Origin of the sequence: Embleya sp. NPDC059237, from assembly GCF_042754105.1 — a bacterium.
In the GTDB taxonomy this organism is placed as follows: domain Bacteria; phylum Actinomycetota; class Actinomycetes; order Streptomycetales; family Streptomycetaceae; genus Embleya.
The window spans coordinates 45,830-158,917 of sequence record NZ_JBHZAE010000024.1; the positions used below are offsets into that span (position 1 = coordinate 45,830).

At 71.3% G+C, this 113,088-nt stretch carries 101 protein-coding genes and 1 pseudogene (1 of these 102 running past the window's edge); 41 read left to right on the top strand and 61 right to left on the bottom strand.

The annotated features are described in order from the left end of the window. Positions 1-144: 144 nt before the first annotated feature. Entirely contained in the window at positions 145-1,395 is a 1,251-nt protein-coding gene (gene thrS, locus ACFXKZ_RS45935) for a threonine--tRNA ligase (RefSeq protein ID WP_380012459.1), read from the bottom strand. 170 nt (positions 1,396-1,565) lie between these two features. On the opposite strand from thrS, the gene ACFXKZ_RS45940 reads away from it, so the two are divergent. Together ACFXKZ_RS45940 and ACFXKZ_RS45945 are read left to right on the top strand one after the other, a co-directional pair. Continuing rightward, positions 1,566-2,156, top strand: a complete 591-nt coding sequence (locus tag ACFXKZ_RS45940; protein WP_380012090.1) for an HAD family hydrolase — start codon at positions 1,566-1,568, stop codon at positions 2,154-2,156. Positions 2,157-2,322: 166 nt separating this feature from the next. Then, positions 2,323-4,263: a LamG-like jellyroll fold domain-containing protein gene (locus ACFXKZ_RS45945; protein ID WP_380012093.1), complete on the top strand. Its 1,941-nt coding sequence runs from the start codon at positions 2,323-2,325 to the stop codon at positions 4,261-4,263. A gap of 18 nt (positions 4,264-4,281) precedes the next feature. Here the strand turns inward: ACFXKZ_RS45945 and ACFXKZ_RS45950 are convergent, their stop codons facing one another. After that, complete coding sequence (locus tag ACFXKZ_RS45950; protein ID WP_380012096.1) at positions 4,282-4,671, bottom strand: DUF1801 domain-containing protein; 390 nt, start codon at positions 4,669-4,671, stop codon at positions 4,282-4,284. Between the two features lie 656 nt (positions 4,672-5,327). On the opposite strand from ACFXKZ_RS45950, the gene ACFXKZ_RS45955 reads away from it, so the two are divergent. Next, the gene (locus ACFXKZ_RS45955; protein ID WP_380012099.1) at positions 5,328-7,016 is read left to right on the top strand and encodes a helix-turn-helix domain-containing protein; all 1,689 of its coding nucleotides are present in this window, start codon (positions 5,328-5,330) and stop codon (positions 7,014-7,016) included. A gap of 14 nt (positions 7,017-7,030) precedes the next feature. Here the strand turns inward: ACFXKZ_RS45955 and ACFXKZ_RS45960 are convergent, their stop codons facing one another. The 18 genes from ACFXKZ_RS45960 to ACFXKZ_RS46045 form a co-directional block, all read right to left on the bottom strand. After that, the gene (locus ACFXKZ_RS45960; RefSeq protein WP_380012102.1) at positions 7,031-7,969 is read right to left on the bottom strand and encodes a hypothetical protein; all 939 of its coding nucleotides are present in this window, start codon (positions 7,967-7,969) and stop codon (positions 7,031-7,033) included. Further along, the gene (locus ACFXKZ_RS45965) at positions 7,962-9,536 is read right to left on the bottom strand and encodes a hypothetical protein (protein ID WP_380012105.1); all 1,575 of its coding nucleotides are present in this window, start codon (positions 9,534-9,536) and stop codon (positions 7,962-7,964) included. The genes ACFXKZ_RS45960 and ACFXKZ_RS45965 overlap by 8 nt, the downstream gene beginning before the upstream one ends. After that, on the bottom strand, positions 9,533-11,809 hold the full coding sequence (locus ACFXKZ_RS45970; RefSeq protein WP_380012108.1) for a transglutaminaseTgpA domain-containing protein: 2,277 nt from the start codon (positions 11,807-11,809) through the stop codon (positions 9,533-9,535). The genes ACFXKZ_RS45965 and ACFXKZ_RS45970 overlap by 4 nt, the downstream gene beginning before the upstream one ends. Next, the gene (locus tag ACFXKZ_RS45975) at positions 11,806-12,987 is read right to left on the bottom strand and encodes a DUF58 domain-containing protein (RefSeq protein WP_380012462.1); all 1,182 of its coding nucleotides are present in this window, start codon (positions 12,985-12,987) and stop codon (positions 11,806-11,808) included. Before ACFXKZ_RS45975 ends, ACFXKZ_RS45970 begins: the two co-directional genes overlap by 4 nt. Next, positions 12,987-14,021, bottom strand: a complete 1,035-nt coding sequence (locus ACFXKZ_RS45980; protein WP_380012111.1) for an AAA family ATPase — start codon at positions 14,019-14,021, stop codon at positions 12,987-12,989. The genes ACFXKZ_RS45975 and ACFXKZ_RS45980 overlap by 1 nt, the downstream gene beginning before the upstream one ends. A gap of 85 nt (positions 14,022-14,106) precedes the next feature. Continuing rightward, on the bottom strand, positions 14,107-16,749 hold the full coding sequence (locus tag ACFXKZ_RS45985) for a fibronectin type III domain-containing protein (RefSeq protein WP_380012114.1): 2,643 nt from the start codon (positions 16,747-16,749) through the stop codon (positions 14,107-14,109). 177 nt (positions 16,750-16,926) lie between these two features. Then, positions 16,927-18,312, bottom strand: a complete 1,386-nt coding sequence (locus tag ACFXKZ_RS45990) for a hypothetical protein (protein WP_380012117.1) — start codon at positions 18,310-18,312, stop codon at positions 16,927-16,929. A gap of 341 nt (positions 18,313-18,653) precedes the next feature. Next, positions 18,654-19,127, bottom strand: coding sequence for a hypothetical protein (locus ACFXKZ_RS45995; protein WP_380012120.1), 474 nt, complete (start codon positions 19,125-19,127; stop codon positions 18,654-18,656). Between the two features lie 196 nt (positions 19,128-19,323). Continuing rightward, entirely contained in the window at positions 19,324-20,493 is a 1,170-nt protein-coding gene (locus ACFXKZ_RS46000) for an NlpC/P60 family protein (RefSeq protein WP_380012123.1), read from the bottom strand. 255 nt (positions 20,494-20,748) lie between these two features. Beyond that, positions 20,749-21,318, bottom strand: coding sequence for a DUF4913 domain-containing protein (locus ACFXKZ_RS46005; protein WP_380012126.1), 570 nt, complete (start codon positions 21,316-21,318; stop codon positions 20,749-20,751). After that, positions 21,315-23,069, bottom strand: coding sequence for a type IV secretory system conjugative DNA transfer family protein (locus ACFXKZ_RS46010; RefSeq protein WP_380012129.1), 1,755 nt, complete (start codon positions 23,067-23,069; stop codon positions 21,315-21,317). The genes ACFXKZ_RS46005 and ACFXKZ_RS46010 overlap by 4 nt, the downstream gene beginning before the upstream one ends. A gap of 33 nt (positions 23,070-23,102) precedes the next feature. Beyond that, positions 23,103-23,951: a hypothetical protein gene (locus tag ACFXKZ_RS46015; protein ID WP_380012132.1), complete on the bottom strand. Its 849-nt coding sequence runs from the start codon at positions 23,949-23,951 to the stop codon at positions 23,103-23,105. A gap of 71 nt (positions 23,952-24,022) precedes the next feature. Beyond that, a complete protein-coding gene (locus ACFXKZ_RS46020) occupies positions 24,023-25,255 on the bottom strand; it encodes an ATP/GTP-binding protein (RefSeq protein ID WP_380012135.1) in 1,233 nt (410 codons plus the stop codon). A 403-nt stretch (positions 25,256-25,658) separates the two neighbouring features. Further along, complete coding sequence (locus ACFXKZ_RS46025; RefSeq protein ID WP_380012138.1) at positions 25,659-27,158, bottom strand: SCO6880 family protein; 1,500 nt, start codon at positions 27,156-27,158, stop codon at positions 25,659-25,661. A 10-nt stretch (positions 27,159-27,168) separates the two neighbouring features. Then, positions 27,169-28,821, bottom strand: coding sequence for a hypothetical protein (locus ACFXKZ_RS46030; protein WP_380012141.1), 1,653 nt, complete (start codon positions 28,819-28,821; stop codon positions 27,169-27,171). A 79-nt stretch (positions 28,822-28,900) separates the two neighbouring features. Further along, on the bottom strand, positions 28,901-29,698 hold the full coding sequence (locus ACFXKZ_RS46035) for a hypothetical protein (protein WP_380012144.1): 798 nt from the start codon (positions 29,696-29,698) through the stop codon (positions 28,901-28,903). A gap of 58 nt (positions 29,699-29,756) precedes the next feature. Then, complete coding sequence (locus ACFXKZ_RS46040) at positions 29,757-30,044, bottom strand: hypothetical protein (RefSeq protein WP_380012147.1); 288 nt, start codon at positions 30,042-30,044, stop codon at positions 29,757-29,759. Positions 30,045-30,098: 54 nt separating this feature from the next. Next, the gene (locus ACFXKZ_RS46045; protein ID WP_380012150.1) at positions 30,099-30,776 is read right to left on the bottom strand and encodes a DUF6668 family protein; all 678 of its coding nucleotides are present in this window, start codon (positions 30,774-30,776) and stop codon (positions 30,099-30,101) included. Positions 30,777-31,400: 624 nt separating this feature from the next. Between ACFXKZ_RS46045 and ACFXKZ_RS46050 the strand changes: the two genes are divergently transcribed. Beyond that, entirely contained in the window at positions 31,401-32,690 is a 1,290-nt protein-coding gene (locus ACFXKZ_RS46050) for a hypothetical protein (RefSeq protein WP_380012153.1), read from the top strand. 228 nt (positions 32,691-32,918) lie between these two features. Then, complete coding sequence (locus tag ACFXKZ_RS46055) at positions 32,919-33,875, top strand: hypothetical protein (RefSeq protein WP_380012156.1); 957 nt, start codon at positions 32,919-32,921, stop codon at positions 33,873-33,875. 35 nt (positions 33,876-33,910) lie between these two features. On the opposite strand, the gene ACFXKZ_RS46060 is transcribed toward ACFXKZ_RS46055, so the two are convergent. Genes ACFXKZ_RS46060 through ACFXKZ_RS46075 form a run of 4 tightly spaced genes read right to left on the bottom strand, consistent with a single transcriptional unit; the run spans position 33,911 to position 37,044 of the window. Then, positions 33,911-34,771 carry a class I SAM-dependent methyltransferase gene (locus tag ACFXKZ_RS46060; protein WP_380012159.1) on the bottom strand — a complete coding sequence of 287 codons (861 nt, stop codon included), beginning with the start codon at positions 34,769-34,771 and terminating at the stop codon, positions 33,911-33,913. Positions 34,772-34,803: 32 nt separating this feature from the next. Continuing rightward, on the bottom strand, positions 34,804-35,148 hold the full coding sequence (locus ACFXKZ_RS46065) for a VOC family protein (protein WP_380012162.1): 345 nt from the start codon (positions 35,146-35,148) through the stop codon (positions 34,804-34,806). Position 35,149: 1 nt separating this feature from the next. After that, a complete protein-coding gene (locus ACFXKZ_RS46070; RefSeq protein WP_380012165.1) occupies positions 35,150-35,329 on the bottom strand; it encodes a ribbon-helix-helix protein, CopG family in 180 nt (59 codons plus the stop codon). Positions 35,330-35,355: 26 nt separating this feature from the next. After that, complete coding sequence (locus tag ACFXKZ_RS46075; protein WP_380012168.1) at positions 35,356-37,044, bottom strand: CocE/NonD family hydrolase; 1,689 nt, start codon at positions 37,042-37,044, stop codon at positions 35,356-35,358. 120 nt (positions 37,045-37,164) lie between these two features. On the opposite strand from ACFXKZ_RS46075, the gene ACFXKZ_RS46080 reads away from it, so the two are divergent. Then, the gene (locus tag ACFXKZ_RS46080) at positions 37,165-37,911 is read left to right on the top strand and encodes a TetR/AcrR family transcriptional regulator C-terminal domain-containing protein (protein ID WP_380012171.1); all 747 of its coding nucleotides are present in this window, start codon (positions 37,165-37,167) and stop codon (positions 37,909-37,911) included. Positions 37,912-37,921: 10 nt separating this feature from the next. Here the strand turns inward: ACFXKZ_RS46080 and ACFXKZ_RS46085 are convergent, their stop codons facing one another. Next, entirely contained in the window at positions 37,922-38,896 is a 975-nt protein-coding gene (locus ACFXKZ_RS46085) for a DMT family transporter (RefSeq protein WP_380012174.1), read from the bottom strand. A 61-nt stretch (positions 38,897-38,957) separates the two neighbouring features. Here ACFXKZ_RS46085 and ACFXKZ_RS46090 point away from each other — a divergent pair, with 61 nt between their 5' ends. Then, entirely contained in the window at positions 38,958-39,899 is a 942-nt protein-coding gene (locus tag ACFXKZ_RS46090) for a LysR family transcriptional regulator (RefSeq protein WP_380012177.1), read from the top strand. 53 nt (positions 39,900-39,952) lie between these two features. On the opposite strand, the gene ACFXKZ_RS46095 is transcribed toward ACFXKZ_RS46090, so the two are convergent. Further along, entirely contained in the window at positions 39,953-40,858 is a 906-nt protein-coding gene (locus ACFXKZ_RS46095; protein WP_380012180.1) for a LysR family transcriptional regulator, read from the bottom strand. A gap of 72 nt (positions 40,859-40,930) precedes the next feature. Here ACFXKZ_RS46095 and ACFXKZ_RS46100 point away from each other — a divergent pair, with 72 nt between their 5' ends. After that, positions 40,931-41,857: a 4-hydroxy-tetrahydrodipicolinate synthase family protein gene (locus tag ACFXKZ_RS46100; protein ID WP_380012183.1), complete on the top strand. Its 927-nt coding sequence runs from the start codon at positions 40,931-40,933 to the stop codon at positions 41,855-41,857. A gap of 10 nt (positions 41,858-41,867) precedes the next feature. On the opposite strand, the gene ACFXKZ_RS46105 is transcribed toward ACFXKZ_RS46100, so the two are convergent. Continuing rightward, on the bottom strand, positions 41,868-43,334 hold the full coding sequence (locus ACFXKZ_RS46105; protein ID WP_380012186.1) for a serine hydrolase domain-containing protein: 1,467 nt from the start codon (positions 43,332-43,334) through the stop codon (positions 41,868-41,870). A 252-nt stretch (positions 43,335-43,586) separates the two neighbouring features. On the opposite strand from ACFXKZ_RS46105, the gene ACFXKZ_RS46110 reads away from it, so the two are divergent. Both ACFXKZ_RS46110 and ACFXKZ_RS46115 read left to right on the top strand, forming a co-directional pair. Then, the gene (locus tag ACFXKZ_RS46110) at positions 43,587-44,432 is read left to right on the top strand and encodes a M55 family metallopeptidase (protein ID WP_380012189.1); all 846 of its coding nucleotides are present in this window, start codon (positions 43,587-43,589) and stop codon (positions 44,430-44,432) included. 232 nt (positions 44,433-44,664) lie between these two features. Continuing rightward, positions 44,665-46,215: a carboxylesterase/lipase family protein gene (locus tag ACFXKZ_RS46115; protein ID WP_380012192.1), complete on the top strand. Its 1,551-nt coding sequence runs from the start codon at positions 44,665-44,667 to the stop codon at positions 46,213-46,215. 93 nt (positions 46,216-46,308) lie between these two features. Here the strand turns inward: ACFXKZ_RS46115 and ACFXKZ_RS46120 are convergent, their stop codons facing one another. Together ACFXKZ_RS46120 and tpx are read right to left on the bottom strand one after the other, a co-directional pair. Beyond that, positions 46,309-47,151, bottom strand: coding sequence for a hypothetical protein (locus tag ACFXKZ_RS46120; RefSeq protein WP_380012195.1), 843 nt, complete (start codon positions 47,149-47,151; stop codon positions 46,309-46,311). Positions 47,152-47,470: 319 nt separating this feature from the next. Then, positions 47,471-47,974: a thiol peroxidase gene (tpx, locus tag ACFXKZ_RS46125; protein ID WP_380012198.1), complete on the bottom strand. Its 504-nt coding sequence runs from the start codon at positions 47,972-47,974 to the stop codon at positions 47,471-47,473. Positions 47,975-48,378: 404 nt separating this feature from the next. On the opposite strand from tpx, the gene ACFXKZ_RS46130 reads away from it, so the two are divergent. Beyond that, on the top strand, positions 48,379-49,602 hold the full coding sequence (locus ACFXKZ_RS46130) for a serine hydrolase domain-containing protein (RefSeq protein ID WP_380012201.1): 1,224 nt from the start codon (positions 48,379-48,381) through the stop codon (positions 49,600-49,602). Positions 49,603-49,865: 263 nt separating this feature from the next. Here ACFXKZ_RS46130 and ACFXKZ_RS46135 read toward each other — a convergent pair whose 3' ends face one another. Both ACFXKZ_RS46135 and ACFXKZ_RS46140 read right to left on the bottom strand, forming a co-directional pair. Next, positions 49,866-50,471 carry a hypothetical protein gene (locus ACFXKZ_RS46135; RefSeq protein WP_380012204.1) on the bottom strand — a complete coding sequence of 202 codons (606 nt, stop codon included), beginning with the start codon at positions 50,469-50,471 and terminating at the stop codon, positions 49,866-49,868. Between the two features lie 186 nt (positions 50,472-50,657). Next, complete coding sequence (locus tag ACFXKZ_RS46140) at positions 50,658-51,584, bottom strand: LysR substrate-binding domain-containing protein (RefSeq protein WP_380012207.1); 927 nt, start codon at positions 51,582-51,584, stop codon at positions 50,658-50,660. A gap of 121 nt (positions 51,585-51,705) precedes the next feature. Here ACFXKZ_RS46140 and ACFXKZ_RS46145 point away from each other — a divergent pair, with 121 nt between their 5' ends. From ACFXKZ_RS46145 to ACFXKZ_RS46160, 4 genes are all read left to right on the top strand, one after another. Continuing rightward, on the top strand, positions 51,706-52,467 hold the full coding sequence (locus ACFXKZ_RS46145) for an SDR family oxidoreductase (protein WP_380012210.1): 762 nt from the start codon (positions 51,706-51,708) through the stop codon (positions 52,465-52,467). A gap of 76 nt (positions 52,468-52,543) precedes the next feature. After that, positions 52,544-53,401 (top strand): phosphotransferase family protein, encoded by an 858-nt coding sequence (locus ACFXKZ_RS46150; protein WP_380012213.1) that lies wholly within the window; start codon positions 52,544-52,546, stop codon positions 53,399-53,401. Beyond that, a complete protein-coding gene (locus ACFXKZ_RS46155; protein WP_380012216.1) occupies positions 53,398-53,922 on the top strand; it encodes a hypothetical protein in 525 nt (174 codons plus the stop codon). Before ACFXKZ_RS46150 ends, ACFXKZ_RS46155 begins: the two co-directional genes overlap by 4 nt. 173 nt (positions 53,923-54,095) lie before the next feature. Then, on the top strand, positions 54,096-55,295 hold the full coding sequence (locus ACFXKZ_RS46160) for a cytochrome P450 (protein WP_380012219.1): 1,200 nt from the start codon (positions 54,096-54,098) through the stop codon (positions 55,293-55,295). On the opposite strand, the gene ACFXKZ_RS46165 is transcribed toward ACFXKZ_RS46160, so the two are convergent. Next, the gene (locus ACFXKZ_RS46165; RefSeq protein WP_380012222.1) at positions 55,285-56,484 is read right to left on the bottom strand and encodes an MFS transporter; all 1,200 of its coding nucleotides are present in this window, start codon (positions 56,482-56,484) and stop codon (positions 55,285-55,287) included. The genes ACFXKZ_RS46160 and ACFXKZ_RS46165 overlap by 11 nt on opposite strands. 152 nt (positions 56,485-56,636) lie before the next feature. On the opposite strand from ACFXKZ_RS46165, the gene ACFXKZ_RS46170 reads away from it, so the two are divergent. Then, entirely contained in the window at positions 56,637-57,623 is a 987-nt protein-coding gene (locus ACFXKZ_RS46170; protein ID WP_380012225.1) for an ArsR family transcriptional regulator, read from the top strand. A gap of 30 nt (positions 57,624-57,653) precedes the next feature. Here ACFXKZ_RS46170 and ACFXKZ_RS46175 read toward each other — a convergent pair whose 3' ends face one another. From ACFXKZ_RS46175 to ACFXKZ_RS46190, 4 genes are all read right to left on the bottom strand, one after another. After that, positions 57,654-58,913, bottom strand: a complete 1,260-nt coding sequence (locus tag ACFXKZ_RS46175; RefSeq protein ID WP_380012228.1) for a pyridoxal phosphate-dependent aminotransferase — start codon at positions 58,911-58,913, stop codon at positions 57,654-57,656. Beyond that, positions 58,910-60,331, bottom strand: coding sequence for a KamA family radical SAM protein (locus ACFXKZ_RS46180; RefSeq protein WP_380012231.1), 1,422 nt, complete (start codon positions 60,329-60,331; stop codon positions 58,910-58,912). The genes ACFXKZ_RS46175 and ACFXKZ_RS46180 overlap by 4 nt, the downstream gene beginning before the upstream one ends. A gap of 110 nt (positions 60,332-60,441) precedes the next feature. Next, positions 60,442-61,542 carry a glutamate--cysteine ligase gene (locus tag ACFXKZ_RS46185; protein ID WP_380012234.1) on the bottom strand — a complete coding sequence of 367 codons (1,101 nt, stop codon included), beginning with the start codon at positions 61,540-61,542 and terminating at the stop codon, positions 60,442-60,444. Positions 61,543-62,073: 531 nt separating this feature from the next. Further along, positions 62,074-62,496 (bottom strand): hypothetical protein, encoded by a 423-nt coding sequence (locus tag ACFXKZ_RS46190; protein ID WP_380012237.1) that lies wholly within the window; start codon positions 62,494-62,496, stop codon positions 62,074-62,076. Between the two features lie 287 nt (positions 62,497-62,783). Here ACFXKZ_RS46190 and ACFXKZ_RS46195 point away from each other — a divergent pair, with 287 nt between their 5' ends. Further along, entirely contained in the window at positions 62,784-63,917 is a 1,134-nt protein-coding gene (locus ACFXKZ_RS46195) for a PP2C family protein-serine/threonine phosphatase (protein ID WP_380012240.1), read from the top strand. Here ACFXKZ_RS46195 and ACFXKZ_RS46200 read toward each other — a convergent pair. Beyond that, complete coding sequence (locus ACFXKZ_RS46200; protein WP_380012243.1) at positions 63,914-64,894, bottom strand: GlxA family transcriptional regulator; 981 nt, start codon at positions 64,892-64,894, stop codon at positions 63,914-63,916. The two genes, ACFXKZ_RS46195 and ACFXKZ_RS46200, sit on opposite strands and share 4 nt — an antisense overlap. A gap of 71 nt (positions 64,895-64,965) precedes the next feature. On the opposite strand from ACFXKZ_RS46200, the gene ACFXKZ_RS46205 reads away from it, so the two are divergent. Together ACFXKZ_RS46205 and ACFXKZ_RS46210 are read left to right on the top strand one after the other, a co-directional pair. Further along, positions 64,966-65,607: an HD domain-containing protein gene (locus tag ACFXKZ_RS46205; protein WP_380012246.1), complete on the top strand. Its 642-nt coding sequence runs from the start codon at positions 64,966-64,968 to the stop codon at positions 65,605-65,607. 94 nt (positions 65,608-65,701) lie between these two features. After that, on the top strand, positions 65,702-66,610 hold the full coding sequence (locus ACFXKZ_RS46210) for an aminoglycoside phosphotransferase family protein (protein WP_380012249.1): 909 nt from the start codon (positions 65,702-65,704) through the stop codon (positions 66,608-66,610). A gap of 50 nt (positions 66,611-66,660) precedes the next feature. On the opposite strand, the gene ACFXKZ_RS46215 is transcribed toward ACFXKZ_RS46210, so the two are convergent. From ACFXKZ_RS46215 to ACFXKZ_RS46230, 4 genes are all read right to left on the bottom strand, one after another. Further along, positions 66,661-67,014 carry a GIY-YIG nuclease family protein gene (locus ACFXKZ_RS46215; protein WP_380012252.1) on the bottom strand — a complete coding sequence of 118 codons (354 nt, stop codon included), beginning with the start codon at positions 67,012-67,014 and terminating at the stop codon, positions 66,661-66,663. A 252-nt stretch (positions 67,015-67,266) separates the two neighbouring features. Next, a complete protein-coding gene (locus tag ACFXKZ_RS46220; protein WP_380012255.1) occupies positions 67,267-68,514 on the bottom strand; it encodes a VWA-like domain-containing protein in 1,248 nt (415 codons plus the stop codon). Continuing rightward, entirely contained in the window at positions 68,511-69,761 is a 1,251-nt protein-coding gene (locus ACFXKZ_RS46225) for an AAA family ATPase (protein ID WP_380012258.1), read from the bottom strand. Before ACFXKZ_RS46225 ends, ACFXKZ_RS46220 begins: the two co-directional genes overlap by 4 nt. Before the next feature lie 161 nt (positions 69,762-69,922). Beyond that, on the bottom strand, positions 69,923-71,347 hold the full coding sequence (locus ACFXKZ_RS46230; RefSeq protein WP_380012261.1) for a hypothetical protein: 1,425 nt from the start codon (positions 71,345-71,347) through the stop codon (positions 69,923-69,925). A 172-nt stretch (positions 71,348-71,519) separates the two neighbouring features. On the opposite strand from ACFXKZ_RS46230, the gene ACFXKZ_RS46235 reads away from it, so the two are divergent. Then, positions 71,520-72,338 (top strand): inositol monophosphatase family protein, encoded by an 819-nt coding sequence (locus ACFXKZ_RS46235; protein ID WP_380012264.1) that lies wholly within the window; start codon positions 71,520-71,522, stop codon positions 72,336-72,338. Between the two features lie 21 nt (positions 72,339-72,359). On the opposite strand, the gene ACFXKZ_RS46240 is transcribed toward ACFXKZ_RS46235, so the two are convergent. Continuing rightward, positions 72,360-73,058, bottom strand: a complete 699-nt coding sequence (locus ACFXKZ_RS46240) for a hypothetical protein (RefSeq protein WP_380012267.1) — start codon at positions 73,056-73,058, stop codon at positions 72,360-72,362. Between the two features lie 280 nt (positions 73,059-73,338). On the opposite strand from ACFXKZ_RS46240, the gene ACFXKZ_RS46245 reads away from it, so the two are divergent. Continuing rightward, positions 73,339-73,785 (top strand): DUF6193 family natural product biosynthesis protein, encoded by a 447-nt coding sequence (locus tag ACFXKZ_RS46245; RefSeq protein WP_380012270.1) that lies wholly within the window; start codon positions 73,339-73,341, stop codon positions 73,783-73,785. A gap of 107 nt (positions 73,786-73,892) precedes the next feature. On the opposite strand, the gene ACFXKZ_RS46250 is transcribed toward ACFXKZ_RS46245, so the two are convergent. The 4 genes from ACFXKZ_RS46250 to ACFXKZ_RS46265 all read right to left on the bottom strand — a co-directional run bounded on the left by ACFXKZ_RS46250 (position 73,893) and on the right by ACFXKZ_RS46265 (position 75,860). Continuing rightward, complete coding sequence (locus ACFXKZ_RS46250; RefSeq protein ID WP_380012273.1) at positions 73,893-74,399, bottom strand: hypothetical protein; 507 nt, start codon at positions 74,397-74,399, stop codon at positions 73,893-73,895. Between the two features lie 63 nt (positions 74,400-74,462). Then, on the bottom strand, positions 74,463-75,077 hold the full coding sequence (locus tag ACFXKZ_RS46255; protein ID WP_380012276.1) for a dihydrofolate reductase family protein: 615 nt from the start codon (positions 75,075-75,077) through the stop codon (positions 74,463-74,465). 117 nt (positions 75,078-75,194) lie between these two features. Further along, positions 75,195-75,407 (bottom strand): hypothetical protein, encoded by a 213-nt coding sequence (locus ACFXKZ_RS46260; protein WP_380012279.1) that lies wholly within the window; start codon positions 75,405-75,407, stop codon positions 75,195-75,197. 87 nt (positions 75,408-75,494) lie between these two features. Next, positions 75,495-75,860, bottom strand: a complete 366-nt coding sequence (locus ACFXKZ_RS46265) for a YybH family protein (RefSeq protein WP_380012282.1) — start codon at positions 75,858-75,860, stop codon at positions 75,495-75,497. A gap of 338 nt (positions 75,861-76,198) precedes the next feature. On the opposite strand from ACFXKZ_RS46265, the gene ACFXKZ_RS46270 reads away from it, so the two are divergent. The 4 genes from ACFXKZ_RS46270 (at position 76,199) to ACFXKZ_RS46285 (ending at position 79,726) form a co-directional block, all read left to right on the top strand. Next, complete coding sequence (locus tag ACFXKZ_RS46270) at positions 76,199-76,918, top strand: sensor histidine kinase (RefSeq protein ID WP_380012285.1); 720 nt, start codon at positions 76,199-76,201, stop codon at positions 76,916-76,918. Then, positions 76,906-77,553 (top strand): response regulator, encoded by a 648-nt coding sequence (locus ACFXKZ_RS46275; RefSeq protein WP_380012288.1) that lies wholly within the window; start codon positions 76,906-76,908, stop codon positions 77,551-77,553. Before ACFXKZ_RS46270 ends, ACFXKZ_RS46275 begins: the two co-directional genes overlap by 13 nt. 91 nt (positions 77,554-77,644) lie before the next feature. Further along, on the top strand, positions 77,645-78,682 hold the full coding sequence (locus ACFXKZ_RS46280) for a nucleotidyl transferase AbiEii/AbiGii toxin family protein (protein ID WP_380012291.1): 1,038 nt from the start codon (positions 77,645-77,647) through the stop codon (positions 78,680-78,682). Between the two features lie 66 nt (positions 78,683-78,748). After that, entirely contained in the window at positions 78,749-79,726 is a 978-nt protein-coding gene (locus ACFXKZ_RS46285) for a phosphotransferase family protein (RefSeq protein WP_380012465.1), read from the top strand. A gap of 263 nt (positions 79,727-79,989) precedes the next feature. Here ACFXKZ_RS46285 and ACFXKZ_RS46290 read toward each other — a convergent pair whose 3' ends face one another. Both ACFXKZ_RS46290 and ACFXKZ_RS46295 read right to left on the bottom strand, forming a co-directional pair. Further along, positions 79,990-80,151, bottom strand: coding sequence for a hypothetical protein (locus ACFXKZ_RS46290; protein WP_380012294.1), 162 nt, complete (start codon positions 80,149-80,151; stop codon positions 79,990-79,992). Positions 80,152-80,155: 4 nt separating this feature from the next. After that, the gene (locus ACFXKZ_RS46295; RefSeq protein ID WP_380012297.1) at positions 80,156-82,378 is read right to left on the bottom strand and encodes an MMPL family transporter; all 2,223 of its coding nucleotides are present in this window, start codon (positions 82,376-82,378) and stop codon (positions 80,156-80,158) included. Positions 82,379-82,514: 136 nt separating this feature from the next. Here ACFXKZ_RS46295 and ACFXKZ_RS46300 point away from each other — a divergent pair, with 136 nt between their 5' ends. The 3 genes from ACFXKZ_RS46300 to ACFXKZ_RS46310 all read left to right on the top strand — a co-directional run bounded on the left by ACFXKZ_RS46300 (position 82,515) and on the right by ACFXKZ_RS46310 (position 85,218). After that, positions 82,515-82,841, top strand: coding sequence for a PadR family transcriptional regulator (locus ACFXKZ_RS46300; protein ID WP_078982263.1), 327 nt, complete (start codon positions 82,515-82,517; stop codon positions 82,839-82,841). Beyond that, a complete protein-coding gene (locus ACFXKZ_RS46305) occupies positions 82,838-83,608 on the top strand; it encodes a hypothetical protein (RefSeq protein ID WP_380012300.1) in 771 nt (256 codons plus the stop codon). Before ACFXKZ_RS46300 ends, ACFXKZ_RS46305 begins: the two co-directional genes overlap by 4 nt. Before the next feature lie 191 nt (positions 83,609-83,799). Further along, on the top strand, positions 83,800-85,218 hold the full coding sequence (locus tag ACFXKZ_RS46310) for a DUF2252 domain-containing protein (RefSeq protein WP_380012303.1): 1,419 nt from the start codon (positions 83,800-83,802) through the stop codon (positions 85,216-85,218). Positions 85,219-85,272: 54 nt separating this feature from the next. Here the strand turns inward: ACFXKZ_RS46310 and ACFXKZ_RS46315 are convergent, their stop codons facing one another. After that, on the bottom strand, positions 85,273-86,223 hold the full coding sequence (locus ACFXKZ_RS46315) for a hypothetical protein (protein WP_380012306.1): 951 nt from the start codon (positions 86,221-86,223) through the stop codon (positions 85,273-85,275). Between the two features lie 302 nt (positions 86,224-86,525). On the opposite strand from ACFXKZ_RS46315, the pseudogene ACFXKZ_RS46320 reads away from it, so the two are divergent. Next, positions 86,526-87,188, top strand: a pseudogene (locus tag ACFXKZ_RS46320) (class I SAM-dependent methyltransferase); the annotation flags it as partial. A gap of 185 nt (positions 87,189-87,373) precedes the next feature. On the opposite strand, the gene ACFXKZ_RS46325 reads toward ACFXKZ_RS46320, so the two are convergent. Further along, positions 87,374-88,837: a S41 family peptidase gene (locus tag ACFXKZ_RS46325; RefSeq protein ID WP_380012309.1), complete on the bottom strand. Its 1,464-nt coding sequence runs from the start codon at positions 88,835-88,837 to the stop codon at positions 87,374-87,376. A gap of 166 nt (positions 88,838-89,003) precedes the next feature. On the opposite strand from ACFXKZ_RS46325, the gene ACFXKZ_RS46330 reads away from it, so the two are divergent. Further along, the gene (locus ACFXKZ_RS46330) at positions 89,004-89,591 is read left to right on the top strand and encodes a GNAT family N-acetyltransferase (protein ID WP_380012312.1); all 588 of its coding nucleotides are present in this window, start codon (positions 89,004-89,006) and stop codon (positions 89,589-89,591) included. Positions 89,592-89,902: 311 nt separating this feature from the next. On the opposite strand, the gene ACFXKZ_RS46335 is transcribed toward ACFXKZ_RS46330, so the two are convergent. After that, complete coding sequence (locus ACFXKZ_RS46335) at positions 89,903-90,265, bottom strand: hypothetical protein (protein WP_380012315.1); 363 nt, start codon at positions 90,263-90,265, stop codon at positions 89,903-89,905. Between the two features lie 100 nt (positions 90,266-90,365). Continuing rightward, complete coding sequence (locus ACFXKZ_RS46340) at positions 90,366-90,776, bottom strand: Fur family transcriptional regulator (RefSeq protein WP_380012318.1); 411 nt, start codon at positions 90,774-90,776, stop codon at positions 90,366-90,368. A gap of 435 nt (positions 90,777-91,211) precedes the next feature. Here ACFXKZ_RS46340 and katG point away from each other — a divergent pair, with 435 nt between their 5' ends. After that, on the top strand, positions 91,212-93,443 hold the full coding sequence (katG, locus tag ACFXKZ_RS46345; RefSeq protein WP_380012321.1) for a catalase/peroxidase HPI: 2,232 nt from the start codon (positions 91,212-91,214) through the stop codon (positions 93,441-93,443). A gap of 66 nt (positions 93,444-93,509) precedes the next feature. On the opposite strand, the gene nadE is transcribed toward katG, so the two are convergent. Further along, the gene (gene nadE / locus ACFXKZ_RS46350; RefSeq protein ID WP_380012324.1) at positions 93,510-94,349 is read right to left on the bottom strand and encodes an ammonia-dependent NAD(+) synthetase; all 840 of its coding nucleotides are present in this window, start codon (positions 94,347-94,349) and stop codon (positions 93,510-93,512) included. 95 nt (positions 94,350-94,444) lie between these two features. On the opposite strand from nadE, the gene ACFXKZ_RS46355 reads away from it, so the two are divergent. Next, positions 94,445-95,020 (top strand): cysteine hydrolase family protein, encoded by a 576-nt coding sequence (locus ACFXKZ_RS46355; RefSeq protein WP_380012330.1) that lies wholly within the window; start codon positions 94,445-94,447, stop codon positions 95,018-95,020. Positions 95,021-95,042: 22 nt separating this feature from the next. Here the strand turns inward: ACFXKZ_RS46355 and ACFXKZ_RS46360 are convergent, their stop codons facing one another. Next, complete coding sequence (locus ACFXKZ_RS46360; RefSeq protein WP_380012333.1) at positions 95,043-96,314, bottom strand: citrate synthase; 1,272 nt, start codon at positions 96,312-96,314, stop codon at positions 95,043-95,045. 112 nt (positions 96,315-96,426) lie between these two features. Between ACFXKZ_RS46360 and ACFXKZ_RS46365 the strand changes: the two genes are divergently transcribed. Continuing rightward, a complete protein-coding gene (locus ACFXKZ_RS46365; protein WP_380012336.1) occupies positions 96,427-97,605 on the top strand; it encodes a citrate/2-methylcitrate synthase in 1,179 nt (392 codons plus the stop codon). Positions 97,606-97,638: 33 nt separating this feature from the next. Here the strand turns inward: ACFXKZ_RS46365 and ACFXKZ_RS46370 are convergent, their stop codons facing one another. After that, entirely contained in the window at positions 97,639-98,031 is a 393-nt protein-coding gene (locus tag ACFXKZ_RS46370) for a nuclear transport factor 2 family protein (protein ID WP_380012339.1), read from the bottom strand. Positions 98,032-98,150: 119 nt separating this feature from the next. Between ACFXKZ_RS46370 and ACFXKZ_RS46375 the strand changes: the two genes are divergently transcribed. Continuing rightward, positions 98,151-98,594 (top strand): MarR family winged helix-turn-helix transcriptional regulator, encoded by a 444-nt coding sequence (locus ACFXKZ_RS46375; protein WP_380012342.1) that lies wholly within the window; start codon positions 98,151-98,153, stop codon positions 98,592-98,594. Between the two features lie 22 nt (positions 98,595-98,616). Here ACFXKZ_RS46375 and ACFXKZ_RS46380 read toward each other — a convergent pair whose 3' ends face one another. After that, positions 98,617-99,135 (bottom strand): pyridoxamine 5'-phosphate oxidase family protein, encoded by a 519-nt coding sequence (locus tag ACFXKZ_RS46380; RefSeq protein WP_380012345.1) that lies wholly within the window; start codon positions 99,133-99,135, stop codon positions 98,617-98,619. A gap of 467 nt (positions 99,136-99,602) precedes the next feature. Between ACFXKZ_RS46380 and ACFXKZ_RS46385 the strand changes: the two genes are divergently transcribed. After that, the gene (locus tag ACFXKZ_RS46385) at positions 99,603-102,305 is read left to right on the top strand and encodes an immune inhibitor A domain-containing protein (RefSeq protein WP_380012348.1); all 2,703 of its coding nucleotides are present in this window, start codon (positions 99,603-99,605) and stop codon (positions 102,303-102,305) included. Positions 102,306-102,469: 164 nt separating this feature from the next. Continuing rightward, positions 102,470-103,315: an SAM-dependent methyltransferase gene (locus ACFXKZ_RS46390; RefSeq protein ID WP_380012351.1), complete on the top strand. Its 846-nt coding sequence runs from the start codon at positions 102,470-102,472 to the stop codon at positions 103,313-103,315. A gap of 21 nt (positions 103,316-103,336) precedes the next feature. On the opposite strand, the gene ACFXKZ_RS46395 is transcribed toward ACFXKZ_RS46390, so the two are convergent. Further along, positions 103,337-105,298, bottom strand: coding sequence for a hypothetical protein (locus ACFXKZ_RS46395; RefSeq protein ID WP_380012354.1), 1,962 nt, complete (start codon positions 105,296-105,298; stop codon positions 103,337-103,339). Positions 105,299-105,405: 107 nt separating this feature from the next. After that, complete coding sequence (locus ACFXKZ_RS46400; RefSeq protein ID WP_380012357.1) at positions 105,406-106,620, bottom strand: serine hydrolase domain-containing protein; 1,215 nt, start codon at positions 106,618-106,620, stop codon at positions 105,406-105,408. Positions 106,621-106,730: 110 nt separating this feature from the next. On the opposite strand from ACFXKZ_RS46400, the gene ACFXKZ_RS46405 reads away from it, so the two are divergent. Both ACFXKZ_RS46405 and ACFXKZ_RS46410 read left to right on the top strand, forming a co-directional pair. After that, positions 106,731-107,993 carry a sensor histidine kinase gene (locus tag ACFXKZ_RS46405; RefSeq protein ID WP_380012360.1) on the top strand — a complete coding sequence of 421 codons (1,263 nt, stop codon included), beginning with the start codon at positions 106,731-106,733 and terminating at the stop codon, positions 107,991-107,993. Next, positions 107,981-108,628 carry a response regulator gene (locus ACFXKZ_RS46410; RefSeq protein WP_380012363.1) on the top strand — a complete coding sequence of 216 codons (648 nt, stop codon included), beginning with the start codon at positions 107,981-107,983 and terminating at the stop codon, positions 108,626-108,628. The genes ACFXKZ_RS46405 and ACFXKZ_RS46410 overlap by 13 nt, the downstream gene beginning before the upstream one ends. Here ACFXKZ_RS46410 and ACFXKZ_RS46415 read toward each other — a convergent pair. Then, positions 108,604-110,187: a phytoene desaturase family protein gene (locus ACFXKZ_RS46415; RefSeq protein WP_380012366.1), complete on the bottom strand. Its 1,584-nt coding sequence runs from the start codon at positions 110,185-110,187 to the stop codon at positions 108,604-108,606. The two genes, ACFXKZ_RS46410 and ACFXKZ_RS46415, sit on opposite strands and share 25 nt — an antisense overlap. Before the next feature lie 65 nt (positions 110,188-110,252). On the opposite strand from ACFXKZ_RS46415, the gene ACFXKZ_RS46420 reads away from it, so the two are divergent. Continuing rightward, entirely contained in the window at positions 110,253-110,441 is a 189-nt protein-coding gene (locus tag ACFXKZ_RS46420; protein WP_380012369.1) for a hypothetical protein, read from the top strand. 15 nt (positions 110,442-110,456) lie between these two features. Here ACFXKZ_RS46420 and ACFXKZ_RS46425 read toward each other — a convergent pair whose 3' ends face one another. Next, the gene (locus ACFXKZ_RS46425; RefSeq protein ID WP_380012372.1) at positions 110,457-111,059 is read right to left on the bottom strand and encodes a TetR/AcrR family transcriptional regulator; all 603 of its coding nucleotides are present in this window, start codon (positions 111,057-111,059) and stop codon (positions 110,457-110,459) included. A gap of 113 nt (positions 111,060-111,172) precedes the next feature. On the opposite strand from ACFXKZ_RS46425, the gene ACFXKZ_RS46430 reads away from it, so the two are divergent. Next, positions 111,173-111,583 carry an organic hydroperoxide resistance protein gene (locus ACFXKZ_RS46430; RefSeq protein WP_380012375.1) on the top strand — a complete coding sequence of 137 codons (411 nt, stop codon included), beginning with the start codon at positions 111,173-111,175 and terminating at the stop codon, positions 111,581-111,583. A 16-nt stretch (positions 111,584-111,599) separates the two neighbouring features. Here the strand turns inward: ACFXKZ_RS46430 and ACFXKZ_RS46435 are convergent, their stop codons facing one another. After that, the gene (locus ACFXKZ_RS46435) at positions 111,600-112,088 is read right to left on the bottom strand and encodes an Lrp/AsnC family transcriptional regulator (protein ID WP_380012378.1); all 489 of its coding nucleotides are present in this window, start codon (positions 112,086-112,088) and stop codon (positions 111,600-111,602) included. A gap of 93 nt (positions 112,089-112,181) precedes the next feature. Here ACFXKZ_RS46435 and ACFXKZ_RS46440 point away from each other — a divergent pair, with 93 nt between their 5' ends. Beyond that, positions 112,182-113,088: the 5' portion of an LLM class flavin-dependent oxidoreductase gene (locus tag ACFXKZ_RS46440; RefSeq protein ID WP_380012380.1), read on the top strand. Its footprint extends 17 nt past the window's final position; the window shows 907 of its 924 coding nt (coding positions 1-907); the start codon lies at positions 112,182-112,184; its stop codon lies beyond the right edge, outside the window.

Genomic DNA, 113,088 nt, shown 5'->3' on the forward strand with positions numbered 1-113,088 from the left:
GGGCGGGGGGGCGGTCGGGGCGCGGCGGGGCTCCCCCCCCGCCCCCCCCGCCGTCGGGGGGCTACGCCCCTGGGGTGGGGGGGTGGGGGCGCGCCGGGCGCGGCGCCGCGGGCGGCGGCGCGCGCCCCCCGACTCGCGTCGGTCCTACACCTCGGCGTGCTTGTCCTCCCACAGTTCGCCCGCGTGCGCCGCGACGAGGGCGGCGATCCGGGCGAGTACGTCGTCCGCCGGTCGCGCGTCGAGTCGGCGGCCGTCGCGCAGGCGCAGCGCGACGTGGTCGGCGGCGGCCTCGCGGGCGCCGATCACGGCCTGGTACGGGACCAGTCGCGCCTCCCGGATCCGGGCGCCGAGGCTGCCTCGTTCCGGGCCCGCGACCTCGGCCCGCAGTCCGAGGTCGGCGCAGCGGCGGGCCACATCCTCGGCGCCCGGCCACTCGGCCTCGGTGATCGGCAGGACCACCACCTGGGTCGGCGCGAGCCAGGCGGGGAACGCCCCGCCGTGCTGCTCGATCAGGTGTGCCACGGCCCGTTCCACGCTGCCGATGATGCTGCGGTGGATCATCACCGGCCGATGCCGGGCCCCGTCGGCGCCGATGTAGTGCAGGTCGAACCGCTCGGGCTGATGGAAGTCGACCTGGACGGTGGACAGGGTGGACTCCCGGCCGGCCGCGTCGGTGACCTGGATGTCGATCTTGGGACCGTAGAACGCGGCCTCCCCCTCCGCCGCCTCGTACGGCAGGCCGGAGCGGTCGAGCACGTCCCGCAACAACGCGGTGGCCCGACTCCACTTCTCCGGCGCGGCGACGTACTTCCCACCCGGACCCGGGAGGGACAGCCGGTGGCGGCTCGCCTCGATGCCGAGCGCCTCGTACGCCCGGCGAATCATCTCCAGCGCGGCCCGCGCCTCGTCGGCGACCTGGTCGAGGGTGCAGAAGATGTGCGCGTCGTTGAGCTGGATCGCCCGCACCCGGGTCAGCCCGCCCAAGACGCCGGACAACTCGGAGCGATACATCCCGCCCAACTCGGCCATCCGCAACGGAAGTTCGCGGTAGCTGTGGGCGCGGGAGCGATAGATGACCGCATGGTGCGGACACAGGCTCGGCCGCAGCACCACCTGCTCGCCGCCGAGGTCCATCGGCGGGAACATGTCCTCGCTGTAGTGCGACCAGTGGCCCGAGATCTCGTACAACTCCCGCTTGCCGAGCACCGGCGAGTAGACGTGCCGGTAGCCTGCCCGGCGCTCCGCGCCCCGGATGTACTCCTCGAGGGTGTGCCGCACGGTGGCGCCGTCGGGCAGCCAGTAGGGCAGTCCCGCGCCGATCAGCGGGTCGGTGTCGAACAGGTCCAACTCGCGGCCGAGCCTGCGGTGGTCGTACATGGGGGTCTCCTCGCTGATGTGGGGCGAGTGACCACAAGCCGAAGCCCCGGGGCACTCGCCCCGGGGCTTCTTGACCAAGACATCCGTCAGCGCGCCGGGACACTCTCCGGCGTCGTCGTCATCATGGCAGCGCGCTTCATGCGGGCAACCGTAGCAGAGGGGCGATCGGCCGGGTATACGGTGAGTCGATGATCATTTCCCTGCCGCCCGGTGAGTTTCGCGCGTACCTGTTCGACTGCGACGGAACCATCGCCGACTCCATGCCGCTGCACTATCTGGCCTGGAAGCAGGCCCTCGACGAGTGGGACTGCGCGTTCCCCGAGGACCTGTTCTATGCCTGGGGCGGCCGAACGGTGACGGACATCATCGCCTCGCTCAACGCGGACCAGGGTCTGGCCATGCCGGTCGAGGCGGTCGCCCGCCGGCGCGAACTGCTCTTTCGGGAGTATCTGCCGCAGCTGACCCCCGTACCGGGGATACTCGCGCACATCGACGACGCGTGCGGGCGGATACCGACCGCCGTGGTCTCCGGCAGCACCCGCGACTCGGTCACCTCGTCGCTGGACACCCTGGGCCTGCTCGACCGGTTCGACGTGCTGGTGTGCGCCGAGGACTACACGCGGGCCAAGCCCGATCCCGAGGGGTTCCTCCGCGCCGCCGCGCACCTGGGCGTCGCCCCGGCGGACTGCCTGGTCTTCGAGGACACCGAGATGGGGATCCAGGCGGCCACCGCCGCGGGCATGGCGGCGGTGCGGGTGCCGCAGAGCCGTCGGGGGTGAATCCGCTCCCGGGTGAGGGCGCGGACACGGCGGGTGGAGCATCGCCGCGTGCCGGCGGCGAATTCACCCGGTCGTCGGCCGTTGTTGGCGGTGTGGATGATCTTCGTGGGTTTTCCAACCAATACCGTGCGCATGCCCCAACCCCGCCTGCGCCCGGAGAAGCACCATGTGCGAGCAGCACGACGACGATTGCCCCCAGCCCGTCACGCCCCTGTCCGGGCCCGCCCGGCGGGCGTTCCTGCGCTCCGCGGCGCTGGCCGGAGCCGGTGCCGCCGCGGTGGGGGCGGTCGGCATCTCCCCGGCCGCCGCGGCCGGGACGGACGGCGGCGCCGAGGGCGCGGCGGCCGACGCGCCGGTGGACGCCCAGGGCATGCCGGCATGGCGTCCGGACCGCGACAGTCGGCGATTCACGCTGGTGGTGATGCCGGACACGCAGTACATGTTCGACGAGCCGAGCATCACCACCGCGCCGATCGAGGCGTCGTTCCGGTACATCCTGGAGCACGCGCGCGAGGACAACATCGTCTTCATGGCGCACCTGGGCGACCTCACCCAGAACGGCCGCAAGCCCGAATTCGACGGCATCGGCCGGGCGTTCGAGGTGCTCGACCGCAAGGGCGTGGCCTACAGCGTGCTGGCGGGCAACCACGACATCGATTCCAACACCGACGACCGGCGCGGTCGGTCCGCGTACCTGGACACGTTCGGCCCGCAACGCTTCCGCGGCAAACGCTCGTTCGGCGGGGCCACCCCGGACGGCTACAACACCTACCACCTGTTCCAGGCCGGGGGACGGGAATGGCTCGTCCTCGCCCTGGACTGGCGGCCCTCGCCCGCGAGCATCGCGTGGGCGCGCAAGGTGATGGCGGACCACCCGCATTCGCCGGTGATCCTGACCAGCCACGAACTGGTCTCCGCCGACGTCCCGGGCCGGGAGGCGGAATTCTCCGACCACGGCCGCAGGTTGTGGGACGAGCTGATCAAGGGCAACGACCAGATCTTCCTCACCCTCAACGGCCACTACTGGCCGGCCGGCCGCAGCACGCGTCGCAACGACGCCGGCAACGAGGTACACCTGCACATCACCAACTACCAGAACCGCTACTTCGGCGGCGCCGCGATGATCCGGCTCTACCACTTCGACCTGGACCGCGACACCATCGACGTGGAGACGCTGTCCCCGTGGATCCTCGGTCGCAACAGCCGCGACCTCAACGAACTCGAGCGCCGCGAGATGGAGTTGACCGGACCCGACGACTACTTCTCGGTGCCGGTCGACTTCGACAAGCGCTTCGCGCGCTTCGCGCCGATCCCCCAGCGCCCGGCCCGTCCGGCCGCCCGCATGGTGGTGCCCGGCACGGTCGCCTACTGGCGCTTCGACGGTTCGCACCGGGACGGCGCGCCCGTGCCCGGCGGGCAGCGCGTCAAGGACCTGTCGGGGCGCGGCAACGACCTCACCCTGATTCCGGCGCCGGGCGCCGCGGCCGGGTCGGTGAGCTGGTCCGGGCAGTACCACCCGGACCAGCCCGGACACGGCAGCGTCCGGCTCGCGGGCGGCAAGTCCCCGCTGCGCGGCGGCCACTTCCAGACCGCGAACGACGCGCCGCTGAACCGGGCGACGTTCCGCTCCGGATACACCGTCGAGGCGTTCTTCAAGCTGCCGGCCGACTGGGACGGCGGCAAGGACGCGTGGTCGGCGCTGCTGAGCCGCTGGGGGATGAGCGGTGAGGCGCGCAAGCCGCAGGGCGACCCGCAGGAGCCGGTGGTCACGCTGAGCCTGTCGGGCGGACGCGAACTCCAGTGGTGCGTCTACCCGCTCGACGGCGACGGCTCGGCCACCAACTGGGGCCACGAACTGGCCCTGGACACCTGGTGGCACGTCGCCGTCGTGAACGACTCCCGGCAGAGCACGATGTACATCGACGGCTGCCCCGTGGTGCGCAACCCGACGGCCCGCGCGAACGGCCTGACCACGCTCAACCTCCCCTGGATGCTGGGCGGCTACGCGTACGACGGCAAGCTCGACCAGACCGTCAACGCCTGGATGGGCGACGTCCGCATCGTCGATCGCGCGCTGCGCCCGGACGCCTTCATGATCGGTCGCTAGCCGGCGAGGCTCCGGCGGTTACTGCTTGAGCTTGCGCCAACCGCCCGCGCGGTTGTTGGCGATGATCTGCTCGAACATCGCCTTGAGGGCGGGGCCGTTGATGGTCTCGCCCTCGCGGATGGCCACCGTGCGGGCGGTCTTGTTGTCGTGGCCGCCGGTGATGATCCCCTCGGGGTCGGGGACGATGGCGCCGTCGTACAGGAACACGTTGACGTGGTCCTTGGCCGCGAGCAGTGCGCAGATGTTGCCCTGGAGGACGAAGTAGGGCCGGACGGTGCGCTTGATGGTCTCTACCACCTCGTCGTCGGCGGCGTGCACCAGGTCCCGGACCTCGCGACAAATGGCCTGTTGCCATTCGGGCAGCGCCTCGATGTAGGTGTCGACCCGCGGGTCGGTGACGTACGTCATGACCCGTAACGGTAGCCGAAGCACCGCGCCCACGCATTCGCGACCGACGCTCCGCCATCGAATTCCACGACGCACCCGACGCGGTACCGTGTGTGATTGGAAAATGCGCGGTCCGTGATCGGCGATGCGATATCGAGGATGCACCACGGCAGGCGCCGGCACGCCGTTCTCGCCGGTGCGAGACATTTCGAAATAGTCACGTTATATTTGCTGTCGGCAAATTCCGCGCGCCCGAGCCGAACGAATGGCGTGCCGGATTCGACGCCCGGGTGACGACGCCCCGGAAACCCGCCGTCCGGAGCGATGTTACCCAAAGGTATACCGAACTCTGGTAACCCGCTCGGCCTTATCGAGATTTCCCACCCGGTCAAAAATCCTGGGCAATGCGCTTTACACGGCGCGGAGGCCCGCAGGGCCGCGAAAACGCAATGATCCCGGCCGGATCGGCAGGCGTGACGGGTTGACGGGGACCGCGGCGGAACACGCTTCGGGTGCGTTCACGGCGCACTGTCCCGTACTTCCCGGCGGACCACGCGACCCACGTCCACACCGCGACGGGCCGGATGAACGGGGACGGGTATGAGCGAGCAGGACAGGATCCTCCTGCGGGAGGCTTCGACGGGTACGCCCGCCGACACGCGGTGCGGGTGGCGGTCATGAGCGCGACGTACGCGGAGAAGAGCCGCGTTGAACACGCGCGTCCGACCGGTCACCCCGGATTCGACGAGAACCGTTTCGAGCACCCGGGCCCGCTTGCGCCGGCGCGCACCGACGCGTACGCGGACCCGTTCCACCCGGATGCCGACGACGAGCATGCGAGCGATCGGCGCGTGCGCGACCTGCTCACCGCGCAGCGCCTGGCGGCCGGCCCGAACGGCACCCGCGACCTGCTGCGGTGGCTCGCCCACCGCACCGGCACCCACATGCGCATCGTGGACCACGAAGGGACCATCCACCACGAGGAGTTCGGGGATGCCGCGCACCCCGCCGGCCGCGACGTCGGATCACGAGCCGGCACCGGGCGCGCGATCCCGCTGGGGGTCGGCGGCGAGCGCGACACACCCCAGGGCACACTGCAACTCGTCGACCCGGGCCGGGCCGGGCAACGGACGCAGGTCCTGCTCGCCGACACCGTGCCCGTGCTCGGCTGGGCCTGGAACGCGGAGCGCGCGACGGCCGAGCGTCGTCGCAGCGCCGAGGCGGACGCGCGCAGTCGGCAGGCGGTGCTGCGACTGCTGAGCACCGGTCACACCTCGACGGCCCGGGACGTCGCACTGGCCATGGGCTCCCCGCTGCCCGACGTGGTGGGCGTGCTCGTGGTCCGGTTCCCGCAAGAGCGCCGTCGCGGCATCGAACGCGCGGCGCACCGCCTGTCCGGCGACGGAGTGCGATGGGCGCCGGATCTGACGCACGCCGACCGCCTGGTGTTCCTGGTACCCGCGCACGGATCGCCAGCGGTGTCCCGTGAGGGTGGCGCCGCCGCGGCGGAACGGCCCGAGACGGCCCACCGGGTGGCCGGTCGCTTGAGGCGGGAGTTCGTCGACGTCCTCGTCGGGGTCGGCGACGCGGTCGCCCTCGAACACACCTCGGTGGCCTACGAGCAGGCCGCGCGCGCGGTGTCGCGGGCGCCGGTGGGAGTGGATCGAGTGGTCGGGTTCGAGGAACACGCGACGCCGGACGAGTTGATCGGCCACGACGGTGTGGCCTGGGCACGGCGGCGACTCGCGCCGTTGCGGGCGTATCGACCCGCCCGACGCGCCGACCCGGGCGCCGACGAACTGGCCACCACCCTGGAGACCTGGCTGCGCCTGGGCGGCCGTGCCTCACGCCGACTGCACCTGCACCGCAACACGTTGATCGCACGGTTGAAGAGCGTGGCCGCGCTCCTGGACACGAACCTGGACTCGTTGGCCGTTCGGGCCGAACTGTCCCTGGCACTGCGGATCCTGGCGCTCCACGGTGCGGGTGACCGGGACGGCGGCGTCGGAACCGGCGCGGAGGAGAACGGGACGGTCGCCGAAGCGGTGACGGTCGAGAATCTGCTGGCGCTGCCCCGGGTCCGGGCCTGGGCCGAGGATCTGGTCCGCCCGCTCGGTTCGGACGCGGGATCCCACGATCTGCGAACCCTGCGGACCTGGCTCGACCTCGACGCCCGGATCGAGCCGACCGCCGCGGCGCTGGCGATCTCCGGGCCGGGAGTGCGCAAGCGCCTGGTCCGGATCGAGGAGCGCCTGGGTGCGGGCCTGATCGGTTGCCCCGCCACCCAGATCGACCTGTGGCTCGCCCTGCGGGCGGTGGCCCACGCCACGACCACCGCCCAGCCCGACCACGCGACACGATCCTGAGCCGACGCGGGCCGTCAGGCCCGCGTCACCCGGTCGAGAGCCGCACGCGACCGACACCAGCGGGCGTTTTCGGCCAGCCGCTCCCGCCAGCCGCTCCGATCCACCAGGCTCGGGTCGAACAGGGCGATGGCCTCGTCGTAGACCCGGGCCGCCAAGTCGGCCCGGTCGGCCAACAGGGCCAGGTAGGCGTACAGTTCCCGGGTGGCCACGGCCGCGCCGACGTCGCCCGAGGCCGAGGCCGCCCTCGCCATGGTCTTGGCGACGATCAGGGCCCGGTCCGGCTCGCCCTGGTCGAGTGCCCGGGCGATCACCCCGAGCGCGCGTTGCTGCTCGGGCGTGGGCGTGGGCACGTACGGTGACTCGCCCGCGTCCCACCGGCCGCCCTGGTCCGACCACGCGTCCTCTGCCTCCTTCGCGGCCGGGACCGGCGACGCATCGACAGGTCCCACCGGCGCCGGCGGCGGCGGGGTGGACGCCGCGGGAGTCGGCGTCGACGGCGGGTGCACCGGCGACCGCAATGGCTCCGCGCTGCCGGACAGGCCCGGGAACGCCGGTGGTTCGTACTCCGGCGCCCGCGGCGGGGTGGCCCGGACCTCGGGAGCCGACGCCGCACCCGCGCGCGGGTGACGCGGCCCGGCCGCCGTACCGGTTCGCCCGCGTCGCAGGCCCAACCCGCGGCGAGCCGGTTTGACGGGTGTCGGATCCCCAGCCTGGACGACATTCCCCTCCGAGTCGACGATCAACGGGAAGGTCGTGCCGTCCGGCTCGACGGCCTGTACCCGCACCGCGCGACCGAGTACTCCGGCGGTTTCCGCGGCGACCGCCAATGCCACATCCCTCGGGTTGCGGCCGGGTTCCACCTGGACCGGGACCCCGCCGATCTCCACGGTGTCGTTCGGGCCCAATTCGATCAGGATCACGGGCCATGCGGGGACGGCGGTGTGCTCACCCATTGGAGCCTCCCGATTGGTTCGGTGTCGCGGAGCCTCCGGTCGCCGGGCCGCCGGACCTCGTCGGCACCGGCCGGGGGCAGACCGGGTCCGAGCGGGACATCATCATGCTCGGTTCGCCGCTGACGAGTGTGGTGACCACGACGCACGAGTTCAGGCCGACCTCGGGGCCGGCCAACACCGCGGTCAACTCCCCGGCGCGCGGCACCTCGGTCTTTTGTACGGCTCCCTCGCGGCTTTGCGCGACGACGAGATACCCGACGATGAGGTCGGTGCGCTCCGGGACCTTCCAGGAGACCAACAGGCGCCCCTCGAACGACTTGACGGACACACCCTGGGGTCGGTACGGCGCGGCCGCGTCCGGCGCCATCATGGTGGCCGGTGCCGGCGGTGCGGTCGGCGCCGCCGCGACGGGTTTTTCCTTCCGGGCCGCCAGGACAATGACGCCGACCGAGACGATCACGAGCACGACCAGGCCCGCGAGCACGAATATGACCCAGCGAGGACGGCGCTTGGGCGCGGGAAACCACTCGTGGGGCTCGGTCGAAGCCTGTTGGAAGTCCCATCCGAACGCCTCGGTCGATTCCGGCTCCGGCGCCGGCCCCGGTTCCGGCTCCGGCTCCGAAATCGGGAGCGTGAGCGCCGGCTTGACGTCGGATCGAGGTTCGGGCTCCGCGTCGCCGCTCGGCTCCGGAGTCGACCAGGCTCCGACGGGCATCGGTCGGTGCTCGGCGGCGGGATCCATCGCCCGCGACAGCGGCGCGTAGGTCTCGCCCGTGTCCGCGGCGGACCACTGCGATTGCGGTACGCCCCCCGACGATTCCGGTGCGCTCGCCGGAGGTTCGGTCGGCCGCGGGGGAGGAGCGGGGATCGGCTCGGCGACGTCCGCGACGGGCTTCGCCGCCAGGAACCACTCGGGTCCCGGCTCGACTCCGTGGGTCGGTGCCGCGAACTCCCGTGACTGTGCGGCGACATCGCCGACGATCGGCGCCACCTGCTCGGGTGCCGCCTCACCGCCGACCTCCGGCACCACCCGCTCTCGCGCCGCGTCGACGCCGTGCGACGCGGGCACGGGCACCGGCTCGGGCACGGGCTGTTCGCGCGTCGTCTCGTCGTGGTCGGATGCAGGTGCCGCCTGTTCCCGTGTCGCCGGGGTGGTCTCGGGTGCCGGCACGGCCTGTTCCCGCGTCGCCGGGGTGTCCTCGGGCGCCGGCACGGCCTGTTCGACTGCCGCCTCGTCGTTGCCGGGCGCCGGCGCCGCCTGTTCCCGCGCCGACCGGGCGTCGCCCGGCGCAGGTGTCACCGGTGAAGCCTCCGACTCGACCGCGCCGATCGCCGCGATGAACTGCGTGCGCCCCGCGTCGGGCTCCACGGCCGGCGGCACGAAGACTCCCGTCGGACCCGATTCGACCTCCGCGGGCGCCTCCTGCGGCGGTGCCGACGCCTGGTCGCGGACCAGGCCCCACCACCTCGGCTCGTGCAGGGTCGGCCCGCCGCTCGACGGGTCACTCCCGGTCGGGTCCGCGGGGTCCGAGGCGCCGAGTCGGTCGATGGTCACGTCAGAACTCACTCTCGTCCTTTGTCGGGCGATCGAAATACCAGTGCCACCGAACGCGGGCGCATCCTGCGGTAGGCCCGGACGTGCGGGCGAGGCCGGCCGTCGATCCGGCGCACGGCGCCCGCCACGATCGCCCGATCCCGCCACGCGGCATCCGCGTCCGCCTGCTCGATGCTGCGATCCCCATAGGCGATGTCGTTGACCAGGGAGGCCAGTTCGGGCAATCGAGCGCCCGCCTCCGGAGGCAGGCGGGTCGCACCGTAGTCGGCGATCTCGCCGACCGTGAGCGACCCGTTCGTACGCAACCCCGCACCCACCAGGTCGTCGTTGATCTGTCGCCAGGCCCCGATGACCTGCTCACGAGGCTCGCCCCGGCGACGTCGGCGCCGGGCCAGGACGGGGCCGAGTCCGGCCGCGGCCAGATACCCGACGACGCCCGTACCCGCGCCCGCCGCGACGAAGAGCCACCACCGGGTCCCGCCCCGGTGCGCGGAGGTGCGGGTCGCGGTGTCGGGCGCGGGGCCCGAGCGCGTCTGCCCGGCGATCTCCCGGTCCTTCTCCGCACGGGTGACCGGTTTGGCCGGAGCACTGGTCGCGGGCGTCTTCTGCTCGGGAGCCTGCTTGCGGGCGCCCGAATCGGTGGCCTGTCCCGGCGTGGGGAAGAACGGCACCCAGCCGACCCCCTCGAATTCGACCTCCGGCCACGCGACGATGTCACCGCTGCGCACCTCCCGGACACCCTTCGCGCCCTCGCGTCCGGCCGAGAAGCCAACGACCACCCGGCTGGGCAGATTGAGCGTGCGTGCCATCACCGCGAAGGCGGTGGCGAATTGCTCCGACGTACCCTCCTTGGTGGTCTCCAGGAAGAACTGGAGGTTGCGATACGAGTGGCCGGGCACCGCGGAGATGTCGTAACGGTGATTGGCGCGCAGCCACTGGGCCAGGCGCAGTGCCTGCTGGTACGGGAAGGTGCTGCCCGAGGTGGCGACGGTGGCCTTGGCCCGCAACGATTCCAGGGCCGGGATCGGCCGTCCCATCGCATCGCTCTCGGGCAGGGCCGTGTTCGCGGGATCCTGTGCCGCGGGCAGGAACTGGAGGCGGTCCGGATCCAGCGCGGGGACGCGCGTGTCGATCCGGTAGCGCGTGCCCGAGCGCAGGCCCGAGCCGCTCGCGATCACCCCGCTGTCCGGATCGACCCGCAACTGCAGCCCCGGCGCGTCCACTTCGGTGGGCCGATCGGTGCCCGGCAGCCAGATGTCGCCGAGGTCGCGCACGGTCACGGTGTTGACCACCGTGGACAGCACGGGTGGTCGCCCGTCGGGCGACTCGGGGACGCGGCCGGCGGTGACGCGCAGATTCCGCACCGGATACCAACTCGACCCGTCGTAACGATCGAGCACCGTCAGCCGCCAGTAACGATCGGGCGCACTGGGCCCGTCGACGCTGAACATCGGCTGGTCGGGGGACATCAGCCACGCGGAGATGCGATCGAGCGGGCTGATGCCCGTCAGCCGCTCCGGCTGCGGCAGCGCGACCAGGTCGCGCAGATCGGGCGGGCGCCTGGTGCGGGTGCCGGGCAGGTCGGGGCCGAGCAGGGCCGCGACACACGACAGGGCGATCACGATCGGTACACCGACCAGAGCCGTGCCCAGTGGTGGCAGCCGTTCCGGCGCCCGGATCAACAGCAGCAGTCCGATCGCGCCGATCATGGCGACCACGACCGGAAGATTGGAACCGGGGCCGCCGACGCCCAGGATGACGGGAACGATCAGCGCGAGCAGCGCGGGTAGCGCGGGCAGCGACACGGTGGCCGTACGCAGCGCGAGTTCGGCGCCCGCGAGGGCCGCGACCCAAACGCATGCGGAGACCAGGACGAGCAGTTCCCCGTCGGCGGGCGCGGGCAGCACGGTGGTCAAGATCGACTTGGGCGCGTCGACGACGGCAGTGGCGATGTCGCGCATGCCCGCGGGAGTGGGAATCACGTGCCCCACCGCGCGGTCGCGAAAGAGCGACGCGGAGACGACCAGCATCCAAGCCAGCGCGGACAACACGAGCGAGGGCCACAACGGCCGGGTCGCCCGGGCCTTCTCCGCGTCCGTCACGAATCGTTTGGGACCGCCGGAGCAGGCCAGGACCACGAGGGTCGGCACGATCGCGGACAGGGTCGCCGTGAGCAACACCTCGCTCGTGCCGAACACCCGGCGGAACGCGAACCCCACACACAGCGCGGCGGACGTGGTCGCGACCAGCGACCACCCGCGACGACGAATACCCGGCCCGCTCATCGCACCGCCTCGCGGTGCCACGCGCGCGCGAGTCCCTCGAGGTCGGTGACCAGCAGCCTGGTCACCTGCGCGGGCAGCGCCGGCGCGGCCGGCGGCGGGCCGCCGGGAGCGGCCACCCGGATCACCACGACCCGGTCGAAACGACGCGTCACCCGCCCCAGGGCCTCGAGTTCGGCGGCCGAGTCGACGCCGGTGACCACCACGAGCGTGTCGCTGTCGCGACCGCGCTCCAGGATCTCGAACGTGTCGCGCAGCGAGTGTGCGGCGTCGGCTTCGACCAACGCGAAGAGATCCAGCAGGCGTCCGGAACCGGCTTGGCGATCCTGCGCGCCCGTGAGCGGCCCGGCGCCGGTGAATACGTGCAGGGGAAAGTTCTTTCCGGCCACCGCGGCGGCCACCGACGCGGCCACCTCGACCGCGACCTCGAACGTCTCCGCCGACGTCGACCACGGCGGCCGGCCGGCGTACGACCCGACCCGGGTGTCCAATACGACCGTGGTCGCCGGCAGGCTCACGTCGATCATGCGCCGCACCATCATGACCCCGGTACGCGCCGTCGAACGCCAGTGCACACGCCGCAGATCGTCGCCGAGGGTGTACTCGCGCAACGAGTGGAAGGTCAGCGTGCCGTCCTCGGCCGTGTCGGACGTGGGCCCTTCCAGGTGATGTGTGCGGCCGGCCGGCAACACCGGCAACGCGACGGTGCGCGGTCGCACCAACAGGGTCTCCACCGCGCCGTGTTCGCGCGCGCGTCGGCTCAGGCCGAGCGGATCGCTGCGCACCAACGACATGGGGCCGACCGAGACCCGGCCGCGGACATGGGTGGGAAGGGGGTAGCGGGCGCCGACCTCCGCCCCCGGGGGCACCGCCGGCAGCGTGGCCGGATACACCGGCTCACCCGCGACGTGGTCCTCCGCACGCAGCCCACGCAGCGGCCGGGTACCGGTGTTGACCAGTACGACGACCGCGTGGGCGGCGTCGCCGCGCGCGACCTTGGTGGGTACGACGGTACGCCGCGCCCGTACCGACGGACGCGCGGCCGTCCACGCCAGCGCGAGGGCGACCGCGGCCAACGCGGCGACCCCCAACACCCGGGCCTCGCCGTACCCGAGACCCCAACCCACCCCGCACAGGACCGCGCCGACCGCCAGCATTCCGCGACCGCCGGTGGAGAGCATCAAGCGTGACCCTTCGCAGCGGTCGGCTGCGGCGCCGGCACCCGGTCGAGGATCTCGTCGAGCACGTCGGCGGCCGTGACACCGCCGAGTTCGGCGTCCGGAGCGAGCAGCAGGCGGTGGGTCAGGATCGGTCGGGCCAGCGCTTTGACGTCCTCGGGAAGGATGTGGTTGCGCTCCTGTGACGCGGCCCGCACCCGTGCGGCCCGGACCAGGGCGACGCTGCCGCGCGGACCGGCGCCGAGCCGGGTGTGCGCGTTCTCGCGCGTGGCCCGGGCCAGCCGCACGGCGTAGTCGACGACCGGCTGCGCCGCGCCGACCCGGTGCCGGGCCACCTGGACGAACTCCTGGATGTGCCGCGCCGTCGCGATCACGGGCAGGCCCTCGATGGTCGCCCCGCCACCCGCGCCGGAGGCGACCGCGATCTCCGAGGCGAGGTCGGGATAGCCGACGGTGACGCGCATCAGGAAGCGGTCGAGCTGGGCCTCGGGCAACGGATAGGTCCCGGACATGTCCACCGGATTCTGCGTCGCGATGACGATGAACGGGCGCGGGACCTCGTGGGTGGTCCCGTCGACGGTGATCCGGCCCTCCTCCATCACCTCGAGCATCGCCGACTGGGTCTTGGGCGAGGCGCGGTTGATCTCGTCGCCGATCACCACGTGGGCGAAGACCGGTCCGGGAAGGAATTCGAAGGTGTTCGTCGTCTGGCGGAACATCGACACACCGGTGATGTCGGACGGCAACAGGTCCGGGGTGAACTGGATGCGATGCCAGGACGCGTCGATGGACGCGGAGATCGCCCGGGCCAGCGTGGTCTTGCCGGTGCCGGGTACGTCCTCGACGAGCAGGTGGCCCTCGGCGAACAGGGCGATCAGGGCGAGGTCCACGACATCGCGCTTGCCGACGACGACACGCTCGATGTTGTCTCCGAGCGCGCGAAAGCACTCTCGGAACAGCCGCAGGGCGTCGCCGGCGTGGAACTGGGGGGCCTCGGCCGGCTGGTTGCCGTTCGCCGGGGTGGCGAGCTGGGTCACGGTGCTCCAGTTGGGTGGAACGGCGGGCGACGGGCGTAAGAGCCCGCCGCCCGCGAGTGATCACACGATGGGTGAAGCCGGGGTGTTACTCGCACTCCCAGAGCGGAGGCGAGAACTTGCCGTTGTCGGAATTGGGGGTTCGCACGTACAGGTCGCTGACGTAGCCCGAGATGGACTTGTAGTCGACCCGGTCCCACACGGCGCTGTGCACGTTGGTGGCCGTGCGGGTCACGTTCTGGCCCATGGTCTGGCAATGCACCGTGATGCTGCCGGTGTAGTTGGGGCCGATCTCACCCCTGCGGGTGGCGGCGTCGATGCGTGGCCCGGCGTGAATGCCGATGCCGATCGAGTTGTTCCGGTTGGGACCGACGTTGTAAGTCCGCGCCGGCGGCGTCAGGTCGATCGTCGTGGTGGCGGAGCCGCTGCCGGCCGCGTTCTTCGCGGTGATCGTGACGGCGTACTTTTGGCTGTTCTTGAGGCCCTTGGCGACGTAGGAGGTCCCGGAGACGGCGTACGTGTTCGCGCCGATCTTCACCTGGTAGGTGGTCTGGGGGTCGGTGCCCTTGGCGAGCGTCCACTTCAGCGTTGCGCCGTGCCCGCCGGTTGCCACGGCGACGCTCACGTTCTCCGGCTTGGGCGGCTTGACACACGGCTGAATGGGTTGGGACCAACCGGAGTTCATCGTCTTTTGGCCGGCGAATTCGGCAGTGACGAAGAACTTGTACTCCTTGCCGCACTCGCCTCCGGAGACGGTGAACTTCATCGTGCCGCCGGGAGCGACGGCGTCGGGGGTGACGCTGAGACCGGCGGTCACGTTGCCCAGCGTGTACCGGGTGGGCTTGGCGCCTTCCGAGGGACTGAAGGTCAGGGTGATCTTCCCCTGGCTCGACGTGGCCTTGGGCGTGCCGGGCGCCTTCATCTCGGGCGCGGTGGTCGGCGGGGTGCTGGAGGGCGGGGTGGTGCCGGTCGGACTCGTGCCACCGGTCGCACTCGTGGTGGCGGTCGGCTGGGTCGTGCCCGGCGCGGACGAGCTCGCGGACGCCGAGGCCGTACCCGGGGCGGTGGGCGTCCCGGCCGTCTTCGTCGGCTGCGGCTTGGGAGTCTCGACCGGGTCGGCCGGCGTGGTCTTGCTCGGCAGCGGCACCGGCAGCTGCGGAGTGTCGTCCGTGGGCGGCTTGGGATCGGGCTTGGGCTTCGGGTCGTGCGTGGGCTTCGTGTCGTGCGTGGGCGGCGGCGGGAAGGGATCGTCGCTGGGCACGTCCTGTGGCGGCGCCTCGCCGCCGCCCGGCAACTGCTGGTCCTCGGCGGGCGGTTGTGAGGACGGCGGAGTCGAGGGCGGAGCGGAGGTGGCGCCGGCGCCCGGCGGCTTGGTCATGGTGGGAGTGGCCTGGTCGCCCGGGACACCGTCGGCGCCGGGTTCGCCGTCCTTGCCGATCCGATGGATGCGTCCCTGGACGTCGACGACCGCCGCCTCGGCACTGTTTTGGTCGTTGACCCAGAGGAGGCCGTTGCTGACGTACGTCTCCAGCGTGCCCTTGGCGCCGGTGACCTTGATCGGCTCCTCGAACCTGGCCTGGACCGTGTTGTAGACGAGCAGCGCGCCCGTGTCGAAGTCCGGCACGTAGACCTTTGCGCCGAGCACCGACGGGCTTCCGTAGGTGTGTTTCTGCGTCTGTATCGGAGCCGCCTGGATGGAACCGCTGTTGACGTCGAGAAGGGCCAACGAGCCGGTGTCGGAGGCCAGGAAGGGCACGACCGCGCCCTCACTGATGCCGGGCACCAGGAACCTGTCGGGCGCTCCCTTGGTCAGGTCGGTCGGCAGCTTGAAGGTGCTCGCGACGCTCGTCTGGGTGAGCGTCATGGCCTTGCCGGCGGTCACGTCGGTGACCACCACCCGGTCGGCGCCGGACTTGCGCCCGCCCTCGTTGCCCGGCGGCGCGGCCTTGACGAGGGTCAACAGCAGCGGATGTCCGGGCTCGGCGACCTTGATCGGCGCGCCTCGGTCGGAGCCTCGGATCGGCACCACCTCACCGGTGGCCGACAGCGGTACCCACAGCGTGCCGTCGGAGTCCGCCTGACTCTTGCCCAGCGGGATGCGCCCTCCCTGGGCGTCCTCGAACACGATCGGCGGTCCGATCGTGGCGAACGAGCCGAGTGCGTTGGCGGCGTCGGTGGTCGGCCGCGGGTCGATGCGCTGCACCTCCCCCTTGCCGGGGCTGATCCGCCACGCGTTCCCGCCCCCGGTGGCGATGTCCTGGTTGGGGGTTCCGTCCGGCGAGGTCTGGGCGACGGTGAGTTGGCGGGGGTCGATCTGGTTGAGCTGCCCGGTCTTCTTGTTCAGCACCAGGACGGTCTTGCCATCCGTACTCACCTGCAAGGTGGTGGGGTCCTGGCCGCCGGGCAGGGTGATCCGGGCGTCGACCCGTCCGGTCAGGCCGTTCACGTGCACGACGAGGTTCTTGGAGCCGCTGGGCAGCCACGCGCCCACGTCCGAGAGGTCGGAGTCGGCTCCGGCCGCGCCGATGCCGACCACGACCGAGGCGGCGATGACCGAGACGGCCGCGCCGATCGCCACGATCGCGGTCGGACGGTTGCGGTCCAGGCGCAGGCGGGACAGCCCGGGGATGCGGGACAGGCGGCTTTCACGCGGCGGGGCGGACTGCGGCTCGGGATCGGGTTCCCGAGCCGACGACGGGGTCGGCGAGTCGGGCGCGGGGCGCTGGGACATGGGGCTTCTCCCTGGAACACGGACCGGTCCACGATCCTGGTGTGCCGAACGCGCTACCGGCGAGGCGGCCGGCGCCACGTTCGGCGCGTTCTTCGGATGGTGCGAGAGATGCGCCGACCTCTCGAACTTCCGGCCGCGGGTGCGGCCGGGAGTGGGGTCAACGCGAGGGTGCGGTTGTCACGGTGGGGGTGCTGCGGCGGGACACATCGCGATCACCGCCGAAGAGTTCTCCTCCTCGGTTTGGACGGACAGGGTGAACAGTCCCGCGCCCGACGCCGTGAGCCGCTCCGGGATCCGGGTGCCTGCGCGGAGGAGGTCGATCTTGCGAGTTGCCACGGTGACCATGGCGGGTTCCTGGATGGGTACCACCTCGCCAGGGGTCTCGTCGTTCTCCGGCGGCGGCGGCCGGTCGGCGAGCAGGGAGCCGTAGGCCAAGCCGTTGTCGCCCACGATCGTGAGCGCGGCACCGCGACGGTCGGCATCGCCGGCCAGGCATCCGAGCGTGCGCGCCGACAGGTCGATCGCCAGTGAACCGGCCACGATATATCGCCCGTTCGGTGAGGCGGCGAAAGATCTCTGAAGGGCTCCGGGATCGGCGTCGCCACCGTCCGCGTTGGTACATTCACCGGACACCAGGACGGCACCCGACGCGGGATCGTGCACGGCATAGATGGTGTGCTTGTCGTTCGCCGGCCAAGCGGCGAGCAACGCGCCCGGCAGAGTGCCCAGCAGTGTTCCGTTCGTTCTTCCGTCCGGGCCGATCCGGGTACTGTTCCAGCCGCCGGCGAGGCCGAACCTGGCATTGGGGCGAGCCGGAATCTCGGCGGTCAAAACGCCGGCCGAGATCGTCGAAACGGGGACGTCTCGGACGGTACAGCTGTTCACCTCATCGGGGCCGCACACATCCGACCGGCGTTTGTCTCCCGCCGGCACGGTGCTGCTCGCCCCGGTCGTCGGATCCCACAGCGTGGCGGGTCCGGCCTCGATGACGTCGTTCGAGGCGTCTTCCACTCGGTCGCCCAAAAACAGCACGCCGCCGTCGCCGATCGAGACACCGACGGCCGAGAACGGGCCGGGGGTCTCTCGTTCGAGATGCCGGGTCGGTGCCACGGCGCCGCCGGTGGACGCGATCGAGAACGTGTCCACCACGGTGAGTCGGCGTGCGCGCACGAGGCCGGTGCCGGGGACGACGCCGAATCGCACCAGGACGACGAACTCACCGTCGTGCGTGTTGACTACCCGGAGGATGGGGCTGCGCAGGATCGAAAGTTTCTTCAGCGGGGTCGACGACCAAACGACCGCGCCCTTGTCCGCGTTTCGGGCGATGACCACAGTGCCTTCGGCCTGGGCGCCCTTGGTGCTCTTGGCGGTCTCGGAACTCGTGGCCGTGGGTGTCGGCCCGTCGCTCGCCACAGGGTCGACGGACTCCCCGGAGAAGTCGTCGCTTCCGGCGTATACGTCCACGAAGTAACCGGCCTGCGGAGCCATCGTGTACGCGCGGCCGGTCTCGTTGTTCTGCCAACCGCGTTTGTTGTCGAGATTCGGCGGCACCGAAATGGACACCGGAGCGGCCGACGCCGGCGCGGATGTGGGGTTGCGCTCCTGGGGAGTTGCCTGCCCGCCACCCAATCCCGAGCAGCCGGTCGCCGCGCCGAAGGCCAGAAGGATCGAGGCAGCCGACGATAGCGCTCGCCGACGGCGTCTCACGACACGCCGAGAGGCCAAGGGGTGCTCCTGCGCTGTGCTTGGGGTGTCTGATGTCGGCGCTCTCACGTGAACGCCTTTGATTCCACCGCGACGCTAGGCGGCTCGAAATCGCCGAACAAGTCTTCGCGTGACCGACTGGGCAAGGTGATACCGCCGATGGGTGAAGACTGTGCAATGTTCACCGCGCCGGACACGCGCTAGTCGATCAGGCGCACCGAGGAGACCTTCCACGGTTGCGCGGCCGAGGCCCGTTCGAGCGAGACGAAGGCCGTGGCGATCACGGGTGGGCCCGTCCAACCATTGCCACCGGACGCGGTGATGGTCACCATGAACGCGTGCAGGGCCTTGGTGTCCGTGTCCGGGGGCTTGCCGGAATCGTCGGCCGACGTGGCGACGACGCGGGTGACGGCTTTGTGCTGAGCCCAGGTCAACCAGGTTCCCCCCGGGCCGGCGACCTGCGGACTGATGCGAAGGCTCTCCGCGTATGCCGGTGTCAGAAAGGGCGCGGCGCGTTGCGCGGCGTCCCACTGGGTCGCGTCGATCGCGGTGTCCACTGTCCACATCGTGACAACCGCGGCCCGGGCGACGGCGGTCGCGTCCCCACCGTCGACGTTCGACACCGCCGGGAGTGAGGCGGCGGGAGTACCCGTCCGACCGACGAGTGCGGGCATCGGTGGCACGGTGCCCGGCGCTGTCGGGTAGGTCGGAGGAGCGCTCGTCGTCCGGGTCGGGCCTCGAGTGCCGGCCGAAGAGTTTCTCGAAGGATCGTCGACTGCCCGATCCCGGGTTCCGCTCTGCTCCAGGCTGCATCCGGCCAGGGCCGCGGCGACCAGCAACGAGGCGAGCAGCACAGTGGGTTTGCGCATCTCAGGCCCTCGCCACCACGACACCGTAGCGTTGGACTGTCCAGGTGTCGCTCCTCGAGAACGACGAGAAGGGATCCTGTCTGATGATCGTGCCGGTCGCGAAGGCGTCGATGGTCATACCTCTCCCGACGTACAAGGCCACGTGGTGAGTTGCATCGGTGCCAATGGCGCCGCCGCGGGTGAAGAAGATTGCGTCTCCAGGCAACATCTGGGCTTCCTGCGCAGCGCTTGGCGGACCCTGTGAAAGGAGAATCCGCTCGCCTACTTTTGCTTGCTCCCCAGCGGTGCGAGGAAGTTTTATCTGGCCATTGGATGCTTGGTAGATGATATAGCGCACGAAGCCGGAGCAGTCGAACCCGACGGTTCCCGCGCCTTGGGCAAAGCCTTCGCTCGGGCCGGTGAAGGTGCCGCCGCCCCATGAATACGGATACTTCCCCACGGATTCCTGCGCGAGTTTTACGGCGCGCCCGCCGAGTGTCTTGTCGCTGGTTCGATAGAAGGCGTCGTTGACCGCCGGGGCCGAATACTTGGCCATGGCTGCCTTGATGCCCGGGACGTATCCCTGAGTCTCATTCCAGGGAGGAATACCCCGGTAATAGCACACCGCTCCGGGGCCGGCATTGTACGAAGCGAGCATCAAATCGAACGTCGAGCCCACCATCTCGCCGGCCTTGGGGGCGGGTTTCCTGTAGACGACTCCGTGCATCTGCATGACGCAGCCGCTGTCGGGAAATGTTCCGGCCTGCATTTTTTTGACTTCGCCGGCAAGATAGCAGTCGTACTTCTCCTGGGCCATGATGTTTGCGCGCGGGTCTGTCTGCGGTGCTCCTCCTCCCCACGTTGCCCAGGTCCCCGGGATGAACTGGCTCAGGCCCACCGCGCCCGCGTCGCTCACGATGGTGGGATTCCAGCTGCTTTCCTGCTCGATCTGCGCCGAGACGACTACAGGGGTCACTTCGGGGCAGACTTTTCCGGTCTGCGCCACGAAGTTTCTGAATTGTGCGGGGACCGCATCGGCCTTGAATGCCGAGTTCAGAAGCTCCTTGCCGAAGTCGAACGGGTTCGCGGCGATTGCGGCTATGATTGCGGCCATCAGGACGACAAAAGCGACGGTACCCGACGGTAGGAAGAAGAATATGGCTCCCACCACGAGCTTTTTCTTTTTCCCCATCTCCCTCTCCGCCCACCGTTGATGCGAAAGTCGCGATTGCGATACCGCTGTCTATTACTTGCCTGCCGAAATCGATCGCACCAAGTCCGCTGCCGGAGCGAGGCCCGGTACTATGCTTCCTGCTTTCACTCCCTTGCCGACGGTGTCCAGTGTCGCCTCCGCTCTGTCGAATACCGCACCCATAAGGCCATAGAATGCCTTGAAGATGTCTTCGACTCCAGTTTCGTCGGCCACGTGATCCCTCCTTCATCGGAACTAGAACCCAATGTTCTTGTTCAATACCTTGTCCTTGGGGTATCCAGTTCTCGGTTTATGGGTCGAAGACCCACCCGCTTCCTTCATCTTCATCTCCGCGAAGAGGGATTCTTCGACCCTGAATCCGGGGTGATCCAACAGGCCGGGCGGCACGGCGACGAGTGGAAGTGCGTCCAGCGGATTGTTGTTGTGCCCCTCCCTGGGATCACACACCCCGAACGGCCCGAAATCGGGATCCATCAAGGCGCGAAGATGCGGATCGGCGTGATGCAGCCACCAGACCGACATGCCGAGTGCAGGGTCCTTCCGCAGGTACTCGAATGCGCGCCAGATGCTCGTCAGGCGAGCCACGGCTTCCGGGTGTGCCCACCACTTCGGACACCAGAGCGCCACGGCGCGATTGAGTCGTCGCCGGATCACCTGCGACAGATATTCCGTCACGAACACTTCGACGGATCCGAAGAAAAGAACTTCCGGTTCCGGTGGTGTGCCCGCGCCTTCCGCGGGCACTTCTTCCGGTTCGAATTCCGGCTGAAATACGGGCGGCTCGGCGTCTCTGTCCTGGTTCATGACACCTTCTTGAGCTCGACGGCGAGATTCTGCGACCCCGGGTCGAACTCGGCTATGGACATGCGGATCTCGTCGGCATACTCGGTTTCCCACCACGGAATCGTCCGGATCAGGGCAGGCTTGGTGCCGCTGAATTGTACGAATGCCCGTCCACGCGGCATGGAGGTCAGGTCGGCCACATCCAGGACGGCCTCGGACCGAGACGCCTTGCTGACGTTGCTCTCGAAGAAGTCGGTCGACTTCCGCGAAAAGCTGGTCGTCCCCGGCTCGAATATGCCGGATGCGGCGGACAGGTCACCGAGGAACTTGGTGTCCATTACGCCGCCCCCGTAGACGCGCACATTCGCCGCGCCCCACAGTTTCGCCATGCCCACATCGCCCCAGGCCGCGGCTCCCTGTGCCCAGGACTGAAGGATCGTCATCATGACGACCCCACGGGAACCGAAGTGCGAGTACTTGTCCGGCAACGCCTTCCACGGACAGACGTTCGCGGCCTCGTCGAGCACGAAGAGCATGGGCGTGGGAAGCCGACCGCCAGGGCAGTCGCGGCCGTAGTTCTCGGCCTCCTCGGCCAAGGCCGCAGTGAGGGCGACGACCAACGGCGCCGCCATCTTGTTGGTCTCCTCGGACAGCAGGTACAAGGTGTCGCCGCCGCGGACGAACGCCTTGTAGTCGAACGCCGGTCGATCGGGCTGGTCGCCCGGCGTGATCCACGCGGTGACGGTCGGTGCGATGAGAAAGGAGACGATCTGTGCCGCGGTGCCGTACACACCGGCCCGTTGCCGGTCCGGGGCGTTGATGATGGAGTCCACGGCGTCGGCCGACGCGGGATGCCCACCCTCGCGAAGGATGCGCTCGGGGGTGTCGTCAGTGGGCCGGGTCAGCCACGTGAAGACCTGGGTGATCTGGTTGTTGCTGATCGACGCGGCGAGCAGGAGATTGGCGATCAAGTCCTCCGCGGCCGGCTCGAAGTAGGCGTCGCTGCGCGCGTGTCCGGGCCGGTTGATGCCGGCGAAGCGCGACGCCAACTTGACCGCGAGGGTGATGCTGTTGCCCACGTACGAAAGGGGGTCCCAGTACCAGGTGGGCTTGGCACCGGCCTGGTTCTGCGGGTCGAACACCCACACTTTGCCGCGCCGGGCACGGGAGGCTCGAGTCGCGTCGACGATGTCGCGCTTGTTCGACGTGACGAGCACGGCACCGGGTGCCGAGACGATGTTGGGAATGGCCCGAGACGTGGTCTTTCCCGTCCGGGGTCCCCAGATGTCCACGTGCATGTCCTCCCACGAGCCCCATACGTCGAGGCCATGGCGAACGGTCTTGCCGATGTACAGGCCCGGCGGCTCGTCCGGCTCCACGCCGAACTCGCCCGCCTTCCTGCGGACGCCCTTGGTCGTCACCGCGCGGAGGTCCCTGGGCTTGGCCAGGTAGGGGATGGCGCGATCGATCGGGATCTCTCGACGCCGGACCATGACGACGAGAGTCGTCGCACCGGCCGCCAGCACAGCGAGCAGCGTGCCCAGGAGCGACGCGATCACGGTGGCCTCGGTGCCCGGCCAGGTGTACTTCTCGAAGATCAGGCCGAACAGGATGAGCGGTGGCGGCGGCGGTGCCGGCTGCTCGGCGGGCGTGGCGGCCTTCGCCCCTATCCACATCGCGCCCGTGGCGGCCATGAGCACTCCCACAACACCCATGAGCAGATAAAGGTCGCCGTAGGGGTTGGGACCGCGTTTTTTATTGGTGGCACTCAAATCGCAAACCTCCTTCGGGCGATCCTTGGAGCGTCAGCCGATGAGCAGGAACTGGGTTGTTGCCGACGCGCTGCCGATAATCAAACTGCCGGCGAAGACGTAGGACAGACCGCCCGCGATCTGACCGCCGTCGCGATATGCCTTGTGGATCTGGAAAAGACAATAGAATGCGCAAAGGAGACATCCGGCGAGGCAGCCCCACACCAGGAAACCAACGATGCTCATCAGAGGATCGGAAAGCTCCTTGGGAGCCGAATAATCCCTGGTGTTGTATTCGTTCTTATCACCCCTGCCCGGAGGCTTGTAGCCGTCCAGAAACCAGGGGTTGTCGGCGAAGCAGTACTCCTGGTCCGACTTCGGAAGAATAGGTTTGTCGGTGGCCGGGTTCTGCCACATGCACGGGTGGGTCTTCAGGTCCTTGTAGTTGGACTTTCTGACGTCCGCGCATCCGCGTTGTTCCTCTTCGATGAGCGCGTTACACGGATTTTCGCTGATTCCTTGCGGGTTGGGGAATTTTTCGTTTCCCACCTTCTTCTTGTTGTCCTTGAGCCAGTTCTCCATGCCGGAGACGGAGTCGTAGTCGCAGGTCGTGCTGAGTGCAATGCCCGGTGAGTTCTGGTAGCCGTTCGGACGGTCGCTGGTTCTGCCCATGGCGCCGCATTTGGCGTAATTCTGATATGTGTACGGGATTTTTCCAGGACAATAGACGCGAAATTTGGATCCCTGGAGATCCCGGGGCACCTGCAGACACAGCGGTTGCTGAGTCGGCGAGGCCGCAGGTGGTGGCGGGCTCGCGGGTGGCGGCGGATCCATGGGGCGCGTGGCGGGAGCACGGCCGGCCTGTGCCGGTGCAACGCCGCCCGCGACGGAAACCAGGAGCACTGCGGCACAGACGACGAGCACTCGGGCCGCCCACCGAGTGAGGCCGCGCCACGCACGGTGTCCTCGCCCATTCACGTCGCTGTCCACTTTCGGTTCGTGTCGTTGATCCGCATCTCGGACGGCGTCAACTCGACCTGCACCGGAATGCCCGGACGACCACCCACCTTGACCATGAACTTTCCGCGCCCCGGGGGGGCCGAGTCCGCTCCCAAATCGCTGTCCCACGAGGGAGGCGTGGACCAGTCGGTGATGATCTGCTGCTCCGACTCCGTCATGTGCACGACTTCGGTGAGCTGCGGCATCTCCGCGGCGGGCAACCCGCCGCAGATCACCATCCCGGCACGCTCGACGAAGCCCTTGGCCTTCATCCGGTCCTCCTCCGCGGGCAGCGCCAGCAGGTCGGACATCGTGTGCGTGATCATCGCCATGCCGACACCGCGCTGACGGTTCAGCCGGGTGAGCGCGTCCACACGGTCCACCAGGCCACGCCCGGCCCGCAGCACGCGCCAGAGTTCGTCGAGGATGACGAAGTAGTGCCGCTGTGGTTCGAGCCCGGCATCCGCCAGCGCCTGGGCCACCGAGATGGCGCCGAACCCGTAGCTCCAGCAGGCAAGGAGAGCCGCGGCTTGGAGCTGACTCTCCGAGTCGTCGATGCTGCTGACGTCGAAGCACACGGGCTTGTCGTGATGCATCGCCTCGGTGGTGGGATGCGCGAACAACTCGCCCAGCCGTCCGCCGCCGAGCAGACCCACCAGGGATGCCTCGAGATCCTCGGTGATGGTTCGATAGCGATTCATGTCGCCGCGGTCGAGGGCAACCGCGCGGACCGCCTCGGGTGCGTCCTGGAGCAGGCGCACGAGATCCGCCATCACCGGGACGCCCTGATGCCTGTCGTGCAGAACCGTCAGAGCGGTGTTGAGGATGCTCTCCTCACGGTCGGTCGGCGGGCGTCCGCGGAGCACGGTCACCAATGACGCGACCGCGTTCAGACGCCTTCCGTGCGCTTCCGCCAGGAGGGCTGTTCGAGCCTTCATCGGCAGCCGCTCGGCGGCCTCGGTCACCTCGCCGGGGTCGAGCACGTTGAGGTAGCCGCGCCCGCGCCCCAGAGTGATGACCTGCCCGTCCAACGCGTGGATGAGGTCCACGTAGTCCGGCTTGAGGTCACCGAACACCACAGGGTTGACCCCGTACCCCGCGAGCCCCAAGGCCTGCCGACGCACGATGGTGGACTTGCCGAGCCCCGGCTTGCCCAAGACGAACTCGCTGGGGTTCAACAGGAGGTTGGCCCGGGTGAACCAGCTCACCGGGTCGCAGCACACGGTCGCGCCACCCGCCAGGGACCGTCCCAACGGAACCCCGACACTGGGTGTACCGGAACCGGCTCCGAACGGCCACAGGCCGCATACCTGAACCGTTGTTCCCCGCCACTCCGGTGGGGTCTCGACATACCCCGGAGTGCCCTTGGCCCAGCCTCGGTAGCCGCGCGGTCCCGGGAGGCGAACAATGGGTCGTTTGGGCTGCTCCGGCCGCGCGACGTCGACGTTCTTCCCTTGCTTCCTCAGACCGCGTCCACGCTTGGCCACCGAGGCAGGAGGCGGCACCGGCGCGCCCCCGTCGAGCGAGTGTTCCTCGCTCATCGAGGTGTGACTTGTCACGAAGCTCAGCTCCCCTTGGGTACGAATGCGGGTCCGGCCGAACAACGGCCTTCTACATGGATTCACGAATCGTCTGCGGGACCTTGAGATGGTTCGGCAGGACCAGGCCGAGCGGCAGAGCCGCCGCGAAGGCGGACGCCTGAGACCCGTATACGCGGCGCACGAGAATGCGCGAAGAGGCGGTGAGGTTGTCCACCGCGGACGCCGCGAGTTTGATGTCGGCGGCCTCGTTGACCGTCGCGGTGATCAACATGGCGAATCGGACCAGCCCCGCGCCCGTCGCCTCTTCCTTGGCGGCCTGGTTCGCCGCCTGCACCGCGATGGAGTCGCGTGCGTTCTCGACCTTCGCCTGCTTCGCCTTGAACATCGCGTCCTTGCGGTCGCGTTCCACCAACCGCGCCGAGGTCGCGGGGTCGTGCGGTCGATACAGCAGGGTCACCCGCTTGCGCATGATGTCCGGGTGCGGTGACACCAGCCGTGTGAGAACACTCGAATACACCTCGCCGCGAGGAGCCTCCGACATGGCCCAGGTGACCGAGTAGGCGCTGTCGTGCCGATAGTGGCCCCATGCCTCCTCGGTGGCCGTCGGACCCGCGTCGTCCCACTTCAGGCTGCTCTTCGGGTTGGAGCGGGCCTGTTCGATGAAAGTCGCCACGCTGGGGTCGTAGGCCACCCGGATCACTTCGGTCAGTTCGCGGCCGCTCATCGGCCGGGCCGGTCCCGCTCCGGTCATCTGGAGGCTGCTGCACAGACCTGGAAGGCGCATGCCGAGGTCGACCGCCATGTCCTCGGCGCTGCGACGGGCCCGCGATCCCCGGGCCGCGCCCGAGTACGTCAGCGCGACCCGCGTGGACATCTGCGCCGAGCCCTGGCCGTACGCCTGGGTGACCTCATGGAGGACCTGCTTGGCCAACGACGGGGCATCCTGGCTCAGGTTGAGCTCCACCTCGCTACGCAGCCGCTCGCCGGTGTCCGGCGCGGCCTCGATCGTGACCGATGCCGCGACGAGGCCGGGCTCGTGGCCGATCTGGGAGAGCCAATGGCCCCAGTACGCGACCCAGGTGTCGACCTGGGCGGGGTCGACGAGGGACGCGCCATCGGCACTGCACGTCAAGACGACAGTGTGGTGATTGGTCGCCGGAATCGTGACGATCGCGAACGGCCGGCCGTACGCGTCGTTCGCCTCGAACAGCTTGGATCCCGCGGCCAGGCCCGGGAGTTTGCACGTTCCGAGGGCGACCCGACCGAGTGGGCCCGAGCGGTAGAGGTGCGCCCCCCGAGACTTGCCCGCAGACCAGGACGTCCGGGCGACTGCCCACTGAAGTCCGTTTCGGCCGTGCTTGTCGCGCATGACCATCGGCACCAGGGCCAGAGCGATGATCACGCCCAGAACGATCGCGCCGATGAACGAGAACATCATCACGATGATGACGAACAGCATGCCGACAATACCGGCTGCGGTTCCCGCGAATCCCAAACGGCCGAGCCCCGGAGAAATGGGTTTTTGCCAGTTGCCGTAGGTGCGCACTTCCTGGGACATCGTGTTGGTCATCAGTTATCACCTATCTGTGCCGAAGCAGGTTCGCCGCCCCGGTGACGGGTCGGGCGCCGAGCGTGAGGACGGCTCCGGCAGTGCCGATGTTTGCGGCGCTGGAACCTGCGGCAGGGCCGGTCAGTGCGAAGACGACACGCACGGTCGCGGGTCCGACCAGGGTGACGAGCGCGAGTACGAACAGGCCGCGGAATTGCTCGGCCAAGTTCAACGATTCGTATCCGGGAGGGGCCCAGAGTCTCGCACCCGCGACAAAGATGATCATGGACGCGGGTTTGACGAAGATAAACGCCACCAGATACGAGATGTGCTTTTGAAAAACGTTCCTTCCGGCGGCTGTGGACGTCGCCGAGGCCGACAACGGAAGCGTTCCCGTGAGCACGATCACGAAGAAAAGGCGCGCCGTCATGTAGAAGTACTGGACCATGTTCGACGCGATGATGATCAGCGCGGCAATCAGGAACAGCACGATGGAATTGAAGCTTTCGAGACTCTTGGCGAACCTGTCCGCAGCCTCTTGGAGAGCGCGTTCCGAGGAGTCGTATCCGGTGGTCTCGGGGTCGAGCCCGCGTACGACGATCCAGTCGGTGAAGACCTGGCAGGCCTTGACCGCGAGATTGACTACGAACACTGCGCTGCCGGTGACGAGGATGAGGGTGAAGGTGCCCTTCACCACGTCCCGCACCGAACTCACGTCACGTGTGTAGGCGAGTCTGAGCCCTGCGATGACGACGCAGGCCAGGGCCAGGGTGTACGTGAAGGGGTTCGTGTACCGGGTCAGGAAATCGGCCGTGTTGCGGCTGCACGGATAGCCTTTGTCACGTGCCGCGGCCCTTTCGGCGTCCGTGGGCTTGTCGGCGTCCGGCTGGCAGTCCCGCTTGTTCTCGCTGATCAACGGATCCGGCGAGGTGATCCACCACATCAACGTGATGCGAACAGCGGTCTGACTCTGTTCGCGGATGAAGGTGATGGGCTTGGTCAGGAACGCGTCGTCCTCGTGCTCCTTCGCGTTGGTGGTGATGACTCCGCTGTCGGGGCACAAGGAACTCTTCACGCCCCCGCTGCACGGCGGGACATCCCCGATCTGAGGCGGCGCGAGTTCGCGCCAAACAGGGTGCGCACGCAGACAGGACTGCGTCGCGGCCACTTGTGCGCTCGGCAGCCTCAAACAAGGGTTCGTCGGTGGACTGGCGAGCAGATCGGCGCGAACGTCAACACACGGGACGTCTCGTTTCTTGTTCAGGCCACCGTGCTTGCCGTCCATGAGGACACACGGATTGACGCCTTCTCTGCCACCGGGGAGCACGAACGACTTGTTTTGCTCATCAGTGCTCGTAAGTGGATTCCGACCGGCGCCTCCGCTGGCCGTCAAAGCCTCACCGGTGAGCTTGCTCTCGTTCTTGAGCCAGTTCTCCAGGTCGTGGTCGGTCTTGGTCTCGTCTCCGTTGCCACCCAGGACCGTGAACCCCGGGGCGACGTCGATCTGAGGTTTCGCCGGGTCGTCGGTCGCGCAGTAGTAGGTCCACTTGCTGCCCGCGGCGTTCTCCGGGATCCAAACGCAGCCCGCGGCCCACTTGTCGACCTTGTCGTCCGCGATGCTCGGGTGGCCGCTCTGCAACGTGAACAGCACCAGAAGAACGCCGGCCACCATCACCGTGCGCACCAGGGCCTCGAAGCGGCTTCGAGGCTTTCCCGCTGCCCTACGGGACCGCCATGCTCGCCGTTTGCTCTGTATCACGTGGTTACGCGCCCCCCCAGGGAACAAAACCCTCGAGTGAAGTGAGTTGTTGGCCGCTGGTGGAGTCGGAGCCGTCGGGCCCGAGTTGGAGTTTCCAGTCCCCTTCTCTCCAGACGACCGTGTGCACGAATGCCTGCAGCGTGCCGTCCGGGAGACGGCGGGCCAGTTCCACCACCGCTCCGTCCGCGTTGTAGTTGACGAACTTGAATCCGGTGATCTGCGGGACGGTCCCCGGCACGGGGGCGGCTGCCGCTCCTCGCGACAGCTCCGCGGCATAGCGCTGGTTCTCGTACGCTTCCGCCCCGGGCCCGGACGCGACCTGTTTCTTGACCACCCTCGGCCAGTTGTCCGCCAGGAAGTAGCGCACGGTGATCTGCGCCGTGGCGAGAAGGGCGCCTGTGGGAGTTTGCGCGTAACAACGAGCCACATCGCCCTGTACGACCGCCGGTCCCACGGTGCGCGACATGGGAACCAGAACGGTGCGGAAGGATATCCATTCGACGTCCGCGGGCGGCCGAGTGAGGAGACGTTCGTCGGTTGTGGCTATGTGGGGGCAAGGCGCGTCGGGGTCTCGTGGGAGATCCACCGGCCCCAGGGTCGCCGCCGGCGGAGCCTGGGGCGGCTTCCCTGCTTTGGGGCCCGATTTGCCCCCACCGCTGCCGTCGATCACCACATAGGCGGCGCATATGATGACGAACAGGATTACCAGCGCCGAGGCTATGAAGCCGGGTTGAGCGAAGCGACTGCCTTCATCGTCGTCGAAGCCGAAGCCTGCCGACTGTTCCCTTCTGATCCAAGCCATGCGCTTTTCTCCGGACTGGGCCGCGAACGATTCGACGGGAACTGGGAGGAGCCGACTGTCACGTCACCCAGTTGAAGATGGTGACGATGCTGCCCGAGACGATCACGGTGAGCATCGACATCCCGAGACCCACGAAAGATGCCTGGCCCCCGTCCTTGTGTGCTTTCAAGATGTTGGCGGTGCACAGGATCGCCGTCAGGAAAGACATGATCAGAATTCCGTAGATCGCCAGACCCGCAACCTTTGCAAAGCCCGTGTCGAGCCCGGTCCCGGCCGGAGAGAACGTCTTCGGCTGCGGCATGTCTTTGTTCCCCGGCGGGGGCGAGGGTGAGGTCTTGCCGAACACCCAAACATGCACATCGTGAGCCGAAGAAATCAGGGTTGATGTCAAGACTGAGCCTCAATTTCTCGCAACCAGGGGACTTAAATCTCTGGCCAACTGGGTCAGGGATTTCGGGAGAGCGGCGAGGGGGGGAGTCTCACCGAATCGCCAGGACTCGATCCAAGGGATGGCCCAGGTCCGTGGGAAGGCGCCCGCCACCAGTTTCACCAGATCGCGCAACGGCTTCGGCAGGGTGCCGGGCGCGTCCGCTACCGCGACGAGCCCCAGGAGTTGAACCTGTGGGACGGCGCCGGATGCCCACTGCCGCGCGGCCGTCTGTGCCGCGCGCAGTCCGGGGACACTGGTCCGGGCGACCAGGATGACCCTCGTGTACCTGCTGTCATGGTGTATCGGCCACTGCCTGCCGGCGTCACGACCCGCCGGGAACGTCGCGCTCAGCATGCCGACCCCGGCGCCGCCGTGACATCCCACCCACCACCACGGAGCGTTTTCGTTCGGCTGAAGGATCCGGAACGGGAGGCCACCGCCGTCCGGCGGAGATACGGTTCCGGGGCCCGGCTTGATCGGCGTGACGACGGGTGTCGGGGAAACGGGTCGAACGTCCAAGACCTCCGGCGCTTCGGTCACGGTGGCAGTAATCCACGGGTTGGTTCCCGTTGGTTTGCTCATCGCACCTCCAGCGCTATCTCTTGGATCGGCGTGCGGTCGAATGCGGATCCCATGCGACTCGGACATGTCATCCGTCCGAGGCAGGCCGCGCGAAGGTGTACGCCATTACGCCATGGGCTCGAAGGCTCGAGCTCCACGGTTATAAGTCTTTGTCTTTACCTGTGGCGACCGGTCCCGATGCGCCAGGCTTCTTTGGCCAAGAGTACAAGAGCGCGACGTGCCCGGGATTCACTTTTCCAGTTACACATTGCACTGGCAGAGCGCTCTATCGCCAGGCGTCGGTTCCGATCTGCACAGTTATCGCGCGACTCGATATCCGAAACGTTCCCAAGAATCGTGTATGTCGGATTCTCCGTCGCGCACGCGGTGCAGGTCGCAACCACGGAGCGTTACATCACTCTGCGGGTCGGCGGGGCCCGCGAGAGTCGAACTTCGCCTCGCACCCGCCCGGGCGTGACCGCTCTTCCTCTTCTCGGTTGCGGATTGCACCGGCAAGGCGGGGAATCGGCGAATTCGAGTTTCGATGTGCACAGTGAAACTCCGCCCCTGCGGGAAAATGGGATAAGGCCGGCTCCGGCTGTGCATCCCCGGAATCTCCCGAAAAGTGGGCAAAAAGGCATCTTGCGGTCATCCGGGTTCCTGCTTGCGAATGGCTTGTTGGCGACCGCGATTGGATCTACATTCCCGGGCATGAGACCGAGAGCACTCACGGCCTGTTCGGCCGCCGTCGCGCTCGCGGTGGCGCCGGCGATAGCGCCGGAAGGTTCACGACTGGGACCGACGGCGCACGGCGCCGGGCACAGCACACTGCGTGGTTACGAACCGACCGGGATCGCGGTCGCCGGTGGACCGGATCCGGCCCGCGCCGCGGCCCTGGCCCCCGGAAACTACCTGGACGAGTTGACGGACAAGGAGGTCGGGTACTACTCCGTGGACGTGCCCGCGGGCTACACCGCCTACGTCTCGGGCACCACCGTCAGCAAGGTCAAGGGCATCGAGGCCCTGGACGTGAAGCAACTGGGCGAGCGCGGCAACAGCTTCTGCAAGACGGACACCGGGCTCGATCAAAACCTGGCCAAGGTCGTCACGGCATCCGTACGGTGGACGGCGTCCGGCGAGGGCGGCAACGGCTGCGCGCGACCCGGGCGCCAGGTCTTCTCGGTGACCCGCCGCGGAACCGGACCCCCGGTGCCGCTCGAACTCCAGGTCATGCTCGAACCCCAGGTCCTGGACCAGGGCCCGCCCGAGGGGAACATCGCGCAGTACACCGAACCCGGCGGCCCCGATCGACCCGTGGGCGGCGGTGGTTCGTTCGCCTCGGCGGCGATCCTGCCCGGCTCCGGCCACTACACCGACACCGTCACCCCGGGCGAATGGGTCTTCTACCGGGTCCGTCTCGACTGGGGCCAGAGCCTCTCCTTCCAGACCCGGGTCGGCGGCGGGAGGAAGATCGTCGGAGTGCAGACCCACTTCTACAATCCGGTCCGCGAGCAGTTGGCCCAGGATGCGTCGGGTGTCCAAGACACCGAGCACATCTTCAGCAAGGGAGTCGCCCCCTTCGCCACCCGTCCGGTGCGCTTCCTCAATCGCAGCGACCGGCAACAAGAGGTCGCCGACATGCTCCCCGGCTGGTACTACATCGCCGTGGCCGCCCAGGGCGAAGGGGAGTCGCGGTCGTTGGCGGTCGACGTGTCGGTGGCCGGCACCAAGGAATCCGGGCCGGCGTACGCGCAAAGCGCGCAGCCCCTCGATTCCGCGCGCGAGCCGAAGCCGCCGGCGAGCGGGACACCGTCCACGAAGAACCCGGCCTCGAAGAGCCCCAGTGGCCCCGAACGCGACCTTGGGCACTCGTCCGCGCAAAACGACGAATCCGGGGCCTTCGGCGGCCCGCTGCTCTGGGCGGGACTGCCCGCCGCGCTCCTGCTCGGGGCCGGCCCGACGGTGCTGTTCCTGCGCCGACGGGGGGCGCGCCGAACCTGAACCCGGGACGCGGATGTCGTCGGTCGCAACCACCGCCCCGACGCCCGGTGTTCCCGGTCGCGCCGTCGCACGGGCGGGGTCCGGGAGCGCCGGCACGTGTGTTCCCGTGCCCCGGGGGTGGACGTTCCTCGATTCCCGCCCGCTCCTCCTGACCGAGGGTCGGGATGACGCATAGGATCCTTGCCCATGTCAGCTTGGGGTCGTTTCACGTCGCCGCGATCGGCGCCGGTGCCTGTGTTCGTGTCGGACGCCGCGCTCGACGACGCCGAGGTCCGCGCGGTCGCGCAGGGCCTTGCGCGCAACGGCGATTTCACGCCGGCCGCCGCGTTATTGGAGCGGGTGGGGCGGGACTGGGCACGGCGGGTGGTCGCCGTGACCGCGTTGGGCGAGGCGGCCGCGCTGCACCCCGAATGGGTGTGGAAGTGGCGCGCGGAGCGCCCCGAATCGGCGGACCCGCTGGTGGTGATGGCCGCCGCGATGGTGCGCGCGGCCTGGAACGCGCGCGCCGCGAAGCAGGCGAGCCTCACCGGCGGACGGCAATTCGCCGACTTCCGGGAGTTGTTGGCCGACGCCGACCGCGCCTGCCTGCTCGCGACCGAGGCCGCCGGCGACGATCCCACCCCGTGGGTTTCGTGGTTGTGGGTCTGCCGCGGACTCGGCGTCGGGCGCGATGTGTTCGACGCCCGATGGGCGGCGTTGCGCGAGCGCGATCCACACCACCGCGCCGGGCACGACGCGGCATTGCAGTACCTGTGCGAGAAATGGTGCGGATCGCACGACGAGATGTACACGTTCGCCCGCACGGCCGCGGCCGCGGCGCCCGACGGTTCGCCCCTGGTGATCCTCGTGGTGGAGGCGCACATCGAGTACGCGCTGCACACGCACGGCAGCGGGGACGGCGCCGCGGACGACACGGCCTTCTGGCTCGCCGAGTCCCGGCAGCGCGACCTGGACACCGCGCTGGACCGCTACCCGGTCGACGGCTCGCCGCGCCCGCCGAGCGCGCTGTCCGATCACAGCGCGCTCGGCTACGCGTTGGCCAAGTCGCAGCGCTGGTCCGAACTCGCGATGCGGTTCGACGCCACCGACCACCACGGTTTCCATCTCCCGTGGAGCTACGGCGGCGGCCGAACCTTCTTCGAGAGTTCGCACACCGAGGCCACCCGAGGCTGCCCGCGCCGCTGAGCGGACCGTCCGCATTCGCGAACGCGGGCGCCCGGTCAGGTGGTCGCCACGAGCAATTCTTCGCCGCTGGAGGTCCGCAGTCCGTCCGGGCGGTGCGCGAAGTAGCGCTCGTTGAGCTCGGCCGCCGACACGTGTCGGGCGGTGGCGAAACCGACCTCGCGGGCCGACTCCGGGAGTTCCTCCGGTGGGTAGAAGCTGACGAACGGCGTCCCGGCAGCGTTTGCCCCCTCGATCGCGATCCGGAACGCGGCGCGATGTTCGTCGGAGTCGAGGAGCTCCGGCGGCAATTGGAACGTCATGGCCAGCGTGGAGCCGGGGGCCAGCGTCGCGAGTCGGCGCAGCGTGTCGGCGTTGGCCTGCTTGGTCAGGTACAGGGCGACGCCCGTCGAGGCGACCACGGTCGGCCGGGTCGGATCGAATCCGGCGGCGGTCAACTCGTCCCACCACGAGGCGCCCGACTCGAAGTCGACCGGCACCAGGTGCAGTCGGTCCGGGACGCCGTAGCCGAGTTCGTCCAGTCGCCGGCGCTTCCACGCCTGGGGACCGGGTTGGTCGACCTCGAACACCCGCAGCCGGGCCGCGACTTCCGGTCGGCGCTGGACGAAGGTGTCCAATCCGGCGCCGAGGACGAGATATTGCTCCGCTCCGCGCTCGACCTGTTCGATCACCAGGTCGTCGATGAAGCGGGCCCGGGCCACGATCGCGGCCCGGAACCAACGGGTCAGGTCCGGATCCATGTCCGGCCGGTTGCGCCAGTCCGGGTCGGGATCGGCGATGCGCAGGCCGATGTCGTCCTCGAAGACGTGCGGCGCCGGATCCAGGCGCAGGTGCAGGGCCCGCCACAGGGCCACCCGCAACGCCGTGTCGTCCGGCGTCGCGATGCGTTCGTCGGCCATGGGTCACTCCGTTCGGTCGACGTCGGGGGTGTTCACTGTCGGGCCGGCGCCGACAGGGTCCACTCCCGCCCGTCGGGGTCGCGGACGGTCATCTCCCTGGTCCCGTAATGGGTGTCCTCGAACGGGGTGACCACCTCGACCCCGTCGGCGGGCCGGAACGTGTCCTCGTCGGGCACCCGCAGGACCAGCCGCATCCCGGGCTCCCGGGTCTCGGGCACCTCGGCGATGAATACGAACGGCCCGTCGCCGTTGCGCAGTCGGCCGGAGTTGTGCCCGGTCGAGAACTCCAACTCGTAGCCCAGTCCCTGGAAGAACTTGGCGGCCTTGCCCCAGTTGTGCGTCTCCAGGAACACGGCCTCGATGCCCTCGGTCGTCATGTCAGCTCTCCTTTTCGGACGATGGCTCTCGTTCACCCGGGGTGTCGTCGAGGTAGGCGCGCAACGCGGCGGCGACCAGTGCCGACAGCGACAGCTCCGACTCGATGGCACGGTGTTTGACCTGCTTGATCAGTGAGATCGGCAGATACACGTTGAACTGCTTCACATCCTCGTCACCCACGAGAAGAATGCTAGCACGCTAGCAATCTATCCATCGGCTCGGCTTCGGGTCGGTACGACGGGCAGGACGAGGGCCGATCCCGGATGGAATTCCACACTCGTGGGCACGATCTCCCGCGCGGTGTGGGCGGGTTCCCCCGATCCGGTGTTGCGGGCGAAGCGCGGGTGGGCGCCGCCGCTCAGCTGGAGGCGGATGCGATGGCCGGGCCCGAAGCGGTACGCGGTGGCGCTCATCGCGACGGTGACCCGCGCCGGGGCGGAGCCGTTCGGGGTCAGCCGGAGGATGCCGTCGCACACGTTCGTGGACCGCCCGCGTTCGTCCACGTCGCACAGGCGGGCGAAGACGTCGATGTGGTCGGTGCCGGTGGCCGCGTACAGGTCCGCCGACACCGGACCACAGACCTCCAGCGGTTCGGTCAACGGCGGTGTGGTGAACGTCAGCACATCGTCGCGGGCCTCCAACGCGGTGTTGTCCCGGGGTCCGGCCTTGGGCGAGAGGGTTGCGCCGCCGACGGAGGGCGTCGGGTCGGCGGGGTCGTAGCGCAGCACCGCGGGCGCCGTGGCCGCGGCGGCCTCGCGACTCAGCGTGCCGTCGGCCGCGATGTACCGGCGCTGCGCCGCCGCCTCGGCCGGCGGCCAGTCCGGCAGGTCGCGCCACTCGTCGGCGCCGCCGACGTGTATCCGCACCGGAGCCTCGCGCAGCGCCGACCGATCGCCGTCCAGATGCGCCCGCAGCCAGGCCAGGCTGTCCGCGAAGACCGACGGCCACCCCTGTTGCAACATCGAGGTGTGCGTCCACGGCCCGACGAGCAGCCCCGTCTCGCACCCGGCCCGCCGCAGTCGGCGGTGCTGCTCCAGGTTCTGCTCGAACATGACGTCGTGCCGGCCGGCGATCAGCAGCGTCGGTACGGACAGCCTCTCGGCGGCGCGGCCCGCGTCCGCGCCGGTCCAGTGCGGGTCGGCGGGGTCGGGGTGGGCGAGCGCGTCCTCCAGGAACGGCACCCGCTCGCCGAGCCCGAGGGCGCAGGCGTCCGGCAGGGGGAGTGTGCGGGCGACCCGGCGCTGTGTGCGGTGCAGCCGAAGGGCGGCCTTGGCGAAGTGCCGGTTGCCCCGGTGCTGGTGCACGAAGCCCGCGGTGCTCGCGAGCGCGTTCTCCAGGTGGAAGACGCCGCCGGCGTAAAAGTACGCGTGCGGATCGTGCAGACCGGCGTGGATCACCATCGCACGCAGCTCCGGCGGCGGGTCCAGCGCCGTCGCCCACTGCGTGTAGCCGAGGTGGCTCGGCCCGATCGTGCCCAACACGCCTGTGAACCAAGGCTGTTCACGCAGCCACGCGACGGTCGCCGACCCGTCGGCGGCCTCGTTGTGCCACAGCGCGAAGGTGCCGTCGGATCCGCCGGTGCCTCGGCAGCTCTGCAGGACCACGTGGAATCCGTGCTCGGCGAAGGCGAGACCGTACATCGGCGCCCACGGGAACCCGCGCCCGTACGCCGAGCGCAGCAGCAGGGTGGGGAAGTCGCCGGGAGTGGCCGGGAAGTAGTGGTCGGCCACCAGTGCACCGCCGTCGGCGGCGGGGATGCGCAGGCCCCCCTCGTACCGGACCCGGTGCGGGGCGGCGGGCATGCCGCGCATCGTGCGCCGCATCGCCCGCACCAGGCGTGGGGGCTTTCGCGGTGGGCGGTCGGAGGACGTCGGGTGGGCGGTGGTGCTCGTCATGGTGCTCTCGCCTTCCGCACGGGCCGGCCCGTGGTCGGGGATCCTATTTCCCGTACTAAGTACGAGAATAACGCATGCTTGGATGGACACCCCTGGCACCCACCTGCGAAAGGAGCCGTCGTGGCCGGTCCGGAGGCCGATCGCAGCGGCGGCGTGGACCCCGAGGCGTTGTGGCTGGAGCGGCCGCAACCGCGTCGGGGCCGCCCGCCGGCGCACAGCCGCGCCGAGGTCACCGCCGCGGCCGTCGCGATCGCCGACGCCGACGGCCTCGCCGCGGTGACCATGCGCGGCGTCGCGGCGCGCGTCGGCGTCGGGGTGATGTCGCTGTACTCCTACGTGCCCAACAAGGAGACCCTGCTGGAGCTGATGATCGACCGGGTGGCCGGCGACCAGCCCACCCCGCCCGCGCCGACGGGGGCCTGGATCGCGGATCTGCGCGTCATGGCGCATGCCCAACGCGATCTGATGCTTCGTCATCCATGGTTGCCGGCGGCCCTTCAGGAGCAGCAGACGCTCGGCCCCAACACGCTCGCCTTCACGGAACACGCGCTCGCCGTGCTCGAACCGGCCGGGTTCGACGGGCAGGGCGCGCTCGAAGTGTTCAGCCTGGTGACGGGGTTCGTGGCGAGCCACGTCGGCTACGAGGTCGCCCGGGATCGTGCCGCGGTGCGCGCCGGGCGGACCACTCGCGAACTGGCCGAGGCCCAGGGCCGCTACCTGCGCGCGGTCGTCACGAGCCCGGACCATCCGCGCCTGGCCCGGATCCTGGCGGAACCGGCCCGGTCCGCCGATCCGGACGCGACGTTCGACCGACTCCTGGGACACCTCCTGGACGGACTGGCCGCGACGCGCGCCGCGCGCGAGTAGCGGGCCGCTGCTATCCGGCCACGCGCGCTTGCGGGTCGGGAAGCGGGTCGGGAAGCGGGTCGCTCGGGCGGGCGGGTTCCGGAGCGGCGGTTCGGGCGCCGGTGCGGGTGGCGCCGATGCCGGCGAGCACCACGAAGATCACGCCGGCCGCCGGGACCGCACCGGGTATCTGGTCGAGGACCACCAGACCCATCAGGAGCGCGATCGCCGGTTCCAGGCTCATCAGCGTGCCGAACGCGGAAGTGGTCAGCCGACGCAGCGCGAGGAATTCGAGGCTGAACGGCAGTACGGCGCTGAGCGCGGCCAACCCCAGCATGATCAGCACCAGGTGCCAGGTCACCCGACCCAGGTCGGTCGGTGCGGCGGCGAGGAGGACGACGAGTCCGGCCACGGGCATCGAGACGGCCAGTCCGCTCAGGCCGGTGACCCGGTCGCCGACGTGTTGGGTCAGCAGGATGTACGCCGCCCAGCAGGCCGCGGCGGCCAGCGCGAAGGCCAGGCCGAGCGGATCGATGCCGGCGTGCCAGGGTTCGGTGAGCAGCACGACGCCGACTCCGGCCAGGGCGGTCCAGCGCCGCCGCCCGCCGCCCGCGCCGTACAGGGACACGGCCAGCGGGCCGAGGAATTCCAGCGCGCTCGCGGTGCCGAGCGGCAGGCGCGCGACGGCGAGCATGAAGAACACCATCAGGCACCCGCTCACCACGCCGAGCATGGTGCACGCCCACAGGTCCCGACCGCCGAAGTCGCGCCTCCGCGGCCGGACCAGGACCAGCAACACCACCCCGGCCCACGCGAGTCGCAGGGCGACCGTGCCGAGCGCGCCGAGGTCGTCGATCAGCGGCACGGAAAGGGCCAGTCCGAGCTGCACGGTGGACATCGCGGCGACGGCCATCAACGCCCCGGTCGCGGCGTCGGGCAGCCTCGGCCGACCGCCGGCGGGACGCCCGATCTCAAGGGGTCGGGTGCGGGGATCCGGAATGCTCATGTGACAAGTAGAGGGCTCGCTCATCGTTCGTGTCCACGTGCCGATCCAAAAGATATCGTTCATGAATCGTGGACGATTCGCGGCGGAGAACCCGGGAGAACAACGTATGGAGACCCGACGCCTACAGGTGCTGGTGGAACTGGCCCGACTCGGGTCGATGCGCGCGGTCGCGGACGTGTCGAACACGACCACCTCGACCGTCTCGCAGCAGATCGCGGCGTTGTCCCGGGACATGGGCGCCGCGCTGATCGAGCCGCAGGGGCGCCGGGTCCGGCTCACCCCGGCCGGGCGCCGACTGGCCGAGCACGCGGTGACCATCCTCGCCGCCGTCGAGGCGGCGCACCACGACCTGTCACCCGGCGCGGAGCCCAACGGCACACTGCGGATCGCCGGGTACGCCACCGCGATCCGGGCCCATCTGCTGCCGGTGGTCGCGGAGTTGGCGGTGAGTCATCCGCGCGTGCGCGTGCTCGTCCGTGAGCACGAACCGGCCGAGGCGCTGGCATTGCTGGCCGAGGACGCCACCGACCTGGCACTGACCTACGACTACAACCTGGCGCCGGCCGCCGAGGACCCGACGGTGCGTGCCACGCCGCTGTGGACCGCGCGCTGGGGGCTGGGCGTCCCCGCCGACGCCGACCCGCGCGAGGGCACGACGCTCGATGTCTTCGACCGCTTCGACACCCACGACTGGATCGTCAACTCCCGCAACACCGCCGACGAGACGGTGATCCGTACGCTCGCCTCGATGGTGGGCTTCACCCCTCGGGTGACGCACCAGGCCGACAGCCTCGACCTGGTCCAGGGCATGATCGCGGCCGGCCTCGGCGTGGGCCTGCTCCCCCTGGACACGACCGTGGCCCCCGGCGTACGACTGATCCCCCTCACCGCCCCGACCGTCGAGATGCGCGCCCGAGCGGTGGCCCGCCAAGGCCGCCTGAACTGGCCCCCGCTGGCCCTGATGACAACCCTGCTACGCCGACGCGCCGGCTTCCGGGAGTGACCGGGGCGATCACCGCCGCGACATGCCGGCCCGGCGCGGGCTCACGGTGGTGATCATGTGGATGTCAGTTCGGTGGGGATTGAGGATTGCAGGGCCCTTGTGGTGGCTTGGATTGCCGGGTGGTGGGTGGCGCCTTCTCGGTGGGCGATTTTGGTGCGGCGGTGGAGGGGGAGGCGGGTGAGGGATACGGCGGGGGTGGGGGTGGGGATGCCCAGGTGGGGGACGACGGCTACGCCCTGGGCGGCGGCGACCAGGGACAGCACTGTGGTGAAGTCGTCGACCTGGTGGCGGACATGCGGGGTGAAGCCGGCGGCCTGGCAGGCGCGGATGGTCATGGCGTGGCACAACGTGCCCGGAGTGGCGGTGATCCAGGGGGAGTTCCGGCAGCCGGGGAGCACCGCGTCGGTGGGGGTGCCCGCGGGCGGTGGGAATCGGCCGGCCAGGTACATCGGTTCCGTGCACAACGGGCTTGTGGCGATGCCCGGTTCGGCGACCGTCGGGACGAAGTCGTATTCGTGGATCAGCGCGACGTCCAGGTCGCCCGCGCGCAACGCGTCCGCGACCCGGGCCGGGTCGATCTCCACCACCATCGGCTCCAGGCCCGGATGGCGGTCCACGAGCGAGGTCAGGGCCGGGAGGATCATCGCCCGGGTCGCGGTCGGGAAGGCGCCGATCCGCAGGGGGCCGGCCAGGCCGCGGCGGGTGTCGGCCAGCTCCGCCGCAGCCTGCTCCAAGCGGGCCAGCACGGCCTCGGCGTGGCCGACCAGGGTATGCCCGGCCGGGGTGAGGGTGACCCGTCGCCCGGTGCGTTCGAGGAGCGGGACGCCCGCCTCGCGTTCGAGGGTGGCGAGTTGCTGGGACACCGCCGAGGGGGTGAACGCGAGGGCTTCGGCGACGGCGGCGATCGTGCCGCGCAGGGACAGTTCGCGCAGCAGGCGCAGGCGGCGGACGTCGAGCATCGGCTCAGCTTACGCTCAGCTTCACGAATGTGAACTGGACCTGCATGATCGATGCGGGTCACCCTCGTGTTCATGACTCGGCAAACGCATCAGACCCCGCAGGCTCGGCAACGGCATACACCCCTGACCGGAATCCTCGTCCCGCTCGTCACCCCCTTCGCCGCCGACGGCCGCGTCGCGGTGGACGCGCTCGCGGACCTGGCCCACTCCGTCCTGGACGCGGGCGCGACCGGCCTCGTCGCCCTGGGCACCACCGCGGAGGCCGCCACGCTCGACCCCGACGAGCGCACCACCGTGATCGACGTCTGCGCCCGCGTCTGCGCGGAGCGCGACGCGGTCCTGGTGATCGGCGCCGGCGGCAACGACACCCGGGCCAGTGACCGCGCGCTGGCCGACCTCGCGCACCGGCCGGGGGCCGCGGCGGCGCTGGTGCCGGTGCCGTACTTCAGCCGCCCCTCGCAGGCCGGCGTACTGGCGCACTTCACCCACCTGGCGAAGGCCGCTCCGCTGCCACTGATCGTGTATCACGTCCCGTACCGCACCGGCCGACCCCTCGACGCCGCCACGCTGCGCGCGCTGGGCCGGCTTCCCGGCGTGGTCGGGGTCAAGCTCGCGCAGGGCGGCATCGACGGCGAGACGATGGACCTGCTCGGCGACCTCCCGGCCGACTTCGCGGTCCTGGTCGGCGACGACCCGTTCCTGTCGCCCCTGCTCGCGCTCGGCGCGTCCGGTGGCGTACTCGCCTCGGCGCACGTGGCCACGGGCCGCTTCGTCGAACTGACCGCCGCCTGGCGGCGCGGCGACCTCGACCGGGCCCGGCCGCTCGGGCACGCCCTGGCCCGACTGGCGGCCGCGCTCTTCCGCGAACCGAACCCCACCGTGATCAAGGGCGTGCTGCACGCCCAGGGCCGTATCCCGACCCCGAACGTGCGCCTGCCACTGCTGCCGGCCGGCCCCGAGGCGGTCGACGAGGCCCAAAAGGTCCTCGCCGACCTTTAGCCGGCCGCGGCTACTCGGCCCCGGCGTCCGGGATGCGGCGCATCGCCCGGCCCACGTGCAGGAATTCGGCCCGCTCGCCCTCGCCGAGGAAGAGGAACTGCTGGTGCCGTCCGCCCGCCGCCTCGGTGCTGATCAGCATGCGCTCGTTCGACGGCACCACCCGCATGGTCATCGTGTCGTTGCCCAACAGCGCGCCCAGCCGGCCGAGCAGTTGCGTGGTGACGACCAGCCCGTCCTCGGTTTCGGCGATGTCGAACCGCTGCGCGGGCGACGCGTAACTGCCGACCAGGTAGCTCGTGTCGACGGCCGGCGGCTCGGCGGGCGGGACCGCCGGGGCGGGCGGGCGCACGTCGGCGAGGGTTTCGAGGAGTTCGCAGATCAGGTCGTACACGCCGTACAGGGCACCGCCGTTGGTCAACAGGGCGATCGAGACGTCACGTTCCGGCACCACGCGCAACATCGCGCCCTGGCCGATCGTGCCGCCGTCGTGGCCGATGACCTCGCCGCCGGACCAGTCGTAGAGGATCCAGCCGAGGCCCCACAGCCGCGCGCCGAACGCGCCGTCGCCGCCGATCTCGATCTGCGGCTCGCGCATCGCCCGCGCCGACTCCTCGGACAACAGACGCTTTCCGTCGGGGAGTTGCCCGAGCCGGATGTGCGCGGCGGCGAATTCGAGCAGGTCCGTCGCGGTCATGGCGAGCGCCGAGCCGGAGGGCGCGCCGTTGCGGTCGGTGTGGTGCACCGGCGCCTTGACGTTGGTGCCGTCGGGACCGCCGATGTGTCCGATCGCGGTGCGCAGCAGGATCGACTCGGTCGCGTTGTTGGCCACATGCGTCAGACCGAGCGGGGCGACGATGCGATCGCGCAGCGCCTGCTCCCAGGTCACTCCCGTGCACACCTCGACGATGCGGCCGAGCAGGTCGAATCCGGCGTTGGAGTACGAGAACGTCTCGCCGGGCGGGAACAGTTGCTCGCCGACCGTGGCCAGACTGGCCACCAGGCGGGCGAGGGAGTCGTCGCCGTTGCCGTGGTCGTCGAACAGTTCGCCCTCGAAACCCGCGGTGTGGCACAGGAGGTGACGGGTCGTCATCCGTGCGGCGGCGTCCTCGTCGACGAGTCGCAGGTCGGGGATGTAGGTACGGACCGGGACGTCGAGGTCGATCAGGCCCTCGTCGACCAGTTGCATCACCAGGGTCGTGGTCCACACCTTGGTGATCGAGCCGATCTGGAAGACCGAGTCGGTGGTCGCCGGGTACTCCGTCTCGACGTCGAGCACGCCCACCGCGGTGGCGACGGTACGATCGCCGACCCGGACCGCGAGGCTCGCCCCGGGGATCCCCGACTTCTCGACCAGCTCCGCGAGGCGCGTCCGCAGGTCTTCGGCGGTCGGCAGGGTCGCGGTCGAACCCGCTGCGGCCGCGTGGTCCGAGCGGTCGGAAGCCGGCGTGGCGGCATCGGGCGGGGTGGGTCGTCCCATGGGTCGGGCACCTCCTCGAAGGGCGGCGGTCTGCCGCGGGGAGCGCTCACGCTAGGCAGCGTGCACAGCGGTCGAATCGTCCGGGAGGACAAAGAACCCCATCCGAACCTGTTCGAATCGCCGACGCCCGTCCGGGCCGGCGTGCGTGATGCTCACCGGACGGGCGACGGCCGACGGGCGGTACCCGACGGGCGGTACCCGTCGGACATCCGGCACCGGGCGGCGGGCAACGAGCGACGAACGGGAGACTCCGTGGACGTATACATCTCGATCGACATGGAAGGAGTGGCGGGCATCGCCACCCTCGACCAGATCGTGCGCGGCGGCGGTGGCTACACCAGGGCGCAGGAGATCATGACCGGCGAGGCCAACGCGGCCATCGAGGGTGCCTTCGCGGCGGGCGCGGACAGCGTCCTGATCAATGACAGCCACGGCACGATGGACAACCTGATCGTGCAGCATCTGGACCCGCGCGCCCGGGTGATCCTGGGCAGCCCGAAGGCCCAGTGCATGGCGCACGGCGTCGGCGCGAACCACGGTGTCGCGCTGTTCATCGGCTACCACGCGGCGGCCGGCGCGCCGGGTGTGCTCGCGCACACCTTCTCGTCGGACTTCACCTCGGTTCGGCTGAACGGGAAGCCCGTCACCGAGGCCGAGGTCAACGCGCTCCTCGCGGCCCGGCACGGCGTCCCGATCGGACTGGTCACCGGTGACAACGAGGTCTGCGCCGCCACCGCCGCGGTCTTCCCCGGCGTGATCACCGTCCCGGTCAAGACCGCCGAGGGCTTCACCGCCGCGAACAACCTGCACCCGACCGTCGCCCAGGACCTGATCCGGGCCGGCGCGGCGGCGGCCGTGGAGAAGGCCGCGGTTCTGGAGCCGCTGGCGCTGCCGGAGAAGTTCGTCTTCGAGGTCGGCTTCCAGATCCCGCTGGCCGCCGAGCTCGCGGCGGCGGTCCCGGGCGCGGAGCGGGTCGACCTGCTCACGGTGCGCTGCGAGGCGACCGGCCCGGACCAGTTGATGGACCTGGTCAACCTCTGGTACACGGTCGCCGCGCACTCGGCCCGATCGCGGCTGCCGATGCTGGAGCGGCGCTAACCGAGAGGCGACCACGGCCGGCCGAAGCCGGGCGGCGGTGCGGGGCGAGGAGGGGGTGTCCCGTACCGCCGCCCGGCTTCGGCTTTTCGCGGGCCGGGCGGCTCGGGGGTAAATGGCCGGCGCGTGGGTCGGTGCGGCGGGATGATCCGGGGTGTCCGGGGCGACGCGGGCTTCTCCACCGTGCTTCGGGCCGAAGCCGTGCGCACCCGACCCGCTCCGAAAGGCAGTCGTGATGATTCCTGGCGCATCCGAGCCGTCCGAGTCCTCCGATGTCGAGCAGCCCGAAGTGCGGGCGGCGGTCGGGGCGGTGCGGGGCGGGCGGGAGGCGGGGGTCGCGGTGTTCCGGGGCATCCCGTTCGCCGAGCCGCCGGTGGGTGCGCTGCGGTTCGCTGCGCCCCGGCCGGTGCGCGGGTGGGACGGGGTGCGACCGGCCCTGGCATACGGGCCGCCGCCGCCTCAGGGCGGCGCGCTCGGGATGGCCGAGTCGGCGCGCGGCGCCGTGGGCGACGACTGGCTGACGGTCAACGTCTGGTCGCCCGACCCGGGTCCCGGTGCGGGGCTTGCGGTGATGGTGTGGATCCAGGGCGGCGCGTACACGGTCGGCATGTCCGGTCTGCCGGAGTACGACGGCGCGCGCCTGGCGCGGGACGGCGGCGTCGTGGTGGTGACGTTCAACTACCGCGTGGGGTTCGAGGGTTTCGGGCTGATCGAGGGAGCGCCTGCCAACCGGGGGCTGCTGGATCAGATCGCGGCGCTGACGTGGGTACGGGACAACATCCGGGCGTTCGGCGGGAATCCGGACCGGGTCACCGTCTTCGGCCAGTCGGCGGGCGGCGGGTCGGTCGCGGCGTTGTCGGCGATGCCGCGCGCGGCCGGGTTGTTCGGCCGGGCCGTGGCGCAGAGCGTGCAGGGTACGTTCTTCACGCCGGCGCTCGCCGCCGACATCGCGGCGAGTTGTGCCGCCGAGTTGGGGCTGCGCGCCACGACGGCCGAACTGTCCGAGGCGGAGCCGGAGTTGTTGGCCGCGGCCGGGGACGCGGTGGCCGCCGGGATCACCCGCTGGGCCGGGCGGTGGGGGCGGGCCGCCCACGGGGCGACCCCGTTCGCGCCGGTCGTCGACGGCGATTCGCTCCCGGCCACACCGTGGCGGGCCCTGGCCGACGGCTTCGGGCGGGATATACCGCTCCTCGTCGGCCACACGCGCGACGAACAGCGCCTGCTCACCGTGCTCGACGGGCTGCTCGGCGAGGTGACGGAGGATCAGGCCGCGACCGCCCTGGAGGTGTTCGGCCCGGAGCGCGACGCCGCGCGCCGGTACCGCGCCGGGTATCCGCACGCGAGTCCCGAGGAATTGTACGAACTGGTGCGCTCCGACCGGCTGTTCCGGATTCCCAGCCTGCACCTGGCCGAAGCGCGGATCGCCGGCGGGGGCCGGGCGCACGTGTACGAACTGACCTGGCCGGCACCGGGCATGGGTGGTGTCCTCGGCGCCTGTCACGGCCTCGACGTCCCGCTCGTGTTCGGCAACCTGGATCGGGGCCAACCCGCCCTGCTGTTCGGCGCCGGTCCGACCGAGGAGGCGGAGGCGCTGTCCGCCCACATGCGCGCCGCGTGGACGGCCTTCGCGAGGGACGGCGACCCGGGATGGCCCGCATACGAGCCGAAGTCGCGCGCGACCCGAGTCTTCGCCGCCGAGCAGACGGTCGCCGCCTACCCGGAGGAGGCGTCCCGGCGGATCTGGGCGGGAGAGCCCATGTCGGCGTTGTCGATGGTGGCGGGGTAGCACTCGCCGGTCGTGCGGATGCGATACCCACGACCTCCGGATGTGTGCCGTACCCCGCTCGGGACGGTTGCCGTCCCGAGCGGGGCGGGTCGGTTACGACGCGGCGCCGGCGGAGCGGCGGTCCAGGGAGTCGCCGACGAGGTGGTAGACGGCGTTCTGGGCGGCGATGTGGCGGTCCGCCTCGCCGGCTTCGCGCTGCTTGCCGTCCGCGCGGCCGGATATTTCGTAGATGTAGTAGCGGTACAGCGACTCGTTGACCCGGCTGAAGGTGGCGTCGGGCGTGAAGCTCTCGGCGCCGGACCCCGTCGGCGGCGTGACCGCCCGAAAGCCGTCGGGGTCGTCCACCGCGAGGGTGGCGGCGGCCACGGCGGTGGGCATCTGGAGCACGCCGACCGTGGTCTGGACGTTGTTCGCCTTGTCCACGTAGAGCGCGACGACGCCGCGTTCGCAGCCCAATCGCGCGATCTGCTCGGCGGCCTTGCCGAAGGCCACGGCGGTGCAGTCGTCCACGGTCTTCACGCACGTCCGGGTCAGCATGCCACCCGCGTACTTGTACGGCAGTTGCGCGAGGCCGAAGACCTCGTCGCCGGTGACGGGCCTGGGGTCGCGGGACGCGAAGCGCAGGTCCTCGCGGGTGAGGGTGCCGCGCGTGGGCTTGTCGGTCGCGGTGACGGGTACACACGGCCGCAGTGACGACTGGGACGCGGACGCCGTGGGAGTGGCGCCGCCGGCGGCGGGCGGCGGCGTCGAACCGGGGGTCTGCGGACCGGCGCTCGGCGGTGGCGCGGTGGCGGCCTTCTTGTCGTCGCCTCCGCCGCACGCGGTCGACGACGCCAGGACGGCCACCGCACACGCGGTCACGGCGAGGGCGCGCCACGGCCGGCGGCGGCTGCGGGTGGCGGCGCGTGGCGTGTCCGGTGCGTCGTGTTCGAACATCGGGGACTCGTTTCGAATCACGGCCGACGCGCGGTACGACGTGGCACGGTACGGCACCGATGCTCTCCGGCGATCCGGGCGTCCGGCCTGAGGAACCCGCCGGATGGTGTCGTACCGGCTGACAATCGGTGAAAACCTAGCATCGGGTGCCGCGCCAAGATCAACCATTCGCGGCCGATGCGGGGATCTCCGCGCGAAATGGATGTTCCGACACCGGAGACCGGATCGGCCGAGGTCGTCGGCTCGATCCGGTCCTGCGTCGCGGCGGCGGGTGCCGATCGTACGGATGCGCCATGCGATCGGCCCGCCGCGACACGTCCTACTTCAGGGCGGTGAGCGCCTTCTCGTAGTCGGGCTCCTCGGCGATCTCGGCGACCAGTTCGGAGTGCACGACCACGTTGTTCTCGTCCAGTACGACGACGGCGCGCGTGGCGACGCCCGCCAGCGGGCCCTCGGTGAGCGCGACACCGTAGTTCTCCAGGAACTCGCGGCCCCGCATGGTGGACAGCGTCACCACGTTGTCCAGGCCCTCCGCACCGCAGAAACGGCCCTGGGCGAACGGCAGGTCGGCCGATATGCACAGGACGACGGCGTTCGTCAGGTCGGCGGCCGACGCATTGAACCGGCGCACCGACGCGGCGCAGGTGCCGGTGTCGATGCTCGGGAAGATGTTGAGCACCTTCCGCTTGCCGGCGTAGTTCTCCAGCGACACGTCGGACAGGTCCTTGGCCACCAGGGTGAAGTCGGGCGCGCTGTCGCCGGGCTGCGGGAGGCGACCGGCGACGGCGACCGGGTTGCCCTTGAAGTTGACCGTCTGTGACATGGAAACCTCCGAGTTGGTAGGGGATGCGAGCCGGTCGTGTCGGGCCGCGTGCCGACCGCGGGACGACCGCGACCGGCACGTGTCTCGGGTCCCGACACGGCCGCTCCCGGACCGAAGCCGAATCGGCGACGACATCCGTGAAGCGGGACGCCCGACGGCCGGGAAGCGTGCGCCTCAGGCTATCGGGCGCCCGATCGGGGCCGAGGGGCGGCGCCGGTCGGCCACCGATGTCGGCGCCCCGGCGCGATGTCGGCCGTCCGGGGCGCGGCGCCGGCGGCCGTACGGGTGGAATCGCCGGGCGGTGTCGGTCGGCGCGCGGTCCGGTGCGCGCAAGGGTGATCACCTTGGCCGAGCGGGTCCCCTCCGCTGTCCGGTCCCCTCATCCCCGGAAGAGACATATCGCCATGCGCCGTGCCTCCGGCTGCCGCCTCGCCGCCGCCCTGTTCGCGCTTTCCGCCCTCGTTCCGCTCACCCTGGCCGGCCCCCTGGCGCAGGCCGCGCCACCGACGATCGTCGTCGCCGGCGATCCACGCGTCGACGCCTCGGATCCCGGCGACCATGCGTCGCACGGCCTGGATCCCGCGATTGTGGCCCGTCTCGACGAGGTGATCGCGCAGACCCGTCGGGAGACCGGCGTGCCGGGGGTGACGGTCGGTCTGTGGTTTCCCGGTCGGGGCAGTTACGTGCGATCGACCGGGGTGGCCGACACCGCCACCGGTGCGCCGATGACGCCCGATCTCTACATGCGGATCGGCAGCGAGACCAAGACGTTCACCGTCACCGCCCTCCTGGAACTGGTCGACGAGGGGCGGCTCCGGCTGGACGACCCGATCTCCGCGTACATCGATGGGGTGCCCGACGGCGACCACATCACCATCCGCCAACTGGCGGAGATGCGCAGCGGCCTGTTCAGCTACACCGCCGATCCGGACTTCGTGCAGGCGTTCCTGAGTGACCCGAGCCGTCCGTTCACCCCGCAGGAGTTGTTGGACTACGCCTTCCGGCACCCGAACGTCTTCGCGCCGGGCAGCGCGTTCCAGTACTCCAACACCAACACCGTCCTGCTGGGCCTGGTCGTGGAGAAGCTGGGCCGGATGCCGCTGGCCGAGTTCATCCACCGGCGGGTCACCGGACCGGCGCACCTGCGGCACACCCTGTTCCCGCGCGGCGCCGAGTTCCCGGCGCCGCACGCGCACGGGTACACCAACCAGACACTGACCGGCGAGGTCGCCGACACGACGGACTGGAACCCGAGTTGGGGGTGGGCGGCCGGCGCGATGATCTCCGACCTGCACGACCTGCGTCGCTGGGCGAAGGTGGTGGCCACCGGGACGCTGCTTTCCCCGGAAGTGCAGGAGCAGCGGGAGAAGTTCGTGCCCGTGCCCGGCTTCGACGACGCCGGCTACGGGCTCGGCCTGTTCCGCGTCCGCGGCTGGGTCGGGCACAACGGCTCGCTGCCGGGCTACGAGAGCGTGACGATGTATCTGCCGGAGCAGGACGCCACGATGGTCATCCTGCTCAACACCGACATCCTGCACGACGGCAACGAGCCCAGCACGCTGTTCGCCAAGGCGATCACCTCCGTCATCACCCCGGAGAACGTGTACGACCTCCCGGCCGAGGGCTGACCCCCGGCGTACGCGGCAGCGCGGCACACCGCCCCGAGGGGCTCGTGCCGCGCTGCCGGCGCGTTTTCGGGTGGGGTGGGTCGGGGCGGATACCCGGACAGCCGGCCGCAGTTGCGGCGGCGGACCGGCGCCGCGGGTGCGTGCGGCGGGCCACCGCGGCCTCCCGAACTCCCGCCCGGCGCAGGCGGTACGGGCCGCCGATCGGGGCCGGCTTCCTGGCCGGTGGGGGCGCGCGGGCGGTGTCGTGGGCGCGGATGGTCCGGTCAGCCGGCGGCGGTGAACAGGCCGCGGCCGGCCTTGCCGGCGCGGCCCGCCTTGACCAGGCCCTCGGCGGAGGTGCGGACGCTCTCCAGGCGGCTCTTCGTGGGCTCCTCGCCCAGGGCTTCGGTGAGCCGGCGGACGTTCATCGGCTGCTCGCTCGCGCTCAGCAGTGTGGCGATCTCGTCGCGCAGGTGGGTACGGACCCGACGTTCGGCGGCCGGCGCGGGGGCGGCGGCCTTCGGGGCGCGGGCGACCTTCCGGCGCGGGCCGGCCGGTGCCGGGGCGGCGGCCTTGGGGCGGGGCGCGGCCTTGCGACGGCGCGGCGCGGGGGTGGTGCGCTTGGTCTCGGCCGCGGGCTTGGCTGCGGCCTTTGCCGCGGGTGCCGGGTCCGCAGCGGTGGCGGGCGGCGCGGACTTCTGCTCCCTGCGGGGCTGCGGGACGGACGCGACGAGGGGGCGGATCACGGTCAGGTGTGCGACCGCGTTGCGGCGGGCCTCGAGTTGTCGCTCCACCTCGGCCAGTTCCGTTTCCAACTCCTCGCGACGCTGGGCCAGTTCATCGGCCTCCCGTTCCAGCGCCACGCGCAGTTCCTCCACCGACGACGCCATCAGGCGACTCCTTCGCTCGACGTGCCCGGTGTGCGGGAACACCCACACCCGGGATGCCGACATGATCGCGCGTCGGAGTGCGTCGTGTGTGGGAAAGCCCGGTTTCCCCTACGAATGATGCTTTCGTGCTGTTGGATCGAGGAGGCCGAACGTCGGTCGGCGGGGTCGGTCGGCGGTCGTCGGGCGTCAGGCCCCGTCCGGGTCGGGGCCGAGTCGGGCGCGCACGTGCGCCGGCAGCACGCGGGCGTGCTCGGTGAGCGTGTCGAGAAACGCGGTGGTCAACGGATCCGGCCGGGGGCGGGTGTACGCGGCGAGCGCACGGCGCACGGGTGGGTCGGGGCGCAGCAGTCGGCCGGGGAAGTGCGGCGGGATGACGTTCGCGGGCACCAGGGTGGGACCGAGGCCGGCCGCGGCGAGCAGGGGCGCGGCGGCGGTCTGTTCGGTACGTACGGCGGTGTTCGGCCGGAACCCGGCGGCGGCGCAGGCACGATCCAGCACGTCGGCCAGGCCGTTTCCCGCGGCGTAGTGCACCCAACTGCGCTCGGCCAGCGTGTCGATCCGGACCTGCGTCGCGCCGTCGGCGGCGGCCGGATCGTCGGCCGGGACCACCACGACGAACTCCTCGACGCCCAGGTCGCGCAGCGGTCCCTCCCAGCGCGGTGGGGGCGGGCCGACGGCGAGGTCGGCGCGTCCGGCGGTCATCGTCTCGTGCAGTTCGCCGGCGTGCCGGTGGTCCACCAGGCTCACCCGGATCTCGGGGTGGGTGCGGCGCCACCGGTGCAGGACGGGTGGGAGCACGCCGAGGCTGACCGAGTACACCGAGGCGAGGTGCAGTTCGCCGGTCTCCAGACCGGCCACGCGGCGGGCGGCCGAGCGGGCCCGGGCGGCGTCGGCGAGCGCGGCACGGGCGTGGGGCAACATCGCGCGGCCCATCGGGGTGGGCCGGACCGCGCGGGGGAGCCGTTCCAGGAGCGGGCCCCCGCTGTCCCGCTCCAGGGCCTGGACCTGGTGCGAGAGCGCGGGTTGGGAGACGTGCAGCAGCTCGGCGGCGCGGGTGAAGGACCCGGCGTCGACGACGGTCACCAGGTATTCCAACTGCCGCAACGTTGCCATAGACGCAGTTTATGGCAGAGATAGAAAGTATGCCTTGGACGTATGGGTGTGATGTGCCGCAGAGTCGAGATACACGGCCGTATGCACCCGAAATACGGCATGAGCAACGAAGGTGCCACCCATGTCTGTCACGCCCGACCTCTCCCGGACCGCCGCGCACACCCCCGCCCCGAGCCTCGAAGGGCGGCGGATCGTCGTCGTCGGGGCCGGATCCGGCATGGGCCGGGCCCTGGCCGCGCAGGTGTCGGCCGCCGGGGCCGAAACGATCCTCGCCGGTCCGGACCCGGCCCGGCTGCGGGAGACGGCGGACACACTGCCCGGGTCGGCCACGGTCCTGGTTCTCGACCTCGCCGACGAGGACTCGATCGCCGCGTTCGCCGCCGAGGTCGGGAGCTTCGACGACCTGGTCTCGACCGCGGCGATGCCCGCGAACGGTCCGGTCGCCGACCTCGAACTCGCCTCCGTGGAGCGCGCGTTCGCGGCCAAGGTGATCGGGCCGATGTTGCTCGCCAAGCACCTGGCCGGCCGGATGCGCGAGGGTGGTTCGTTCACCTTCTTCTCCGGTGTGGCCGCGTGGCGGCCCGCGCCCGGGCGGGTGGTGATGGCCACCACCAACGGCGCACTGGCCTTCCTGGTCCAGGCGCTCGCGGTGGAACTCGCCCCGCTGCGGGTCAACGCCGTCTCGCCCGGCATCGTCGACTCCGGCGCCTGGGACGGCATGGGCGCCGACAAAGAGGCGTTCCTGCGTCAGGTCGCCGAGCGCAACCCGGCCCGCCGGGTGGGCACGCCCGACGACGTGGTGCGGGCAGTCCTGTTCGCGCTCACCAGCCCGTACGTGACCGGCACGGTTCTGCATGTCGACGGGGGCGGGCGCCTCGCCTGATCTTTGGGCTGCGGGCTGCGGGCGGGCCGCGTCGGGTCCACGTGGCAGACGCGCCCGTCCGGCAGGATTGGGTCGGATGACGACCAACGGCCCGTGGAGCACCCACGCCCTCGAATTCCGACCCGACACGGTGGTCAAGACGTTTCGCGCCGGAGCGCACGACAACCACCGGCGGGAATGGACCGCGCTGACCCTGCTGCACCGCTTCGCGCCCGACCTGGCACCGCGCCCGGTGAGCCGGGATCCTCGACCGTCGTGCCCGGTCGTGGTGATGTCCCGGCTGCCGGGGGTCGCGCTGCGCGGCACGAGCGTGCGGGACGAGCGTGTCGACGCGTTGGCCACGACGTTGAACACGCTGTACGCGGCCGTGCCGGACGAGGTCGTGCGCGAACTCGCGGTCCGGCCGGGGCAGCAGGCCCCGATCATCGCCCGGATCGACGAGTGGGCGGGGTGGCGGCTCGACACCACACCCCCGGTCGGCCGGGCCCTCACGGCGGGCGTGCACTGGCTGAATCGAGGTGGTGGTCGCCGGGCCCTCGGTCGCGGGCAGGTGTCCGCCGTCTTCGGTCCCGGGGACGGAAATCTCGCCAACTACCTGGAGGATTCCGGGGCCTGCCCGGACGACGGAATGCGCGGGACGCAGGCGCGGATCCGGATCGTGGACTTCGAGGAGTCCGGGCGCAGCGATCGGGCCTTCGAACTCGCGGAGATCACCGAACACGTATCGAGCTGGGTGGACTCGTCCCTGGACGTGCGCCGACTGCTCGAACGGATCGACCTCACCCCGGCGGAGGCCGCGCGCGTGCCGGACTGCCGACGCCTGCTCGCCCTCGTCTGGTTGTTCCTGCTGTCGATGGAGGATCCGGAACACCCCAGGAATCCGCCGGGGACCGCCGAGCGACAGGCGGCCCGCCTCACCGAACTCCTCGGGTGAGCACGGGCGTCGAGGTGTCACCGACCTTCGTCACGCGGGGGAGGGCGTCGTTCGGGCGATGTGCGCGGCCGCGTTCGGGTCCAGGGGGCGCCGCGTTCGTACGCCTGGCCGAGGGTGACACCGAGGCCATCCACCCGCCCCTGGTCGCCGCCCTCGCCGAACTCGAACCCGCCTACCTGCAGGTGGTGTTCGCCGATCCGGACCAGCCCGTCTTCCAAGAGATCCGCCGGCTCTGGACGGGCACCCTGATCGCCAACCCGAACCTGGGCTGGGAGGAACCGCCGCCCACCGACGGCGGCCGGCACGCGAGCGAGCCACTGTTGGCGGCCGGCGCCGACCTGATCTCCCTGGGCCGGGCCTTCCTGGCCAACCCCGACCTGGTCGACCGCCGCCGCACCGGCGCCCCACTCAACCCGATTCGCGACGCGTACCTGATGTACACGGGCGAGGAGGAAGGCTACAGCGACTACCCCACTCTGGCGCCCGATCGGGACCGGGTGCTCGCGTCCGGCTCCCACTGAACCCACCCCACGTCGCCCCGACTCGGCGCGTAGCCGGTCCCGAGGCGGGGAAACATCGGGACGCCCTCGCCCGGTGCCCCGAGCAGACCGTCCCCGACCCGGTCGCGACGCGCCCCGGCGAGGGTACGCACCAAGTCACCGTCACCGTCGGACGATCGCCTGCGAGGTGCCCCGTGTCCGGGACCAGTGCAATCCCCCTGCCCAGCGTCCGCCCCGAGGGACGCCCCTTCGACCCACCCGACGCCTTCCACCGACTGCGTGCCGAAGAGCCGCTGCGCAAAGTGTCGTTACCCGACGGCAGCGCACTGTGGTTGGTCAGCCGGGACCGGGACGTGCGCCGCGTCCTGGTCGACCGTCGGTTCGGTACCGCCCGCACGCCCGACCTGTTGCGTCCGGCCGGCCCGGACCTCGAGGCCCGACGGGTGGGAAACCTGCTGCGCCTCGACCCGCCCGAACACACCCGGGTCCGCCGACTGCTCGTCGACGCGTTCACCCCGAGCCGAATACGCGGGATGCGCGCGGACCTCGAACGCACCGTGTCCGACGCCCTGGACGCCCTGGAACGTATGCGACCTCCGGTGGACCTCGTCGCCCACTTCACGCTCCCCGTCCCGTCCCTGGCGATCTGCGCATTGCTCGGCGTGCCCTACGCCGACCGGGAGGGGTTCCAACGCCGCACCACCACCCTGCTCGACTTCGCCCGCCCCACCGAGCAGGTGGCCGCGGCGGCGGCCGAGGCGCACGCGTACATGGCCGACCTCGTCGCCCGGGAGCGCAAGCGGCCGGGCGACGGACTGCTCGGCAGCCTCGTCCGGGAGCACGCCGACACCCTCACCGACGCCGAACTCATCGGCCTGGCCAACCACTTGCTGGAGGCCGGGCACGAAACCGTGGCCGCGATGCTGAGCCTGGGCACCTTCCTGCTCCTGCACGAACCCGAGGCGGCCGACCGACTGCGCGACACCGAGGACCCGACCTCCATCGCGGACGCGATGGAGGAACTGCTGCGATATCTCAGCGTCATTCCCTACGGCCTGCCCCGAACGGCCCTGACGGACGTGGTGATCGGAGACCATACGATCGCCGCCGGCGACCACATCGTGGTCTCGCTGGCATCCGCGAACCGGGACGAGGCCGTGCACGACCGACCGGACCGCTTCGACCCCGACCGCCGGCCCACCCCACACCTCGCCTTCGGACACGGCACCCACCACTGTCTGGGCGCCCAACTCGCCCGCATGCAACTGGGCATCGCCATCCCCGCGCTGCTGCGCCGATTTCCCACCCTGAGCTGCGCCGTACCGCCGGAGCGGGTGCGGCTGCGGGCCTCGTCGGCGGTGTACGGGGTCGCCGAGTTGCCGGTCACCTGGTGAGCGACCGGCGGTCGGCCGCGGCCGGGCGACGGCGGTACGGCGCCACGCAGTGGCGGGCCAGTGCGACGGCGGCGAGGAGCGCCACCAGGGCACACACCCCCCGCCAGCCGGCCCGGCCGTACACCCGGACGCCGAGCCAGGAACCGGCGCTGCCGCCGAGGTAGGCGCACGTCATGTAGGCCGTGTTGAGTCGGCTCCGGGCGTCGGGGCGCAGCGCGAACACCCGGGCCTGGTTGGCGACCATCCCGCACTGCATCGCCACGTCGAGCAGCAGCGTGCCGGCGACCAGGGCGGCCAGACCCCAGGCGCCGCCCCGGCCGCCCGGGACCAGGACGGCGGCGGAGACGAGCACGCCGAGCAGGCAGATCAGGGTGACCGGATCCGACCCGCGCCGATCCACCAGGCGCCCGGCGAGTGGGGTGCAGACCATGGTCGCCGCGCCGACCAGGGCGAGCAGCCCCACCGCTTGGGCGCCCAGGTGGTAGGCGGGACCGGTGAGCAGGAGCGTCAGGCAGGTCCACACGGCGGAGAACCCGGCGAAGACGGTCGCCTGGTACAGGCAGGAGCGGCGCAGTTCCGGCTCGGCCCGAAGCAGCCGCAGCGGCTCGGCGAGCAGTGCGGGGTACGCCTGGCGCGAGGTGGGTTCGGTCTCGGGCAGGGCCCGGGCGAGCGCGACGGCGAGCAGCGCGACCACGGCCGCCGCCACCAGGTACGGGGTGCGCCAGCCCAGCCCCTCGCCGAGTGCGCCGCTGAACGTGCGGGCGAGCAGCATGCCGCCGATCGAGCCGCTGAGCAGGGTGCCCATCATCGTGGCGCGATGTTCGGCGGCGACCAGTCCGGCCGCCGGCGGGCCGACGATCTGCGCGGACACGGTGGTGGCGCCGATCACGACCCCGGCGGCGACGAGCACACTCAGTCCGGGCGCGCAGCCCGCGAGCAGCAGTCCGGCGGCGGTGACGGAGAGCAGGGTGACCAGGAACGCGCGGTTCGGGAGGCGGTCGCCGAGCGGTACGAGCAGGAAGATCCCGAGCGTGTAGCCGATCTGCGTCGCGGTCACCACCAGGGCGCCGGCATCGGGCGATTCGTGCAGGCCGGCGGCGATCAGCGGGACGATCGCCTGCGGGAAGTAGATGTTGCCCACGCCGACCGCGCAGGTCAGCGTCAGGATCAGGACCAGCCGACGGGGCATTCCCGGCCCGTCGGGCCGCGCGGGAGCAGCGGGCTCCGGCGGGAGGCGGACTCCGCTCCGGGGCCCGTTCGAGGCATCGTTGCCCGTGTCTGTCATGCCCGGTAGTCCACGGCACCGCCGCGCCGGCGCCAATGGATGTAGCGTGGAGCTTGATGATCAGCTACGAATTCGGCGTCGAGGACCTGGCCGACACGCGGTTCGCCCTCTCCCCGCTGCACGAAACCGTGTGCAGCCTGCGGGTGTTGCGCGAGCCGGGATTGTCCGCGTTGTTGCTGCCGTGGCGCAGGTCGGTGGTCGATCGACTGGACGGGCTCGACACCGACCTGCTGTTGTCCCTGGTCGCGGTCCGGCGCACCCTCCCCGACTACCTGACCCCGCGACCCGCCGCCTTCGCGCCGAGTTTCGCCGAGGAACTGGCCGCCGTCCGGAGCACCTCCCCGGACCTGGTCCGCCGCGACCTGATCGACACACACGCCCCGGACCCGGTCCCCGCCCCGCTGCGCGAGGTGGCCGGGGACGACCGAGCGGTTGCCGCGCTGCGCGATCGCATCTGCGAACTGCTGCGGCGCTACTGGGAGATCGCCATCCGGCCGACGTGGCCGCGGATGCGGCTCCTGCTCGAAGCCGACATGACCTACCGCGCCCGGCAACTGGCCCTGGGCGGCGCACGGTCGTTGTTCGCCGACATGCACCCGAACCTGCGCTGGGACAACGGCGTGTTGTACATCGACAAGATGATCGGCCGGCACCACGTGGCGGCGGCCGGTCGGGGACTGCTCCTCGTACCTTCGGTGTTCGCGCACAAACCCGCGCCGCCGCTCAGTGCGAAGGAGCCGCCGATGCTGATGTATCCCAGTCGCGGCGTGGCCACCTTGTGGATCCGGGAGCCCGTCCCCGACGCCGGCGCCCTGGTCTCCCTCGTCGGCGCCGCCAAGGCCGAACTGCTCGTCCTCCTGGCCGAGCCGATGGCCGGCGTCGAGATCGCCGATCGGCTGGACGTCACGCCGAGTGCGGTGTCCCAACACCTGCGCGTCCTGCACGCGACGGGCCTGGTGACCCGCAGCCGCGCCGGCCGCCGGGTGCTCTACCACCGGAGCACGCTGGGCGACCGGCTGACCGACGGGCGGCCGGCGGACTGACTCGGGGGAGCGGGCTCGGCCGCCGAGTGTTCAGCCGCCGAGTGCGCCGAAACCCGCCTCGATGGCGGCGAGTCCGGCGCGGACATGGGGCAGTTCGGTGGGGGCGGGATCCGCCAGCGCGGCCTCCTGCTCGGCGATCGTGTCGCCGTACAGCATGCTGGTGGCGGCCTTGAACCGCAGCGCGTCCGGGTCGTCGCCCAGGAGGTGGCCGGCCAACACCGCGATGCCGCACTCGTCCAGCAGTCGGCGCTGTAGGGACGTCGAGTCGGTGACGCCGAGCGCGCCGAGCGGACCGCGCAGCGGCTCGAAGTCCGGGTAGACGTAGAACGCGCCCGTCGGCGGCCGACACTCGGCGCCCGCCGCGACCGCGAGCATGTACACCGCCCGGGCCACGGCTCCGTGCAGCCGGGCACTCGCGGCCAGGCGCTCGCGGATCTCCGGAGGCTCCTCGTACACGTACCGCGCGACCTCCTGCATGGGGCGGGCCAGGGTCGACCACAACTCGCTGGCCACCGCGACCACTTCGGCCCGGATACCGGCACCTCGCACACCCGCCGGGAAACGCGCCGCGCCGATCCGCCAACCGCCCAGCGCCAGGCTCTTGGACAACCCCGTGGTCACCACGGTGCGTTCCGGGACCACCTCCGCCGGACCGAGCAGTTCGGTGGCCTTCGGATCGTGCACGACGTCGCGGTAGATCTCGTCCGAGACGACCAACAGGTCCTCCGCCTCGGCGATCGTGCAGAGCCGGCGCACCACGTCCGGCGGTGCGAGCGTCCCGGTCGGATTGTCCGGCAGGGTGAACACCACGATGCGCGGGTCGAGCCCGTCGGCCCGGGCGGCGCGGATCCGCGCCCGCAAAACGTCCGGATCGGGAACTCCCCCGTAGTCGCGGGGAATCGGCACCCCGATCGGCGTCTTGCCGGCCAATCGGACCTGTGGCGCGTAGGAGTTCCAACACGGCCGGGGCAACAACACGTCGCCCGGGACGACATGTTGGATCGCCATCAGCAGCGGTTTGCTGCCCGGTGCCAGTACGACCTGTTCCGGATCGGTGGGCAGCCGGCGTCGGGCGAAGTATCCCGCCACCGCGGCGCGGACCGCGAGATCACCGGCCACCGGGCCGTATGCGTTGGTCGGCGCCCCGGCCCGCAACCGGTCGAGGAGCGGGGCGAAGACGGGCAGCCGGGACTCGCCGAACCCGAGGTGCACGATCGGCACCCCCGCGGCCCGGCGGCGATCCACGACCTCGTTGAGCGCCAGATTGGGCGAGGTGCACCAGGTGGTCATCGCCGCATCGCCTCCGCCGGCCGAAGGTCGTACCTGCTCCGCCGCCGCGCCCGGCCGGCGAGCCCCTGCGGGGAGCCCGGGGCGCTTGTGCCGCTCATGTCGCTGCGGCCGGATGTGCCCACCGCCGCCGCGATGTCGGCGGGGGTGTCCGGGGCGAGTACAAGGTCGTCCAGCCAGGTGGCGCCGGCGTCGTAGCGTGCCCGGAACGGGCGGGCGACCAGGGCCGGTTCCCGTGCCTGGAGCATCCGCAACCGGAAGTAGCGGCCGTTGCCGTCGTCCTCGACGCCGTCGACGAGCACCTTGCCCGGCGTCGCCGACATCACCGGCCCGCGGACCGTGCGGGCCAGGCCGGGCAGCGTGCGATAGGCGCCGCGGAAGATCTCCGCGGCCCGGGCCAGCGGTACCGCGAAGTACTCGTGCGGGCCGGTGTCGCGCTCGACGAACATGTAGTACGGGACCGCCCCGCAGGCCAGTTCGGCCCGCCACAGCCGAGCCCACACCGCAGCGTCGTCGTTGACGTGCGCGATCAGCGGAGCCTGGCAGTACACGAGCGCGCCGGTGCCGCGAATGCGCGCGAGGGCCCGGCGGGCGAGCTCGGTCTCCAACTCCCGGGGATGGCTGAAGTGCGCCATCACGGCGATGTTGCGCCCGGAGGCGACGACCTCCTCGAACAGGCGCAGCAGGTCGTCGGCGTCGTGGTCGGTGACGAACCGATGCGGCCAGTAGGCGGGCGACTTGGTGCCGATGCGGATGGTGCGCACCGTCTCGACGCCCAGGATCGGTTCCAGGTGTGCGCGCAGCCGTTCGGTGGACATCACCAACGGATCGCCCCCGGTGACCAGGACGTCCTCGACCTCCGGATGCACCGCCAGGTAGGCCAGGAGCCCGTCGGGAGTCGGCGCCGCGAAGCGCAGGTCGGGGTCGCCGACGAACTGCGCCCAGCGGAAGCAGTACGTGCAGTAGGCGTGGCAGGTCTGGCCCTGCCCGGGAAAGTGGAGCACCGTCTGCCGGTACTTGTGCTGCAACCCCCGCACCTCGGCCTCGCCCACGCGCGGCACGTTGAGTTGCCGCTGTCCGGACGGATGCGGATTGAGGCCGTCGCGGATGTGCCGTACCAGGGAGCGCAGTTCGGTCCTGTCCCCCGGCGCGCGGGCCAGTTCGGCCAGTCGGCGTTCGTCGGCCGGGTCGAGCATGCCGCGTTGCGGGAAGACCAGCCGGAAGATCGGATCGTCGGGGATGTCGTCCCAGTCGACGAGGTTGGACAGGACGTACTCGTTGACCCGGAACGGCAGTACGCACGCGACCGCGCGGATGGTCTCGCGGATGTCGTCGGACAGACCGTAGCGGTCCGCGATCTCGTCCAGGTGATGCGGTCCCAGAGCCCGGAAACGTTCGGCGGCGGGCGTGGTTGTGGGCATCGACGACATGACGAACTCCCGGAGATGTCAGGGTTCACGGATTCATGGCTGGGCGGAGGAGAGTGGGCGCCGCATGCGTGTGCGCGGGCCGCCGACGGGGGCCTCGGGGGCTACTCGCCCTGTTGCTCGGTGGCGTCCGCGAGGTAGCGGACCACGTCGGTGTATCGGTGCCGGCGTTCGAAGACCAGGCGTTGGCGCCGTGCCCCGCAACCGTCGCGGCGCAGGCCGGCGAGGGTTCGGGCGACGTGGGGGAGGTCGCCCGCCGCGTCCAGGTGGTCGCGTACCCGCTCGATCAGCGCGTCGACCATCGTGTTCGCCGGGACGAGTTCCCCGCTCTCCGGATGTACGGCCATGCCTTCGAGGCCGTCGCGGGCCGCGCGCCAGCGGGCCGCGACCAGCACCTCCGCCGGGATGTCCGGAGCGGGTTCGCCCGCGCGGATCGCGGTCAGCGCGTCGGCGACCGACGCGCGCACCAGGACGGCGAGCAGCACGGCCTCGTCGACCGTGGTCGCCACGTCCGGCGCCCGGACCTCCACCGTCGGCCAGGACGCCGACGGGCGTGCGTCCCAATAGATCATCTTGCGGTCCTTGATGGCACCGGTGGCGATCAGGCCGGCGACGGCGTGCTCATAGGCGCTTACCGAGGTCAGTCGGGGCGGAATGCCGGAGCAGGGCCACATGGTGTTGACAATGCTGCGCCAACTGGCGTGCCCGGTGTCGTGTTCGTCGCGGAACGGCGAGTTGGCGCCGAGCGCGATCAGGGTGGGCAGCCAGGGGCGGAGCCGGCAGGTCACCTGTACGGCGGTCTCCGGGTCGAGGGTGCCGACGTGGATGTGGCAGCCGCAGTTGACGAACGTGTCGGTCAGGTCGCCGTATCGGGCCGACTGGTCGTGCCGCCTCGGGGCGTCGATGAGCAGCGGTCCGGGAGCAGGTGCGATGACGGGGGTGGCGCCGGCGACGAGGCGACAGTCGAACACGGCCGCCGCCTCCGTGCAGTCGCGCCGCGATCGCACGAGGTGGGCGCGTAGTTCGTCTGCGGTGTGTGCGACGGGACTGGCCGACTCCACCTGGTAGCGGGTGGCTTCCAGACGTGTGGTGTCCGCGTCGGCGACCTTGGCCAGGACGAGTTCGGCGCGTGGGGCGGGCGCGCCGGTGCGGGCGTCGACGAGCAGGAATTCCTCCTCGACGCCGATCGTCGGGGTCGGCGTCACGACGGCGGAGGGTGCTTCCCCGGAGGCGGACCGGGTTGCGGGCCGGGCGGGGGATTCGGGCTGCCGGAGTATGAAGCGGGAACCTGCCATCGGAAGTCCTTCGGCCATCCGGGCGCGCCCGGCAACGAACCGGCGCACGGACGGGTGGGCTGTTTCGGATCCGGGCCGAACGGGAGACGGCCGGCCGGGTCTGGAATGCCGCGGTGGTCTTGCGCGACCGGAACCGGGCGGTGACTGGTGCGCCGCTCGGCGGTCGCACCGGACGGCACCCGAATGGCGAGTGCCGGTCCGATTTCCAGCTTCGCGGTTGGTCCGGAGCATCGCCAGTCGACACGAAAGGGCCCGGGAGGGGCCGGTGACGGCGGTGGGTGGGGGTTGCGCGGGTCCGGGGCGGTGGGGCGGGGTCGCGTCCGCTCGTTGCTCCGACGGGGTGTGGCGGGTCGGTTACCGTGCGGGTTTCGGTGACTGCGCGACTACCGCGCCACTACGGAGCGACGCCGACGCGAATACTGCGCGACTACGGAGCGACGACTACGCGACACCGATGGCGCCGAGGGCGTACTCGACCGCCCTGGCGAGTTCGTCCGCGGTCACCGGGCGGGCGACGAAGCCGTCGTGGTCGTCGAGTTCGTCGACCCGCTGGTCGGCCACGTCGAGGGCGAGATGTTCGGCGAACTCCGCGACCGCCCCGGCGTCACCGTCGAAGTCGGCGGCCCGGTCGGTGGGCGCGTCGAAGAGTACGCCGATCCACAGGTCAGGATCGCGCATCACCAGCGCCTCGCCCAGATGTACCCCGCACCCGGGCGGACCGTCCTCGTCGCCGACGGCCGGCGAGCGGCCCAGCATCGGCACGCCGCGCTCGTCGGTCGGGCCGCCGCACGCGTGCGCCGACGCCGCGCCCAGCGGACAGCGCCGGCCGTGCTCCTGATCCTCGATGTGCGTGCCGCGTGCCATCACCGCTCCTGTCCACGACTGCCGCCGATGCCGATCGCGACCGACGCCGTGCGCGCGTATGTCCGCGCGCCCACCGCCTCGCCACGCCGCCGAGTCCAACACGGGGGACGACCGACTCGAAGGCAAACGCGCCGTACCGGAGCACGGCATGCCACGAATGCCGTAATCCGACCGTCCGGCGACCCTGTCTGCCCGACGGTGATCGATCGTCACGCGATGTGCCGCCGACCCCGGCGCGGCGGGGTTCGGTCGCGCGAGGCTGTCGCGGGAGGGGCACACCCGGACACGTGGTACTCCGACGGCGTCTCGCGGAGTTCCGGCATCCATGGCAAACGGCCCATGCACTGCCGGTACTCACCGTCGTACTGATCGTGGTGATCACGGTCGTGGACCTGATCTCCTCACCCGACGTGCACCTCGGCCCGCTCCTGGTCGTGGCGCCCGCGCTGGCCGCCTCGTTCGCCGGGCCGCGGCTGACCGCCGGGATCGGGGCCGTCGCCGTCGGCGCCCAAATGCTCATCGCCGCGCTGCGCGGGGGCCTGGGCACCCGAAACCACCTCATGCAGGTCATCGCCGTCGCCATGATCTCCGTACTGGTGTGGTACCTGTGTCTGCGCCGCGAACAGCGCCGACGCGAGGTGGTCCGGCTCCGTTCGGTCGCCGAGGCCGCACAGCGGGTCCTGCTTCGGCCGCTGCCGCGTCGAGTCGGCTCGTTGCGGATCGCGTCGTTCTATCTGGCCGCCGACGACGAGGCGCAGATCGGCGGTGACCTGTACGCGCTCGCCCGCACCGACGTCGGGATCCGCCTGATCATCGGCGACGTCCGCGGCAAGGGCCTTGCCGCCATCGGCGACGCCGCGCAACTGCTCGGCGCGTTCCGTGAGGGCGCCCACCGGTTCGCCGCGCTGCCCGAGCTGGCCGCCGCGCTGGAGGAGAGCATCTGCCGCTACCTGGCCGAGTTGTCCCCGACCGACACGGACGCGGACGAGCGTTTCATCACCGGCATCGTCGCGGATCTGCGCGAGCACGACGGCGTGGGCGCGCTGACCACCTTCGGACACCCGCCCCCGCTGCTCCTGCGCGACGGCCGGGTGCATACCCTCGACGCGCGGCGGCCCGCACCCCCGCTGGGCCTGTGCCAGGGCATCGACGCCGCCGACTACGTGGTCGACACCTTCACGCTCCATGCCCGGGACATCCTGGTGTTGTACACCGACGGAGTGATCGAGGCGCGGGCGCCCGACGGTACGTTCTATCCCCTGACCGAACGTGTCGCGGGGTGGAGCGACCTCGGCCCCGAGGGCCTGCTCGACCACCTCCGGCACGACCTGCCGGCGTACGTCGGCGGCCGGCTCGCGGACGACGCCGCCGTGGTCGCGATCGAACGCACCCCCACGCTGCCGCCGGGCCGGCGGTGCTAGGCCCTGTCGAAGGTGGCGCGGTAGGCGCTGGGGGGTACGCCGAGGCGGCGTTTGAAGAGGGTGCGCAGGTTGGCGGGGGTGCCGAGGCCGGATCGGCGGGCCACGGCGGCCATGGACAGGTCGGAGTCCTCGAGGAGTTCGCGGGCCCGGTCGACGCGGGCGTCGGACAACCACTGCATGGGCGGCAGTCCGGTCTCCTCGTGGAAGCGGCGGATGAGGGTGCGCCGGGACAGCCGGGCCCGTCTGGCCAGCACGTCGACGGTCAGCGGTTCGTCCAGGTGCCGCAGTGCCCAGGCGCGCAACTCGTCGAGCCCGCCGCCGCGTTCGGGCGGGGTGGGGTGGGCGATGTACTGCGCCTGGCCGCCCGCGCGATGTGGGGCGGCGACGAGGGCGCGGGCCCGTTGATTGGCGATCGTGGCGCCGAGGTCGGCGCGGATGATGTGCAGGCATAGGTCGATGCCGGCGGCCACGCCCGCCGAGGTCAGCACGTTGCCCTCGTCGACGTAGAGCACCTGCGGTTCGATGCGCACCGACGGGTATCGGTGGGCCAGTTCGGCGGCGCGTTGCCAGTGGGTGGTGGCGCGACGGCCGTCCAGCAGTCCCGCGCCGGCCAGGACGAACGCGCCGGTGCAGATCGACACCATGCGGGCGCCTCGGGCGGCGGCCTCGGCGAGGGCGGTGCGCAGTCGCGGCGACGGGGGGTCGGGCGGGACCAGGCCGGGCACGACGATCGTGTCGGCGTCGGCGAGGGCGTCCAGACCGCGGTCGACGAGCAGCGACGGGCCGCCGTGGAGCGGGACGGGGCCGGGGTGCTCGGTGCAGACGGTGACCCGGTACGGGCTTCCCTCCCAGTCGCCGAACGCCTGGATCGGGATGCCGAAGTCCAGGGCCAGGAATCCCGGTTGGGCCAGGACGACGACGTGGTGGGGCGGGCGTGGCACCGGGGCGTCGGCGCCGGTACGGACTACGGCGGGCATGGCACGATGCTATCGATCAATGGCAATCGTGCCACTGCCTCGGGCGCCGATCCGCCGACTACGGTCGGGGCATGGACACAGTCGCCGCCGTTCCCACCACGCCCCTGGCCCACCGGACGATCGAGTACGTGCGGGCTCGCACGTCGCGGCCGACCGCGGAGCACAGTTTCCGCAGCTACCGGTTCGCCGTTTTGCAGGCCGCGTACGACGGGCTGCGGCCCGGCGCGGACTTCGACCCCGACCTGCTGTTCTCGGCCTGCGCGCTGCACGACCTCGGGACCTCGCCCGACGCCGAGGGCCGGCAACGATTCGAGGTCGAAGGGGCCGACATGGCCGCGGAGTTCCTGACCGGAGGCGGCGTGGCCGCCGCCGACGTCGACCGGGTCTGGGAGGCCATCGCGCTGCACACCTCGGCCGGGATCGCCGAGCGCCGCGGCACGCTGGCGTACCTGACCCGCAGGGGCATCGCCATCGATTTCGGCGTGGACACCGAATGTGTCGACGACGCCCAGGCCCGGGTGATCCACGCCGAACACCCCCGGCTGCGGATGGCCGAGACCCTGACCGGGGAAATCGTCCGCCACGCCCGCCGGAATCCGCAGAACGCCCCCCGCTACAGCCTCCCCGGCGAATTGCTCCGCGAACGGGGCGAGGACGGGACGGGCCGCACCGGGATGGAGGCGGGGGCGGCGGCCTCGCGCTGGGGTGAGTGAGCGGGCCGTCCGGGGTGGAGGTGCGCCGCGGGTGCGGGGCGGCGGGCGGGAAAACGGTTGACGGGTGTCGTGGGTGGCGGTCGGATGGTCGGTGATGAACACAGGCCAGATGCACTCCGATATGCACCCCGTCGACGGCGACCTCGTGCGGCGGTTGATCGCCGGGCGGTTCCCCCGATGGGCGGGACTGCCGGTGGAGCGGTTTCCGTCGGGCGGCACGGTGAACGCGATGTACCGACTGGGCGAGGACATGGTCGTGCGGTTGCCGCTGGTGCGCGGCGGGGCCGCGGACGTCACGTTGGAGCGGGAGTGGTTGCCGCGCCTCGCCGGGCTGCTGCCGACGGCCGTGCCGGAGGTGCTCGGCGCGGGGGAGCCGGCCGACGGGTATCCCTGGCCGTGGTCGGTGTACCGGTGGCTGGCGGGGGAGAACCCGGAGCCGGGGGCACTGCGGGCACCCGCGCGGCTGGCCGAGGACCTGGCCGGGTTCGTGGCGGCGATGCGCGAGCTCGCGTTGCCGGGAGCGCCGGCGGCCTACCGGGGCGGACCGCTCGCCGCGCTCGACGCCTCGACCCGGTCGGCGATCGAGGAACTGCGCGCGATCCCGGCGGAGGGCGTCGACTGCGATGCCGCGATCGCGGTATGGGAGGACGGACTGCGGGCCGACGCGGGGCGGAACGAGCCGGTGTGGCTGCACGCCGACCTCATGCCGGGCAACCTGCTGGTGGACGGCGCCGGGCGGTTGACGGCGGTGATCGACTTCGGCTGCCTGGGGGTGGGCGACCCGGCCTGCGACCTGGTCCCGGCCTGGAACCTGCTGCCCGCCGGCGCGAGGCGGACCTTCCGCGACGCCCTCGACGTCGACGACGCGACCTGGACCCGGGGTCGGGCCCGCACGCTGTCCCAGGCCGTGATCGCCCTCCCGTACTACCGCGAAACCAACCGGGCGATGACCACCAACGCCCGCCACGTACTGGCGGCGATACTGGGCGAACAGGACGCCTGATCCACGCGATTGCCTTTGTTTTGATCCACGCGGTCGCCTGCGGCCACGATCTACGCGGTTGCCTTCGCCTTGAGGGTGGCGATGTGGTCGAGCAGGCGAGGGTCGGCGCGGAACCATTCGCCGCGGAGGCGGAGGTCTTGGAACGCCGCGTGCAGGCGGCGTTCGTCGGCGATCGAACCGGGTTCGGTGTGCAGGACCTCGCCCGGGGCGGACTGGGCCAGTCGCCGGCGCAGGTCGGTGGTGAAGCCGATCTTGATCCGTCGATCGGTGCGGACGAAGTAGACGAGCCCCTCGCCGAGCATGGTGACCTCGGTGGGTTGTCGGCGCGGGCGCCGGCCGGAGGGGGTCTCCTCCTCGTCGTCGCCCGGTAGGCCGTCATGGGCGAACTCGCAGGTGGCGGCCACATGTTCGGCGCACAGCGGAACCGGGGCGTCGGGGAGGGCCGGTGCACGGCACCCGCCGTCGGGGCGGGGCGCGATGCACAGGCCGGTGGCGTCGCTGATGATGACCTCCTCGGCAGGCCGACCATTCCCGGGTCGTCGACACGACTGCGGGAACCCCCATGTTTCCACCCCGGTCCGACACCGCGACGCCGGGGACGGCGATGTCGACACCATGCCGCCGACACCCGATCGCCGGTGGACTCCCGTGGGCGCTCAGGGAGTTGGGCCGATCCTTACCACGCGGGCCCAGTCGGGTGGCAGGTCCGGAGTGTACTCGGGGTTGTCCTCGTATGCGGAATAGTCGCGGATGCGGGGGAACAGGCCCACCACCGTGCGGCAGGACGGGCGGGCACTGGGCCAGGGGGTCTGACCGTCCGTCAACACCACGACGACGTCGGGGCGAGGGCTGCGGCGCAGGGCCTTGGCGAAGCCCGAGCGCAGGTCGGTACCGCCGCCGCCGAGCAGCGTGATGCCCTCGCCGTCGCACAGCGGTTGTACGATCCGGGCCGCCGCGTCGCACGAGACCACAGTGACCAGATCGCGCCGGCCGCCCACGGCGCGGGAGATGGCGGCCACTTCGAGGAGGGCGCTGCCCAGTTCGGCGTCGCTCACCGACGCGGACGTATCGACCACCACGGCCACCCGAGGCGGCTTGCGGCGCAGGCTCGGCAACACGACGCCGGGCACGCCGGCCGAACGGCGGGCCGGCCGACCGTATGTGTAGTCGTCCGCACCGCCGGCACCGGCCACCGCCGAGCGCACCGCCGCGCCCAACAACTGCCGCCACGGCTGCGGCGGATGGAATACCTCTTCGGCCCACCGCCGCCACGACTTCGAGGCATGCCCGGGCCGGCCCCTGATGCCCTGCGCCACCCGGAACCGGACCGCGTCCCGTTCGTGCTCGCTCAGGCCGTGCGCGCCGTCCGGCCCCAGATCCCACTCCCGATCCAACCCGTCGGCGCCGCTGCCGCAGTCCAGCCATGCCAGGTCCTGCGTGACCAGTCCCATCACGATCTCGCGCAGGTAGGTCTCCATCAACTCGCCCTCGGACAGCCCGAACAAGCCCGGCAGCACGGCGCCTTCGGGCCGGGGCAGTCCGTCGTCGAACGCGTCGTCGTTGATCTCGCAGTCGGCGGCGAGGTTCATCCGCAGCCGGTCACCGCGGCCGGTCAACCCGCGCTCGTGCGCCACCCGGTCGCTGCGCCCGTGGTGGTCGCGAAGCAGATGCGACACCTCGTGCACCCATACGGAGGCCAGTTCCTCCTCGGGTGTTCGGGCCACGAACACCGGCGAGACGTAGCACCGCCAGTGTCGGTCGACGGCCATCGTCGACACCGTCCGCGACTCGACCACGTGCAGCGCGTACAGGGCGGTGGCCAGGTACGGGCGGGCGCGGGCGGCGTACAGGCGGGCGGCGTAGAGCTTGTCCAGGTCGAGCGCTCCCGACGCGTCGGTGATCATCGGCCGGCCCGTGCGGTCACCGCGGACCGGGCCGCCGCCCGGTCCGCGCGCCGGGACAGCGACACCGCTCCGGCCAGCCGTTCGATCGATGCCGGCACCTCCCAGTCCTGGTCGCGCAGCGAGGCGAGGGCGGTGGCGGGGACGACCACCAGGTCCGGGGCGCCGGTGTCGAGCGCGCGGACCAGGATCGCCCAGGCCGCGTCCCAGCGGGGCTTGTCCGGGCGGTTGCGGACCGCCTCGACCACGCCGTCGAGTACGGCCTGACGCAGGTCCCCGCGCTCGGGCAGGATCGCGCGGGAAGGGTCGGCGAGCAGGTCCTCGGGGTCCGGGAGGTCCATCCGGTCCAGGGCGGCCAGCAGTTCGAGTCCCGGGCCGTCCCCGACGGTGCCCCTGACCAGCAGGGACAACACGTCGCGGGAGGATCCGGCCGCGGTGGCGAAGGCGATCAGCGACACCGTCATGTCCCAGCTGCGCGGCGACGGCCAGGCGCCGCCGCGACGGGTTTCCGTGGTGGGAAGGAGGTGGACGAGCTTGGGGCGGGTGGCGAGCAGGCCGCAGACCGCCCGGCGGGCGAAGGCCACGGCCTCGGCGAGTCGGGTCGGATCCAGGACGGGCAGGGTGGCATGCGGCCAGGTGCCGCCGAGGCCGCGCACCACGACGTCGTGGTCGTGTACCCATTGGAGGTGTACGAAGCGGTTCGCCATCGGCGGGCTCAGCTCCCAACCGTCGGCGGCCGACCCGCGTGGGTTGGCGGCGGCCACGATCCGGATGCCGGGCGGCAGTTGCAGGGCGCCGACCCGGCGTTCGAGGACGAGTCGGAGCAGGGCGGCCTGTACGGCCGGCGGCGCGGTGGACAACTCGTCCAGGAACAGCAGTCCGCGTCCGGCGCGTACGAGGCGAACGGCCCACTCCGGCGGGGCCATCGGAACACCGTTGGTCGCCGGATCGTCGCCGACGATGGGCAGGCCGGAGAAGTCCGAGGGTTCGTGCACGCTGGCGATCACGGTGGTGAGCGGCAGATCCAGGGTGTCGGCGAGTCGGGTGAGCGCGGCGGTCTTGCCGATCCCGGGTTCACCCCACAGCAGTACGGGCAGGTCGGCGGCCACGGCCAGGGTCAGGGCCTCCAGTTGGGTGTCGGGACGGGGCTCGGTGGCGGTGTCCCGCAGGAGGGCCAACAACTCGGCGGCCACGTCGAGTTGGGGCGTGTTGCGAGGTGCGGTGGTGGTGAGTGGGGCGGGTGTACGCATGGTTGATCACCTTTTGGGTTCGGTGGGGGGCGTCGGGCGCGCGAAGGTACACACACTGAAGTGCACCCGCAGCGCGCCGCGAAGTGCGTGCGGCGGCGCGCCCGACGGCGCACACGTGCGTGCGTCGGCTCGAAGTGCCCGGGGCGGTCGACGGGTTCGCGTCAGTGCGGGTTCATGTTCCGCGGATGGGCGCGGCGGGTGTGTGGGGGACGTGGACGGTTCGGGAGCGGGATGCGGTCGGGCGCCGGTCCGCCCAGGCCGGCTCGGAACAACCCGTGGGTGATCAACCGTTCGGCGGCGTCTTCCAGTTCGTCGCGGAGAAGGCCGCCGCGCGGCAGTGCGTCGGGGCCGAGCAGGCTCTCGACGACGGCGAGCGCGCCGGCGATGTCGCCGTGGTCCAGACGTTCGCGGACGCCCGCGATGCAGTCCGGGCGGCGGTGTGCCGCGTCGATGGCCTGGAGGCAGGGCAGCGGGGTGCCGGTCAGCGCGTGCAGCAGTTCCTCGCGACGGATTTCGGCCGGATCGTGGTCGAGCGGCGCCAGTACGCCGTCGACCAGGCCGATCCGATGGCGCGAGCCCCGGCATTCCACGATGTCGGGTCGTCCCGAGGCGTGGTCCGCGAGGACGGGTGCCGCGCCCGGGACATGACCCCGTACCAATGCCGCGGCGACCAGCGGGTGCAGCCGATCGGGCTCGATCAGGCCGGCGCGCAGCAGTTCCAGGTCGGGCGGTATCCAGGTGGCCGCGTCGGGCAGGACCGGCAGCCCGGTGATGTCGCCGCCGGCGGGTCGCGGTTCGACGGCTGCGAGCCGTACCGTCGACGGCCCGGGACCGTCGTCGTCCGCGACCACGTGCAGGACCAGCCGGCGACGGCCCTCGCAGCGCACCGCGACCGCGCCGGTGCCGGTGGGTCGCCCCGCGGCCCGGAGCAGGATCGCGGCCTCGGCGGCCCATCGGTCGACGGCGCACTCGGCCGGGACCGGTCCCGGCCAAGCCGGATCCGGGCCCGAACTCCCGTCGCAGGGCGGCCGATCGGCCCCGGAACGGATCCACAGCTCGTCGCTGCGGCGGGCGTCCCAGAGATGTCGGTGCAGGTCCAGGCGGAACCGTCGATGGGGATGGCGGTGCGGATGGTGACGGAAGCCGGTGGCGTCGCGGTGCGATCCGTCCCACAGGGCGAGGGCGATGCGCTGACCGGCGTCCGCCCACGCGGGTGGGGTGCGGGCCACCAGGTGCACCGGGCGCGTGCCGCCCTGCTCCCCGACGTCGTACCGCGCCAGGGAGACGGTCAGACCCGGGCGCAGCAGCCCGTCGGGAGCGATCCTCGGCATGTGCCAGCGCAGCAGATCCGGTGCCAGACCACGCAGGTCGTCCCGGATCCTGGCGGCGAACTCCCCGCCACGCGTGCGGGCTTCGAAGCGGAGATCGATGTCGACGTCGACACCTGCGGCGGTGCAGGCGGCCTGCCAGTCACCGGCCAGCCGGCGCGTGGTCGCGGTCTCGATCATGGAGGGCGGCACGGCGAACTCGCGCACGCGCAGCCAGAGGGTGAGGCGGGAATCCCGATTCGCGATCGCGGTGAGCATCAGCACTCACCTTGCGCGGTGGGGACCCCCAATCCGTTTACGGAGTGAGTAGTCATCGGCAGGAGCCTAGCGCCCTCGACCTCGGAGGGCCAGGGACCCCCCTTGTCGGGGTCGGGCGCTCGACGTGTTCGCCGCGCGCGGGCTCGTCGAGAGCGGCGCGTAGGCTCCCCATATGGCGATCTTGAAGATGGAGACGGATGCGGGGCTGGCCGTACGGGCGGCGCGGGCGGGTTCGGCCGTGGTGCGCGGGATGTACGGGACGTCGCCGGAGCGGTTCGACAAGGGCGCCGGAGACTTCGCCACGGCCGCCGATCTGGACGCGGAGCAGGCCATCCTGGACGCCCTCCGCGACGCGCGGCCCGACGACGCGGTCACCGGCGAGGAGAGCGGCCCCACCGGTACGGCCGGCGCGGAACGCCGGTGGCTGGTCGATCCGTTGTGCGGCACGTTGAACTACGCCGTGGGCAACATGTTGGTCGCGGTGAACGTGGCCCTGCGGGTGGGCGCCGAGACCGTCGCGGCGGCCGTGGCGGATCCGTTCGCCGACGAGGTGTTCTGGACCGACGGTTCCGGGGCGTACCGCCGACTCGGCGGCGAGGACCGGGACTTGGTGCCGTCGTCGGGATCGCGGCTGGTGGATGTGAACCTGGATCCGCCGTTTCCCAACGCGCCGTCGTTCCGCGCGGTCCGGCTCCTCGCCGACCCGGACTTCGTCGCGGGTTTCCGGCCGCGCGTGGTGTCCACCACTCTGGCCGTCGCGTGGGTGGCCGCCGGCCGCCGGGCCGCCTATGTCACCGACGGCGACCTGCGCGACAGCGTGCACTTCACCGCCGGCATCGCGTTGTGTGAGGCCGCCGGCTGCGTGGTGACGGACCTGTACGGCCGACCGCCGTACACCGGGGCGGCCGGCCTGATCGCCGCGGCCGACCGGGAAACCCACACCGCGCTCCTGGACATGATCCGCCGGCAGGCCCCCGCGGCCGACCGGTAGGCGGGATCGGCCGGGCACGCGTCACTCGCCCCGAGGCGCCGATGGGTCGGGGTTGGAAACAGGGTGCGGGATGGGGTCGGAAACAGGGCCGGGCTCGGGATCCGGTCGGCGGCTCGGCAGGCGGAGGTGTCGTCGCGTCGTCGCCGTCACCACGACCGCCATCAGCAGCGCGCCCGCCGCGTGGGCGAGGGCGAGCATCATTCGCGAGTGCAGGAAACCCATCTCCGACCGGATCTGCCCGTCGAGTGGCCCGCTCCAGTCCTTGCCGACCAGGCCCAACAGGCGGGTGAGCGTGGTGAACACGAGTATCCCCACGGCCGACACCAGCACCGGGGCAGGGCCGATCCCGGCGCGTCCGGCGTTGCCCGTCCGCCGGTGCCCCGAGCGGCACAGGACGCCGAAGCCGCGCGAAGGGCCGTACCAGGCCGAGCGGTTCCGGCAGACCAGCGCGGTCCACCACACGACCAGGGCGATCATTGTCACGCTCGTGACGAAGACCGCCGAGGCGGCCGCGTCGGTGGCGCCGTTCCCGCGCGGCACCATCCGCGCACCGGTCGACAGCGCCTCCGGCTCGACCGATGTGTGCACGCGCGACGCCAGGCCGGCCCGCCAGTCCCGATAGACGAAATACGCGTACACATCCGCCACGACCACCCCCAACGACGCCGCGCCCGCCGCGATCCCCGCACACCACAAACGCCCGGACGCAACGGGGGACACATCCGAATCCCCCACCCGGACCGCCAAGTTAGCCAAACCCACGGATCGACCGCCCACGGCCCGCCCCTCGCTCTGTAATTCCCGCGCCTCCCAAGAATGCTGACCCGGATGCCCCCCGACCAGCCCGCACCCACATCGGCCCGACCGACCGGCATCGCGGTGGACATGGGCGCACATCCCGGCCGGGCGAGGGCCCGATTCGGGTGCCCAGCGTGGATTGGGCGTTGTGTGGGGGTGTGCGGGGCTTCACAGGGAGGTGGGGCGGCGTCAGACTGTCGCGATGAACTCGAATCCCTCCGATCCGGCCGCAGTGCGTGCGCGTGAGTCCGCGGAGGTGGTCGAGGCGCAGTGGCAGAGGGTGTCGAGGTCGTGGGCGTCGAGGCGGTTGCGACACGAGATCGACCGGCCTGACGGGTCGTATCCGCGCACCGTCGAACTGCTCGAAGCGGCGGGCGCGGAACCGGCGTTGCGGCAGTTGTTTCCGTTCACCAGCCACTACAACCTGCATTTCAGCAGCTGCACTCACTTCCCCTACGTGGTGCGCGTGCCGTTCGTCGAGCCGCTGCAGCACGGGCGGTTTCGGATTCGTGAGCGGGGCACCGGGGACGTGTTCGACGAAGTGGGCTCCGCTCGGGAGGCCGTTGCCGTGCTGTTGGCCCACGCGCCGGCGGATCTGGGGCCGGCGGTGGCGGGAAACGCCTCCGACTTCGGCACGTTCGAGGTGTGAGGCCCCGGGTCGCTCGGGGCGAGCGGCTCGGGGCGGTGGGGCTATTTGTGGTGACGAGGCGGGCGGCGCAGGTGGGCGACGCGGATGACTGAGTCGGCGTGTGACGGCTACGTCGTCGGGTCGGGGTGCGCGTCGGCGTTCGGCTCGATCCACGTGGCATGTTGGAGGGCGTTGTCGATCGTGTCGGCCAGGGCGTGGAGTTGGTCGGCCCAGTCCGGGCGGGACATGGTCAGCGGTGCGATGCGGGCGCAGCCGGTCGTGGTGAGCACCGCGACCGTCTCGGCGGGGGTCAGGGGCACCGCGCCGATCACCGGTCCGGCCGGACTGGCGTACGGGTCCAGGTACGGCAGCAGGTCCCGGTCGACGCCGGGCCGGGCCAGACCGGGGCGGGGGTCCACCTCGGTCGGCCCGTACGGACGCAACTCGGCGAGCGTGTGTTCGATGGCGCCGGCGAGGGCCCAGGCGGGGCCGCCCGGCCGGCCCAGACCGCACAGCCAGGCGCCGGCCCGACCGCCGGCCGCGGTGATCCGCTCCAGGGCCGCGCGTTGTTCGGGGGAGATCTGCGGGTCCGTGGCGGGGCGGGAACCGTCGGGCGGCGAGGCGTGGTTGCTCATACCCCGTTGAACGAGCGACGGCCGAACACGATGCTGTGCATGCCGGGGACACCCGCGACCGGTCTACCGACCGGCCTGGGACAGGTGCACCTTGGCGTCGTCGTACGAGGCGTCGCCGGCCGCCGCGGCCGGGCCATACACCAGGTGGAGCACGCCGGACCCGAACGCCTTCGACGAGATCAGCCGCATCGGGATCGCCCCCTCGCCCTCGGTGAACAACCGCATGCCGGTGCGCACCGCGATCGGATGCACGAACAGGTTCAGCTCGTCCAGCAGCCCGGCGTCCAGCAACAGGCGCACGATCGAGACCGAGCCGCTGATCGAGATGTCCGCGCCCGGCTCGTCCTTGAGCGCGGTGACGGCGCTCACGACATCACCGCGCAACTGCTCGGAGTTGCGCCAGGTGAAGGTCAGCTCGCTGCGCGACACCACGATCTTGCGCGCGTCGCCGATCGCCTTCCCGAAGGCGGCGTCGTCGCCACCGGCCGTCTCCCGCTCGGGCCAGGCGCCGGCGAAGCTGTCGTACGTCTTGCGACCCAGCAGGAGGGTGTCGGACGTTTCGAGCAGCGCGCCGACGGCCGCGCCCATCTCGTCGTCGAAGTAGGGGAAGTGCCACTGGTCGGGCGCCTCCACGACCCCGTCGAGCGAGATGAACAGGCCGGCGGTGATCTTCCTCATGATGTGCTCCAGAGTGCTGCGGTCGATGCGGTGTCGATGTCATGGAGGTAGACGACGACCGCCCGCAAAACTCATCGGTGCGGGTGGGACCCGATGGGAAACCGGGTTCGACGGGTGTCACGGCCGGGCCGGCAGACTCCCGGCCTCGTGCGCCGCGAAGCCGCCCAGCTCGCGCAACGCCCGCTCGGACGCCGACCCCGGCTCGGCGGCGAACAGGTCGAGCCCCCGACACGCCGGCTCGTCCGGAGGCGCGACGAGTTCGCCGTGCAGGGTCGGCTCACCCGCCGTCGGGTGAGGCAGGACATACACCCGGTCCCGGAGCTGCGCCACCGGCCGACCGACCCGGCGTCGGCCGACCCGGCGTCGGCTGAGCCGCGCATGCCGACGGCCGCCCGGGTCGGGGCGGCCGTCGGGGGTTCAGCGGGTGGGCGGGGCGAATTCGGGCTGGTCGATCACCCGCAGCCAGCTTCCGTCGGGCCGGCGCCGGACCACCTGGGCCCGGGCACCGGAGCCGTCCTTCGGCGGGGTCGAGGTGAGCGCGATGTCGCCGTTGATCAGCGTCGGCAGCGGTTCCTCGGGCTCGAAGTGGGGACGGTCGGCCAGCACCTTGGCCCACAGCTCGCGGATGGCCTCCCGGCCCACGGTCGTGCTGCCCGGCGGGTAGGCCAGTACGGCGTCCTCCGCGTAGAGCTCGGCGACCCCGGCGGCATCGCCCGCGTTGGACCGTTCCACGAACAGGCGGGTGATGTCCTCGGGACGCATGGCCTTCTCGTACTCGGACATGGTTTGTGTTCCTTTCCTCGTGGTGTCGCGGCCTTTCGTAGTTCCATCCTGCTCACTCGCCGATCAGAAATCCAACAGATGGATCCGATCGATGTCAGAAGCTGTGGTTATGGTCGTCGAGGGTGGAGCGGACGTTGGTACGGCCCCGTCGCGGCCTGTATGTGGCCCATACACCCCGGACCGGGTACTGCGGATCCGGTACTCCGGTACTCGTCCCCCGGAAGGACGCCCGGGTGCCGCACCCGTTCATAGGGTCGCCGTAGTGTGCGCGGCCCTCGAGGTCGCCGCGCGTGGTGTGCGTGGTGTGCGTCCGGAACGGGGCCGAGAAAGTGGCGAGTGTGCGGGATCGAGCGAAATCGCTGTGGTGTGAGGTGTGGCGTGACCTGGGGTGCCTTCGCACCCCGAACCGGGAGCCGGTCGTCGCCGCGCGGACGGTGAAGGCGGTCCCGAGCCGGGCGGACGTACTCGACGCTCACGGCGCGGAGTTGCGCCGCATCGAACGCGACCTGCACGACGGGGCCCAGGCCGGTCTCGTCGCGGTGGCCATGCGCCTCGGTGTCGCCCGGGACCTTCTCGGTGCCCAACACCCGGTCGTCGCCGACCTGTTGCGCGAGGCCCTGGAGGGGGCGGAGGAGGTGTTGACGGAACTGCGCGACGTCGTCCACGCCATTTACCCGCCGATCCTGGCCGACCGCGGCCTCGCGGGCGCGGTGGACGCGGTCGCCGCCCGGACCGGGGTCACCACCGATGTCCGGCTGGGCGAACTCGGCCGACTGCCCGCCGCGATCGAGGCCGCCGCCTACTTCGTCGTGGCCGAAACGCTCGCCAACACCACCAAGTACAGCCGGGCCCGCCGCGCCCGCGTCGGCCTGACCCGCCGCGACGGCACCCTGGTGGTCGAGGTCGCGGACGACGGTGTCGGCGGCGCGGACGAGCGCAACGGCACCGGCATCGTCGGCATCCGGCGCCGCGTGGCCGCGCTGGACGGCCGGGTGGCGATCACCAGTCCGGTCGGCGGACCCACCGTCGTCACCGTGGAGTTGCCGTGCGCGTCGTGATCGCCGAGGACAACGCGCTGCTGTCGGCGGGCCTCGAACTCATCCTGTCCACACGGGACATCGGCGTCGCTGCGGTGGTCACCGACGGCCCCGGCCTGATCGCCGCGGTGCAAACGCATGACCCGGACCTGGTCGTCACCGATGTCCGGTTGCCACCGACCTTTCGCGACGAGGGTCTTCGCGCCGCGCTGGAACTGCGGCGCATCCGCCCGGGTCTGCCGATCCTGGTCCTGTCGCAGTACGTCGAGCACGTCTACGCCCGGGATTTGTTGTCCGACGGTACGGGCGGCGTCGGCTACCTGCTCAAGGACCGCGTGGGTCGGATGAGCGAATTCGTGGACAGCCTGCGGCGGGTCGTGGCCGGCGAGACGGTGATGGATCCCGAGGTGTTGTCGCAACTGATGACGGCCGCCGCCGGCAGCCCCCTGGACCCGCTCAGCCCCCGAGAGCACGAAGTGCTCGCGCTGATGGCCCGCGGTCTGGGCAACGGCGAGATCGCCGAGATCCTGTTCATCACCGCCAACGCGGTACACAAACACGTCGGCAACATCTTCGGCAAACTCGGCCTGCCCGCGTCCGACGCCGGCCATCGCCGCGTCCAGGCGGTGCTCACGTACCTCCGCGACGGTCGCTGACGGTCGTCGGTCGTCGGGGGCCGGGGTCCGTGTCGGCTTCGATCGGTACAGTCGCCGGCCGGGCGGGAGCGCGGAGGTCGAGGAGGAGTGGATGGCATACGGCGTGGACCCGGACGGTGACACGTCGGCGCGTCGGCAGGCGGCCCATCGTGCCGTGCTCGACCACCTGTTGGGGCTCGTGGCGGCCGCGCCGTGGAGCGACTGTGTGATGCTTCGCGGGAGCATGGCCATGGCCGCCTGGATGGGGGAGCGGGCGCGGGAGCCGGCGGACCTGGACTTCGTGGTGCTGCCCGCGCCGACCGTCTATATCGATCCGTCGGCGCCATACCCCTACCTCGACACCGTTGCGGCCGTGCAGCAGTGGCCGGAGGCGGCCGGCGGGGCGGCCGGATACGAGATCTGGGCCGACGGGGAGCGGGAGTTCGAGACACGCGGCGTGCGGGTGCTCGTGCCGCCCGAGGGGCTCCACTGGGACACGGACCCGGATCCGGTGGGGTCGATCCCCGCCTACGAGGACCTGACGCAATGGATCGGAAAGCGGCCAGAGGCGGCGCCGGGCCTGACCCTGGACGCGAACGGCACACGTCGGGACGGTGGTTGGGACTACGCGTACGACGGGCAGGGCGCGGGCGGGATGCGCATCCTGATCCCCTGGGAGGCGGAGGGACTGCCGCCGGGGGAGGCGCGGCTCGACTTCGCCTTCGACGAGAGGCTGTACCAACCGCCGATGTGGACCCGGATACCGCGCGCCGACGGCGGGCCGGCGCCGGTGGTGCGTACCGCGAGCCGGGAGTTGTCCCTGGCCTGGAAGCTGGTGTGGCTGCATGTCGACGGCGGCGAGGGGGGCCGACCTCGGAGCAAGGACCTCTACGACGCGGTGCTGCTGGCCGAGGACGAACGCACCCGGCTCACCTCGGCGTTGCTGCGTCGGGTCGGCAGCGGTTTCATCCGGAGCGTGCCCGAGCACGGCTTCGACCCGGACGCGGTTCCGGCCGACGAGTCGGACTGGTCCGCCCTGCTCGCGGATCTGCCCGGCGTGCGCGGCACCGCCCGGGAGTGGCTCGGCCGGCTGGATGCGGCGCTGGCGCCGGTGTTCGCGGCGCGGGGAAAACCGATCGCCCGCGGGTGACGGCTCGCGTAGGGTGCCCCGGTTGTCGAACCGGAAAGGCGGGTCGCGGACGTGGCGCCGAGAAATGTGACGCGGGATCAACTGGCGGGAGCGGTACGGGCCGCGCTGGGCGGCGGGCGGCGGTTGGCGGGGGTCGAGCGGCTCACGGGCGGCACCCGGAAGGGGGTGTACCGGCTGACGATGGACGACGCGACGTCGGTGATCGCCTATCTGTGGGAGGACTCGGAGAACTACTGGCCAGCGCACGAGGGCGACGACGACGTGACCGATCCGTTCTCGCCGGGTGTCGGGCTCGACCTGTTCGAGGCGGCGCACGCCCGGCTGGACACGCTCGGGCTGCGGGTGCCGGAGGTGTATCTGGTCGACCGCGACCGGGCGTACTACCCGGCCGATCTCGCCATCGTGGAGGACTTCCCCGGCGAGGACCTGATGACCCGATTCGAGCGCGACCCGCGGGCGGTGGAGCCGACGATGGCTCGTCTGGTGGAAGGGTTGGCGGCGATGCGGGCGTATCGGGCGCCGACGTACGGCAAGGTGGCGCTGATCGACGGGGGCGGTACGGCGCGGGGCGCTTCCTGCGAGGGCGTCGTGCTGGACGCCGCGTTGCGCCACCTCGCCGAGGCGGCCGGGCGCGACGCGCGGATCGCCGCAGCCCGTGACCGCCTGGAGGAGAGGCTGCACGAACTCGCCTCGGCGATACGGCCGCGCGCCGAATACTCGGTGATCCACGGCGAACTGGGCTTGGACCACGTCCTGGTGGACCGGGACGGCAATCCGGTGCTGATCGACATCGAGGACCTGATGTACTTCGACGTCGAATGGGAGCACGTGTTCCTGCGCATTCGCCTCCACGACGACTACCGCCGGGTGGCGGCTGACAACCTCGACGGGGCCCGCCTCGCCCTCTACATGCTTGCCCAACGCCTGTCCCTGACGGCGGGCCCCCTACGCCTCCTCGACGGCGACTTCCCCAACCGAAGCTTCATGCAGGGAATCGCCGAACACAACCTCAACGAGGCCCTGTCGCTGGTCGCCCCCGTGTAGCGCCCGACGCCCGAGCATGCGGGCGCGCGGAGTTCCACTCGCCGGCGCCGATCCGCGTGGCCGGACAACGTCATGTAGTCGTCGCGGTCACGACCGAGGCAGCGGGCCTGAACCGAGCCGCGGCCCACAGATCGGCCGGGGGGCGAAGTTGATCGCGGGCCCGGGAGCCGATCGCCGGTTCGGAGGCGTTCGGGCGCCCGCGAGTCGGTCGGGCGCCCGGGAGTCTTTTGGGACTCCCGGGCCCGTTCGGTGGCGGGGTCGGGTCACCAGTTGCTCGACGAGTTGCCGGGTCGGGAGGTGTAGCGGCCGGTGCGCCGCCCCTCCCGTGCCCGGCGGCCGAGCGTGGCACCGAGCAGCGCGACCAAGGCGATCCCGATCACGATCGGCCCGACGACGACGAGGACGATCAGGAGCGGCATCGGCACGTGATCAGCCCGTTTCGGGTCGTGGGGGTTCGGCGTCGATCCGGTTCAGGGTACGGGCCGGGCCCGAGGCCACGCCAGGGTCGTCCGCGTGCTTCGGTACGTCGACACCCCGGCCGCCGCGCGGGCCGTCCGCGCGGTGCGGGAACCACCAGTTGGCCCGCCCCATCAGGGTCACCAGCGCGGGCGCAAGCACCCCTCGGACGATCGTCGCGTCCACCACGATGCCGACCGCGAGGGCGGTGGCCAGGATCTTGACGTCGGTGACCGGGACGGTGGACAACGCGACGAAGGCCAGGAACAGGATCAGCGCGGCGGAGGTGACCAGCCTGCCGGTACGGCCGATGCCGATCACGACGGCCTCCTCGGTGGTGTCCCGAACCCCTCGGGCGGCGAGGTCGAGGTGCGCCTCGCGGATCCGGGTCAGGATGAACACCTCGTAGTCCATGGACAATCCGAACAGGAACGCGAACACCGCCATCGGCACCCACACCGTGATCGCCCCCGTGGCCGGGGTGTCGAAGAGCAGTTCGCTGCCGTAGCCCTTCTGCCAGATCAGTACGACCGCGCCGTAGGCGGCGGCCACCGACACGGTGTTCAGCACGAGGGCCTTGACCGGCAGCCAGATCGACCGCAACGACCGCATCAGCACGAGGAACGTGAGCACCGCGATCGCCGCCAGGACCAGCGGCAACGAGCCGTAGACCGCGTCCGCGAAGTCGCGATCCTGCGCCGGGCCGCCACCCGCGTGCACCCCGGGCGTGGCGCGCGCCGCCGCCAGGACCCGGCCCACCGCCGCGCGACCCGCGTCGGTGGCGGGGTCCGCGGCCGTCCACACCTCCACGACCCGCAGGCCCCCGCTGTCCCACCCGGCGGGGGCGATCGCGCCTGCCACACCCCGCTCTGTCGCCAACCGTCGGGCCAGCGCCTTCGCGTCGCCGTCGGTCGCCACCTCGATCGGCTGGGCGATACCCGTGCCGAAGCCGGCCCGGTCGATCGCGGCGAACACCTGCGCGGGCTCGCCGCCACGGCCGAGCGCCGTCACCTGCGGCTGCCCCACCCGCATGGTCAGCGCGGGTGCGGCGAGGGCGAGCAGCAGCGCGCCGCCGAGCACGGCCGCCAGGACCGGCCGACGTGTGGTGGCCCGGGCGATCGCCGACCACGCGCGGCCGTCCGCACGCCGGGTGCGGCGCGGCACGTCCAGCCGGGCGCCGCACACGTACAGCAGCACCGGCAGCAGGGTCAGCGTGACCGCGACGCTCACCAGCGGCATCAGCAGACCCGCGTAGCCGACGCTGCGCAGGAACGGGACGGGCAGCACGACCAGCGCGGCCAGGGATAGTGCGACGGTCGCGCCGCTGAGCAGGACCGCGCGGCCGGCGGTGGTCGCCGCGCGCACGATCGCCTCGACGCGCCGGGCCGGATCGCACCCGCCCGGATCGGCCCCGTCCGCGCGGTCGCGTTCCTCGCGCCATCGGGTCACCACGAGCAGGGCGTAGTCGATCGCGATGCCCAGGCCGATCAGGGCGACCAGGTACTGCACGATGAACGACACGTCGGTGACCCGGGTCAGGCCTCCGACCAGCAGGAACGTCGTGGGGATGGCGATCGCGGCGGTCAGGAGCGGGATCAGGGCCAGGCCGCCGGCGAAGGTCAGGCCGAGCACGACCAACGCGCCCAGCGCGCCGAGCAGGGTCTCGGCGATCGGGCTGCGGGCGGCGCCGTTGTCGCGTCCGGTCAGCAGCGGCCGGCCGGTGACCCGGACGGGCGCGCCGGCGATCTCGACCCCGGCCACCGCCGCCCGCACCCGGGCCGGCGCATCGCCGTACGCCTTCGGGCCCTCGCCGCCGGGCGGGTAGACCAGGGCCACGGTGCCGCGCCCGTCGGCCGAGATCAGCGCCGGATCGCCGGTGGTCGCGAACGACGCGTGCCGGCCACCGGGCGGGGTGGCTCGCCGCACGGCCGCGTCGAACGCGTCGCGCACTTCGGCCTCGTCGGCGCGGCGGCCCTCCGGGACGGTCACCTCGACGAGCAGCGGGGCGTTGCGGCCGCCGGTGCCGCCGAAGCGCTCCCGGATGAGGTCGTTGGCCTGTTGTCCGGGCCGGCCGGGCAACTTCGAGCCCTGGCTCAGCCGATCGATGGTGTTGCCGACGGTGGCGATGCCCGCCGCGGCGAGCACCAGCCAGACCAGGATCACCAGGCGCCGGTGTCCGAGAACCCAACGCGTCATCGTCTCCACGACGGACGTCCCCCGTTTCGAATGGATAGGCACGCTACTTATGCGGCGGGAGTCTATACATAACGTCGCTACCTATCGGCAGGGGCACGTAGTCTCGCTACACATCGCCGGTGTAGCCTGCCGACCCATGAAGGCCGAAGTGCTCAAAGGACATCTCGAAGGCATGCTCCTGGCCGTGTTGGAGTCCGGCGAGCAACACGGCTATGCGATCGTCGAGGAACTCAAGTCCCGCAGCGGCGGGCACATCACGCTGCCGACGGGCACGGTCTATCCGGCGCTGCACCGACTGGAGACGGCCGGTCTGATCGCCGGGCGGTGGTCGGTGCACGGCGGGCGGCGCCGGCGCAGCTACACGCTGACCCGGGCGGGGAAGCGGGCACTGAGCGAACAGCGCTCGTCCTGGCGGGAGTTCGCCGACGTCGTGTCCGGTGTGCTGGGGGTCGAGCCCGCGTGAGGCCCGCTCCCGCGCCCGGCGACGGGTACGAGCCCGAGGCCGATGCCGCGCCGCCGGCCGCGCACGCCGCCGGGCCCGACGCCGCGTCCGCCCTGCCCGAGGCCGTGATCGACGACTACCTTCGCCGCCTCGCCGCCGAGCTGATCGGCACGCGCACCCGGCGTCGGGCCATCCTCGACGAGGCGCTCGACGGGCTGCTCGCGGCGGCCGAGGCGCACCTGGACGACTGCGGCGACCCGGAGGAGGCCGGCCGCCGTGCCGTCGCCGAGTGGGGGTCGCCGGCCACCGTGGCCGAGGCCCACAACGCCGCCACCGGTCGACGCCGGGCACGGCGACAGGTCCTGACCGCCCTCGCGGCGCTGCCGGCGCTGGCGGCCGTATGGTCCACCGCCATGCTGGCCGGCCCGACCGGCCCCTGGGAGCGGCGACCCCTCCTCCTCGACGCGGGCCTGGCGCTGCTCGCCTTCGGGACCGTCCTGGCCGCGGCCTCGGCGCTGTCCGGGCTGCGCGCGGCGACCGGCCCCCGGGCCGCCCTGCCCGGTGCGGCTCCGCCACTGCGCGAGGCGGCGACCGCCACGTTCGGCGTACTCCTCGTCCTGGCCACCCTGCTCATGCTCGTCGTCAACCGCGGCGTCACCGCCCCCGCCTCGCTCGCCTGGCCGCTGATTGCCCCGGCCGCCGTGCTGAACCTCGCCTTCGGCGCACACCTGGCCGGCACCTGGCGCCGCCTGCGCGCGCACCGCCCCGTGCGTCCCCGCCGGCCCTGACGACCGCGCCGCCGTCACTCGTTGGCGCCACACCGCTCGCCAGGAGCGGGCCCAACGCGTTTCCTGAGGTGGGGCGGCATGCCGTCCTCGCCCCCGAGCCGCCCAGGCGATCGGGGGCACCCGTTCGGGCGAACCGCGCCGGCCGCATGCGTGGATCGTGTGTGCCTCGATGCGGTTCCGGAGGGCTTGCGATGACGCCGAAGGCCGAAGTCCGTACCCGCGAGACCATGCCGCCCACGCCCCGGGAGCGCGCCGAGCGCGGCCGGGCGGCGCGGGCGAAGGCGTCGCGGTCGAGCCACGCCGAGTTCGCACCGACCCGGCGGCCCGACCCGATCGACCTGATCGAGCGGCAATCGGCCTCGCGGGTACCGGAGTTGGTGCCGATCCGGTACGGGCGCATGGCCGAGTCGCCGTTCCGGTTCTATCGAGGTGCCGCCGCGATCATGGCGAGCGACCTCGCCGGTACGCCGAGTTCGGGGCTGCGGGTGCAACTGTGCGGCGACGCGCACATGCTCAACTTCCGACTGCTGGCCTCGCCCGAACGGCTGCTGCTGTTCGACCTCAACGACTTCGACGAGACGTTGCCCGGACCGTGGGAGTGGGACGTGAAGCGGCTGGCCGCGAGCCTGGTCATCGCGGGGCGCGAGAACGGCTACACGGACGCCGAACGCGCCGACGTGGTCCGGGGGACCGTACGGTCCTACCGCGAGGCGATGCGCCGCTTCGCGGGCATGCGCAACCTCGACGTCTGGTACGCCAAGGCCGACGCGGACCGGGTCCGGGCGCTGGCGTCCGGACGGTTGCACAAACGCGGCCGGCGGCAACTGTCCAAGGCCATGAGCAAGGCGCGCGGTCGGGACGGCCTCCAGGCCTTCGCGAAGCTCACCCGCATGGTCGACGGCGAGCCGCGGATCATCTCCTCACCGCCACTGGTCACCCCGATCGCCGAACTCCTGCCCGACGCCGAACGGGCCGCGCTCGCCGGGCGGATCGGCGACCTGATCGACCGCTATCGCCACACGCTTCGCTCCGAACTGCGCCACCTGCTCGGCCAGTACACCGTGGTGGACATGGCCCGCAAGGTCGTCGGCGTCGGCAGCGTCGGCACCCGCTGCTGGATCGTGCTCCTGCTCGGCCGTGACCTGGACGACCCGCTGATCCTCCAGGCCAAGGAGGCCGACGAGTCGGTCCTGGCCGCGCACGTCGGCCCCGCCGAGACGGCCACCCAGGGCGAACGGGTCGTCGCGGGCCAGCGGTTGATGCAGGCCGCCGGCGACATGCTCCTGGGCTGGGAACGGGTGGACGGTATCGACGGACGGCAACGCGACTTCTACGTCCGCCAACTCCGCGACTGGAAGGGCATCGCCGAACCGTCCCTGATGGTGCCGCGCGGAATGCGCGCGTTCGGCGAACTGTGCGGCGCCACCCTGGCCCGCGCACACGCCCGCTCCGGGGACCGCATCGCCATCGCCGCCTACCTGGGCGGCGGGGACACCTTCGACCGCGCGGTGACCACCTTCGCGGAAATCTACGCCGACCGCAACGAACGCGACCATGCCGCGCTCCTCGCCGCGGTGAAGTCCGGCCGGTTCACCGCAGAGGACGCGTAGGGGGTGGGCCACCGGGCGTCCGCCCCGTGACCCACCCCCCCCACCGCTACCGGCTCAGCGCTTGCGCTTGAACTCGTACACCGTCGCGCGCGCCGCGCAGTCGCGCGGCGGGATCATCTCGACGCGCAGCACACCGGTGTGCCGGTCGTAGTCGTTGCCCTCGGTCTCGAAGTCGACGGCCGTGCCGGGGCAGGCGCTGAGCTGCGGAAGCGCGCCGAGCGAGGTCACGTGCCCGGTGACGGTGCGGCCGTTCAGCGCCTTCTTCAGTTCGATCTGCAGCAGCGGCTTGGCCTCGGGGAACAACTTCCGGTCGGAGTCGTCCGAAGCGCACAGCAGCCGCTTCGCGTCCAGGAACGTACAACCCTGGATGTCCTTGACCGGACGGTCCAGTTCGATGGTGCCCGCGAGCGCGAGGTCGCCGCCGGTGCGCGCCGTGGCGGGGTTGAGCAGCGGGGTGGGGAAGACGAGCAGGCGGTTCATCGTGTCCCACTCGCCGGAGACCATCCAGCGGCTGTCGGGGGAGATCGCGGCGAACGAGTTGTTCATCGCCTCGCCGGCCGCCAGCGGGTGCACGTACTCGTAAGCCGCGCCCGACGGCGTGGTCACCCGGAACATCTTCGCCGTCGCGTCGCCGCCGCCCTGGTACGCGTCGAACAGGTAGCCGCGCGAGGAGTCCGGGTCGCCGATGTGCGACCAGCCCCGCTCGCGCACCGGCGCGGGGATCGAGGTGTTGCCCGTGTAGTACAGGTAGGGCTTGGCGCCGGGCGGGCGCACGTTGGCCAGTCCCTGGGCCTGCGACGCGGCGTCGATCTCGTACCGCCCGATCGGCTGCCACCCCTTGATCTCGGACGGGAACGCCGGCTTCGCCTGCGTCGCCTGCTCGTCGGACACCTCCGCCGCGTGCGCCGTGCCCGTGAGCCCGACCGTCGCACACAGCGCGACGCAGGCGGCCCCGGCCGCCACGCCGCGTACCGCCGACCGCAAACCTCGGACCATCGACCTCATGTGCACCGAACTCCTCTGCCGTGCCAGTGCCGTACCGACAGGTCCGGCCGCCAAGACCCTGGCGCAACACGATGGCCGCCAGACACCACACACCTGAACACCGGCGAACCAATGCCCCACGATCCGGAATCCCGACGTCCGCATACCGCCGGTACGACTCGGCCGTGCGTGGCGCGAGGATGGTTGATCGGTGTGGGTCAGCCGGTGTCCGGTGGTGCGGAATCGGGGGTGGTCGGGGTTCGGGGGGTGGACGGGGTGGGCAACCGGGGGGTGGGTGTGCTTCCTGTCGAGAGGTGGGGTCGATGACGGACGGGTCCGGTGGGACGCGGCATGTGATTCCGGCGGCGGTCGAGAGGACCTATGGGGCGGACGATCTCGGGGCGACCGGGTTGTTCGGCGGCGGGTTCATCAACTTCGGTTACTGGCGAGGGATCGATCTCGATCGGGCGCTCACCGAGGAGGATCGCATCGCCAGTCAGCGGGCCCTGTATCGGCACGTGCTGGAGGGGTTGGCGCCGGGCGAGGGGCTGCGGGTCCTGGAGGTGGGCTGCGGGATGGGGGCCGGGGGCGCGGTGGCGTTGGAGGAGTACGGCTTCGCCCGCGTCACCGGCATGGACATCCATCCGGAGCAGTTGCGGCGGGCCGAACGGGCCACCGCCGAGGTGTCCGCGCGCCGGCCCGGGGGGTTGCGGTTCGTGCGCGGGGCGGCCGAGGACATGCCGTTCGACGACGGCGAGTTCGACTGCCTGTACAGCGTCGAGGCCGCCCAGCACTTCCGGGACCTCGGGGCGTTCGCCCGCGAGGCCGCGCGGGTGTTGCGGCCCGGGGGGCGCATGGTCGTGGCCACCTTCCTCGTGCCCGACGCCGATCCGGTCCGGGCGCGGCGGCCGGCCGAGTTGTTGCCCACGTTCGCCGAGGACCTGGATGTACCGCACACCGTCCCGGAGTTGACCGACGCCCTCGAACGCGCGGGGCTCGGCGACATCAGGGTCGCCTCGATCGGCGAGTCGGTCTGGCCCGGCTGGGACCGCTGGCTGGATCGCACCTGGGCACCCGGCACCTGGCCGCACAACTTCCTCCTGGCCTACCGCGAGGGCACCCTCGACTACTTCACCGTCACCGCCCGCCGCCGCGAGAGCGAGGCCACCGGTCAGGGATTGCGGCCGCCCAGCAGTCGTACCGCGCGGTCGAAGGCGGAGTCGCGGTCGGCGGCGAACTCCGCGTCCGTGAAGACCGGGGTGCGGAAGTCGACCGGCAACCCCACACCTTCGAAGCCGCGGCCGGTGGGGGAGACGTAGCGTTCGTTGGACAGGGTGAACGCCCAGCCGTTGGGGAGCGTGCGGCCGAACATGTCGGAGAAGATGCCCTGCGTGTTGTCGCCGACGAAGGTGGTGGGCCCCGGGCGTTCGCGCAGGGCCAGGGCGAACGTCTCGCCGGCGCTCACCGTGGCGGGGCCGGTGAGCACCGCGACCGGGCCGGTGTAGCGCGGCGCGCCGGCGACGGGCTCGATTCGGAACGCCTGGGGTGGGGTGAAGCGGGTGGGGTCGTGCGGGTCGTCGCGGGCGCTTTTGACGTAGGCGGGGTGGGCCCGGTCGGTCAGCCGGGCGGCGACGCGTCGGCCGAGGTCGTCCAGGCCGCCGAGGTTGACCCGGATATCGATGATCAGGCCGTGCCAGGCGTCGGGACCGGACGCGCGCCGGGCGGTGACGATCGTGTCGAGGGCGCGGTCGAGTTCGGCGGCCTCGACCGCGAACGGGGCCTGGTCGCCGGTGTAGCCGACGAACCGGTTGATCCGTAGATAGCCGATCCGGCCCGGGAGTTCGGCATAGCCGATCGCACCCGCGGCGAAGGTTCGCAACGGTGTGCCGCCGAGGTCGCGGCGCTCGACGAAGGCCCGGATCCGGTCCTCGTACGCCTGGTCCAACTCGGGTGTTCCGGGGCGACCGACCCGCCACAAGCGGTCCAGGGCCGGGGCCCGCAGGGAGGTGTGGCCGTCGCGCAGTGGTTCGGCCATCGTGGTGAGGATCTCGAAGAGGCGATCGTCGGTGGTGTCCGGGCGCACCATCGGCCGATACCTGTCCCGGGCCGCCGCCCAGTCGACGCCGCGTTCGGCGAAGAAGGCGTAGTTCTCCCGGAACGTCTGCCAGAACACGTCGAAGACGGCCCGCGGATCGGCGGGCGCGGGCCGCAGGCAGTCGGCCGGCAGCGTGCGCACGCGCCGCAACTCGCGGCGGCCCAGGGTGCCTTCGACGGTCAGGGCGGCCCGCTCGGGGCGCCCGGGGAGCCGGCGTACCGTGATCGGGAAGTAGCTGTCGGGGGCGTCGCGGGCGCGGAACCGCACGGAGCCGTCCGGTGCGTGCTCCCGGTACGCGGGGATGCCGGGCACACACCCGAGGTCGGTCGTCTCGTACGGCCGCAACACGCCGCCGTCGATCGTGAGGACCGTCCCGTAGCCGTCGGAGCGCCAGATCCCGTCCGGGGCGCGATCCGAGGCGGGGGCCGGCTCCACGCCGACGGCCACGCCCGCGGAACCGAGCAGAGCCAGGACAACCGTGCCCATCAGGACGAGTCGATACCGGCCGCGGCACACGCGGCCCACGTGTCGTGTGGTCATGCACACCACGCTTCCAGGCCCGACGAACCCTCGACACCACCACAGGTCGGAGAACGAACTCCCTCTCGCGAGGCGGTACATCTCCCTCGGCGGGCGGTAGCCGATAAGCGCGGTCTCGCGTCGGCGGGCGTAGCCTCGGCGCGGATCAGCGGGCAGGATCGAGGTCATGACCTCATCACCCGCATACCTTCTGCCGAGCGAGATCCGCGTACAGGGCCACGGGCTGTGGCTGCGCGAGTGGAACGACGACGACGTGCCGGCCATGGTGGAGCTGTTCGACGAGCCCGAGATCGACCGATGGACGCCGCTGGTCTCGCCGTTCGACGCCGAGGCCGCACGGGCGTACCTGGCGCGGGCCCGCGCGTCCCGCGCCTTGCATCGGGGCATCCAACTGGCGATCACCCTCGACGGCGGCGAACCGTGCGGCGAGGTGCTGCTGTTCCCGGACGCCGACGGCCCCGACGTCGACCTGGGCTCCGCGGTCGCGCGGCCGCGCCGGGTGGGGGAGATCGCCTACGGAATCGGCGCGCGGCACCGCCGCCAGGGCCTGGCCGGCCGCGCGGTGCGCCTGATGACGGAATACGCCCGCGACGAACTGGGCGCCGACGCGGTGATCCTGCGCATCGCCGCCGACAACGCCCCCAGCATCGCCGTCGCCCGATCCACCGGCTTCCACCTCACCGACGCCAAGCCCGTCACCCGCCCCCGCCCCGACGGCCAGGTCGTCCTGAACACCTGGCTGCACCAGGGGTGACGGTAGGCACGGGGCGGGCAGTGCGCCCGTGAGTCGCTGTCAGCGATCACCCGGGTGCGGCCAGTGTTGGACGCGGAGCACGAGCAGCAGTTCGAGGCGTCGGTGTTCCATGTACCAGAGAATCAGGCGGCCCTCGGCGTGGTCGCGGATTCCCGACACGCCGAAATCGTGATCCGACGGGCTGTCGAGGTATCGCACCGAGGCGGCGTCGGCCAAGCGCTGTGCGAGGGATTCGACATCTGCTCGGATGTCGGCCGCGAGCCCGCCGACGACGTGGTCCGCGTCCGGGTCGTACTCCCAGGTCCAATCGCTTACGCGACGGCTTCGCGGGCGGCTTCGTCGAGCATGGCGGCGATCTCGGCGGCTGCCGGGCGCGTGGCGGCGAAGGTGTCCGCGTCCGCGATCGTTTGCTCCAACTCGCGAAGGCGACGTGCCCGAGCCGGGAAGCGACGCAGTGCCACGAAGACGGCCCAGCGGTGCAGGAACGTATGCATGGGCACGGTGCTGTCCGTTTGCACGGCTTCCTGCCAGGCGGAATGGAACTCTCGCTCGAAGCGAACGGCCGCTGCCGGGTCGAGCGAGAGCACCGCCACCCGCAGGGCCTGTTCGGTCACCGGCGGCATGGGGAACAGCGGCGCGTCTTCCGATGTCTCGGCGTGCGCATCGCCCACCACGATCGCCTCCTCATTCCTCACGGTCGGTCCGCCCCGCCCTACTGTCGAGCATCCGCCCTCGTCCGTCGCTCGGCGCGATCACCGGTGCGGCGCAAAAGCGCTACGCGCAAGCGGGGCACAGACCTCGGTAGGTGACCTCGACCGCGGAGACCGTGAAGCCGAAGCGTTGGTCGGTGGGGAGGTCGGTCAGGGGGTTGCCCGCCGGGTGTACGTCGCGGATGGTGCCGCACCGGGAGCAGACCAGGTGCTGGTGCGGGCGGTGCGCGTTGGGGTCGTAGCGCTTGGCGCGGCCGTCGGTGGACACCTCGATGACCTCGCCCAGCGAGACCAGCTCGCCCAGCGCGTTGTAGACCGTGGCGCGGGAGATCTCGGGCAGGCGCGCCACCGCGCGCGCGTGAACCTCGTCGGCCGTCAGATGCACGTGGTCGCCGTCGAGGACCTCGGCCACGACGCGCCGCTGCGACGTCATCCGCCAACCACGCGCGCGCAGTCGCTCCAGCAGGTCACTCATATCGCTTCACCTATTCAGGTTCGGTGGAGACCCGAGTTTACCGGCGGAGGTCCGGGTTCCGTTTGAATATGGAATTGGCGCACATCTTGACTTGGACTCTGTCCATCGTAGGATCGGTTCTGGCGATAGCCAAGAGTCGGGAACACCCCACTACGGCAGGAGACGGAGACGTGACGGGACCACCGCCGTGGAACCGCGCGGTGCCGGCCTGACGAAGTCGGCCGCCGGCGCGGGACCCGTACCACGCGGTGAACCGACCGCGACGCGGCCCGGTTCCGCCGATCCGTCGTGTCGCCGCCGACGTGGACCGCACGACCGTAGAGGTTTGTCGATGCTCCCGGGCCGAGCACGTCCGGCGAGTCCGGCTTCTCCCCCCGACGTTGCACCGCTCGCATGCCCTGAGTACCACGATCCGCCTGGTCCGGAAGGATTCCCATGTCCGAGAACAATGATGCAATCGTCGTAGACGCGAAGACGGAGGGCGGAGGGGGCTGCCCGGTCGCGCACACGCGCGCACCGCACCCGACCCAGGGCGGTGGGAACCGGCAGTGGTGGCCGGAGCGACTGAACCTGAAGATCCTCGCCAAGAACCCCGCCGTGGCCAACCCCCTCGGCGCGGACTTCGACTACGCCGAGGCGTTCAAGGCGCTCGATCTTCCCGCGGTGAAGCGGGACATCGCCGAGGTGCTGACCACCTCGCAGGACTGGTGGCCGGCCGACTACGGCAACTACGGCCCGTTCATGATCCGGATGGCCTGGCACAGCGCCGGCACCTACCGGATCAGCGACGGCCGCGGCGGCGCCGGTGCCGGGCAGCAGCGCTTCGCCCCGCTCAACAGCTGGCCGGACAACGCGAGCCTGGACAAGGCCCGTCGGCTGCTGTGGCCGGTCAAGAAGAAGTACGGGCAGAGCCTGTCCTGGGCCGACCTGCTGATACTCACCGGCAACGTGGCGCTGGAGACGATGGGCTTCGAGACCTTCGGCTTCGGCGGCGGTCGCGCCGACGTGTGGGAGGCCGACGAGGACGTCTACTGGGGTCCGGAGACCACCTGGCTCGGCGACGAGCGCTACAGCGGCGACCGGGATCTGGAGAACCCGCTCGGCGCGGTCCAGATGGGCCTGATCTACGTCAACCCGGAGGGCCCGAACGGCAACCCGGACCCGCTGGCCGCCGCGCGCGACATCCGCGAGACGTTCCGCCGGATGGCGATGAACGACGAGGAGACCGTCGCCCTGATCGCCGGCGGGCACACCTTCGGCAAGACGCACGGCGCGGGCCCGGCCGACCATGTCGGCCCCGACCCCGAGGCCGCCCCGATCGAGCAGCAGGGCCTGGGCTGGAAGAACACGTTCGGCACCGGCAAGGGCGCCGACGCGATCACCAGCGGGCTGGAGGGTGCCTGGACCGCCACCCCGGTGAGCTGGGACAACAGCTTCTTCGAGACCCTGTTCGGCTACGACTGGGAGCTGACCAAGAGCCCGGCCGGCGCGCACCAGTGGAAGCCGAAGGACGGCGCCGGCGCGGGCACCGTACCGGACGCACACGACCCGTCGAAGACGCACGCGCCGACCATGCTGACCACCGACCTGTCGCTGCGCTTCGACCCGGCGTACGAGCAGATCTCGCGTCGGTTCCTGGCCGATCCGCAGGCGTTCGCCGACGCCTTCGCGCGCGCGTGGTTCAAGCTGACCCACCGCGACATGGGCCCGGTCGTGCGCTACCTCGGCCCGGAGGTGCCCACCGAGACGCTGCTGTGGCAGGACCCGCTGCCGGCGGTCGACCACGAGCTGATCGGCGCCGAGGAGATCGCCGACCTCAAGGCCCGGGTGTTCGCCTCCGGTCTGACCGTGTCCCAGCTGGTGTCCACCGCGTGGGCGTCGGCGTCCTCCTTCCGCGGCAGCGACAAGCGCGGCGGCGCCAACGGCGCGCGGCTGCGGCTCGAACCGCAGCTCGGCTGGGAGGTCAACGAGCCCGACCGGCTGGCCGCGGTGCTGCACGGCCTGGAGGAGATCAAGGCGGCGTTCGACGGCGGTCGCAGCGACGGCAAGCGTGTCTCGCTCGCCGACCTGATCGTGCTCGCCGGCGGTGCCGCGGTCGAGCAGGCCGCCAAGGCCGCCGGGGTCGACATCGAGGTGCCCTTCACCCCGGGCCGGGTGGACGCCTCGCAGGAGGAGACCGACGTCGAGTCGTTCGCCGCCCTGGAGCCGACCGCCGACGGGTTCCGCAACCACCTCGCGAAGGGCAACCGGCTGCCGGCCGAGTACCTGCTCATCGACCGGGCGAACCTGCTGACCCTGAGCGCGCCGGAGACCACGGTCCTGGTAGGCGGGCTGCGCGTGCTGGGCGCCAACCACCAGGAGTCGTCGCTCGGCGTGTTCACCAGCACGCCCGGCGTGCTGAGCAACGACTTCTTCGTCAACCTGCTCGACATGGGCACGACGTGGAAGGCGACGTCGGAGGACGCGAACACGTTCGAGGGTCGCGACGCGGCCACCGGCGAGGTCAAGTGGACCGGCAGCCGGGTCGACCTGGTCTTCGGGGCGAACTCCGAACTGCGTGCGCTCGCGGAGGTCTACGCGAGCGACGACGCCAAGGAGAAGTTCGTCACCGACTTCGTCGCCGCCTGGACCAAGGTGATGGAGCTGGACCGGTTCGACCTGGTGTGACCACGACGTCCGGGTCGGCCCACGCGGGCCGACCCGGACGTTGTTCCACGAACCGCCGCGGTGCGGTCAGCGCCACCAGTCGTCGTCGGGCGTGACCGGCTGGGCCCGCTTGTGCCGGGTCGCGCGATGGGTCGACTCCAGGCGCGCCGCCACCTCCGGCGCGACGTCGCCGCCCTCCAGGTACTCGTCGATCTGAGCGTACGTCAGACCCAGCGCCACCTCGTCGGGCAGCGCGGGCCGGTCGTCCTCCAGGTCGGCGGTCGGCACCTTCTCCCACACGCTCGGCGGCGCGCCCAACTCCTGGAGCAGCGCCGCGCCCTGACGCTTGGTCAGACCGGTCAGCGGGGTGAGGTCGACACCGCCGTCGCCGTACTTGGTGAAGAAGCCCGTCACCGCCTCGGCGGCATGATCGGTGCCCACCACGAGCAGGTTCAGCTGTCCGGCGATCGCGTACTGGATCACCATGCGCTCACGGGCCTTGAGGTTGCCGCGCACGAAGTCCCGCAGCTCGGACTCCCCACCCGCCGACTCGGCCAGACCGCGGGCCACCTCGGCGGCCACCGCGTCGGCGCCCGGCTTGACGTTCACCGTGACCGAACGGTCGGGCCGGATGAACCCCAGCGCGATCTGCGCGTCGTGCTCGTCGGCCTGCACGCCGTAGGGCAGCCGTACCGCGACGAACCGCGCCTCTCGGCCCTCGGCCCGCAACTCCTCGGCGGCGAGCTGGCACAACCGGCCCGCCAGTGTGCTGTCCTGGCCGCCGCTGATCCCGAGCACGTAGCCCTTGGCCGGGGTCGACCGCAGGTAGTCCTTGAGGAAGTCGACCCGGCGCCGGATCTCCACCTTGGGCACGACGGCCGTCCGCACGCCGAGTTCGGCGAGAATCTGCTCCCTGGGGTTTGCCATCCCCGTACTGTACCGAGCGGGGCACGACCCGACGCCGGGGAGCGGTGTCGGCCGGCTCACGGACCGCGCGGTCCGTGCTGGGAGGGACGATACGCATGGGCAACGGCGCACTGCTTGTGATGGACGTACAGCAGGAGATCGTCGAGATGGCCGACGACGGCTCCGGATACCTGGATCGGCTCGGCGCGGCGATCGAGGGGGCCCGCGCGGCGGGCATGTCCGTGATCTACGTGGTGATCGGGCTGCGGCCGGGGCAGCCGGAGGTGAGCCCGCGCAACCGGGTGCTCACCAACTCCGCGGCAATGGGGCTGTTCACCGAGGGCGCCCCGGGCACCGCGATCCACCCCGCCGTCGCGCCCCGCGAGGGCGACGTCGTGGTCACCAAACGACGCGGCAGCGCATTCTCCGGCAGCGACCTCGACCTGGTCCTGCGGGCGCGCGACATCGACCGCCTCGTCCTGGCCGGCATCGCCACCAGCGGTGTCGTGCTCTACACCCTGTGTCACGCGCAGGATCTGGACTTCGGCCTGACCGTGCTCGTGGACGGCTGCCTGGACCTCGACCCCGAGGTGCACCGCTTCCTCACCGAGAAGTTGTTCCCGCAGTGGGTGGAGGTCGCCCTGGTCGAGGACTGGCTGAAAACCGTCGCCGGCGCGGCCGAGGCGCGGTGAGCCGACCCGTCGACGCCGCGCCTCAGCGGCTCGGCGGGCGCGTGCCCGTGTAGACGCCGATGGCCCGGTAGCGCAGACCGGGCTGTCGATACTCCTCCATCGCGTGGGCCAGCCAGCCGATCGACCTGGCCATCGCGAAGACCGCCTCGCCGGCGTCCGGCCGCATCCGCATGGCGTGCGCCAACGCGGCCAGCGCCAGGTCGGCGTTGGGGAACACCTCGGCGCGCGCCGCCGGTTCGCGGGTCAGCGCGTCCACGGCGCGGATCACCCGGGCGACCCGCTCGTCGTGCTCGGCGTGTTCGCGGAGCAGGCCGAGCAACAGGTCGGCGCGCGGGTCGTGTTCGGCGTAGAGCAGGTGGCCCAGGCCCGGCAGGTGCTCCCCGGCGCGCAACCGGTCCGCGACCGCGCCGGTCGGGCCGCCGCCCGCCGGGCCCAGCGCGTCGCGCAGGAAGCGGTACGCCAACCCGATCGCCGCGCCGTGATGCCGGCCGTCGAACACCCCGAGCCCGGCCGAGACCACCGCGTACACGTCCGCCCGGGCGCCGGCCGCCACCCGCGCGGCCAGCGTGGACACTGCCAGGTCGTGGTCGGCCTTGAGCACGAGCGCGGCGTTCAGCAGCCGGATGCGCTCCGGGGTCGCCGCGCGAGCGGTCAGTTTCGGCCACAACCGCGCCGCGAGTGAGGGCCCGGTCGGCGGGGCCGCGCCCGGGCACGGGGGCAGGGTGTCCGCGATCATCGCGAGCAGCGCCTCGCCCGCGCGGACCACGGCCGGCTCCGACAGGTCGAAGCGCAGCGGATCGGCCGTGCCGGCCGCGGCCACGATCATCCGGATACGGTCGGTGAGCCGGGCGGTGTCCGGCAGCAGGCTCATCGTGCGCCTGACCAGGTCGGCCGGTCCGGCGGGGGCCTCGAACGGGGGCACCTCGGCGAGGTCGACGCCTCGCCACAACCAGTGCGCCACCGACTCCAGGCGATATCCGGTGAGTTCGGCGACGTCGCGGCCCCGGTAGTAGAGCCGGTCGTCGGCGAGCAGGGTCACCCGGGTGTGGATACGTTCGATCGAGCCGTTGGCGGGGCGTGCACGACGCCCTCCGGTTCGGCCCGCCAACTCCTCCACGTCCGCGGCGGCGAATCGGCTGCCGCGCTGTCGCGACTCGCGCACGCTCGTCAACAACCCGCGACTGACGTAGGCGTACACGGTCTCGGGCTTGACCCCCAACCGTTGCGCGACCTGGGCGGTGGTCAGGTAATCCCGGTCACTTTCGTCGCCCGGCACGGCCCGTCGACCAGCCATTTCGTCGCCGCCTTCCGCTCGTATTGAGGCAATCAACATTGACGATAGTTGATCGTCGGGACGACATTCGAGGTGGCCGAAGCGGAACTGTGCGCAGAGCGGGAGGCGTGTCATGTCGGTCGTCGTCGACGGCGGGATCGAAGTACCCAGGGGGCTGAAGGGGGTGGTGGTCACCACCACCGAGCTGGGCGATGTGCAGGGCGCGAAGGGCTTCTACCACTACCGGCAATACTCGGCGATCGAGCTGGCGGGCACCCGGACGTTCGAGGACGTGTGGTTCCTGTTCGTGCACGGCCGACTGCCCGCGGCCGACGAACGGACGGCGTTCGCAGCCGAGTTGGCCCGACTGCGGGTGTTGCCCGAGGAGCTGCGCCCGGTGTTGCACGCCATCGCCACGGCGGGCGAGCGCTTCGATCCGCTCGCCGGACTGCGCACCGCGCTGTCGCTGATCGGCGCCGCGCGTACGCTGCCGCCGCTGTGGGAGTCGTCGCCGGAGCGGCGCCGGGCGGACGCGCTCCTGGTGGGGGCGGTGACCCCGACGATCCTGGCGGCGCTGTACCGGATCCGGGCCGGAGCCGAGCCGTTGCAGCCCCGGGCGGATCTGTCCACGGCGGCCAACTGGCTGTACCTGGTGACCGGCGAGGAGCCCGAACCCGAGCGGGTGGCGGCGATCGAGCGATATCTGATCGCCACCGTCGACCACGGCTTCAACGCCTCCACGTTCACCGCGCGGGTGATCGCCTCCACGGGGGCCGACCTGGTGTCCGCGGTGGTCGGGGCGATCGGCGCGTTCTCCGGTCCGCTGCACGGCGGCGCGCCGGATCGAGCCCTGGAGTCGCTGGACGCGATCGGCTCGCCCGACGCGGTCGACGCGTGGGTGCGGCCCAGGATCGCCGAGGGCGAGCGGATCATGGGATTCGGTCACCCGGTCTACCGCACCGAGGATCCGCGGGCGGTGATGCTGGCCGAGCTGGCCCGCGAACTCGCCCCGCACACCGACGCGCGGGGCGTCGCGCTGGTGGAGTTCGCCGGCACGGTGCACCGACGGGTGACCGAGATCCTGGCCGAGCTGAAGCCGGGGCGGGAACTGCACGTCAACGTGGAGTTCTACGCGGGTGTGGTGATGGAACTGTGCGGCATTCCCCGGAACATGTTCACGCCGACCTTCACGGTGAGTCGGGTGATCGGGTGGTGCGCGAACATCCTGGAGCAGGCCGAGGACACGAAGATCATCCGGCCGATCGCCCGCTACACCGGGCCGCCCGCGCCGCAGCCGGTGCCCACCGGCTGAGGCCGGGCAGGACCCGGGTCGGGCCGGCCGGATTCAGCGGGCGCTGCCGAGATTCCGGTCGGCCTCGTCGCCTCGGAGCATGAGGGTGACCTCCTCGATGCGGTGGAAACGACCGTCTGGGGCCAGGTCGGCGAAGACGTAGACCTCGGTGCGTACGGTCGAGCCGTCGTGCTTGGTGATGTCGACCGTGTGCCGGTCGGCGTAGCGAGGCCCGTCGCGCAGTTCGTCGTGGACCTCGACGGAACCGGCGGCCACGATCGTACGCAAGTGGGCGATGTGCGCGAGGAATTCGGCGCGGTCGGCCCACTCCCCGTCGGTGCGCTGGCGGTAGTCCGGAGCGAAGTGCCGGTCGGCGGCCTCGGCGAGCGGGAGGTCATGGTCGAAGAGCAGGTCGGTGAGGGCTGCGGCGATACCGGTGGGGGCCATGGGAGGTCCCGCCTTTCGGGTGAGCGGAAGGAAACGAAAGAGATGCGTGCGTGACGCACGCATTTCGTTCGCATACCGTAGCACCATATGCGTGCGCCGCGCACGCTATCCTTGGTGGTGTGGACAACGAGGTGGGATACGAGATCGCCGACGCGCTGGGCCTGCTGTTGCGGCGGACGACGCGGGAGCGGCTGCACCGGTCGTTGACCGAGGGCATGGGCGAGGGGGTGGACGAGGTGACCTACCCGGTCCTGAGCGCGCTGGCCCGGACGGGACCGCGCAGCGCGGCCGACCTGGCGCCCGACGTCGGACTCGACCGCTCCGGCGTCACCCGCCGCGCCACCCGCCTGGAGGAGGCCGGACTGGTACGGCGCGAACCGCACCCCACCGACCGGCGGGCGGCGCTGCTCGTGCTCACCGACGCGGGAGAGCGCGCGGTGGTCGAACTGCGCCGCCGACTGGCCGATCACATCACCGCGAGCCTGGACACCTGGCCGCCGGGTGCGGCAGGGGAGTTCGCCCGATCGTTGCGCCGCTTCGTCGCCGAGGGTCCGTTCGCCTGACCGGGGCCGTCCGGGCGCGACCTCAGGCGGCGTCGAAGCGCCACCGGGTCTGGCTGTACGTGCCCTTGCCGAAGCCGAAGACGGTGGTCGGCGCCACTCGCAGGACCCGGGCCACATTGCCCCGGCTGCCGTGGAAGGCGCCGTCGCGGACCTCGAACCGCCAGTCGGGGCCGTACTTGCCCGCGTACGCGTCGGCGATGCGGCGCAGGGACGGGTCGTCCGCCAGGGGCACCGCGCGGCCCTCGACGACCAGGTCGAGGCCCCGGTCCAGGGCGTTGTCGCCGGTGGTCAGCACGCAGTTCGCATTGGTGTGGAGATTGTGCGCCTTACGTTCGTCGGCGCCGGTGCAAAAGTGCAGCGCGTTTTCCAGCCAGACCGCCAGCAGCGGTGTCACGTGCGGTCGTCCGTCCGGCCGCACCGTGCTCAGCCAGAACACCGGGGCGGTCGCCAGGCGGGTGACCGCCACCGACCACGGCACGGCCTCGGCGTCGGGGTGGCTGTAGCGCGAGTCCAGTCGGGTGCGCGGTTCGTGTTGCGACATCGGGCGTCCTCCGGGTGTCGGTGGTGCGCGGACCCGGCCGGGACCGGGCGGGATCGCGCGGACCTTTGCGGCCCATTGCAAAGGACTGCCCCGGGTCCGCGAACTCATCGGTGCGCGCGATTTTCCCGGATTCGCGGGGCTTTTCCCGGGGCTGTCGTGGGTCTCGGGTAAAGAGTCCATAAAAAAATCTTTGCCTCCCCTGTCTCTGGTGTCACAGGCGCATCTAGGGTCCGGATGCCCGACGCGAAATCCCGTCTCCGTCGTGACCCGACGGCCGGCGGGAGGTGGGGGTCGGGCTCTGCCGAATCAGCTCGACGTCGTGGGCGCGTAAGGCACCACAGCACCCTGATCGGCGTCGCTTCGCGTCCGGGACCACCTTCCGGGCGGAAGGGGAGACCATCTTGAGTCGAGCGATACCCGGGCGCGGCGGTACGCCGCCGCGAGGCCTCCGGCGTTTCCGTGGCCCGGTGACTTTACTGTCGGCTTCCGTACTCGTGGCCGCGGGCCTTTCCACGGTGACCGGCGCCGCGTCCGTAGCCGCGCCCGTGCGTGTGGACAACACCAGGGCGGTGTGGAACCCCGGACCCGAGGACACCTATCTCAACACCGTCGAAGCCGAATTCCCCCAGGGCACCGGCGTCGACGGCGAAGTGAGCGCCGCCGACAAGGCTCGCAAGGCCAAGGAGGGGCGCGGCGCCAAGGACCGTGAGGGCAACCCGCGCGCGGCGGGGCAACTGCGCCTGCTGGAGGCCGAGGCCCAGCGCACAGGCAAGAGTCCGGAGCAACTGAAGGCCGAGAAGAGCGGTTTGGCGCCGGGTAAACAACAGAACGCCAAACTGCTGACCATTCTCGTCGAGTTCAACGAGAACGCCAACGACGACTTCTCCGGGTTCAACCGCCGCGCGAGCGTCCTGGATCCCTCCTGCGTCGTGGAACCGCCGGGCACGATCAAGAACGGCCCGCTGCACAACACGATCCCGGACCCGGCACTGGCCGGGAACGACAACAACACGCCGTGGGTCAACGACTTCAGCCCCGAGCACTTCAACAAGATGCTCTACACCAAGCAGGGCATCACCGAGCGTATGCGCAAGGACCTGATCGGTCCCGACGGCAAGCCGGGCATCGACGTCTCCGGCTACACGATGAAGAACATGTACGAGGAGATGTCGAGCGGTAAGTACACCGTCTCCGGCACCGCCACCCCGTGGATCAAGGTCCCGCACTCCGAGGCGTGGTACGGCGCGGGTGCCTGCGGCAAGCGTCAGCAGGACATGAGCGGACACCCGAACAACCCGGGTGGCGCGGCCACGCTCGCGATCGACGCGGTCAACGAACTCGCCCGCAGCCAGCCGAACTTCCCGTGGGCCGACTACGACAAGGAGGACACCGGCGACGCCGACAACGACGGCAACACGCAGGAGCCCGACGGCGTGGTCGACCACCTGGTCCTGGTGCACTCGGGCAAGGACAAGTCCTCCGGCGGCGGCGCCGAGGGCACGTACGCCATCTGGGCGCACTCCAGCGCCGTGGCGGGCGGCTACACCGTGCCCGGAAACACCGTCAAGGTCGCGAACTACATCGTGCAGCCGGAGGACTCCGGCGTGGGCGTGTTCGCCCACGAGTACGGCCACGACCTCGGTCTGCCGGACCTGTACGACAACTTCAGCGGCGGCGAGTCCTCGGTCAACTTCTGGGACCTGATGGCGAGCGGCTCCCACTCGGGCCCGCTGTTCCAGTCGATGCCGGCCAACATGAGCGCGTGGTCCAAGTACACGCTGGGCTGGCTGACACCGCAGGTCCTGAAGGTGGGTGACAAACCCACCATCGCCACGCTCGGCCAAGCGGCCAAGACACCCAAGGGCACCCAACAGGCGGTCCGGGTCAACCTGCCCGACAAGGTGTTCAGATTCTCCACGCCGCACAGCGGCACCAAGGCGTGGTATTCGAACAACGACCAGGAGTGGGCGGACGTCAAACTCGTCCGCGACCTCGCCGTCCCGACCGGGACCGACCTGAAGTTCCAGTGGTGGAGCGACTATTCGCTGGAGGTGGACTGGGACTTCGGCTTCGTCGAGGTCTCCACCGACGGTGGCACCACGTGGAAGCAGTTGGAGGTCCGCGACGAGGCGGGCACGCTCGTGTCCACCCCGCCGAACTACCCCGACCCGAACGGCAACCTGCGCCGGTTCGGCAAGAGCACCGGGCTCACCGGCGACAGCAACGGCTGGCGCCACGACCACGTGGACCTGACCGCGTACGCCGGGCAGAACATCAAACTGCGCCTGGGCGTCGACACGGATGCCGCGACGCAGGAGAAGGGTTGGCTCGCCGACGACTTCTCGCTCACCAACGGTGGCACCACCGTGTGGTCGGACGACGTCGAGCAGGGCGACAACGGATGGACGCCCGTGGCGGGTTCGGTCGGCGCCGGTACCCGGGGCACCGGCTGGATCCGCTCCGACGGTACGTTCAACAAGGAGCAGTACTACCTGCTCGAGTGGCGCAACCTCTCCGGCTTCGACCAGGGCCTGAAGTACACCTACACGTTCGGCGAGAACGGCAAGCGCTCCAAGCTCGCCTACAACGCGCCGGGCATGTTGGTGTGGCTCCGGGACAACGAGTACCCGAACAACGGCATCCTCAACTATCTCGATCGGAGCCCGTCGTACGGCGCCAAGGGCGAGTTGTTGCTCGTCGACGCGAATCCCGAGCCGTACCGCTTCCCGCACCTGCCGTCGAACGAGGCGGCCAACGTGGAGGCCCGGGTGCAGTCGGCGAACGCGGCGTTCGGCTTCAAGGACACCGCGGGATTCCAGGCCTGCCTCCGGGCCGGCGACCACTGCGCGAACTTCGCCAAGACGGAGCCGGTGCGGTTCTTCTCCGACGTGTTCGGCTACGCGCCGGGCGTCCAGGCGGGTCCGAACGGATTCGAGGGCAAGGACCGCGACGGTTCCACCGTGGTTCCGGCGCGGGCGCCGTACTCGACCAAGGTGACCAAGCCGGACGGCTCGCCGGACTTCGCGAACTACGGCAAGCCGTTCCACGATTCGGTGACCGGCAACGGCAACCCCGGGTTGGAGAAGGCATACGGCGTGACCGTGTTCCCGATCACCCCGCTGCCGCATGACACGGGCGCCGTCGTCTGGATCGCCCCCGCACGGAAGTAACCGCTCCACCCGCTCCACCCGTTTCACCCGCACGATGTCGGCCCCCACGACGCAAGTCCGGTCGTGGGGGCCGACGTACGTGCGCGTGCAGCCGGTTACCATGCAGAACACAGCGTGCCGATAAGGCAGTTGGTTGCCCGGTGAACCGAGGGAAGAGGCGAGGGATGTCGGAAGCGGAGTGGATGTCGCGGGATCCGCGCGAGGAGCCCTGGCCGGCGGTCGATCTGCGGCTGGACGTCCCGCATTCGGCCCGGGTCTACGACTACCTCATCGGTGGGAAGACCAACTTCGAACCGGACCGGGTGGCCGCGCAGGCGTCGGTGCAGGCGTGGCCGGCCCTGCCGATCTCGATGCGCACCACCCGCACCTTCATGCAGCGGGCGGTGCGACACCTCACCGAGCGGTACGGGATACGGCAGTTCCTGGACATCGGCACCGGGATCCCGACCTCGCCGAACGTGCACGAGATCGCGCAGGGAATCGCCCCCGAGACGCGGGTCGCCTACGTCGACAACGACCCGATCGTGCTGACCCACGCGCGGGCGCTGATGTCGAGCACCCCCGAGGGCCGCACCTGCTACGTGGACGCCGACCTGCGCGACATCGACTCGATCATCGACGCCCCGCAGTTGCGCGAGGTGCTGGACCTGTCGAAGCCGGTGGCGCTGTCCCTGGTCGCGATCGTGCACTTCGTGCTCGACGAGGACGACCCCCAGGGCCTGGTGCGGCGCCTGATGGACGAACTCGCCCCGGGCAGCTTCCTGGTGCTGACCGTGTTCACCGGCGACACCGACCCGGTGGGCGTGGGCGGGGTCGGGCGCGAGTACAACGCGCGCGGCATCCCGCTTCAGATCCGGGACCGGAAGGAGACGCTCGCCTTCTTCGACGGCTACGAGTTGCTGGACCCGGGGGTGACGCTGGTGCACCACTGGCGTCCGGATCCGGACGCGCCGGAGATCCGCGACACGGACATCGCGATGTACGGCGGGGTGGCGGTCAAGAACGCCTGAGCGGGCACCGCCGCTTGCGCCTCATGTCGCCGCCGCGGTCGCCGTGGTCAGCAACTCCGGGAGCGCACCCGGGAAATCGGGGGCGATGCGGCCGGCGATCACCCACGCGTCGACACTGTCGCCGAGGGTGTTCGCCACGTGTGCGGCGATCAGCCGACGGGCCTCGTCGAGTTCTTCGGGGAGCAGGGCCGCGAAGGCGTCGAGGGCGCCGAGCATGCGCAGCGGCGGCTGCGCCGTCTCGACGAACTCACGCATGGTGAGCGTGCCGTCGGCGACCGCGTCGACGTACCAGTTGTCCGCCTCGTCGATCCACTCGCTGGGCCGCTCCCGCAACGGCTCGCGCAGCGGGTGGCCGAGTGCGGCGCGGGCGTGGGCGGGTGAGCGCTGCCCCACGCGCGCCGCCGCCTCCGGGTCCGAGTGGCAGGCGGCCAGGGCGAGTTCGTCCGGGCAGCGGGGCTGGGCGGCGAGGTTGGCCAGGACGGCGCGGGGCAACTCGCCCCGCCGGTGAGCGGCGATCGCCTCCGGCCAGAACGTGTCCGGGACATGCCGGGTCGCGATCTCGGGATTGCGGCGCATCGCCGCGAGCAGTGCCGCCGGTCGCCCGGAGTCGACCACCGCGCGCCGCAGCCGGCGCAGACCGTCGAACGCGCGCGTCGTGTCCAGGAAGGTCCGCGCCGTTTCGTACTCGCCGCCGAGCCGCAGCCTGACCCGTCGGTCGAACAGCGCGACGCGGCCCCGGGTTTCCCACAGGCCGAGCAGGGCGCGCAGCGTGGCCGGGCGGCCGAGGCCACGGGCCCCGTAGTGCTCGAAGGCGGCCCGGATCAGATACGGATGGTGACCGTGGACCGCCTCGGCGCAGTCGTTCGACAGCCGGGAACTCAGCCAGGCGCGGCGTTCGAGGGGCAGCCGTACGCGTGGCCGCGCGTCGCGACGGGTGGCCCGGTGGATCGCGTAGGCGGCGTCCGGCCCCGGATGCGCCGACAACAACGCCGCGTTGACGTTCGGGTCGTGCAGCGCCAGCAGCCGCTCGACGGTCGAGGCGGTGGGCACGACTTCGTGGACCAGGTCCCAGGTGTGCTCGGGCACCCGCTTCAGCGCGGGCAGTACGACGCGTCCGGCCAACGCCGTACCGGCGCGGGCGAAGCCGCGTACGACCTCGACGGGCAGCGCGGCCACCACACGGGCCGCGATCGTGGGATCCACCCGACCCAGCATCCCGGCCGGCGAGAACGCGCCCCACCGCTTCCACTCACCGACCGCCGGACCGGGCACGACGGCGTCGAACTCGCGACCCATCACGGCCGCGCCGGAGCCCGAGCCGGTGCGGACCCCGCTCCCGGCCGAACCGGACAGCCGCGCGGCGTCGGCGCACAACTGCGGGAACGTCCCCCGATGATCGGGGGCGTGTGCGATCAACCACCCCCACGCCGCGAGGTCGTCGCCCGGCAACAACTCGGCCGCCTCGTCGAGTACTCGGTCGATCGCCGCGAGCCGCCGGTAGTGCCGGGGGCGCACGAAGAACTCCAGGGTGCGGATCGCCCACCAGCCGGGCGTCGCCGACAACACGATCCGACGCGGAGTCAGCACCCCGCTCACCAACGCGGCTTCGAGCGGTCCGGTGGCCCACTGCGACCGAAACGGCTCGGGTGGCGCGACGACCAGTTCGAGGGCGACCCGCGGCGGACAGCCGCGATCCGCGAGGAGGATCGTGCGGGCGAACTCCCGGATGGGTTCGCGGCGATGGGCCTCGATCACCTCGTCCCAGTCGGGCGTCGCGGCGGAGAGCAGACGCTTTTCGCGGGCATCGGCGACATACCGCCAAGAGCTTCGGTCGATGGGCTTGTTCGGTGTCCCACGGCCGAGTTCCGGGACGGGATCGGCGCCCGGTCCGGCCACACCGAGCCGGGCCCGGACCCGTGATGCCAGCTCCGGATCGGCGCACCGCAACAACAGCTCCGCCGTCGCCGGAGTGCCGGCGCCCATCCGATCCCTCCCCGATCCGTGCCGTTGCGAAGGTGTCATGATCCCACCCGTCATCGGCGAACCGCGGCCGGGACCCGAACACTTCGGCGCCGGCGCCGACCGCCGGCTCACCGACGCGGCGGGCGGAGTACGTTCCGTACGACCCGGTCGGCGGCGCGTTGTTGGGCGAGCGTCTCGTCGAAGGTCGCGTCGAGCCCGAAGTTCATCGAGACCACCGCACCCCGTCGCCCGTCCTCGGTGAAGCCGGTGGTCACGATGGAGCCCGAGTCGCCGCCGTCGTGTCCCCAATAGCGCTCGTCGCCGGTGTCGGTCAGCGGGCGGGAGACCAGTCCGAGACCGTATTCGCCGCGCGGCCAGAACTTCTGCAGTGCGGCGTCGACGGGACGGGTGCTCTTCATCGCGGCCAGTTCGGCGGGGCTGAGCAGGCGTCCGCCGAGCAGTGCCCGGAAGAAGACGTCGAGATCGCGTGTGGTGGAGACGATGCCGGCCGCCGGGTAGGCGGGGATCTGGGAGGTGACGTCCACGAGTTCGCCGTCGAAGCGCTGGTATTGCAGCGCGTGCGGCAGGCGGATGTCGGGCGATGATCCGGGCCAGTAGGTGTGGTCCATGCCCAGCGGGCGGAAGATGCGCCGCTCGAACTCGGCGTCCCACGGTTGCCCGGTGACCCGTTCGATGATCAGTTCGGCGATCAGGTAGCCGGTGTTGGAGTAGGCCCAACCCTCGCCCGGCTCGAAGAGTTTCGGCATGGCGACCGCGTCCTCCACCAACTGCCGGGTGGAGTACCGCTGATACCGCAGCTTCAGGTACTGCGCCTCGGTGTTCCACGACGGGATGGCGTCGGGCAGGCCGGAGGTGTGCTGGAGCACCTGGCGGATCGTGATGGCGCGACCGGCCACCAGCCCCGGCAACCATCGTTCGATCCGGTCGTCGAGCCCCAGGCGGCCCTCGCCGACGAGTTGGAGCACCACGGTCGCGGTGAGGGCCTTGGACGTGCTGGCGATCCGGAACGCGCCGTCGGCCGGGATCTCCCGGCCGGTGCGCACATCGGCGACACCGACGCGCGCGGAACAGGTGATGCGGCCGGCCGTCGCCCTGGCCTGGACGGCCGGGATGCCCAGGGCCGACACCGCCTCGGCGTCACGCCGCAACCGGCGATGGTCGGGCACGCCGTGGGGTACGCCGGCGTCGGCTCGCTCGCCGGCGATCGGCGAACAGGGCGGGGCCGCCGCGCCCACGGCGGGCGGCGCGATCAGCACGCCGGCCGTCGTGGCGCCCAGGGCCAGGGCCAGGGTCGGCGGAAGGGTACGCAGGTGTTTTCCCATGGCCGGAAAGCTAGCCGGCGCCGGCCCGGCCGCCGATACCACCGGCTGCAGGTGTTTCGGTACAGCGGGCTGTAGTGCGGGGGTGGACCCCTGTTCGCATACTGACCGTCATGTATGCGGCGAACGCGGTGCGTGCCTGCGCCTACCTGCTCGGCAACATGTTCGCCGCACTCGGTGGGCTGCTCTTCCTCGCGCACCCGGGAGCAGTGGGCGACTGGGCGGACCGTCGGCGATCCGCCGCGCGGCGCCGGCTAGGCCCTGTCCGGCGGACCTTGGCGGGTCCGCGCCACCCGGTGCCGCACCTCGCCGCACCGGAGAAACAGCCGAATGGAACCACCATGCGGCTGCTTCTCCGGCACGCCGATGCACGGCACCGGACGACGCGGCCCGATCCACCAAGATCCGCCGGACAGGGCCTGGGCGTACCGAGCGGTTCGGCGCCGACCACGCGCCGGTGGCTGTTGCTCAACGCGGTGACCGGCGTGCCGGCGGGCCTGCTCGCGCTGCTCGTGGTCGGCAACACGATCGTCGGGGTGATCGGGCTGACCGCCTGGTGGGCGTTTCCCCCCGCCGACCGGCCACGACTGTGGGTGGATGTACCCATCGACGGCTGGGACGACGCGCTGGTCCTCGGCGTCGTCCAGGTCGTCGGCCTCGGCGCCGTGGCGTGCTTCGGGCTGCCGCCGCTCGCCCGCGCCCAGGCCCGGCTGCTCGCGTCGTCGCGGGCGGAGCGGCTGGAGTTGCGCGTGGCCGCGCTGACCCGGACCCGGGCCGACGTACTCGACGCGCACGGCGCCGAACTACGCCGGATCGAGCGGGACCTGCACGACGGCACGCAGGGTAGGCTCGTCGCGATGACGATCCACCTCGCCCTGGCCCGGCAGGCCGTGCGCGAGGATCCGGACACGGCCGAGGCGCTGATCGAACGGGCGCATACGAGCGCCGAGGCCGCGTTGGCCGAACTGCGCGACGTGATCCGCACGATCTACCCGCCGATCCTCGCCGACCGGGGCCTGTCCGGGGCGTTGACCGCGGTCGTTGCACGGTCGGGGGTGCCCGCCCGGCTCGATGTGGGCGAACTGGGCGACATACCCGCCGCCGTCGAGACGGTCGCCTACTTCACCGTCGTCGAGGCGCTGACCAACGCGACCAAGCACAGCGGGGCCTCCGTCGCCACCGTGACGCTCGACCGCGAGGCCGACCGCCTGCGGATCCGGGTCACCGACGACGGCACGGGCGGCGCCGACGAGGCGCGGGGCACCGGCCTCGCCGGAATACGTCGACGGGCGATGGCGCTCGACGGCGAGGTGACGGTGGACAGCCCGGCGGGCGGTCCCACCTCGATCATGGTGGGGTTGCCGTGCGGTTGGTGATCGCCGAGGACAACGTGCTGCTCGCGGAGGGGTTGCAACTCATCCTCGCCCGACACGGATTCGAGGTCGCCCGCGTCGTCGACACGGCCGACGACCTGCTCGCGGCGGTGGCGGAGGAGGAACCGCGGGCGGCCGTTGTCGACGTACGCCTGCCGCCGTCGTACCGCGACGAGGGCCTGCAGGCGGCGATCGAAGTGCGCCGTCGCCGACCGGACTTCCCCATCCTGGTGTTGTCGCAGTACATCGAGCAGACGTACGCGACCGAACTGCTGTCCACCGGCCATCACGGCGTCGGCTACCTGCTGAAGGACCGGGTCGGCCGGGTTGGGGAGTTCGTCGAGGCGCTGCGCAAGGTCGCGGCCGGCGGCCTGGCGCTGGACGCCGAGGTGATCGCGCAGGTCGTGCGCCGCCGGGACGATCCGCTGACCGTACTGACCACCCGCGAGCGCGAAGTCCTCGGTCTGATGGCCCAGGGCCTCGACAACACGACCATGGCCGCCCGCATGCGGGTGACGGACAACGCGGTGCACAAGCACATCGGCAACATCTTCGCCAAGCTCGGCCTTGCCGCCGGCGACGCCGGACACCGTCGAGTCCTCGCCGTGCTCACCTACCTGGACGCGTCGCCCCGCTGACCCTCGCCCGCGATGCGGACCGGCCCGCGCAGTACCGCCATCGCCGCGTTGTGGCCGGGGACACCGCTCACCCCGCCGCCGCGGCGGGCGCCGGCCCCGCACAGCAGGATGCGCTCGTGGGCCGTCTCGACCCCCCACGTCCCGGGCGGCGTACCGTCCGGGGTGTACGGCCAGGACAGGTCGCGGTGGAAGATGTGCCCGGCGGGCAGCCCGAGTTCGTCCGCCAGGTCGAGCGGCGTGTGCACCTCCAGGCACGGGTCGCCGTTCGCGTCGCGCAGCAGGCAGTCCTCGATCGGCTCGGCGAGCACGTCGTCGACGGAGTCGAGCATCGCGCGCAGCGCCTTCGCCCGAGCGCCGTCGTGGTCGTCGGTGAACAGGCGCGCGGGCATGTGCAGGCCGAACAGCGTCAGCGTATGCACCCCGGCGGCCCGGGGCCCCGGACCGAGGATCGAGGGGTCGGTGAGGGTGTGGCAGTACATCTCGCCGGGCGGCAGCGTCGGCATTCGCCCGGCCGCGGCCTGCTCGTACGCGTCGGCGATGTGGGCATAACCCTCGTTGACGTGGAAGGTGCCCGCGAACGCCCGGCGCGGGTCCGCGCGCGGATCACGCAGGCGCGGCAGCCGGGCCAGCACCATGTTGACCTTGAGCTGCGACCCCTCCGGCGCGGGGCCGGCGGCCGGCTCGCCCAACAGTCGGCCCAGCGTTTGTGGCGCGACGGCGGCCAACACGTGTGCGCCCGCCACGCGATACTCCGTGTCGCCGATCGTGTAGTACACCTCGCCGTCGGGATTCACGGTGGTCACCGTCGCGCCCGTGCGCAGGTGTGCGCCCGCCGTCCGGGCCGCGTCGGCCAGGCTCGCGGTGACCGCGCCCATGCCGCCCACCGGGACGTCCCAGTCGCCCGTACCGCCGCCGATCACGTGGTAGAGGAAACATCGGTTCTGCCGCAGCGCGGGGTCGTGCATCGACGCGAACGTGCCGATCAGCGCGTCGGTGGCGAGCACACCCCGCACCGTGTCGTCGGCGAACTCCGCCTCGATCAGACCCGACAGGGGTTGTGCGAACACCGCGCCCCAGATCCGCTCGTCGTCCACGAGGCGGCGGAACTCGGTTTCGGAGCGCAGCGGTTCGGTGAGGGTGGGGAACACCCGCCGGGCCAGCCTGCCGGTGGCCGCGCCGAACCGCTCCCACGCGTCGGCGTCGGGTGCGCCCGCGAACCGGGTCAGTTCGGCCCGGGTGCCCGCCCGATCCTCGGTGTCGACGAGCAGGCCGTCGGCGCCGCGCGGGGTGTACGACCCGATCCGCCGACGCCGCGTCACCAGGGGCAGCCGCAGGTCCTCGACGATCTTTCGGGGCAGCAGGCCGACCAGGTACGAGTAGCGCGACAACCGCACGTCGACCCCGGGGAACGGCCGGGCCGACACCGCCGCGCCGCCGACCTCGTCGAGCCGTTCCAGCACCACGACCGAGCGCCCCGCCCGCGCCAGGTAGGCGGCGGCGACCAGGCCGTTGTGGCCGCCGCCGACCACGACGACGTCGAATCTCCCACCGTCACGCACCACATCCGCCTCCGGAATCACCGATCTCGCGCCGCGCGGTCACGCCACCCACAGGCAGCGTAGGTGTGTTCACCCGGGAGCGGGCCCGACACACCCGGCGCGCGATCGCGAGTGATGTGGGCGCAACGTTGACCCCGGTGGTCACCGCCGGCCCGGCCGGCGCGGCACGGATCGCGGACCCGGAGCACGCCACATCCGTGCGCACCGGAACCGGAGCGCCGCTGCCCGAGGAGGAGGCGCCGGTCGGGCGGTAGTGGCCGGCGGGGCGGCTATCGCGTCGGGTCGTCAGGTGTGTCCAGGACCCGGTCGAGCGCGTCGCGGGTGATCCGGCGCATGGCGTCGGCGTCGTCCAGGTAGCAGCCGACGGCCAGGCCGTCGCGCAGCAGCATGAGGATGTCGGCGGTGGCCCGGGGGTGGGCGTCGCCGGCCGCGGTCAGCAGGTCGGTCAGCATCGTCCGGAACCAGGTCCGGTGGTCCTGGATCGCGCCGCGGACCGGATGCGCGAGATCCGGGAATTCGGCGGCGGCGTTGATGAACGCGCACCCCCGGAAGCCGGGTTGGCGGCCGATCTCGACGATCAGGTCGAAGAGCCGCACCAGGACCTCGCGCGGCGGCAGATCGGCGGAGTCGGTGAGGAAGTCGTCGACGGCCCGGCGCTGCGCCTCGAACTGCTCCGTCAGATAGGCGTGGACGAGCGTGTCCTTGGCCGGGAAGTGGTGGTAGAAGGTCGCCTTCGCGACGGCCGCCTCGGCGATGATCCGGTCCACGCCCACGGCATGCACGCCCTCCGCATAGAAGAGCGCGCTCGCGGTGTCGAGCACGCGGCGGCGGGCCGGGCTCTCGCGGGGTCGATCGGGGGTCGTCGTGGGCATGCCTTGACTTTACCAGACAGGTCTGTCTACCGTCGGATCCGTCGACCGAACAGACAGATCTGTCTGCCACTATTCGGATCTGTCTGCCATCACTTGGAGAAGGCGAGACCACCATGAGCCTGTACACCGCGATCGCGACCTCGGCCGGACGCGACGCCCGGGCGGTCAGCTCCGACGGGCAACTCGACGTCAAGCTGGGCATACAGCGCGAACTCGGCGGCGACGGGATCGGCACCAACCCCGAGCAGTTGTTCGCGGCCGGCTACGCGGCCTGTTTCGGCAGCGCGATGCAACTGGTGGCCAAGCGCCAGGGCGTGGACGCGGCCGACGCCTCGGTCACGGCCGAGGTCGATTTGAACCCGAACGGCGACGGCGGCTTCGGGCTGGGCGTGACGCTGCGCGTGGAACTGCCGGAGCACCTGTCCGCCGAGCAGGGCCGCGCCCTGCTGGAGGCCACCCACCAGGTCTGCCCCTACTCGAACGCCACCCGGGGCAACATCCCGGTCGAACTCGTCGTCGAGTAGCAGGCCCCGCGGGGTCTCAATCCGCCGCGCGCTCCCCGTCCCGGTCGTCGTCGGGCGGGGTGGGGCGGGCGGGGCCGCGATAGGTCAGCGTCTGGCTGTAGACGATGTTCGTGGTGGTGCTGCCGAACTGCGCGAGGCGGTCGATGATCGCCTCCAGGTGCGGCATCGACGTGGCTGCCACCTTGAGCGTGTAGCAGTCCTCGCCCGTGGTGCGCAGACACTCCAGGATCTCCCGCCGCTCCTCCAGCAGGCGGTGCAGCGGGCCGTGCCGACTCCCGGGGTACTTCAGGCGCACCACGGCCAGCACGGCGAAGCCCGTCCGGGCGAGGTCGACCTCCGCCCGGTAGCCGGTGATCACGCCGACCGCCTCCAGACGCCTGACCCGCTCCGTGGTCGCGGACGCGCTCAGACTGACCCGGCGCCCCAGTTCGGTCAGCGGGATACGCCCGTCGCGTTGCAGCTCGCCCAGGATGGCCCAGTCGGTGGCGTCGAGATCCTCGGTCATTCGGCCAGACTACCGGCGGATCCACGGCGATCCGGCCGGAAGGGCATGAATTATGTCTTCAGCCCTCGGGTTGCCGCCGGATAGCCTCGATCCATGCAACTCGGTGTCAACGTCCCCAATTTCGGCCCCGGCACGGATCCGGGCATGCTGCGCGACTGGGCACAGACCGTGGAGGGGCTGGGATTCGACCTGCTGATGGTCTCCGACCACATCGCGATCACGCCCGACGTCGCGGAGCAGTACCCCGCCCCCTTCTACGAACCCTTCACCACGCTCGCCTGGCTGGCCGGCGTCACCCGGCGGGTCCGGCTGGGCACCACGGTGCTCATCGTCCCCTACCGACACCCCCTGCTCGTCGCCCGGATGGCCGCCAACCTGCACCGATTGAGCGACGAGCGCCTGGTGCTCGGCGTGGGCGTCGGCTGGGCGCGGCAGGAATTCGCCGCCCTCGGGCTGGCGTTCGAGCGCCGGGGCCGGACCACCGACGAGCACCTCGCGGCGATTCGCGCCGCGTGGGCGGGCGGCGAGGACGACTACCGCGCGGGCGGTATCCCCATCTGGGTCGGCGGCAACAGCGACGCGGGCATCCGCCGCGCGGTGCGCCTCGGCGACGCCTGGCATCCGCTGCGCCGCACCATGCCGTGGATGCACGCGGCGGTCGACCGGATGCGCGACATCGCCGAGGGGGAGGGCCGGGCGACGCCGGCGCTGGTGCCCCGGATCGCGCTGCATGTCACCGACGAGCCGCTGCCCGACGCCACACGACTCGCGGGCGAGGGCACGATCGAGCAGGTTCTCGACGATCTGGACGGCCTGCGCGGCCTGGGCGCCGAGACCGTCGTGCTCGATCCGTTCGACGGCGATCCGAACGAGACCCGACATCCCGGCGCCGCGTGGCGCATGCTGGCCCGGGTTGCCGAGCGACTGCGTACCCCCAACGGCGATCGCACTCCGCCCGGCGGGCGCACCCCTGCCGGCGAGCGCACCCCGCCCGCCGATT

Bases quoted from the DNA above. Each gene is read 5' to 3' on its own strand.
- ACFXKZ_RS45940 (WP_380012090.1), top strand. From the start codon at position 1,566: ATGATCATTTCCCTGCCGCCCGGTGAGTTTCGCGCGTACCTGTTCGAC.
- ACFXKZ_RS45945 (WP_380012093.1), top strand. From the start codon at position 2,323: ATGTGCGAGCAGCACGACGACGATTGCCCCCAGCCCGTCACGCCCCTG.
- ACFXKZ_RS45950 (WP_380012096.1), bottom strand. From the start codon at position 4,671: ATGACGTACGTCACCGACCCGCGGGTCGACACCTACATCGAGGCGCTG.
- ACFXKZ_RS45955 (WP_380012099.1), top strand. From the start codon at position 5,328: ATGAGCGCGACGTACGCGGAGAAGAGCCGCGTTGAACACGCGCGTCCG.
- ACFXKZ_RS45960 (WP_380012102.1), bottom strand. From the start codon at position 7,969: ATGGGTGAGCACACCGCCGTCCCCGCATGGCCCGTGATCCTGATCGAA.
- ACFXKZ_RS45970 (WP_380012108.1), bottom strand. From the start codon at position 11,809: ATGAGCGGGCCGGGTATTCGTCGTCGCGGGTGGTCGCTGGTCGCGACC.
- ACFXKZ_RS45975 (WP_380012462.1), bottom strand. From the start codon at position 12,987: ATGCTCTCCACCGGCGGTCGCGGAATGCTGGCGGTCGGCGCGGTCCTG.
- ACFXKZ_RS45985 (WP_380012114.1), bottom strand. From the start codon at position 16,749: ATGTCCCAGCGCCCCGCGCCCGACTCGCCGACCCCGTCGTCGGCTCGG.
- ACFXKZ_RS45995 (WP_380012120.1), bottom strand. From the start codon at position 19,127: ATGCCCGCACTCGTCGGTCGGACGGGTACTCCCGCCGCCTCACTCCCG.
- ACFXKZ_RS46000 (WP_380012123.1), bottom strand. From the start codon at position 20,493: ATGGGGAAAAAGAAAAAGCTCGTGGTGGGAGCCATATTCTTCTTCCTA.
- ACFXKZ_RS46005 (WP_380012126.1), bottom strand. From the start codon at position 21,318: ATGAACCAGGACAGAGACGCCGAGCCGCCCGTATTTCAGCCGGAATTC.
- ACFXKZ_RS46025 (WP_380012138.1), bottom strand. From the start codon at position 27,158: ATGACCAACACGATGTCCCAGGAAGTGCGCACCTACGGCAACTGGCAA.
- ACFXKZ_RS46035 (WP_380012144.1), bottom strand. From the start codon at position 29,698: ATGGCTTGGATCAGAAGGGAACAGTCGGCAGGCTTCGGCTTCGACGAC.
- ACFXKZ_RS46045 (WP_380012150.1), bottom strand. From the start codon at position 30,776: ATGTCCGAGTCGCATGGGATCCGCATTCGACCGCACGCCGATCCAAGA.
- ACFXKZ_RS46050 (WP_380012153.1), top strand. From the start codon at position 31,401: ATGAGACCGAGAGCACTCACGGCCTGTTCGGCCGCCGTCGCGCTCGCG.
- ACFXKZ_RS46060 (WP_380012159.1), bottom strand. From the start codon at position 34,771: ATGGCCGACGAACGCATCGCGACGCCGGACGACACGGCGTTGCGGGTG.
- ACFXKZ_RS46065 (WP_380012162.1), bottom strand. From the start codon at position 35,148: ATGACGACCGAGGGCATCGAGGCCGTGTTCCTGGAGACGCACAACTGG.
- ACFXKZ_RS46075 (WP_380012168.1), bottom strand. From the start codon at position 37,044: ATGACGAGCACCACCGCCCACCCGACGTCCTCCGACCGCCCACCGCGA.
- ACFXKZ_RS46085 (WP_380012174.1), bottom strand. From the start codon at position 38,896: ATGAGCATTCCGGATCCCCGCACCCGACCCCTTGAGATCGGGCGTCCC.
- ACFXKZ_RS46090 (WP_380012177.1), top strand. From the start codon at position 38,958: ATGAATCGTGGACGATTCGCGGCGGAGAACCCGGGAGAACAACGTATG.
- ACFXKZ_RS46095 (WP_380012180.1), bottom strand. From the start codon at position 40,858: ATGCTCGACGTCCGCCGCCTGCGCCTGCTGCGCGAACTGTCCCTGCGC.
- ACFXKZ_RS46100 (WP_380012183.1), top strand. From the start codon at position 40,931: ATGACTCGGCAAACGCATCAGACCCCGCAGGCTCGGCAACGGCATACA.
- ACFXKZ_RS46105 (WP_380012186.1), bottom strand. From the start codon at position 43,334: ATGGGACGACCCACCCCGCCCGATGCCGCCACGCCGGCTTCCGACCGC.
- ACFXKZ_RS46115 (WP_380012192.1), top strand. From the start codon at position 44,665: ATGATTCCTGGCGCATCCGAGCCGTCCGAGTCCTCCGATGTCGAGCAG.
- ACFXKZ_RS46120 (WP_380012195.1), bottom strand. From the start codon at position 47,151: ATGTTCGAACACGACGCACCGGACACGCCACGCGCCGCCACCCGCAGC.
- tpx (WP_380012198.1), bottom strand. From the start codon at position 47,974: ATGTCACAGACGGTCAACTTCAAGGGCAACCCGGTCGCCGTCGCCGGT.
- ACFXKZ_RS46130 (WP_380012201.1), top strand. From the start codon at position 48,379: ATGCGCCGTGCCTCCGGCTGCCGCCTCGCCGCCGCCCTGTTCGCGCTT.
- ACFXKZ_RS46135 (WP_380012204.1), bottom strand. From the start codon at position 50,471: ATGGCGTCGTCGGTGGAGGAACTGCGCGTGGCGCTGGAACGGGAGGCC.
- ACFXKZ_RS46140 (WP_380012207.1), bottom strand. From the start codon at position 51,584: ATGGCAACGTTGCGGCAGTTGGAATACCTGGTGACCGTCGTCGACGCC.
- ACFXKZ_RS46145 (WP_380012210.1), top strand. From the start codon at position 51,706: ATGTCTGTCACGCCCGACCTCTCCCGGACCGCCGCGCACACCCCCGCC.
- ACFXKZ_RS46150 (WP_380012213.1), top strand. From the start codon at position 52,544: ATGACGACCAACGGCCCGTGGAGCACCCACGCCCTCGAATTCCGACCC.
- ACFXKZ_RS46165 (WP_380012222.1), bottom strand. From the start codon at position 56,484: ATGCCCCGTCGGCTGGTCCTGATCCTGACGCTGACCTGCGCGGTCGGC.
- ACFXKZ_RS46170 (WP_380012225.1), top strand. From the start codon at position 56,637: ATGATCAGCTACGAATTCGGCGTCGAGGACCTGGCCGACACGCGGTTC.
- ACFXKZ_RS46175 (WP_380012228.1), bottom strand. From the start codon at position 58,913: ATGACCACCTGGTGCACCTCGCCCAATCTGGCGCTCAACGAGGTCGTG.
- ACFXKZ_RS46180 (WP_380012231.1), bottom strand. From the start codon at position 60,331: ATGCCCACAACCACGCCCGCCGCCGAACGTTTCCGGGCTCTGGGACCG.
- ACFXKZ_RS46190 (WP_380012237.1), bottom strand. From the start codon at position 62,496: ATGGCACGCGGCACGCACATCGAGGATCAGGAGCACGGCCGGCGCTGT.
- ACFXKZ_RS46200 (WP_380012243.1), bottom strand. From the start codon at position 64,894: ATGCCCGCCGTAGTCCGTACCGGCGCCGACGCCCCGGTGCCACGCCCG.
- ACFXKZ_RS46205 (WP_380012246.1), top strand. From the start codon at position 64,966: ATGGACACAGTCGCCGCCGTTCCCACCACGCCCCTGGCCCACCGGACG.
- ACFXKZ_RS46210 (WP_380012249.1), top strand. From the start codon at position 65,702: ATGAACACAGGCCAGATGCACTCCGATATGCACCCCGTCGACGGCGAC.
- ACFXKZ_RS46220 (WP_380012255.1), bottom strand. From the start codon at position 68,514: ATGATCACCGACGCGTCGGGAGCGCTCGACCTGGACAAGCTCTACGCC.
- ACFXKZ_RS46225 (WP_380012258.1), bottom strand. From the start codon at position 69,761: ATGCGTACACCCGCCCCACTCACCACCACCGCACCTCGCAACACGCCC.
- ACFXKZ_RS46230 (WP_380012261.1), bottom strand. From the start codon at position 71,347: ATGCTCACCGCGATCGCGAATCGGGATTCCCGCCTCACCCTCTGGCTG.
- ACFXKZ_RS46235 (WP_380012264.1), top strand. From the start codon at position 71,520: ATGGCGATCTTGAAGATGGAGACGGATGCGGGGCTGGCCGTACGGGCG.
- ACFXKZ_RS46245 (WP_380012270.1), top strand. From the start codon at position 73,339: ATGAACTCGAATCCCTCCGATCCGGCCGCAGTGCGTGCGCGTGAGTCC.
- ACFXKZ_RS46250 (WP_380012273.1), bottom strand. From the start codon at position 74,399: ATGAGCAACCACGCCTCGCCGCCCGACGGTTCCCGCCCCGCCACGGAC.
- ACFXKZ_RS46255 (WP_380012276.1), bottom strand. From the start codon at position 75,077: ATGAGGAAGATCACCGCCGGCCTGTTCATCTCGCTCGACGGGGTCGTG.
- ACFXKZ_RS46265 (WP_380012282.1), bottom strand. From the start codon at position 75,860: ATGTCCGAGTACGAGAAGGCCATGCGTCCCGAGGACATCACCCGCCTG.
- ACFXKZ_RS46280 (WP_380012291.1), top strand. From the start codon at position 77,645: ATGGCATACGGCGTGGACCCGGACGGTGACACGTCGGCGCGTCGGCAG.
- ACFXKZ_RS46295 (WP_380012297.1), bottom strand. From the start codon at position 82,378: ATGACGCGTTGGGTTCTCGGACACCGGCGCCTGGTGATCCTGGTCTGG.
- ACFXKZ_RS46300 (WP_078982263.1), top strand. From the start codon at position 82,515: ATGAAGGCCGAAGTGCTCAAAGGACATCTCGAAGGCATGCTCCTGGCC.
- ACFXKZ_RS46310 (WP_380012303.1), top strand. From the start codon at position 83,800: ATGACGCCGAAGGCCGAAGTCCGTACCCGCGAGACCATGCCGCCCACG.
- ACFXKZ_RS46315 (WP_380012306.1), bottom strand. From the start codon at position 86,223: ATGAGGTCGATGGTCCGAGGTTTGCGGTCGGCGGTACGCGGCGTGGCG.
- ACFXKZ_RS46325 (WP_380012309.1), bottom strand. From the start codon at position 88,837: ATGACCACACGACACGTGGGCCGCGTGTGCCGCGGCCGGTATCGACTC.
- ACFXKZ_RS46330 (WP_380012312.1), top strand. From the start codon at position 89,004: ATGACCTCATCACCCGCATACCTTCTGCCGAGCGAGATCCGCGTACAG.
- ACFXKZ_RS46340 (WP_380012318.1), bottom strand. From the start codon at position 90,776: ATGAGTGACCTGCTGGAGCGACTGCGCGCGCGTGGTTGGCGGATGACG.
- katG (WP_380012321.1), top strand. From the start codon at position 91,212: ATGTCCGAGAACAATGATGCAATCGTCGTAGACGCGAAGACGGAGGGC.
- nadE (WP_380012324.1), bottom strand. From the start codon at position 94,349: ATGGCAAACCCCAGGGAGCAGATTCTCGCCGAACTCGGCGTGCGGACG.
- ACFXKZ_RS46355 (WP_380012330.1), top strand. From the start codon at position 94,445: ATGGGCAACGGCGCACTGCTTGTGATGGACGTACAGCAGGAGATCGTC.
- ACFXKZ_RS46360 (WP_380012333.1), bottom strand. From the start codon at position 96,314: ATGGCTGGTCGACGGGCCGTGCCGGGCGACGAAAGTGACCGGGATTAC.
- ACFXKZ_RS46365 (WP_380012336.1), top strand. From the start codon at position 96,427: ATGTCGGTCGTCGTCGACGGCGGGATCGAAGTACCCAGGGGGCTGAAG.
- ACFXKZ_RS46370 (WP_380012339.1), bottom strand. From the start codon at position 98,031: ATGGCCCCCACCGGTATCGCCGCAGCCCTCACCGACCTGCTCTTCGAC.
- ACFXKZ_RS46380 (WP_380012345.1), bottom strand. From the start codon at position 99,135: ATGTCGCAACACGAACCGCGCACCCGACTGGACTCGCGCTACAGCCAC.
- ACFXKZ_RS46390 (WP_380012351.1), top strand. From the start codon at position 102,470: ATGTCGGAAGCGGAGTGGATGTCGCGGGATCCGCGCGAGGAGCCCTGG.
- ACFXKZ_RS46395 (WP_380012354.1), bottom strand. From the start codon at position 105,298: ATGGGCGCCGGCACTCCGGCGACGGCGGAGCTGTTGTTGCGGTGCGCC.
- ACFXKZ_RS46400 (WP_380012357.1), bottom strand. From the start codon at position 106,620: ATGGGAAAACACCTGCGTACCCTTCCGCCGACCCTGGCCCTGGCCCTG.
- ACFXKZ_RS46405 (WP_380012360.1), top strand. From the start codon at position 106,731: ATGTATGCGGCGAACGCGGTGCGTGCCTGCGCCTACCTGCTCGGCAAC.
- ACFXKZ_RS46425 (WP_380012372.1), bottom strand. From the start codon at position 111,059: ATGCCCACGACGACCCCCGATCGACCCCGCGAGAGCCCGGCCCGCCGC.
- ACFXKZ_RS46430 (WP_380012375.1), top strand. From the start codon at position 111,173: ATGAGCCTGTACACCGCGATCGCGACCTCGGCCGGACGCGACGCCCGG.
- ACFXKZ_RS46435 (WP_380012378.1), bottom strand. From the start codon at position 112,088: ATGACCGAGGATCTCGACGCCACCGACTGGGCCATCCTGGGCGAGCTG.